The following is a 111182-nucleotide window of genomic DNA, read 5'->3' on the forward strand; positions in this document are numbered from 1 at the left end:
GCTCGCGCACTTCCATCTCAACCAGTTCCAGCAGTTCTTCGTCGTCGACCAGGTCGCACTTGTTCAGGAACACAACGATGTATGGAACGCCAACCTGGCGGGCCAGCAGGATGTGTTCGCGGGTCTGTGGCATTGGGCCGTCAGCTGCGGAGCACACCAGGATCGCGCCGTCCATCTGCGCTGCGCCGGTAATCATGTTCTTGATGTAGTCGGCGTGGCCTGGGCAGTCAACGTGAGCGTAGTGGCGCGAAGCGGTTTCGTACTCAACGTGTGCGGTGTTGATGGTGATGCCGCGTGCTTTTTCTTCTGGAGCAGCGTCGATCTGGTCGTAAGCTTTCGCTTCGCCGCCGAATTTCTTCGACAGAACGGTTGCGATCGCAGCGGTCAGGGTGGTTTTGCCGTGGTCGACGTGACCGATGGTGCCTACGTTGACGTGCGGTTTAGTCCGCTCGAACTTTTCTTTTGCCATTTTGATTCTTCCTTAGAACAATGTTTTAAATATGCAGCCGGATGATCTACCCGGCTGCAAAAATACCAGATTACTTGGCTTTCGCGGTAACGATAGCGTCGATAACGTGCTTAGGCGCCTCGGAGTAGTGCTTGAACTCCATGGTGTAGGTTGCGCGACCTTGCGTTGCGGAACGCAGGGTGGTCGAGTAACCAAACATTTCCGACAGCGGTACTTCGGCTTTGATGATCTTGCCGCCGCCGCCTGGGATTTCGTCCATGCCCTGCACCATACCGCGGCGGGACGACAGGTCGCCCATCACGGTACCGGCGTAGTCTTCCGGCGTTTCCACTTCCACAGCCATCATTGGTTCCAGGATGACTGGGTTAGCGCGTTTGCACGCTTCTTTGAATGCCATCGAACCGGCCATGCGGAATGCATTTTCGTTCGAGTCAACATCGTGGTACGAACCGAAGGTCAGGGTGACTTTGACGTCAACCACTGGGTAGCCAGCCAGAACACCGGTGTTCAGGGTTTCGCGCACGCCTTTTTCAACCGCAGGGATGAATTCACGTGGAATCACACCGCCCTTGATCGCGTCGACGAACTCGAAGCCTTTACCTTGTTCCTGTGGTTCCAGGGTCACAACAGCGTGACCGTACTGACCACGACCGCCCGACTGCTTAACGAACTTGCCTTCCACATCGCTCACCGATTTGCGGACGGTTTCGCGGTAGGCAACCTGTGGTTTGCCCACGGTGGCTTCCACGCCGAATTCGCGCTTCATACGGTCAACGATAATTTCCAGGTGCAGCTCGCCCATACCACCGATGATGGTCTGGCCCGACTCTTCGTCGGTCTTCACGCGGAACGAAGGATCTTCCTGTGCCAGACGGTTCAGCGCCAGACCCATTTTTTCCTGGTCAGCCTTGGTTTTTGGTTCCACAGCCTGTTGAATCACTGGCTCTGGGAAGACCATTTTTTCCAGGGTGATGATCGATTGCGGATCGCACAGGGTTTCGCCGGTGGTCACGTCTTTCAGACCAACCGCAGCGGCGATGTCGCCGGCGCGCACTTCTTTGATCTCTTCGCGCTGGTTGGCGTGCATCTGCAGAATACGGCCCAGACGCTCTTTACGACCTTTAACCGAGTTGTACACGGTGTCACCAGCATTGATCACGCCCGAGTACACGCGGAAGAAGGCCAGCTGGCCAACGAACGGGTCGGTCATGATCTTGAATGCCAGCGCCGAGAATTTCTCTTCGTCCGATGCTTTACGGGTTGCTGGCTCTTCGTCTTCGTCAGTGCCTTTCACGTCGGCGATGTCGATCGGCGATGGCAGGTACTCGATGACCGCGTCCAGCATGGCCTGTACGCCCTTGTTCTTGAAAGCGGTGCCGCACAGCATAGGCACGATTTCCGAAGCGATGGTACGCTCGCGGATGGCTTTCTTGATCTCGGCTTCCGACAGATCGCCTTCTTCCAGGTACTTGTTCATCAGGTCTTCGTTCGCTTCAGCAGCGGCTTCAACCATCTTCTCGCGCCACTCAGCGGCCGAATCAGCCAGCTCAGCAGGGATATCGACGTAGTCGAATTTCATGCCTTGCGAAGCGTCGTCCCAGATGATCGCTTTCATCTTGACCAGGTCGATCACGCCTTTGAAGTTGTCTTCAGCGCCGATAGGGATCTGGATCAGGATCGGGTTGGCCTTCAGGCGTGCGCGCATTTGCTCGTACACTTTGAAGAAGTTCGCACCGGTACGGTCCATCTTGTTGACGAAGGCCAGACGTGGCACTTTGTACTTGTTAGCCTGACGCCATACGGTTTCCGACTGTGGCTGAACACCGCCCACTGCGCAGTAAACCATGCAAGCACCATCCAGCACGCGCATCGAACGTTCAACTTCAATGGTGAAGTCAACGTGGCCTGGGGTGTCGATGATGTTGATGTGGTGTTCTGGGAAGTTGTTTGCCATGCCTTTCCAGAAGCAGGTGGTCGCAGCGGAGGTAATGGTAATACCGCGCTCTTGTTCCTGCTCCATCCAGTCCATGGTGGCGGCGCCATCGTGAACTTCACCGATCTTGTGGTTCACGCCCGTGTAGAACAGAACGCGCTCGGTAGTGGTGGTCTTACCTGCATCGATGTGAGCGGAGATACCGATATTGCGGTAGCGCTCGATGGGGGTCTTGCGGGCCATAATTAATCCTAAATCGTTTAATGGACAAAACCGAGCGCCATTTTTTGTACAAAAAATGAGCCCGGCCTCGAACAACGGATAACAGCCAGCAGCAGCTGGCCGATTTTATTAGAAGCGGAAGTGCGAGAACGCTTTGTTCGCTTCAGCCATGCGGTGAACTTCATCACGCTTTTTCATCGCACCGCCACGGCCTTCAGCCGCTTCCAGCAGTTCGCCTGCCAGACGTTGTGGCATGGATTTTTCGCTGCGCTTGTTAGCAGCTTCACGCAGCCAACGCATCGACAGCGCCATACGACGCACTGGGCGGACTTCAACCGGCACCTGGTAGTTTGCACCACCAACGCGACGGGATTTCACTTCAACCAGCGGCTTGGCGTTGTTCAGCGCGGTGGCGAACACTTCCAGCGGGTCTTTACCGGACTTTTGGGTGATGTGCTCGAAGGCACCGTAGATGATGTTTTCTGCGACCGATTTTTTACCGGACAGCATCAGAACGTTCACGAATTTGGCGACATCGGTGTTGCCGAATTTTGGATCCGGCAGGATCTCGCGCTTGGGTACTTCACGACGACGTGGCATGTCATTTCCTTTTATCTTCAGTTGAGTGCCTTGCGGTCACTCGCGGCGGCCATCATAGCCATCCACTTACTCGGTCTCGCGACCGGCTCAACTCAATTAATGTAAATTACTTCTTAGCTTGCTTGGCGCGCTTGGCACCGTATTTCGAGCGAGCTTGTTTACGGTCTTTAACGCCCTGGGTATCCAGTGCACCGCGAACCATGTGGTAACGCACACCTGGCAAGTCTTTTACACGACCGCCGCGCAGCAGAACAACGCTGTGTTCCTGCAGGTTGTGGCCTTCACCGCCGATGTACGAAATAACTTCGAAACCGTTGGTCAGACGCACTTTGGCAACTTTACGCAGTGCCGAGTTAGGCTTCTTAGGAGTGGTGGTGTACACACGGGTGCACACGCCACGTTTTTGCGGGCTGTTTTCCAGCGCCGGCGATTTGCTCTTCACGACCAGTTTGGTACGTGGTTGGCGAATCAGTTGATTGATGGTTGGCATCGTTCTAAACCCAACTAAATAACAACGTTAACAACCCGGTCATAATGCCGGGGACAAAAACCTTCTCTCGATCTATTGGGCCTTCGGAGGCGCAAACAGCCACTCTCATGGAGCAGCCAGATTCAACGTATACGATGTGCAGAATAAATTGAGAACTCGCGAGTATAGACCTGAAGCATGGCTCAGTCAATCAATTTCGCGGCGCCATGCGGCTTCCAGCAGGGAAGTCAGCACTAGCAGAAAGGTCGGGAAACGCTTGATAATAGCAAATAATTCCATTCCCGCCACTGCCTGATGCGATCCCTGCTGCGCCCCGCCCCCTTATTTGTGTTTGCCAGCTACCTGCTGCTGTCGCTGGTGCCCTGCGTACCGCTGTTGCTGGGAAAGCAAGTGCCGGATCTGGGCCATGTGCTGGCGGTCGAAGCGCTGCTGTGGCTGGCGGTGTGGAGCGTGTTTGGCCGTCCCGCCTGGTTTCACTGGCTGCTGCTGCCCGCCTTCCTGGCGCTGCCGACCGAGATTTACTTGTTTGTTTATTATGGCCAGGGCATTTCCACCCACCACCTGGGCATCATCGCTGAAACCAGCCCCAAGGAGGCGATGGAATTCCTCGGCAATAAAGTATGGCTGATGGCGGCCGTGCTGCTGGCCGTCATCGGCTGGTGGAGCGCGGTGCAGCTGGCGGCACAACGCAGCCCGCTGCTGCATTGGCGCGGCATGTCGCGCCGGGCCGCGCTATGCCTGCTGGCGCTGGTGACAGCGGTGGCGCTCTACGGCTGGGAATTCGGCGTGCAGGCCAAGCCGGCCAGCGCCAGCAAGCAGGCCAGCGCATCGGCCAGCACTGCCGCCGATGCGGAATACGCCGCCATCGCCGGCGCCGGTTACAGCGACTGGCACTTGGCCGCCCTGCCCTGGCGGCTGCGCTCGCCGCTGAGTTTTGGCGAACTGGCCTCGTCCTGGCCATTCGGACTGGCCGCGCGCGGCATCGACTTCTACAAGGAACGTGCCTACCTGGCCGACCTGGGCCGGCGCAGCAGCAGCTTCAGCTTCAAGGCGCATCAGCCGCAGCCCAACGACACGCCGGAAATCGTCATCATGGTGATCGGCGAATCGTCGCGCTACGACCGCTGGGGCATCAATGGCTACACGCGCGACACCACCCCGCTGCTGCGCCAGGAAAGCAACCTGGTCACGCTGCCGGATGTGATCACCGCCGTCTCGGCGACGCGGCTGTCGGTGCCGGTCATCATCTCGCGCAAGCCGGCCATGCAAAGCCTGAAGGAAGGCTTCTCTGAAAAATCCTTCATCACCGCCTACAAGGAAGCCGGCTTCAAGACCTTCTGGCTGTCGAACCAGATTTCCTTCGGCCAGTTCGACACGCCGGTGTCGGTGTTCGCCAAAGAGTCCGACGTGATCCAGTTCATGAATCTGGGCGGCTTCACCAATAATTCCAACTTCGACCAGATCCTGCTGGAACCGCTGCACCATGCGATCAACGACGCCGCGCCGAAGAAGCTGATCGTGCTGCACACGCTGGGCAACCACTGGAACTACAGCCAGCGCTATCCCAAGGATTTCGACCAATGGCAGCCGTCGCTGTTCGGCGTCGACAAGCCGGCCTACACCGACCTGAAGCTGAAGCCGCAGATCAACAACAGCTACGACAACTCGATCCTGTACACCGACTGGTTCCTGTCGCAGGTGATCGGCCAGCTGAAAGACACGCAGCAGCTGGCATCGATGGTGTATGTGGCCGACCACGGCCAGACACTGTATGACGGCAGCTGCAACCTGGCTTTCCATGGCCACAACACGCAATACGAATTCCACGTGCCGGCCATCGTCTGGTACTCGGACGAATATCAGGCCCACTATCCGGACAAAATCCAGCAACTGCTGCGCCACCGCAAGGCCAAGCTGGCGACCGAGAATATCTTCCACACGCTGCTGGACCTGGGCAATATCCAATACAGCGATGAAAAACTGGAGTGGAGCTTCGTCAGTCCCCAATTCAAGCAGCACAAGCGCTATGTAGACAGCTACGGCTGGTCCAACTACGACAACGCCACGTTCAAGGGCGACTGCCGCGAAGTGATGGACAAGGGCAAACCACTCAAACAGGAGAAGTAATGGGCATCCGTATCGCGGCGGCGCAAGCGCCGTCAGTGGCTGGTGATATCGCCGCTAATCTGCAAACGCATCTGCGCTTCGTCGCTGCCGCGCGCGCCGAGGGCGTGCAGCTGCTGGTGTTTCCCGAGCTGTCGCTATGCGGCTACGAATTGCCCTTGCTGCGCCAATGCGCGCTGGCGCCGGACGATGCGCGCCTGCAAGCGCTGCGCGCTGCTGCGGCCGGCATGACGGTCATCGTCGGCGCGCCGGTCATCGACGCCGGCGCAGCGCAGCCCTGCATCGCCAGCATCACCCTGCACGCCGACGGCGCCACCACGGTCTATCGCAAGCAATACCTGCACGGCGGCGAAGAAGTGCATGCGCAGCCTGGCCCCGCTGGCGCCACCGCACATCCGCTGCACGGCCAGCGCTACGTGGAAGCCATTTGTGCCGACACCACGCACGCTGCGCACGCGGGCGCGGCCGCACTAGCCGGCGCCACGCTATACGTGGCTGGCGTGCTGATTTCGGAGGGGGGATATGCGACCGACGCCGCGCTGCTGCGCGGCTATGCGGAACAACATCAGATGGGGGTACTGCTGGCGAATCACGCCGCACCATCCGGCGGCTATATCAGCGCCGGCAAGAGCGCGTTCTGGGCGCCGGGCGGCGAACTGATCGTCCAGGCCGAAGCTGCGGGCAACTATCTGGTCATCGCCGGCAATGACAGCGGCTGGCAAGGCCGCGTCGTGCCGGTGGCGCTTGCTTAACGCAGCGCCAGCTGATTGCCAGCACGGCGTGCGGCGCCGCCAGTCACGGCGCTCTCGTTGATCCTGAACACGCTGACTGTCTGTTGCAGCTCGGCCGCCTGATCCTGCAGCGACTGGGTCGCGGCGGCGGCCTCTTCCACCAGCGCGGCATTCTGCTGGGTCACCTCGTCCATCTGCGCCACCGCCTGGTTGACCTGGTCGATGCCATCGCTCTGCTCGCGGCTGGCCACCGCGATCTCGCCCACAATCTGCGTCACCTGATGCACATTGCCGACCAGCGTGGTCATGGTGGTGCCGGCCTGCTCGACCAGATTGGTGCCCAATTGGATCTTCTGCACCGAATCATCAATCAGCACCTTGATTTCCTTGGCCGCCGCAGCCGAGCGCTGCGCCAGATTGCGCACCTCGGTCGCCACCACTGCGAAGCCGCGGCCCTGCTCGCCAGCGCGCGCTGCTTCCACCGCTGCATTCAGCGCCAGGATATTGGTCTGGAACGCGATGCCATCGATGACGCCGGTAATATCGACAATCTTGCGCGACGCGTCGTTGATGTCGTTCATGGTGGTCACCACCTGCTGCATCACTTCGCCGCCTTGCGCGGCCGTGGCCGACGCGCCTTCGACCAGCGAGCGCGCATGCTGGGCGTTCTCCGAGTTCTGCCGGACCGTGCTGGTCAGCTCCTCGATCGAGGCGGCGGTTTCTTCCAGCGAACTGGCCTGAGTTTCAGTCCGCGACGACAGCTCCATATTGCCGGCCGCCAGTTCCTGCGAACCGGTGTTGATCACGTCGGCGCCGTTGCGCACGCGCGACACGGTGGACAGCAAGTCGCGCTGCATGCGCTGAATCGCTTTCAGCAGGCGCTGGATTTCGTTGTCGCCGGATGCTTCGATATTGGCGGTCAGGTCGCCGCTGGCCACACGGTCCAGCTGCTCGACCGCGCCTTCGAGCGGACGCAGCACGGTGGAGCGCAGCATCAGGTGCGCACCGAACACCACCGCCAGCGCGATCAGCAGGCCCAGCGCCACCAGCCACATCACCACTGTGTATTCCTTGGCGCGGCTGTCGGCCAGTTCCTTGATCTGTTCATCGCCCAGCTTCTGGAATTTCTCCAGCAGTGACGAGAAGTTGGCGCCGACTGGCGTCAGCTCGCCGGAGTTGATCGCCGAGTAAGCTGCGGTATCGTCCTTGGCCAGCGCGGCCGAGGCGCGCTCCAGCACGGCGGACAGCTTGCGGCCGGAGTCCACCAGGTCTTTCTTCAGTTGCGTATCCTGGCCAGGGAAATCCGGCGCTTTTTCAAACTTGTCCAGAAAATCCAGCGTGCGCTGGTAGGACTTCTTGGCGCTGGTCAGTGCGGAATCGCGCGTGGCCTTGTCGTCGCCTTCCTTCAGTGCGGCATAGCCGCGCGTCATCGCGGAGCGGGTGCGGGTGGTGTCCTTGTAGGCGTCATTGATGGTGATCACCTGCGTCGAGATGGTGTGCACCACCGCGATCGATTGGTTGGACTGTTGCAAAGCAAAAATGCCCAAGCCTGCGCCGGCGAGCAACATTATCGTAAACAAAACAAGCACGCCTAATAAGCTGGCCCGTACCGTAACCTTATTCATCCCGCCTCCAAAAAATGACATTTCCGACTAGAAACACTATATCAAATTTTGAATTTTTATGAGCTGGAAGTTAACGTTAAGTATGCTTGTTTACCATCAGCCAGTAGACGATCAACAACGCGCCAAAGGCGGGGAAGCCGAGTACGGTCCAGATTTTTTCATAGCGCCAGTACCGCTCTGGCAAGGGCTGCTGTGTTTGCGCGGCCAGTGCGGCCATGTCGCGCATGCGCAGTTGCAGCCACACCACTGGCAGCCAGCAAGCGCCAGCCAAGGCGTACAGTGCGATCGACCAGACGATCCATGCCGAGCTGAATGGAAAGCCCGCGAGATGGATCATCCACAAGCCTGACAGCGGCTGGATGATGACCGACGGCGTGGTGAACCACCAGTCGGCGCGCGCCACCAGCCGCGACACCACGGCAATCGCCGCCACGTTGCGGGTGCGATTGGTGAAGAACATATAGAAGGCCGTTCCGAAGCCGGTGCCGAACATCGCTGTCGCAGACAGGATGTGCAGCCATTTGATCGCCAGGTAGTCCATTATTTACTCTCTCTCCACATCAAGAACATCAATGCCAGCAAGGGCAGGTTTTTACTCAGCGGACCGAACGGATGCAGCCAGAAGAATGGCAGACAGAGGCTCATGACCAGCGTGTAGCCGCCCACCAGCAGCAATTGCGCCGCCCATAGCCAGCGGCGCGGACGCAGCAACAGCAGCACGCCGATGGCCGCATCGGTGAGACTGGCCGCCAGCAGCATCGGTTCCTGCGCAATAGTGGGGATGCCGCAGGCAGCCAGCCACGCGCGGCTTTCCTCATGCGGCCAGCCGAACCAGGAGACAGCGGCGGTGATCAGCCACAGCGATGCCATCGCCAGCGTGATCAGCGTTGAGGCCCAGCCCCACACTGCGCCGATGCGCTGGGCCGGCTGCGCAAACTGCGACGGGTCGCGCAGCGGAGCGTCCAGCAGTGCCGCCGCAGCGTCTGCGCTGGCGGTGTTGCTGCCGTCGGCGCTCTGCTCCAGCATCAGCAGCGATTCCGGCGTCAGCGCGCTGGATGGGAACAGTGCGGCCACCCGTGCCACGATACGCGCGATGGGCATCGGCAGCGACATCACCAGCGCCGGCGCCGCCCCCATCCCTTTGCGCAAGTCATCCAGATACGCAGCCATGCTGCCGGCGCGCGGACCAACGGTGGCCAGTTCGCGCGGCGGCGCTTCCGCCGAAGTCACCAGCTTGACGATGATGGCCGCCAGGTCCTCAACGTGTATCGGCTGTACCTTGGCGCGATGCGCCATCGGCATCATCAGTACAGGCAGCGTGGCCAGCATGCGGAACATCTCGCTGCTGGCGCCATGCTCGCCATACACCAGCGACGGGCGGATCACCGTGGCCTGCAAGTCACGCGCCAGCAAATCCACTTCCGCCGCGCCTTTGCTGCGCCAATAACCCGTAGCAGCGTCCGGATGGCTGCCCAGCGCGGAGACCTGCACCACACGCCGCACACCGAGCTGTTCGCAAGCGGCGAACACGGCAACTGGCGCGGCGCGATGCAGGCGGTCGAAATCGCCAGCATCGGCTTCGCGGATGATGCCCACGCAATTGACCACCGCATCATAGCCTGGCAGCAGCGTCAGCCAATCCTGTTTGCTGGTCAGGCGGCCGACATCCGCTTCCAGCCAGTTCTGCTCGCCAACGGGACGGCGGCGGCTCAAGCCGGTCACCTCGCAGCCGGCCGTGCGCAGTGCCCGCACCGCATGGCTGCCGATCAAACCTGTCGCACCGAGTACCAGGACTTTCATCGCATCCTCCGTCAGTAATTTCTGTAAATACAGAAATATTTGGCTAAAAAATTTAATCGCTGCCCAACAGGCGCGCGACCTTGCCTCCCATTTTCAGGAAGCGCTGCATGGTGGCTGGCGGCAGGTGTTTGTAATCGTCGTAAGTGGTGGTCAGCATTTCCATAAACGCCAGCACTTGCTCCATTTTGACTTTGGTGGCGTGCTCCAGTTCCGGATCGCTTTCCGCCTCGACCGCGCAGGCGCGCAGTACGGTCAGGGTCGGATCGATTTCGCGCTTCTTGCGCTCCTCGACAATGACGCGGAAGATTTCCCATACGTCTTGCAGGGCGAGGAAGTGATCGCGGCGGTCGCCGGGCATGTGGGTGATGCGCACCAGGCCCCAGCTTTGCAGCTCTTTCACGCTGTTGCTGACGTTGGAGCGCGCCACCTCCAGCGTCTCGGCGATCTGCTCGGCGTTCAGCGGCTGGTTGGTCAGAAACAGCAAGGCGTGGATCTGCGCCACAGTCCGGTTCACCCCCCAGCGCGCGCCCATTTCGCCCCAGTGCAGGATGTATTTCTGGATGGTCGGTGAAAGTTTCATGATTTCTCTAATTTCTGTCGCTACAGAAATCATAGGATGCTTTTTCGGCAAAGTCAACGCTGGCGTCTGCGCTAGCGCAAAGGTGTAGGGTGATGATTCGATACGATGGAGAACGGCTGTGACTTCGGCCGTTTCTGCTACGATCAATTGGGGGAGGTATCATGACCATGCCTATCAAATTCGACACCCATGAGTATGTCCGTCAACTGACGGAAGCAGGCATCCCGGCCGATGAGGCAGAAGCGCACGCCAATGCACTCAGCCTGGCGATGGCCGAAGCCACCGTCACGCCCGGCGAACTACTGCTACTCAGAACAGACGTCCTCGCCCGTATCCAGATGCTGCGAACCGAAGTAGTGGGCGGCATCGACACGCTGCGAACTGAGGTGATGGGCGGTATCGATATGCTGCGAACTGAGGTGATGGGCGGTATCGATATGCTGCGAACTGAGGTGACGGGCGATATCAATATGCTGCGAACTGAACTGACCGGCCGCGTCGAAGTGCTGCGAACGGAAATGTCGAGCCGGGTCGAGACGTTGCGAACGGAACTGCTGGGCCGCATCGAGACGCTGCAGGCAAAATTCACGCCGCTTTATCTCATGGTTGGCCTGTCGCTTGCGCTACACGTCGTCACCCTCGTCAAGCTGTTTTACTGACACGCCACTCGGATGGGCCATATAGTTGCTCAGCCAGGCGTGGATGCGGTTAGCCTTGGCGGTGACGGCAGTCCCGAAGCCGCGCTCGCCCAGCAAGGCGATCCCATTGGTATCAGCCAGCAGGCCCGGCGCCAGCTGCCAGCGCCCGTCAACCCGGCTCACACACCACGGCTGCAGACGGTCCGATAGCAGCGCTGCCAGCACCAGATGGTGCGAAGCAACCAGCACACGTCCATGCCGCGTCAACTCATGCAGCACAGCCCCCGCCGCTGACACCGACTCCAGATAATTCGTGCCCCGGAAAATCTCATCGATGATGAAGATCGCCGGCTGCCGCTCCGCCAGCGCCAGCAATTCCTGCCCGCGCCGCAGCTCGGCCATGTAAAAACTCTCGCCGCTGGCCATCGCATCTTCGTTCTGCATGCTGCTGTACACCGGCAGCAGCGGCGTCACCGCGCGCGCCGCATAGCAAAAGCCGAACGCCCGCGCCGTGACCAGATTCAAGCCCACAGTCCGCAACAGCGTACTCTTGCCGATGCCATTCTGACCCGAGATGAACACGCCCTGCTGCACCATGCACAAGCTCAGCGGCGCGGCGCCATCCAGCAGCGGATGCAGCACATCCTCCAGCACCACCTCATCACCCTGCTCCGCCCAGCAATACACCGGTGCCGACGCCAGATGCCGTGCCAGCGCAATATCCGCTTCCACCGCCGCCACGCGCTCAAAGCTGGTGCGCAGCAAGCCCTGATGCTCTCGCACCACATCACGGCTGCGGAAGAAGTGACGCACATTTTGCAGGAACAGCCAGTCACCATACTCGCGCGCGCCCGGCAACACGGCAAACAGCGAGCGGTTCAGACGCCAATTCAGCCGGCCAGCCTGCGCCGCATCCGCGCGCAACGCCGCCAGCGCAGGATCATCAATCTGCCCCAGCTGCGTATGCGCACGCAGCAGCAACTGCGTGGTATGCAGGATGCGTTCCCACTCCTGCACCTGATCGTAATAACGCGCCTGAATCGCGCACAGCAGCGCGGCCAGCGCCACGGCGACGCCCCATAGCGGCAGCCAGCCGGTGAACAGCGCCGCCACCACCGACACCACTGTCACAATCGGCAGCCAGGCCAGCAAAGGCAGCCAGCGCGGTAACGACGGCAACGGCGATGCGCCAAACAAGGTCACGCTGATTTCACGGTCGGCTCGGCGCAGATCGGCGACCGCATTCTGCAAGCGCAGGCGCCGTGGTTCATCTTCCGCCAGCGCGCGCGCCAGCGGAGGCGGAGGCGCCCCGGACACCACCTGCAAGCGCCGGTGCAGCTCCTGCTGCCCGAGGATGCTGGTCTCGCGCGCCAGCAGCGCACTGTAGTCGGACAGCAGCAAGTCATTCCAGGTGTGGGTGTCCAGCAGGCTGTCAGTGCCGGACACAGTACGGTGATACAAGGCGACGTCGCTGGCGACGAAAGGATAGTCATTCATGCCCGCCATATGCCGTCGATTGACAAATTTTCAAGTCCAGCCGGACAAAGCGGACAAAACGGACGCTCGCGGACAGCGGACACACGCCAACAATCTTATAAAAATCAGCAACTTAGCAGGTGGCACATTTTCTGCATAAGCTTGCCCATCTACTCACAACCGAACCACCATGATACGCGACACCTCCAGTCAAGACGCCGTGATTACCGCCCCCAAAGGCCACCACGCCAAGCGCCGCATCATCCTCGCCGCCAGCGCGCTGGCGATCCTCGCCGCCGGCTGGTATCTCGTTCACACCTGGCGCGACAGCGACCACTCGGTCAACATCTCGCGCCTGCGCATCGCTGAAATCGGACGCGGCACGCTGATCCGCGACGCCGCCGTCAACGGCCGCATCGTCGCTGCCGTCAGCCCGACCTTGTACGCGCCCTCACTGGCCACCGTCACGCTGAAGGTCAACGCCGGCGACACCGTCAAACGAGGCGATGTGCTGGCAGTGCTGGAATCGCCCGACCTGTCGGATGCGCTGAAGAAGGAGCAAGCCGCCTACGCGCAGATCGAAGCCGACGTGGCGCGCCAGCGCATCCTGGCCCGCAAGCAGAAGCTGCTGGCGCAGCGCGACGCCGACACCGCCGAGATCGACCGCCTCTCGGCCCAGCGCACGCTGGAGCGCTACGACGCCGTCTCCAACGAGGGCATCATCGCCAAGATCGAATACCAGAAAGCCAAGGACGCGCTGAACTCCGCCGCCATCCGCGCCAAGCACGCCGAGCAGGCATCGACGCTGGAAAACGACAACGTCGCGCTGGAGCTGGAATCCAAGATCAAGCAGCTGGACCAGCAACGCAGCACGCTGTCCAACGCCCAGCGACGGGTTGACGAACTGACTGTGCGCGCGCCGGTCGACGGATTCATCGGCACGCTGTCGGTGACCAACCGCAGCGTGGTGCCGGCCAACACACCGCTGATGACGCTGGTCGACCTGTCGCGCCTTGAAGTGGAACTGGAAGTGCCGGAAACCTATGTCTCCGACCTTGGTATCGGCATGACCGCGGAAGTCAACTACGGCACCGGCACCACCAACGGCAAGCTGTCGGCGCTGCCACCGGAAGTGGTGAAGAACCAGGTGCTGGCGCGCGTGCGCTTCAATCAGCAGCCGGCCGGCCTGCGCCAGAACCAGCGTATCACCGCGCGCCTGCTGATCGACGAGAAGCCGAATGTGCTGATGGTGCAGCGCGGTCCCTTCGTCGAATCCGAAGGCGGCCGCTTCGTCTACCTGGTGCGCGATGGCCTGGCCATCCGCACCCCGGTCAAGCTGGGTGCCACCAGCGTGTCCGCCGTCGAGATTCTCGGCGGCCTGAAACAGGGCGACAAGATCGTCGTCGCAGGAACCGAAACCTTTGAGAACGCCGAACGCGTCTCGATCAACCAATAACATCCGAGAGGCCCTTATGCTGCGCATGAAAAACCTGAGCAAAGTGTATCGCACCCACATGATCGAAACCCACGCGCTGCGCGGTTTCGAAATCCACGTCAAGCAAGGCGAATTCGTCACCGTCACCGGTCCTTCCGGCTCCGGCAAGACCAGCTTCCTCAATATCGCCGGACTTCTGGAAGAATTCACCGACGGCGAATACGTGCTGGACGGCGTCAATGTCAAAGGCATGGACGACAACGCCCGCTCGCGCCTGCGCAATGAAAAGCTGGGCTTCATCTTCCAGGGCTTCAACCTGATTCCCGACCTGTCGCTGTTCGACAATGTCGATGTGCCGCTGCGCTATCGCGGCTTCAACGCCGCCGAACGCAAGGAGCGCATCGAAGACGCGCTGGCCAAGGTCGGCCTGGCTTCGCGCATGAAGCACTATCCAGCCGAGCTGTCGGGCGGCCAGCAGCAGCGGGTGGCGATCGCCCGTGCGCTGGCCGGTTCGCCCAAGCTGCTGCTGGCCGACGAACCGACCGGCAATCTGGATACGCAAATGGCGCGCGGTGTGATGGAGCTGCTGGAGGAAATCAACGCGGCCGGCACCACCATCCTGATGGTGACCCACGATCCGGAACTGGCGGTGCGCACCCAGCGCAATGTCCACATCATCGACGGCCAGGTGTCCGACCTGGTGCGCAAGTCGCCGTCGCTGAGCACTGTTGGCCACGTGGCGTAAGGAGCCGTTCATGTTCCAATACTATTTTCTGCTGGGACTGCGCAGCCTGCGCCGCAATCCGGCACTGACCGCGCTGATGGTGCTGACACTGGCCATTGGCGTGGCTGCCAGCGTTTCCACGCTGACCATCCTGCATGTGATGTCCGGCGATCCGATCCCAAACAAGAGCAACCGCCTGTTCGTACCGCAGATCGACAATGGCCCGCTGGACGGCTACAAGCCTGGCGATGAACCGAACGATAACCAGATGGGCTATCCGGACGCCATGAATCTGCTCGCCAGCAAGGCCGGCGAACGCCGCACCGCCATCTACGGCATCGGCCAGTCGATCGAGCCAGAGCGCAAGGACCTCGGCGCCTTCATGGCGCAAGGCCTGGCGGTGACGTCCGATTTCTTCAATATGTTCGATGTGCCCTTCCTGCACGGCAGCGGCTGGAATCCCGCCGACGACAAGACCGGCGCCGACGTGGTGGTGCTAAGCCGCGCGATGGCCGCCAAGCTGTATGGCGACGCCGACCCGATCGGCAAGCGCGTGACCATCGGCACCATCCAGTACCAGATCGTCGGCGTGCTGGATAAGTGGACCGTGGTGCCGCGCTTCCACCGCCTGATCGGCAACGAGGACGCGGCCTTTGTCGACGAGGACGAAATGTTCGTACCCTTCGCCAGCGCCATCCGGCACGAGTTCCAGCGCATGGGCAGCACCAGCTGCACTGGCGACGTTACGCCCGGCTTCAAGGGCTTTCTGGATTCTGAATGCACCTGGATACAGTTCTGGTTCGAGACGCGTACCGCCGCCGACCGCGCCGAGCTGCAAAGCTTCCTCGACAGCTACGCCATCGAACAGCGCAAGCTGGGCCGCCTGAAACGCGCCGCGCCGAATGTGCTGTACGACGTGCGCGAATGGCTGGACCACCTGAAAGTGGTCGGCAACGACAGCAAACTGTCGGCCTGGCTGGCGTTCGGCTTCCTGGTCCTGTGCCTGGTCAACACCATCGGTCTGCTGCTGGCCAAATTCTCGGTGCGCGCCGCCGAAGTCGGCATCCGCCGCGCGCTGGGCGCCTCGCGCCGCGAAATCTTCACCCAGTTCCTGATCGAGACCACGGTGGTCGGCCTGGTCGGCGGCATATTGGGCCTGCTACTGGCGTTTAGCGCGCTGGCACTGATCGCCATGCAATCGAAGGCGCTGACGGCGGTCGCGCATATGGACTGGATCATGCTGCTGACCACCTTCGCCATGGCGGTGCTGTCGGCGGTGCTGGCCGGCCTGCTGCCGACCTGGCGCGCCTGCCAGGTAACGCCGGCGCTGCAACTCAAATCCCAATAAGCGAGTACACATCATGGAAATCCGTCCCATCCTGTCCGCCCTGCTGCGCAACAAGACCGGCCCCATTCTGGTGGCCGTGCAAGTTGCGCTAAGCCTGGCCATTCTCGCCAACGCGCTGTACATCGTGCAGGTGCGCATGTCCGTCTCGGCGCGCGAGAGCGGCCTGGCCAACGAGCAGGACGTGTTCACCCTGCAGATCCGCCAGATCACCGCCGGCACACACGAAGAACAGCTGGCCAACCAGCAGCGCAATGCCGCCACGCTGCGCGCCGTGCCGGGCGTGCTGTCGGTGGCTTCTTCGTGGCAGATGCCGCTGTCGCGCTCCGGCAATTACACCAGCCTGTCCGTCAGCCGCAAGCAGGCCACGCCGACCACCAACGCCAGCATCTACCGCAGTGCCGATTCGCTGATCAACACCTGGGGACTGAAGCTGATCGAAGGCCGCGACTTCCTGCCCGGCGAAGTGCCCACCATCGACCAGAACGTCAGTGAGGAGTCCAGCGGCGTAGCGATCATTACCCGCCAACTGGGCGAGAAGCTGTGGCCGGGCAGCACCAGCTTTGTCGGCAAGAGTTTCTACTTCGGCACCGGCGACGGTGCGCGCGAAGGTCGTATCGTCGGCGTGGTCGAGAAACTGCAAACGCCCAGCGCGCAAATCAGCGAGCGTGGCGAGTTCTCGGCGCTGGTGCCGCTGCGCGCCACTGGCGGAAAATCGTTCAACTACACGCTGCGTGCCGAACCGGGCCAGCTGGAGCGCGTGATGAAGGAAGCGGAAAACGCCGCCCGCAAAAATTCGGCGATACCGGTGATCGTCAAGGTGCGCCCGATGACCGAGTTCCGCACCACCCGCTACCGCGCCGACAAGGCGCTGGCTTGGATGCTGCTGACGGTCAGCGTGCTGCTGTTGCTGGTCACCGCCAGCGGCATCGTCGGCATGGCCAGCCTGTGGGTCACGCAGCGGCGCAAGCAGATCGGCGTGCGCCGCGCATTGGGCGCGCGCCGGGTCGACATCCTGCGCTATTTCCTGACTGAGAACTTCATGATCACCAGCGCGGGCATCGGCGCCGGCGTGCTGCTGGCGCTGGGCCTGAACCAGCTGCTGGTCAGCCAGCTGGAACTGACACGCTTGCCACCGGCCTACCTGGTCGGCGGCGCGGTCATCTTCTTGCTGCTGGGCGTGATCGCGGTGTACGGACCGGCATGGCGCGCCGCCAGCATTTCGCCGGCCACCGCCACCCGCACCGCTTAATGACCGGCGCCGGCGTTTCGGGCGTGCCGCGACAGTGTTATGCTTGCGACATGCCTACCGTACTGATAATCGACGATAACGCCGCCGTCTCCGTGGCCCTCGAAGTGCTGTTCTCGCTGCACGACATCGAGGCGCTGCGCGCCGCCTCGCCCGAAGCCGGACTGGCGCTGCTGGCGCAGCACAGCGTGGATCTGGTGATCCAGGACATGAACTTCAGCACCGACACCACCTCCGGCGAGGAAGGCACGGCGCTGTTCCGCGCCATCCGCGAGCGCCATCCGGAACTGCCGGTGATCCTGCTCACCGCCTGGACCCACCTGGATGCGGCGGTGGACCTGATCAAGGGCGGCGCCGCCGATTACCTGGCCAAGCCGTGGGACGACCACAAGCTGATCGCCACGGTCAACAACCTGATTGAGCTGGGCCAGGCCAAGCGCGCCTTGCAGCAGCGGGTGCAGGCCGACTTGCGCCAGCGGCGCGAGCTGGAACGCGGCCACGACCTGCGCGGCATGGTGTTCCAGGACCCGGCCACCGAGCGCGTGGTGCACCTGGCCTGCCAGGTTGCGCGCGCCGATGTGCCGGTGCTGATTTCCGGCCCGAATGGCACCGGCAAGGAACGCATTGCGGAAATCATCCAGGCCAATTCTTCGGTGCGCAACGGGCCGTTCGTGGTGCTGAACTGCGGCGCGATCCCGTCGGAACTGATCGAGGCGGAATTATTCGGCGCCGACGCCGGCGCCTACACCGGCGCATCCAAGCCGCGAGAGGGCAAGTTTGAAGCGGCCGATGGCGGCACGCTGTTCCTCGACGAAATTGGCAACCTGCCGCTGGCCGGGCAAATGAAACTGCTGCGCGTGCTGGAAACCGGGCGCTTCGAGCGGCTCGGCTCCAACCGCGAACGCCAGGTCAAGGTGCGCGTGGTCAGCGCCACCAATGCCGACCTGCAGGCGATGATACGTGCCGGCACCTTCCGCGAAGACCTGTTCTATCGGCTGAATGTGATCGAGCTGCGCTTGCCGCCGCTGGCGGCGCGGCCGCTGGACATCTTGCCGCTGGCGCAGCACTTCCTGGGCGCGGACAAGCAGCTGCATGCGGACGCGCATGCGGCGCTGCTGGCGCATCCGTGGCCGGGCAATGTGCGCGAGCTGAAAAACGTCATGATGCGCGCCGCCTTGCTGGCCTCGGGCGAGGTGATCAAGGCGGCCGACCTGGGCTTGCCGGCCGCGTTCAACGCGGCAGCGGGCGCCAGTGAGGAAGCCGCACGCGAACCGGACCGCGACGCCATCAGCCTGGCGCTGAGCCGTGCAGGTGGCGTGGTGGCGCAAGCGGCGGCGGAACTCGGCCTGTCGCGCCAGGCGCTGTACCGCCGCATGGAGCGGCTGGGCATCGTCCGTCCGTGATGGCGCCCGCTCCCGGCTCGCGTCCACGTCCGCAAGGCATACGGCTGTCGCTGCTGACGCGCTGGACCGCGCTGATCGGCACCCTGCTCACGGTCGGCATCCTGATCGCCCTGGCGCTGGAACACTTTTTCCCGGCGCGGCCAGGGCTGGTGATCGGCATCTGCCTGCTGTGCGTGCTGCCGATCTGTATCATCACCATTCGCGCCGAGCTGCAGCGCATGCTGTCGCTGTTCCGCGCGCTGACCGGCACTGTCACCAGCTATCAGGATGGCGACTTCTCTTTCAGCCTGCACTGGCCGCAGAACGATGAACTGAGCGACCTGGTGGCCGCCCACAACGCGCTCGGCGCCGTGCTGCGCCAGCAACGGCTGGACTTGGTGCAGCGCGAGCTGCTGCTCGACACCATGGTGCAGAACACCCCGGTGGCGATGCTGCTGGTCAGCGAGTCCGGCCCTATCGTCTACGCCAACGTGGCCGCGCGCCAGTTGCTCAGCGAAGGCCGCAAGCTGGAAGGCCACAAGCTGAACGACATTCTAGCCAATGTCGCACCGGAGCTGCTGGAGGCGCTGGCGCGCGGCGGCGACGGCCTGTTCACCACCAAGGATGACGAAGAGGAAGAGGTGTATCACCTGGCCCGCCGCAGCTTCAACCTGAATGGCCGCAAGCACGAACTGCTGCTGCTGCGCCAGCTGACCATGGAGCTGCGCCGGCAGGAGGTACAGACGTGGAAGAAAGTGATCCGCGTGATCAGCCACGAACTGAATAACTCGCTGGCGCCACTGACTTCGCTGGCCCACTCCGGCGCCGAACTGGTACGGCGCGGACAGACCGAAAAGCTGCCGCAGATCCTCGGCACCATCGAGGAACGCACACGCCATCTGGAGAGCTTCATCCTCGGCTACGCGCGCTTCGCCAAGCTGCCGGCGCCGCGCCTGGAAACCCAGCACTGGCAGCCCTTCATCACACAATTGGGCGAACAGGTAGTATTCACGCTGGCCGGCGAAGCGCCGGCGGAAGCCAGCGCCTTCGATCCGGCCCAGCTGGAGCAGGCGCTGATCAATCTTTTGAAGAATGCACACGAATCCGGGTCGCCCGCCAGTGAAGTCTGTATCGAAGTGCGGCGCCTGCACGAAGGCATCCGCATCGATGTGCTGGACCGTGGCCCCGGCATGAACGACGCCGTGCTGACCAACGCGCTGGTGCCGTTCTACTCGACCAAGCGCAGCGGCACCGGCCTGGGCCTGGCGCTGGCGCGCGAGATCGCCGAGGCGCACGGCGGCCGGATCACGCTGGCCAACCGCGAAGGCGGCGGCCTGACGGTGACGATGATTTTGCCGTTGGCCTGATAAACTAGCGGGATGTACACCATCCAGCCCCCTACCGCCCGTTTCGACCAGCCCGGCCACCCGCCGGCCACCATCACTGAAATGCTGGGCGTGCGTAGTCTGCATCTCGGCACCTCATGGGTGCAGGGTGCGATGCGCATTTCCAAGCCAGACAATATCGAACTGGAATACGTGCAGATGATGATGATTCTTTGACCTATTTGACACACCTACATGCTACTCGGATGGATATAATCTGTACCCTCCGTCACCACCCTTGTAGCTCATGCCAGTAGCATACTCATACGTCCGGTTTTCCTCCCTAGAGCAGCAGAAAGGTGACTCACTTCGCCGCCAGATGACGGCCTCCGCGCAGTATGCAGCACAGCACGGCCTTGTCCTTGACGACTCACTCCATGTCCACGACCTCGGCGTCTCCGCCTTCCACGGCTCCAACTATGAGCATGGCGCGTTAGGCCAATTCATCGCCGCAATCGACAGCGGTAAAATCTCTCCAGATTCATACCTACTGGTGGAGTCGCTTGATCGTTTATCTCGCTTGCCGGTAACTGAAGCACTTGCCATTTTCCAGCAGATCATCAACCGGGGCATCACCATTGTTACCCTGACCGACTCTGCGATTTACAGCAAAGAACGCTTGAAAAATGATTGGTTGCCGCTGTTGACCGCATTGGTCAGCATGTCACGCGCCCATGAAGAGTCAGCGATTAAATCCAAGCGTGTAAAGGCTGCATGGGATGCCAAGAAGGAGAGAGCCAAACAGCAAAAAGAAGTGCTGTCAAAGCGGTGCCCGTGGTGGCTCAAAGCTTCCGAAGATAGGACACACTACGAAATCATTGAAGAAAAGGCCGAGATCGTTCGGAAGATGTTCCAAATGTCTAAGAACGGCATGGGCGGCTGGAGCATCGTTCGTCATCTAAATGAGCAAGGTATCCCGACTATCCAACGTGCGAAGTATTGGTCGAGCAGTTCAGTAAATTTCACGCTGAAGAACATTGCCGCCATCGGTGTACTTCAACTTGATCAAGACCATAATGGTCAGACCACGACCAACACCTTTGTGGAGGACTATTATCCTCCAGTCATCGACAAATCGATTTTCTACGAAGTGCAAGCCCTTCGGAAAGAGCGTGACCGCGATACCGGATCAATTTCGGCAGGTCGAAAGGGACGCTACCTTAATATCTTTCAAGGCATAGTGAAGTGTGGTTACTGTGGGACCGGAATGCATGTCCGGAATCGATCCGCTACGCGCCCCGGAAACCTCTACTGCGGAAAGTCATTGGAAGGTGCTGGTTGCATCGGCACTTCGTACAATATCGGAGACTTGGAAACCGAGTTTATGCAGTTTACTCGCGAACTCGATACCCTCCGCATACTCGGAGATGAGACAGGCAAGAACGCGATCAATGCCAAACGAAGTGAACTGGCCGCTTGTGAAGGCAAGTTGGAAGATGCCGAGAAGCGGTTCAACAATTTGATGGTTGCAGTGGAGACTGGCGGTGATATCAAGATGTTGGTCATGCGGATACGCAGCCTTGAAGGCCAAATGAATGAGCTGAAGAAACAGCGCCTGGAACTCCAGAGTGAGCTTCAATCTTTGACGAACACTGCACAGGATGAACAGCATTCTTACGCGGCGTTAATCGAATTGATGGAGGAGCTTAAATCGATGGATGCCGAGCCGGAAGAACGAATGCAGTTCAGGATGCGTATGCAGTCTGAGATCCAGAAGGTTGTTCGTAAATTATTGCTATTTTCCGGCGGTCCTTGCAAGCCAGTTTTTCGAGAAGAGGTTGAGCGAGTCACCGCTGAATTGAGGGACGCCGGATATGAAGAAGATCGCATCAACGCTTATTTCGATACCCAGATCAAACCTGATAGGACGAAGCACTACTTCATAGCCTTCATGCGCAACGGTATTGTTCGAAGCGTGAAGGATGGCGAGGTCTTAGAAACCGATCAGAATCCCGACAGTGATCTTGATTCCGGGCGGTTGAAAGCGGCGTGATATCGAATTACTGCTGATCGAGCATCCAACCTTTTAAACCGTTGACCCAATTTTTGGCCGGTAGGTTTAAGGTCTTCTTTATGTGGGCGGCGCGTTCATAGAGCACGCTGAAATCCAACGACGGCGATTTCTTGAAAGCGACGACAACGATGTTGGCGTCGTGGACTTCCGGTAGCCACACAACGGCGTCAAACACCAACTCCATGGTTTGCAGGTTCTTGTCGTAGTTGGTGAAGTCGTCGCCAAAGACGTTAGCCGTCATTATTCCGTCGTCACTCAGGCAATCGAAGCAGCCTTGATAAAACTCTTGTGAGTCAAGGACTGGACCGCGCGCCTCTTGGTCATATAAGTCCACTTGCAGCACATCGACTGTGCCATGATTTGCTTTGTCGAGGACGAAATCGAGTGCGTTCATCTCCACCACATTGAGACGATCATCGTTTGGAGGCAGGCCGAATTGAGCCTCACACATGGCAATCACGTTGGGATTGAGTTCAATAGCAGTGATTCGGGCGTGAGGGACACGGCGATAGCAGAACTTGGTCAGCGCAGAACTGCCCAGACCCAATTGAACAATGTGACGAGGGCTTTCATCGAATAAAAGCCACATCATCATCATTTGAACATATTCAAGTTCGATGTTGTCAGGCTTGGAAAGCCTCATAGCCCCCTGCACCCACGAAGTGCCAAGGTGGAGGCTGCGCACTCCTTCAAATTCTGTGATGGTGGCTGGAGGATAACCCGGCTGTTCGAACCGGACGCTAGCGGCAGATAACTTTGAGGACTTAGACATATCCCGCTAGTTTAACAGCCTGAAGCCAAGAAAATCATATGCTCGCTTCCGGCTGAATTCTGGAGACTGTTGATCGATCAGAAAATTAAATCGAAGCGAATGAAAGAGCTGCGATCAAGGCTTTTTAAAATTGATTATGGCGCGTTCTGCAACTGATCAACCAACTCTTCAATGAGGTATCGCTGATGCGGCTGAAGCGCTTGGATTTTCGCCGCAAGCACCATGAGTTCCGGCGTTGGGTTGATCTCTTGACTGCCGGACTCTCCCACCATTTTCGACGCTGGCCCGTAGTGGAGCCAGTGCTCGTCCACGTTCAACCATTTCGCGATGGTCTTCAATTTGTCGTTCGTCGGAATAGCTCGCCCCGTAATCCATTTGTGAGCAGTCTGTGCCGTTATGGCTTCGCCGTTGTAGCGCAGATTGAATCGCAACGCGAGTTCAGTCGCACCGTTCACTGGATCGGAACTGCGGCGTAGAGCTAACTTCAACCGGCTGGAAAAGCCTGCTTTTTCTTCAATGGTAGGCATGCCACGAATTCTCCGCGACATCACCTCTATGCACGTCAACCACACGGGCTAATTTTATCGCAATTGGTTTAAAAATCTTCTCAATTAGGATAAAATTAACTTGCATTTTGGCAATTAACTCTAGGAGCATGAATGAGCATACGTACAGTCGCGGCCATTGCAGCCGCATCGATTACCTTAGTAGCATGCGGCGGTGGAGGTGGTGGCGGATCATCGTCCGCGCCGGTCACGCCGCCGACACCTGCAACGCCAGCACCAACCGTAACGATGACGGTTAGTCAGCCGAAGATAACACTTGGTACATCGGCCACGATCACATGGTCATCGACAAACGCCACTTCGTGCACGGCGTCGGATGGTTGGTCTGGCACTCAGGCGATTTCCGGCACATCGGCACAAACGCCGAATTCCTCTGGATCGTTGACCTACACATTGACCTGTACTGGTGCTGGCGGCAGCGCAAAACAATCAGTGGTGCTGATCGTTCCGATTCCGGTCTTGAAATCGTCGTATGAAAACAAAGTCACAGCAGGCCAGAAGCTTGGGCCACAATCGCTGCCAGCCGAAGTTCCATCTTCTAACTCGGTAGCCTTCGCTGACTTCTTCCAAGACGGCAGCTATTCGATGGTTACTCACACGCTGGAGTACATCGATGCCGGTTGGTCGAAGACTACATACGGCCACATCAAATTCTATAAACGTGATGCCGCTGGAACGTGGATCGATAACACTGCTGCACTGATCAAAGATAACGTGGGATGCCTTCATCCGCGTAAAGCAGTTGTGGCCGACTTCAATGGCGATGGCAAACCTGATGTGTTTTTTGCCTGCCACGGCTACGACAAAGACCCATGGCCAGGGGAACAGCCTCATGTTCTACTCAGCCAGCAAGACGGCACATACACGAACGTAACGCTGCCAGTAACTTGCTTCTGCCATTCCGCAAGTGCTGTTGATTTCAAGGGCACAGGTTACGCCGACATCGTTGTGACCAATAACTTGGCGCCGTCTGCGCCGTTCTTCTTCCGCAATAATAAAGGCAGCTTCACGGTCGATACCGCCAGCCTGCCTAATACGCTGACCAATAAAGCATTATTCTCCACCGAGTTCATCGATTTCAACAGCGATGGCAAATACGATCTGTGGATCGGTGGGAATGAGCCTGGATCAACTGACAGCGGCGATGCTGGAACGATGGCATCGCAGATCATTCTGAACGATGGCAGTGACGGCTTCCTGAAATCGAAGACCTACGATTTGCCGACCGTGCCTGATTACGGATTGCCACTCGATATCGTGTACCAAAGCGGCAAAGTGTATCTGCTTCGCACCAACATTGGCGGCGGTCCTGAGAACTACGGCAAATCGTTCTACACAACTGCGGCAATTCAATCCATCGATTTCACCACACTGAAATCGTCCGTGGTCTACGCCCATAGCGGTGCTTACGCCAACGGCATGCAGTGGGTGAATTGGCTGATCCCATACAACAGCGCAGTAGTGGCAATGGATAAGGCTTACACCATATCAGTCAACTAATCCGATAGCCCGGACAGCGGCAGCACGAAGATCGATTTACTTCGTGCTGGCGTTTCTGGTCTTCTGCAAGAAACATGGAAATCGAAATGAAAAAAATATTGATCTCTGCTGTGCTGACTATATCCTGTATGGGCGCACAAGCGGCCAGCTTCGATTGTGCCAAAGCATACACCCCTATCGAAAAAACCATCTGCGCTGATGGTCGGCTTTCCGAGCTTGATAGCCAACTGATGCAGGTCTATAAAAAATCATTGACCGAATCGGCAAGTGCAGATGCCATCAAGGCTGAACAACGACTATGGTTGAAGGAGGTTAGAAATTCATGTCAGGACGTGGCGTGTTTAAAATCGGCCTACTCGAATCGGATCTCTGCGTTGACTGCCTCGCCAGTTTCAAACGTAGTGGAATCCACCAAAGCTGTCACACCGGACAACCGACATCCCGAACAGCAGACCAGTCAAACCAATAACGTCGAGTCAATTGCGGCACCAACAGCAAAAGCCGATGCTGACGTTGTACAGCCTCAGTCCATATCCACCACCAAGCCGGTTGAAACGAAAGCAGAGACTGCTACAACACCGACAGAGGAAACTGAAGTCTCGCCGCCTAGCGCTGGTATTTCAGGTGTCTTCAATGCCATCTATTTCGTACTGACCGCGTTATTCATTGCCGGTCTCGTGAACCCCAAGTGGATTCTACGTTGGGACGCGAACCCAAGCCGAAAAAAACTGACCGGGTATTTCTTCGCACTGGTTCTGCCGGTTGGCTTACTTGGTGAATTCACTAAGAGCGAAGCAACAAGGAAGTATGAGGCCAAGGTGATTGCAGCGAAAGAAGCACAGAAGAAAGCAGAAGCAGAGGCCAAGCAGCGTGAACGTGATCGTGCCGTCGCAGCCAGTCATGCAAGCAGTAGTGAGTCGCGCCAAATGTCTCCGCAGCAGTTGAAAGATATGTGCAATAAAGGATCGATGTACGCATTGGCCTACATGAATTTAAAAACCTCTGGACAGCCTTTTGGAAGCCTTTTCGCAAATATGGATGAGGATTTGACAGCGTACCCTTCAAGCATGAGACCATCGATCCAGACCATTTGGAAAAAAATGTTCAAGATGGTTGATGCCGGTCGAGATCCGCGAATGCAAGGTGGCAGCGCACAGCAGACGGAAGTTGCGGTGGCATTTAGCGTTGGCTGCGTGCGTGCCTTGCAAGGTTCTGGATTGATTGACTGATTGCCTAAATAGACCTGACGAGGAGTACGCATAAGATGGCCTTCGTTCTAACCGGCGCTGTCATCGTTGAAGATCGCGGAAGCCTGATTAGCTATCGCAAGCGATGTGGGTCTTGCGGCTACATTGAAGGCGGTAGCACGACCAGCAGTGCGCCATTAGTCGGCGCAGTGTCGGTCGGCTCATTCACCTGTCAGAAGTGCCGATCCATCAACGAGCTGCGGATTCAAGGATGACCATGATTAGAAAAGCTGCGCTGTGCTTGCTGTTCGTGTCGTCATGCGCCGTCGCACAAGAGACCGCAGACCAATTGAAGTGGAAGCATGCATACGTCGATACTGGCAATCGATGTGACCCATCCTACTCCCTTTACCCAATCGAATTGAAATGCATCAAGGGTATCTTGTATCAGGTCCGGTACAAGATCACCTATCGCTTCCGAGGCACACTGAAGATAGCCTATCTCGACTATATTCCAGAGAAGGATGCGCCGTTAGATGCCAACGGGGATATTATTCCACGCGACCACTCGGTGAAGGCCTATCATTAGATCGGTCATCGGCCCAAGACGAAAACTCCGGTACGTATCGAACATCAATCGTACCGGTCTTTTCTGAATTCTTGGCGATAACTAGCTTGGCTTCACACGCGTCAGTAGCACTGCACTGAATATGAGGCACGATGATCACTGCGGCTCGTTTGGCAATCTCTGGTTCGGCTATGTCGTCAATGATCGCAGGACTTTCCCAATCGGTCGCCAACGTGCTGTTCATCGGCAGATTCCACAGTATGCGCCAGTCCTTGTTAGTGGTCTTCAATCGATCTAGCATTCGTTGCAAATGGACGCGGCGAGCAAGTACAGTCAGTGCGTCTTGTGACGCATCTTCGAGGACGCATGAATCGACCACGATAAGGGTGGGCTGATCTGAACTGGCCTCTGCAAAAAATTTATCTTCGACAGCGATATCGCCGCACTCATCAATATTGAGTAGGTCCATCGGTAGGTTCTGTAGCGCGACGAGGTGATCGTTCAGGAACGCCAGTTCATCTGACAAGATGGTCACGGTACGGGATGGCCCGATTGGAATTCCAGCGAGGCGGAACAGCATTCGGTCGCACGACTCCTTGAGCGAAGCATAGTCAGCGATCCAGATCACGCGACCGTTCGATTCAGCGAAGTGCTGGCCTAACGTGAGCATTAGATCGCTGACAGGTCGTTGCTCTCTTCCAGCGATGACGTATTCGTTATGTTGGCGCCATCCACGGACGTAAGAATTCAGGCGTGGGAATGGTGTCTTAGGTGGCAGTGCTTGGGCAACGGCTTCTTCAGCGATTTCTCTGATTGATCTTGGGTGTATTGGTAGTTCTGCATTCTTCATCGAATGTCTCCTTATAGTTTGTCTGGTTTATTTATTGGATCAAATTTCCCATGCCCTTGATGTTGATCTGTAGCCAGTGGAGATCGATAGGCAGCGGCATCCTGAACGCAGGATCGCCGCCTGTCGATCCCTGGCAGTGGCGTTTGAAGAAGCTACTGGCTGTAGTGGCTGGCGGCATCAGGAACGTTCTGCCCGAGGGAAGATCGATTTAGGCAAGAATCAGATTGGTCTAGACCAGATCACGATTGAATCGTGATCACTCGTATGGCAATCAGTTCCTTGCCATGTGAAAAACAATTCATGTACATTGCGCCCTCTAATTGGAGGGACTGCTTTGGCTGCAAATTTCGATCAAATTTTGTCAATGTTCAAAATCAATTACTTGCCCAACGAATCCGGAAAACCATCTTCGGAAAATTTCCGGATCGATGACGGCGCAAGCAGATGGTTGTGGTGGTGGTATCGCTACTTCATGGAAAACACCGACTACGAAGCCTACTGCGTCGCCCGTCGCGAAGATGATGAGACGATGACCCTAGAGCTGGAAAAGCGATTTCCTAAGATCGCTGAGCTATACGATGATTGGGGTGATATCCATCGCGGCAGGCCCATGCAACGGAACGAGAACCAGTGGAAGCAGTGGCTGTATGAACGACGCCACCTGTTCTTCATCGATGTGCCTGCTGTCCAGCCTTTGGCGCTCCCCGCAGTTGAGGTTACTGCCAACGCATTTGCATTACAGATCCCGACGTCACTGGCGAAGGAAGAAGTCGTTCAGCTTTTCACCAAGTTCATTGACGATCACTACGCCAGCATCCAGACGTCACCACTGCCGAAGTATCAGCTCTACGCGCCGGAAGGTCGCATAGATCAAACGACGTTTCAAGCTGTGAAGAAATCCTTCTATGTCCAAACAGTCTCTGAACACCATGAGCAGTACCCGACATCGAACGCCGGCACAGGGCTGGAAGTGATGGCGTTGGAGTTAAGCAAGGAGCTGGGGTTCAGTTGGGAGCTTGAACCGCATCAACAAGAAGCACTCGAAAACGGAACGTTGAGCATGCTTGACCTTGACTCGATCAAGCGACAGGTCGGCCGATACAAATCGAATTTTGCTGCCTATGTGACGAACACAATCGATGGAGTGTTCCCGAAAAAATAGAATCCTCATCGATCATGCCACCGGGACAAATCAATCAAGAAAATCAAAATTGGTTTGTTCCTTCTCGCGTAAATCCATTTTTGAAAGAATGTCGTTGTCGCCGCTGATTAATGCAAACCGAATCAGCGGTTGAACATTTTTTTAATTAAAAGGATTTATGATGCAAGACTACAAGCAAATCAATATCGAAATTTCTAACCGTGAAAAAGAAATCGAGCGCTTAAAAAGCGAATGCGAAAATCTGGCCGCTGAACGTAAAAAGATCTCTGATGCTGAACTGGCGGAGGCGGTAGAAAAAGTAAATTCCTTGGGCGGCTACGCTACCATGGAACCGCCTAAGTCAAAGGCTTCGCCGCGTTCTGCTAGCGTTGGCCCTAAAAAATATCGTAACCCTGACGACGGTAAAGAGTGGTCCGGTCAAGGTTACACGCCTGAATGGATTTTGAATGGTGATAAAGAGAAGTTTATCAATCCAGCTTGGACCGCCCACCAAGTAGCCAAAAAACAATCGAAAAAATCTGAAACTCAAAACCAGTCCCAGACCAAGGTAGCAAACAAACCTCTGGACATCCCGACCGCGGAAACCTCCGCTCAGCTTGTTGACCCCGACGAAGTCATGGCACAGGCGGGTCAACTGAATGCTGTTGCTGTGATCGAAAGCTCTGCCATGCAAAACGGCGGTGCTGACCATGCAAACGTAGCAACTGAAAACATCTCTGTTGTTTCCGCCAGCTAGCGCTTTATAACATCTTGGCGATGCATCAAAAAGTGCATCGCCCTCCTTTTCCACATTATTTAATTATACCGGCCATGCTGGTAGGAAAAATCGTATCTATTTTTTAGAAAGAAAAATATGAAAAATGAATTTGAAGTTGAGAAGCACAATATTAAGAACATTATTATCGATAAAAAATTAAAAGAATATGTTGAAAATAATACCAACAACATTGATGAGAAATTGATCGCTGAAATTTTAACTGTTTCTAGTATGTTAAAGCGCGACGGAAATATTGATGACGTCGAACGAATGATTAGTTGTTTTTCCGTATCAAAAAAATTACGAAATTTAAAGAAATTAAAAAACTTTCTAATGAAACTAGATTTTCACATCTATAGTACTTACACGATTAAGAAAGGTCTTTACGGGCTGAAATTTGGTTACTTATCAGACACCAATATTGAAACAATGGTTTCAACCATGAAAATCATCTATGACATCTGCGTTTATTTTAAATGCAAATTTGATGGATGGGGAACCACTGTTGAGAACGGAAATGCCAATTCGGATAGCATAGACCAATAAAAATTTATTAATAATTAAGCGAGATCTAGCCATGCTCGGCTAGATCTACTCGGAGTTATATATGGCTGAAATTTATATTATAGCAATCACTTTTTTTGATTACATGGCGGATAACTTTGCTGCTTCCACGCGTAAAACTTGGGGCGAAGTTGTTAGTCAATTTACTGTGCATTCCAGCGCCTTAAGCCATAAGACTCTTTTACCCTTGTTTTCCCCTTGGCGTTACAAGGAGGTATCAGATCCAACAGTTGATAATGGTCTGGACAAAGATGGTAATTCGTACAAAATCACCAGCGCTTATCATGTTCGTCGCGTGAGTACCAACCTCGTCGATTTGTACATGATCGTGCTGGACTACGACGGTAATCGTTCTCTGGAACAGATTCGCGAGCTGTTCAAGCCCTGGGAACATATCGTTTACACGACGCTGAATCATTTGGTAAATGGAAAAGTCCGTGCTCGCGTCGTCCTGCTGTTGGCAACGCCTATGCCTTTCGCGGTGTTCAACGAGTTGCAAACACAAATGCAGCAATGGGCCACAGATCTCGGAGCAGACTCATCAACGATGGATGTTAATCGCATTTTTATTTTGCCTGCGGTCCGTGATGAAGATCGTCATAACGCACAGAGCTGGCACAACGAAGGGAAACCTTTCGACTGGCATATTTTTGAGGCCATGCCTGTACCTCCAAAGCCGCAGAAATCGAATCCACTCAGTCCTACTAAGATGGGGCAGGGACAAATCAAGTTGCGTCCAGATGATGTGCTGAGTACCGCCAGTGGCCCGGTAATGGTGCGTGATATTAATCGCAAAATTTCTAATGTGCTTTGTCCATTCCACGGCGATGTAGTTCCCAAGGAGTTCGTCGCAGTAACCAAAGCCGGAACACCGTATTTGGTATGTAAAAAATGTGGAACGATTTACATGGAACGTGCGAAGAGTGACGGAATCATGGAGGGCATTGCAAAAATTGCAGAGCGCAAACGTCTTCGTGAAGGAATGAAACCATGAGGAAACGCCGCGAAAGGAAGATTTCTAAATTTAGCAACCGGGTACTGAACCAGCACGGATTCGATGTTGAAACGTTGGAAGTGCTTATGACTCATCGGAATTATCCGAAATTAAAGCGTCATGTCGATAAATTCATCACTGAATCTCGTCGTAACTTTAGTACTCGTAATTTAGCTTTCAGTGAAAAAGCTGTATCAAAGGGACGCTTTACTCTGCATAAGTTGAGTGGTCCCCGGTTGACAGTTGCACTGCGCGAAGGCAATGTTGATCTTGAAGATGAGAACTTAATTTATATTAAAGCACCAAAAGGAAATGGTAAGACGGAATTCTATAAGGAATTGGTTGCAAGCTTCCCCGAGTCGTTTTCTGTCGTCGGTTTAGTTCATCGTCGTTCATTAGCCCGCACTGTCTCATCTCGCGTAGATTTGCAGTGCTATTTAGATGAGGGAGATTTGTCTAATCGATTGGTTATCAGCGTGGATAGTCTTGTTCGGTTTGATATTGAAAATAACCAACCATATGACATTTTATTGATCGATGAATCTGAACAGGTGTTTCGTCATTTAATTGGCGAAACAACAGAGGCTCAGCGTGGAAAAATCTTTCGTACACTAATCTGGTTGGTGCGGAATGCAAAGAAAATTATCTGCGCTGATGCAGATATGACAAGTGATCTCACTTGTTACGTGATTGAAAAACTGCGCGGCAGTTTTCAACACGAATCAAATAATGTGACTGCTATTTTGAATCAATGGCCATCCATTCGTGAGATCGACATATATGAAAACAAGTATCATTTGATTTCAAACATGTTTGATGGCATCAATGCTGGCGAAAAAGCATATATCTCAGTTGCCACAAAAAAACTGGCAGAGGAAATTGCAAACGTTCTGAAAGAGTTGAAGGATAAAAATGGAAATGAAATTAAGTTCTTAACCTTGACCGGCGATACAAGTAAGGAGGACGAAGCAGAAAAATTCTTTTTGAACCCGAATGCTGAAGTGACAAAGTATGACGTATTGATTTCGACTTCAACTCTTAGCACCGGAGTTAGCATTGATGTAGAGTGGTTCGACGCCGTCTATGGAATTTTTGACAGCGGAATTTACACCTTCCAAGATTGTGACCAAGCAATAAGTCGTGTTCGGAAATGTGAAACTGTAAAGGTATGGGTACATCCAGGCCCCAAAGCAGTGCATGGAACAGAAGCAGATCTGCGCGCCGGCCCAGTAAAAAAGGAGATTCTCACGCGCAGCTACGCAATCCCTGACAAGGATGGCAAGTTGAGTGATGGTGATGAACTCTATATGGATGTGTCGGCCCGGATTCAATGGTGCGTAAGCAAATGGCGCTGCAAAATGGATAAGCAATTCATCAGCTTGAAAGAGGACGATGGTTGGCTGGTAAACTACGTCCATAAAGATTTATCTATAGTAGCTATTGGGCAGGAGCTTATGAAGTTTGCCCGTGACCCAGATGGCGAGAAATATTTTAAAAAGGTGTTGAACGCAAAAGATTTGTCGCCAGAGGAATTTGAAGATATCTGCTATGAAAAGAATTTGCGTGGAGAAAAATCTTATGCCAAAAGCAAATTCATCATTGCGAAGTTCTTTGAATTAAGATCACCATCTGAGCTTACATTAAATCAAATTAAATCTTACAAGCAAAAAAACATCATTGAAATTATTAAAAACTCTAAATTGCTGAAGGAGGACCGGGTATCGGCACTCAACAATGATCGTTGGGAGCGTGAAGATCCAAATAACGCAAGGCCCTTTACATCGTTCGGACATCGTACAGTGATGAGAGATTTCTTTAAGAATGTTCAGGAGGTCACATCAATAAACCATGCCGATGTCTTACGACGTGCGAGGGAACACGTCGAAAACGAAAAGCAATTTGCCTTATCGGTGAAATCGCTTGGCCCCAGCCAACTCCGTGAGGCACGGAAAGCTGCACGGAAAAAGAAGGCCGATTTACGCTGGGTAGTTAAACTGGAACAGATTGATGCGTTAGCCAAGTATGTAGAAGCCAATTTGGAAGACATCAATCTTTTCTTTGGCAGTAATTTTAAAAATCCGACAGCGGCAGAAACACGCACCAAAGTGTTCAATACGGTCATGGGACACCTTGGAGTAGAGCTTAAAAAGGATCGCCGCAAGGAAGGAGAGGAACAGCCTGTGTACTACATCGACTATGACCGCGTAGCTGATTTGGTGGCGACCAAAGATCTGACCCAGTTGATTGGCGCTTAGGTGGACCGGGCCTCGTGCTAAATTGCACAGCTTTTGAGTAGGAGTATTTTGTGCTTCTGAACTGCACTATACTGCTGAAGGAGAAAAGCTATGCAATTCTGCATGAGGCTTTTCCTATTTCTGGAGGCCAGCGCTTGCACCAGAAATAAATTCTTCAGGGAACATCGGTTGTCCCTTAACCCGATAATGTGGGAGAGGTCACATTGGAGAGATAGGCCATGGGGCCAAAGCAAAACTGCATAGATTTTTAGCGAGGGAGTAAAGTACTTCTGAAATCAATATTTACTGCAAAGGTATGTAATTTTGCACGAGAATTTTCCTGCCTTTTTTGTGTGGACCAGCAGCTAGACTGGAGATAAATTTATCAAGGGGCATAGCTTTCCTTCTAACCATGTGGCCTGAAAATTCACCGGACTCTAGAAAATCCCTGTTCTGAGAAGTGAGCCATATGCCTCAACCAAAACTGCATAGCTTTTTAGTGATGGAGTGCAGTAGCTCTGAAGTAAATATTACGGCAAAGGTATGCAATTTGGCATGACGTTACCAGAGGACGCTGGCGCATGCCTTGGGACTGCGGCACATGAACCATCAGGCATCGTGTTTTAAATGCTCCTGCGGCGTCTGGTGAGGTCTAAATGCACAGTGGTGTTGCCAAGAATGGCACTGCCGGTCATGTCTACGACAGGTTTTCTTCATTCACGCACGGCCTCAGCCGAAACATGAATGTTTGGTATCTCGCTGTACAAAGTTAGAGATCAGGTGTCACTAGGACACCTGATCGAATCGCGCCAGCGGTTTTAGCGCACCAGGTATTGGTTCTTGTCCTTACCTTCAAGCCACTTTGGCGCACGACCTCGACCAGTCCAGGTGTCACCAGTCGTTTCGTCTTTATATTTAATTTCCACCGGCTTGCGTGGAGTCTTTGGGCCAGCCTTTGGGCTACTGCTGATGTCGGCAAGCGTCAGGCCGTAATCGTCCATGATGACGCGAATTTGCGCTTTGGCTGATGCAATTTCGGTACGACGTGCCTCTTCTGCCTTGGCTTGCAGTTCGGCAATTTGTTTCTGGTAGTCTCGGTAATTAGACATGAACTAACCTCAAGTGGGTAAATTTCCGGATTATACATACAGTTATTCTCAACTGGAATAGCATTAGGAAATTATCTAAAATTTTTACATATTTCAAATGTATTAAAATTAAAAAAATATATGGAAATCAATTCCATTTAAAGGATTTTATGTCATCATCGACCGTGCTACCTTTATAGTAACCATCGAAATTGAAAGTTTCATCGCTTTTATATTTTACATTATTTTCTTTTGATTCTACTGATTTCTCAAAGTTCTTCCATTTCTCAACAACGCTTATGGCTAGTTTTTTAGCATTCTCTTTTATTTGAGCCGATTCATCTTTTAAAATAGATATTTTAGAAATGGCAAATAACATAGCATATTTTCCGTATCGGAAAGAGTGCGAAGGCAAGCTTGATTTTTCAATTACATCCTCACTATCTAAAGCAAGCATCGCAAAATATGCAAGTGATACGTTGATGTTGTCAATGTTATCCAGAAGCGCATCGAAACCTTCCTCATCAAAAATGCGGTCCTGGGAAGATCTGGCGCGCGCAGGAGAACCGGTATACGCTGTCAACGCCCTAGCCATTGATACGCGATCTACGATATCTGATTTTGACAGAATTTTCTCGTCTATTCCATATTTGAACTCGCCACGCTTTCTTTCGAGAAAAAGCCCATGCTCCTCATAGAAATATTTCTGAAGCTTAATGAGACGGGGATCATTTGAACGCCTATCCGCCTCAACTATTTTAGACTGCTTATTAGTTGCATCGGAAATTGTTTCAATAAATGCGGCTAGCTCCTCCTCTGACTTGTCAGAGGGGCGTTCAATGATTTTGAGAAGCACCTCTTTACCTTCGAATGCAGCAATTCCAACCTCAGAGTCTTCTATCATCATAGCAAGTGTGGTGGCAGTCTGACCTCCATTGAGTATTTGAGGGTCTTTAACTATCAGCTGCCCTTCTCCGGTAACACCTGTTCGATCAGTAACCGAAGAGTACTGTACCAATAGAGTAATCCCGTTATTTCGAAGTGAAAATTCATTCTTGGTAGTGTTTTTTATCGTATCCTTAATGCTTTTATTAACGTCATTTCCAGAAAGTGATAAGTAGTTTCTGGGATTGTAACGCAATAGCGCATTTCGGTATTTTGCCATGCATCTTGCAATTTCTATGGTAGGTACATACAACATCCTAACGTTGCAAATTCCCAGGCTTGTTTCGACGTCCTGATTAAGTTGTGGTTGCTGCTTCTTGCCGAGATTTATTTTTATTGTAATCTCGTTTGGCGCAAAACTGGTGCCTGTAGTTAATGGGAAGACGAGTTCCGAATAAGTTCTAGGAAAGTCAAAAACCTCGTATTCCATATTGTCGAGAAGGCGCCGCATTTGCTCATCATTCACGCCTTTCAAGTTGGCAAGGATTACTACCTGCCACGTATATGTCGCAATATCTCTAATGTCAGCAATTTTTTTTTGAAATTCAATGATTCGCGCAGAGAAGCTGACTCCATTGCTATCAGTTTTTTCTCCTTTTGAGACACGCCCAACTTCCATTTTGAGAAGCTCAGATACTTCAATGGACTTCCCCTCGAAATTTTTTTCTGTAGCCCTAAATTTGGACTGAATCAAAGTAACTTTCTTGCTATCAGAATCTATATGATATGCGTCAATCCCACCGTCTTGACTTCCGTCACATATATGGTCATGCCTCTTAGAAAAATCAATCAATCCAAATCTGACTTTTAAGAATAGATGTATAAATGCAATTGCGCGAGCCTGATTAATTTTTTCTAAATCATCTGCTTTTGGATAATAACTTTTGAAAGATTTAGGAGCCTCTGACCTCAATGCATCCAATGTTTTTATTAGCGTCTCGTAGCTCATTCTCAATTATCCTTTTTAAAAAATTATTCATATGTGGTCAATTTGACCAATACTCTAAAACCGTTTGACTAACGGTAGCAACTGTGCTCGAATACATTTTTATACAATGTGCAGTCAATCGCGTGCTGGATTGTTTTGCAAATAAGCTAGTATGCTTCTAGTGGCAGAGTACAACGTTGCAGGATGCCTTCCTAATATTGCACTAAGGGAATTGTATTTTGCTTCTATTTTCTTTACGGCTTTCTCAGGTGCTGATTTTGGTATTCCCTCTGACACCTCTAAGATAATTTTTTTTATTTCTTTATATTCAAGTGAGATTTCTTTAAAACTAGCACCTAAAAATTCAGCCCCATCGGTGCCATCTGAATAAAAAGTATTCAAAAAGTTTTTGAAAAAATTATCATGAATATTAAAAGATGCTACCAAATTGCAGATATTTTCCTCATTCGGCAAGTCAGAATTGTATCGAAAAGGATGAAAGAACAAGCCTAAAACAAAAGGTCTCCCATTTATTTTTGGCAGCCAATCTCTAGTTTCAAAATGTGTATCATATTTCCGTGCTTGGCTATAGAAATAGCCAACCCTATCAATAAGTTCTTTGGAATTATATTTTTCTAAATATTCTCGACTTTTTTTGATATTTTCCTGGTGAGCACGAGATTCGGCCTCGATATCTGAACACATTTTTGAGATTTGGATTAAGTCATCGTCAAATTTGTTTAATTCAATAATAAATATTGCATCTCTTATTTCTTGAATCTCTGCTTTGCTCTTTATAATTACTTTAATCTCATTATGATGTTTTGCCAATAAAGGCATGAAATCATCATTAAGCGATTGGTTACGTATGTAGCTAAGTAGATTTTTGGGAGTGCGGTGTGGTGTAGAGGTATCCTCTTCTTCATATCGATGTCTTCTCATAGCATTTCCTAACTTTGATAGTGATATAGGTTATTTTTTAAAAAATTTTTTATTAGCGTTCGTAACAGAAGGCGTCAATGCAAGCCATCCTTGAATCCCATATCCGCCCATCTAAATCACCATTAGGGCGAGAGGAATTCCACCAAGGGCTACATAGTAAAGGTCGAATGATACGAGACCAGTAGGATTCAAGGTTTATATGGCTCGTTTTGATCCCGATAGCTTCAGACAACTTGCTTTTGTTAGCACTATCCACGCAAACGAAATAGTCGGGGCGCTTCAATGCTAAGAGACGGCTAGCTGTAGCGACTCCTCCGCCACGCGCAGAATCATCGAACGCATTAATGAATTTAATTTTGAAAGCATCGAAGTCCTTTTCGTAGACAATACCTGCGCGCGGAATCATATCTAACGCAGCACTTAAGTCATCGGGACTCGACTTAACTAATCCTTTAAAAACGCCAGCTCCTACCATTGAGCCGAACCAAGCCCAATCGAGGTTGCCACTATCTGGCGGCTTAATTTCATTACGGGCATAAGTACCGGCGATGGCCTTACGCTGGCCTTCCGTCATATCGGCAAAATGAGATATCTGCGAAAACCAAACTCTAGCCTGATCCATGATGGCCACTCGACCTTCAATGTTATGAACGGGGTCCGCTTTGACGCGCTCGACAAACGCGGGCCATTCGTCGTCAAGCAGATTTTTGTAATCTGAGTTCGGAGATGGCAAATTGATCGGAAGGTCTTCCTCCAGATCTTTCCGCGCTGATCGTGTTGCATTGTGCTTTAACCGATACGCGCGCAAGAACCCATCGAGGATAGGCTTAGCTTCATTCCAAATCGACTCAATACTATTTCGAATATCAATGAAAAGCTGATCTGACGTCACGCCTTCAATGAACAGCGCTGCTTCATGGTTCACACTGAACGCGGCACGCGTAAAGTTGGGGCTACCAAGCACTAGCGAAAACTGGTTCCCAGTCTTGAACAGATAAATCTTCGGATGAAAAGTTCCCGCACTACTGTTTGGCACCACCCTAGCTCCTGGGACGCCTTGCAGTGCGTCGAGAAGGTCTGGGTCTGTTTGATGAAAGTGCGTGCCCACAGCGAAGCATTTGACCTTCGATTTATGCTTGAGCAGATGCTTTGCCAGCGAACCCATTGAGCCCCAGGCTACGGCCCAATACAGTTCTTCGTGCTTCGCGATTAGCTTCCGAACGGTTGCTTCGAGATCTATCCCTTGGAGAAATTGAGGCTGATTGGCCATGAGATCAACAGTTGGTTATGTAAACATAAGAAGAATAGCATCTTGCAAAAAGGAAAAATTCACAAATTATCACTTTAAAATGGTGTAAATTCTGGCTAGGTCACCATGTGATGGCTCATCATCGGCATCTATTGATCAATCTATGTGGCATCTATGTTGATTTCATGGCGACGATGAGATATCCTTAGCTACCTTAATGAGGCAATGTTGCATGATTTTGGTTTGAAGTTAACGAATAGGGGGCAGGAATGGGAAGTGATACCGCAGTAGTAGTAATGACGGCTCGTGGGCCAGATCGCATCATTCAAGAGGGCGGAAGCCAAGCATGGGTGCTCAACCCCAAGAACGCGATGAAGCATCGTTACCTTATTACCGTTCAGAATAGGCATAACGGCCAATGGGGAGGCGCTACCGAGCCACATGGAACTGCTTTTCTAATTGGCAAAATATCTGATGTGGTCCCCAGTCCTGAGCCTAAATCTAAAGGTCGATATCTTGTAAAAATCAACGAATATGCTCGTATCTCCATATCGTGCAAATGGCGTGGTAGCAATCCTGTACGCTATTTGAATATTAAAGATGAGTTCGGAATCGACCCTGAAACGTTAGAGTTCATTCCAGTTCCTTCGCAAAGTGGACATCATGTTAAGGCGACTCAAGACGCGCTGCATGAGGATGAGGTAGAGTCGACTGAAGTACTTATGCTCACAATTGCTCAAGCAAAAACAGGGCTGGCAGCAAACTTAGGCATCGAGTTGGATCAAATTGAAATAATTATTAAGGCGTAAAGACCGTAATGTGGTGGAGCTATTGCACGAGGGACTTTGCTCACATTTGTCGACTCTCTTTTCTGCTATAGCAAGTTTGTGACAATTTGCTTTAGTCGCGCAGGATTGTTATCTACATACTTTGCCGTCATCGCGATAGATGAGTGGCCCATCAACGTTGAGACGGCTTTGATGTCCACTCCCTTTTCGATCAGCGTAGTAGCGAACGTGCGCCGACCGCTATGGCTGGATGCACCTTGAAGCTTCGCATCGGTGTACATGCGATGGAAGAGTTGCTGCAAGCTGTTCGGCGTGAACGAACTGCCTTTCTGCGATTTGAACAGAGGCGCTTCAAGATTGAACAGGATGCCTTCGACCTCCTGCCTCTCATCAATGAAATCGCGAATCGCAGCAATGAGCTTGGGACTCGATAGGTAAGCATGGCGCTGTTTGCCACCCTTCGTCATTGTGCCAGTCAGATTGATTTCATCCAGCATCTGACCGTCGGCGTCAATGACATGCTTGATGCGCAGCGCGGCCATTTCTTTGGCGCGCAAACCCAGACCAAACGAGCAGTAGAGTAGTGCTACGTTTCGCTTGGCATGCGCCTTCTTCTTGACGGCATTCACGACCTTGGACAGTTCGCGTTCAGTGAGTACCTTTGCTTGACCTTCCTTCATTGATCCACCATAGAATGTTTAGAAATTGCATAATTGATATGCTTTCAAACCATTCTATCCAGCCCTTGTGACCTCGTACATCGGAGAAGTGGCTCTAGGCAACGGAATGTTTACTAATTGCATTTAGTAAACATTGCTATGTGATCTGCTTAGGCCATTCGCCTTGACAAGTTGAGAAGCAAGAAGATTTCTTAGTGTGGCGCCATTGATAATATTGCGGTTGATTGCAATTTCGATTGTTTGCATATAATATAAGAAAAATTGCCTCTAACCAAATTTCATGGAGTTATTCTAATGTCTAATACCCTGTTAATAGAAAAAGTTCTTGCAAAGTTAAAAGAATGGGCAGTAGATACTCATCAGAAAATTGATTCCGGTGGAATATACGTGTTTGGAAGCGTAATTCGTCGTGGAGGTGTTCAGTTTGATAACAGAAGCGATATCGATTTGGTTATTCAAATTCCAGCCCAAATGAAGACTTCTTCGGAGCGCGTAGAATGGATGGAGAACCTACACGAACAAAAACAGTCACTAGAGCTAGCTTTGATGAGTTTGCTTAAACGTACAGATGCCAGTGAGGCAATTTGCAGCGTCGTGGTTGTGTCCGAACTTGATATTGAGGCAAATGTTCATAAAGATGGAGCAATTGGATTTTTCTCTGAAAATATCTTTTTAGATTTGCTTACTGATGTTGCACACAATGGGCTCCCAACTGTTCGCAAAGAAACGAAGTTGCAGCGATTAATAATTGAATGCCTTAAATTCACCCAAAAAAAGAGGAATATTTTTTTGGCGGTCTCCCCAAATGGAACCGAAAAGCTAAGCAACTTTGAGGGGCCGGACCCTATTCCTAAAGATATTATGCGATATGCCGCAATGGCTAGGCAGTTAGAAAAACCTTCAACTATCCATGGTGCTGAAACCGATATACAGCGCGGCCTAGATTATTTAACTCACCATTTATACGAATTTGAAATGGTAAATGAGGCATATCAAAAACTCCATGATGTTGTCTCCGTACGCCGAGGGGCACGTGGAGAGTCGAATAGCATCTCACCACTGCAACAACTACTTCTGACGGATATCATCGTTGGCGCGGCGATTGAGGCGCATGACAAAGAGCTTGCCGCTCAAGTAGTGGCTCGACGAAATAAAGATTTTTCGTTGCCGTCTTTTAAGGGTAATGATAGCACGATATTTTTTTCTGATAGGTTTTCCCGAGCTTTTCCAGGTGTTAGAGGAGTGAGTTGGTTTGAAGATCCAGCTGAGATCAGAGAGCGAATGAATCGATTATTGAAGGAGCCATTGAAATTTGAAGAAGCTACGCCTATTTGGTGGTGGCGTAATTCAAATTTACAGATTGAAAAGTTCATTGATTTAGGTAATGGGCATTACGTAATGAATGTCGACGAGTTAAATATAAGAAAGATCGCTGCTGTACAAAGTGATCCTTATTATCGGTCTTTTGTCTACGTTGAGGTTGCTTCAATGAAACCTACAGGACTCTATCAGAGTAGTCCAGATCAAGTGTCAGCTAGTAAAAAGGCCGAGGAAGTCTTTGGATATAATTGGGAAGAGTACGGACTCGTCGATGGTGTCCATATGGTGACTCGCGCAGAGTACGATGATGGTGCGGCAAAGATTGAGGGAGAAATTCAAGACATAACTGGGCGCGCCGAACTGCGAAGCCGTTATTTGACTCCTTATAATTTTTTGATCGCGCCTCATGGCTCACCAATTAACAATCAACGATTCGATAGCATACTTGAAGATTTTTTGAACAAAATCTTGTCTGGAGAAGCTACCATTGAACAGTTAATTCAGGTGGTTAATAAATTGCCCAAGAGAAATGATCGATAAGTGATAGTAGCATATACGTTCCGTGCGGATCTTTTTTCTTGCAGTCATGCGACCGAAACCATCTTTTTCAAACTTGGTGATCGGCGATCTGCTTCTTGATGAGTTGAAGTCATCGGATGTTTTAGAGTGAGCGAAGAAAATATGACAATCGAAATGTACCGGAAATATAGGCGCATTCTAAAAAATATTCCGATAAATGGAAAATTCGTCAAATATGACTGGGGCGATCTGCCTAATCCAATTTATATTTCTTGGATGCCCTACAGTCAAATGTTTGATGAATTTTCACGCGAATTGGCAAATGCACTGAATACTTTGACTCGCTACACTCACCAGCTCACCGCATGGCGAGATTTATTAGAATCTGAAGACGTGCAAACGCAATTTTCGGCGGCTGTTGATTTTATTGATCCTATAGCCGTTGTTGCTATTAATTTGCCCTATGTAATTCGCTCGCGTTTTATTTTTGCCGCAGCACATTTATGTCACCAGGCAAATCATGCGAAACAAGGAAATACTTGGAAAGATGATTTTCCTTTGGATAGTGAAGTCTGGTTTGATTCTGCGGACAAATATGGCAAGGAATGGAAGCAGTATAAAAAGTTCAAAAATAGGTTGGAGAAGGTCAGCGCTAAAGATTATCGAGAAGGTACGCACGACTTTAGGCATGCTTATAATCATCGGTTTTCAGCTCGCATTGTGTTAGGCATTTCCCAAATAGTGACTCGTCGAGTTGATGAGTCTAGTGGCGGCGTTACTTATGGTTTCGGTGGAATTCAACCAATTACTCTGCCTCGTTTAATTTCTTTACTTGAGAAACAATGTCAACACTGCTATTTAGCTTTTGATGCATTCGAAAAACTGATTAGAGAGCAAGAAGCTGCAATTCGAACTCACAATAGTGCTGCACTGGAAGCCATTAAGTAGCAACGAAAATTAGTTAGAGAAGAATTCTTGTTTACACGCTACTTTGATCGAGTGACCAGCCACGATTAGATTGCCGAGCCATGTGTAGAGGTAGTCGTTAAGTACGCGCTTTGCCAAAATGTCAATGTGGCTCCTGTCTGGCGAATACACCGAGTTCGACATATGCGCATCGCGGTACGTTAACGCTTCAGCCATGCCGCGATCAAGGTAGACCGCTATCGTCATCTCTGGATTGATCACCACGCCACCATCTTCAGCACGACTATGACCGAGCATGATGATGAGCTTCGTAGGGCTTCGCGACACCACATCGAAGTGCAGCGGCCAGTTACCATCGACTTCGGACAAGCCCACCTCATCGATGCTTTGCAGATCAGGGATCACGTCCAGCAAACGATTGAAGATCTGGCTGTATAGGTTCTCACTGGAGTATCGGCCGTTCATGCCAAACCCAGTTCCTTGATGTTGTCTTCATGACGGAACATATGCACATGCCAGGACACGAAGAAGGCTTTGTACATCGCCTGATATTCGAGCGAGTTCATCGGCAAGTTCTGTGATAAGTACGACCACGCGGTGATGAAGGTGAGGTCGTGGGTCAAAGGCTTCCGGCTGTTGTTGGTGGTGTAGAGCGAAAGCTTCAAATCTGGCTGGATACGACCAGCATCATTCGCCGCTGCTTTGTTCAGTTCGACCGTCAGCGTTCCGCATCGATGATATTCAACATTTACCACCAACGGCGGCATTGCATCGGTTTGCGCTTCGCGTTGATCTTCCAGCGCTTTGATCATCGGTATCAAGACGAGCAGTTGCTGGTGAAGTGGGGTACGTACACGCTGGACTTGTTTGGTGGCTTTCATCGCTGTTCTCCGATTGTGAGTAGACGTCGGCGGCGTATTGATCACGCCGCCACCATTGGCATTGGTTTGGATCAGATCTCGATGATCTGATGAACGATGGCCTGTACTTCGCCGGGATTTTTCTTCAGCAGCGATGCGAAACGTGCGACGATCAAACGGTTCTTCTTCGTTTCGATCTTGTTGATTTCGCGGACTGCGGCCAGATCGAGTGGCTTACCGGGCTTGATGTTTTCGATGGTGTTCTTGACGAGATCATTACGCTGCGAATCGAGAGCTTTGATTGCTTCGCGTAGTTGTTCGGCATTGTCTTTCGCTGCCGGTTTGGTGGCGGCATTGGACTGGGCGTTTTCTGGCGACTGGTTGCCAGCGTTGGCGTCGATGTTCTTCTTGTCCAGCGTCAGGGTAGGCTTTTTATCAGTGGTGGCGTTCATCGTAAATCTCCTGTGAATTTGTCAAATCGACAATAGAATTTTATCCAGCCTTTTTCAAAACGTACATTGGAATTATTGCTTTATTTCAACAAAATTCTCACTTCGAGTTTTCAGGCGGCAGAACCACTCAACGGAAATCCCTAAGTCTTGCGGCCGTTGGTAACTTTGGAATCGTGTCGCTGTGGCGTGAGGGACCAGCTAAATTGCACAGCTTTTGAGTAGGAGTATGTTGTACTTCTGAACTTCACTATATAGCTTAAGGTGAAAAGCTATGCGTTCCTGCACGAGGCGTCCGAAGATATCTTTGACGCTCTGAACCTTGCTTGAGGTGCTGCAAGGATGGATGGGTGTGTCAAATAGGCCAAATAATCATGATGTGGCTGCTCTTCAAGGACGAGCCGCAGCACATCGTGCAACTGGGCCTGGGCAGCGCCGCGCTGACCAAGTTCTGCTATCGCCGCATGCCGCAGGCGCGCGTCACCGCCATCGAACTTAATCCCAACGTCATCGCCATGTGTCTGGCGCAGTTCGCGCTGCCGTCCAACGACGAGCGCCTCGATGTGCGTGAAATGAACGCCATGGACTTCGTGCTTGATCCGGCCAACCGCAACAGCGTCGACGTGCTGCAGGTGGACCTGTATGACGAAGCGGCGCGCGGCCCGGTGCTGGACTCGCAGGAGTTCTACCAGGCTTGCGCCGACGTGCTGCGCGATGGCGGCATCATGACCACCAATGTGTTCGGCGACGACTTCAGCAACTACGACAAGAATCTGCAAACCATGGAGCTGGTGTTCGACGCCGTGGTGTGGCTGCCGGAAGTGCACGATGCGAACATCGTCGTCATCGCCTTCAAGAACGCGCCTTCATTGGATTTCAGCGTGCTGTACGAGCGCGCCGCCGAAATCAAGAAAACCCTGAACCTGCCGGCCAAAAAGTGGGTCAATGGCCTCAAGGAATGGATGCAGGACCACCAGTAAAACTGCAGCGTTTTTCTTCTATCGATATGCAAGCAAAGCATACCGATGCGCGCGCGCCACACTTTTGCACCGGTCCCCGGCAAGCGCGTGCCGGGGTCGCCGGCCAGCTTACGATACATTGCGTTACAAAGCACGAACTATCCGCAAATGTACATAAATCACAACATTGACATGTGAACCGCGTTGTCGCGACTGGAAGCGTTCCCTTAGTATTTTTCCAACGGCCTTACCCCCGCTTGGCCGTTTTCAAATACAAGAGAGAGAACAATGACAAGAGCACCTCAATTCAAACGCACCTTGCTGGCCACTGCTATCCTGCTGCTGGCAGCACAAACCGCCCAGGCGCAAACGTCTACCGACGGCGGCGCCAAGGCCGATGAACAAACCGTGGTGGTGCTGGGCTCGCGCTCAGTCGCCAAGACGGCGCTGGACACCTCGTCGCCGGTGGGCCTGATCAGCCAGAAAGACTTGCAGACGGCCGGCCCGCTGGAACTGGGCAAGCTGCTGCAAACGCTGGACCCGTCGTTCAATTTTTCCACCACCTTCATCAGCGATGGCACCGACTCGATCCGTCCGGCCACGCTGCGCTCGCTCGGCCCCGACCAGGTGCTGGTGCTGATCAACGGTAAACGCCGTCACCAGCAGGCGCTGGTCAATGTACAGCAGACCATCGGCCGCGGCTCGGCCGGCACCGACATCAACGCCATTCCGCTGGCGGCCATCCATCACATCGAAGTGCTGCGCGACGGCGCCGCCGCCCAATACGGCTCGGATGCGATTGCCGGCGTGATCAACATCGTGCTCAAGTCGAACATCGGCGAGACCGCTGTCAGCGGCCAGCTGGGCACCACTTCCGAAGGCGATGGCGACCTGTACTCCGCCAGCGCCAATCGCGGCTTCGCGCTGGGCGAGAACGGCGGCTTCGTCAACCTGACCGTGGAAGCGCGCAAGCGCGGCGAAACCAACCGCGCCGGTCCGGATTCGCTGCGCGTCAATCCGCCACGCGTGACGCAGCACATCGGCGACAGCAACACCAAGGATTACTACCTGTGGTGGAATGGCGCCCTGCCGATTGATCAGCACAGCGAGTTCTACGCCTTCGGCGGCGTCTCCAAGCGCAAGAGCGATTCGTATGGCTTCTTCCGTTCCGCCGGTGACGCACGTACTGTCGCTTCCGTGTACCCGAACGGCTTCCTGCCAGCGATCAGCACCGACATCAAAGATGCGTCGTGGGCCTTCGGCTACCGCCGCGACCTGCCGAGCGACTGGAAAGCCGACATCAGCGTCAACTACGGCCAGAGCGAACTGGCATTCCATGAGTCGAACAGCTTGAACGTCAGCTACTGGTACGAGCCGAAACCGGGCGGTGGCATCTACGCCGAATCGCCGCGCGAAGCCGATACCGGCACGCTGCGCTTCTCGCAGCTGACCTTCAATGCGGACGTCAAAGGCCCGGTCAAAATCGGCGACACCACCATCTCGCTGGCCACCGGCTTCGAGTACCGCAAGGATAACTATGAGATCGTCGCCGGCGATCCGGTCTCCTACCAGTATGGCCGCACCAATAACCCGGCCATCAACATCGTCACGCCGGGCGGCGCCACGGCGGCTGCCGGTATTCAGGGCTTCCCTGGCTATACGCCTGGTACGGCAGTCGATTCGGGCCGTCACAACATCGCCCTGTTCCTCGACGCCGAAACCAAACCGGTAGATACGCTCACGCTGGGCGGCGCGGTGCGCTACGAAGACTACTCGGACTTCGGCAACACCGTCACCGGCAAGCTGAGCGCCCGCTTCGATCCGACCAAGGAGCTGGGCTTCCGTGCCAGCGCCTCCACCGGCTTCCGCGCGCCGAGCGTGCAGCAGGAGTTCTACAGCTCCGTGTCCACCAACCTGAATAACGGCGTGCTGACCGAGACGCTGACCGCCCGCCAGGGCAGCGCCGTCACGCAGGCCTTCGGCATCAAGCCGCTGAAAGAGGAAACCTCGACCAGCGGCAGCGTCGGCGTGGTGTTCCGTCCGTCGCAAAACTTCTCGCTGACGGCCGATGCGTACCAGATCAAGATCAAGGACCGCATCGTGTTCTCCAGCGAGATCGCACCGGAAGCCGGCGGCGGTCCGATCGCCAACATCCTGCGTCCGCTGGGCGTGGGCCAGGCGCAGTTCTTCACCAACGCGGTGGATACGCGCACGCGCGGCCTGGACGTCGTGGCGGTGCACACCACCAAGTTCGACGCATCCACGCTGGTGCTGTCCGGCCAGCTGGGCTTCAACAAAACCGAAGTCACCAAGCGCCATTCCACGTCATCGGTGCTGAGCGGTGAGAAGCTGTTCGACAAATCGCAGGTGACGCTGATCGAACACGGCCAGCCGCGCAAGCACCACGTGGTCGCGGCTGACTACACGGTAGGCGCATGGAACCTCACCACCCGCGCCAACTACCATGGCGAGGTGTATGCGGAAAACTTCAGCCCATTGCAGAAGTGGGATGCGCGCTGGCTGGTGGATGCGACGGTGCGCTACGCCTTCAGCAAGCGCACCTTCCTCAGCCTGGGCGTGAACAACGCGTTCAACCAGCTGCCGAACGAGTGGACCAACGGCGGCGACTTCCCGAAACTGGGCTTCACCCGCTGCTGGGAAACCTGCCCTATCGGCGTGAACGGCCGCTCGTTCTACGTGCGGGCTGATACGGCGTTTTAAACTGCTTGGCAGCGTAGGCCGCAAGGTGCACGACCGCTGCCAACTGTTTGACCAATCCCTCCATCTGCTCGGCTGGCACTTGTGCGTAGCCGAGCATCAGCCCTTTCCAGCCTGATACGCCTTGCGTGTCGTGTGCGCTCAGCGCATTGACGGCAATCCTATGCACCTGCGCTTGCGCAGCGACTGCCAGATCGTTGATACGCGCGTCCGTGAAGCGCAGCGACAAGTGCATGCCTGCACTGCCGCCATGCAGCGTCGCCACCGATCCAAGATGCCGCTCCAGTGCCGCCACCAAGGCATCGCGCCGCTGCCGGTATAAGCGGCGCATGCGGCGCAGATGCAGCGCAAACTGACCGCTGTACAGGAACTCGGCCAGTGCCAGCTGTTCCGCCACCCGGCCGCGTGCCGACGACTGCGCACGCATCTGCGCAAACGTGTCAGTCAATGCAGCAGGCACCACCACAAAGCCGATACGCAAAGAGGGGAACATGGTCTTGCTGAACGTACCCAGGTAAAGTACCGGCGCGTCATCGCTCAAACCCTGCATGGCGTGCAGCGGTGCACCGTCGTGACGAAACTCGCTGTCGTAGTCATCTTCGATAATCAATGCACCCGCCGTGCGCGCGGCGGCAATCAGCGCATGGCGGCGGCGCAGGCTTAGCACGCTGCCAACCGGATACTGGTGCGAGGGCGTGGTGTAAATCAGCCGGGGTGGGCGCAACAACCAATCGTCTTCCGATGGGGCCATTCCTTCGTCATCAACGTCTATGCCCGCCACCGCCAATCCCGCGCCGCGCGCTGCCGCCAGCGCGCCGCCATAGCCTGGGTTTTCGATCCAGACAGTATCGCCGGCGTCGGCCAGCGCGTGCATGCACACGTCCAGGCTGTTCTGCGTGCCATCGGTAATGAAGACCTGGCTGGCGTCGCATGCGACACCGCGCGCCGCGCGCAAATGATCCGCGATGGCGGCGCGCAATTCTGGCTGACCGGCCGGATCGCCGTAGTTAAGCTGCGTTACAGTCATCGACCTGAGCGCACGCTCCAGCATGCGCCGCCACAGCGTCATCGGAAAATGATCCAGTGCCGGTACGCCGGGAGCAAAAGCCTCCATGCGCGCAGCATCTGGCGGCACAACTCGCAACTGGCGCGCACGCTGTGACAAGCCGATTACCGCCCCCCGCGCAGCACGGCGCGCAGGACTGGCCATAACCGTAGCCACCACGGTGCCACGCCGGTCCGTGCTGACAAAGCCCTCGCTGGCCAACTGCTCATATGCATACAGCACGGTATTGCGCGCCATACCTAGCTCCTCCGCCAGCACACGCGATGCGGCCAGCCGCGTGCCGGCAGCCAGCGTTCCATTGCGGATGGCAGCACGCAGGCACTCATGCAGCAATCGCTGACGCGGCCAGTTATTGTGACCATGGCTGTCTGCATACGCGCTGACCAGCAAAGCAAAGTCCATTCTTGGCTCCATAAAAATATGCAAGGCTGGCTCTATCAATAGAGCCAGCATCTGATTATATTTTGTCTTTTGAAAGGACACCATGAACCAGGCGCCAACCGACCGCACCCGTATCCGCCGCGTCGCCAGCAATGCACACTACGACAGCACCACGCTGCACGCCATCATCGACGACGCTTACCTTTGCCATATCGCCTTCAGCGATGCCCGTGGTGCGCATTGCATCCCAACGGCTTGCTGGCGCGGCGGCGAGCATCTGTATATTCATGGTTCCAATGGCAGCCGCATGGTCAGGCATCTGCTGGAGAACGAGTGCTGCGTGTCCATCACGCATCTGGATGGACTGGTGCTGGCCCGGTCGGCGTTCAATCATTCGATGAATTATCGATCAGCCATGATTTATGGCCGTTTCCAGGCAGTGGAAGGCGCGGATGCGCGTTATGCGCTGGAGACGCTCATGGAGAAGCTGACGCCGGGCCGCCAGGCAGACATCCGCCCCGGATCGGACAAGGAGTATGCAGCCACCACCGTGCTGCGCATCGCACTGACGGAGGCCGCCTGTAAAGTGCGCCGCGGTGGCCCGGATGATGATGAGACAGACCTGGCCTGGCCAGCATGGGCCGGCGTTCTGCCCTGGACGCGTGCGCCAATGGCGCCGCAGCCAGATCCAGCGTGTACGATCAGCGCACCAGCCTATGTCAGTGACTGGCTGCGTCGTGGTTAACCAACCCGCGCTGCTCACGCCACCATAAGGTCAGCATTGAAAGTGCGAACAGCACGGCAAACGGCATAGTCGGCAACGGCGTGCCGGCGTCCGTGCCAACGGCGCCGCCGGCGCCTGCCGCAGAAGCCGGAGAACGTGCCGCATACTGCATCGTGGCGTCCCGGCGCAGCGCCTTCTGCCACGCGGGCCAATCGTCTTGGGCGTACACATACACCGGACCGGGTTCTGTCATGCCGTCAGCGCTGAAGCTCATCCAGCCGGCTTTGCGCGGCCAGAACGCTGCACACACGCCATCCGCCTTGTCAGCGCGTGCTTGCAGCGGCATCGCCGCATAGCCATCAGCCAGCAATGGCGTACCCGGCTTCACACCCTGCGCGCACACCTCGCTGCGCAAGCCAGGAACCGGCATCGGATCGTTCAGCTGCCAAAAGGTTTTCTGTTCGCTATGCAGCGCGATGAGGTCCATCGCCGATTGCCACCACAATGCCAACTGCTGGGGTGCGCTGATCGCATACTTGTGCCAATCCGCGACACCGATCCAGACAATGCGCCCCTGGCCAATATCACGCTGCCACATCCACGGCTGTTTCTTCGCATCGCGCGCGAGCACGCGCCACGGGGCAGCTACGGCATCACCCGGATTCAATCCGGCAGGCGGCAATGTCATCGCCGCACCGAACTGCCGCATGTCTTCCTTCTCCGTGGTTGGCGATTGCGAAGATAACTGCAAGCCAAAGTCGCGCCGCCATAGCCCCGTATCCGTAGCATTCCCCCCCAACACCACCAGCGGCACACCCTTTGCTGTCTGCGCCAGTACTGCGGCGCGTGCGGACGGGCTGAGATGTTCGATATAAGCCGCATCCACGACCATGGCGTTAGGCGCATTCAGCTCGGCGCGCGCGGTTTCGCTGCGGGTGATGGTTTTGCCCAGCGTGATATTCCAATCCAGAATTGCGCCTCCATCGGATAACAACTGGTTCAGAACACGCGCATCAAATGATGGCGCGCCAAAACGCCCCTGTATCTGTAAAGGCACAGGTTCTTTTACCTGCACAGGAATCGGGCCTTGTGCGATTGTCTTGCCATTAGCGTCCAGAAGGCGCGCCTGCAGTACCAGGGCTTCCGCCACCGGCGGCAGCCATTGCACCGACAGCTGCGTAGCAGACGACGGTCTGGAATCAGCCAGAACTTGTTTGTTCTCGGCCAGCAGTTGCAAACGCCAGCCAGCTGTGGCCGAAGAGCGATGTACCGACAGCGTCAACATGCGGCCCAGTGAAACAGTGCGAGGAAAATCGAGCCATAGCAGATCCGTACTTGCAGGCTTCCATTGCAAAGGCCGCGCCGGCAGATCGCGCCATTCAGCTTCCCGCATCCCATCACCACTCAAGGTAATGCCGGCGGCGGCAGGAATAGCCAGCCGGTCGGCATCGCTGATGCGGCCTGCGCTGGTGCTGACAGACAGCGCGCCGGCCGCAGCGGCAGGCAAGCGCACATCGGCCAGCGTGACCGCCAGCGCAACGCCAGCAACACCGGCCAGCAATGCATCTGCCCAACGACGCTTGCGTGCATAAAGTGCCGTGCTGGCGGCCGCCGCGACCAGCACGGCCAGCGGCGGCGCCAGAGAAGCCAGGTCCGGGAATATCATCATTTAGCCTGCTCCTTGCCGCTCCACTCCTTGCGGAAGGGCGTATCCGCAGCAGGCCGCGCCTGCAACAGCACTGGCGCATCAGCCAGCGTGCCACGCAGCCAGGCGCGCAGCTCGGCGCGGCATGGCACGCAGCCATCCTGGACATCCTGTACGGTGCGCTGTGCGCCGAGGCGGTGTTCCTGGTCGGCGATGCGGGAAATCGTGTCACGCGCCGCCTTGCTCCACAGCGCGGGTAAGGCGCCGTCCTGCGACAAGGCCAGTACCAGCTCGCGCACCTCAGCCGGCACGGTGTCACCCGCGGCGCCCTGCGCACGCTTATAGCTCATGGCGCCAACGATATCGCCGGTCATGCGCTTCTCTTCCTTCAATGCTGGCGGGACGAAAGCCGTGCGGTGCAGATAAACACGCTCAGCGGCCTGCAGCTCCTTGATCGCTTCCAGCGCCTTGTATTCAGGCGGCAGCGCATTGTTCGGCGCAACGGCGCGCAGGGATTTTTCGGCATCCCACATCGCGGCCAGCGCGCGCTTGAGGACTGCTTTGGTTTGCGGATCGAAGATTGTAGCGTTATCTTCCTGATCGTGGGCGTGGCCAAATTCTTTCATGACACTGATTTCTCCGCCGCCACCGGCGCTGCCGTGGCCGTGGTGTTCATGTTCGTGCTCCTCATCGCCAAACAGGGAAGACTCCTCGCCGAGGAACTGGCCATAGCGCAGACGCAGCGCGGCCTGGTCCGAGGCAATGCCTTCGCTACGGCTACGCAGCGTGGCGGCAGGCATGTTCGGATGCGCTTTCAGGTCGGCGACCAGTTGTTCGGTGTCGATAATGATCTGGCGCTGGCTGCGCAGGTTTTCCGGTTTCGCCATCGATGGCAACGCGGTGGATTCAAGGCTTTCGGCTTCCGGTCCGGGCAGGCGCAGCGTGTAAGTTGGCGATTGCGCGGTATGCGGATTTTCCGGTGCGTTGTCGGTGGCGCGCACGAAAAAGTAGAGTTCATCGCCTGGCTCCATACCGAGTTCCGCCAGCGTCCACTGCTTTTTCCAGCTACGCGACTTTGGATCGGACGATTGCGGCAGCGGTACTTCCTTGTCGCTGAAGCGGATGTTTTCGCCGCTACCGCGCGCGAGCGTCATGTGCAGGCTGGCGCGCACGATGGCGTAATCATCTTTGACGCCGACTGAAATCGTTACTGCCTTGGCGTCCTTTTGCAGAAGGTGTATCAGCTCGGCCGGTTCGACAATGGTGACTTGCGGTGCCTGATCCAGCGTTACGCGGATATTGTAGCGCGTGGTGCTTTTGCCGCGTATCCGCCAGAATAGCGAGTCTTCAATTCGGAGTTTTGCGCAGTCCTCGACAACCGCAAGCGCCTGGCCGTCACCCAGTTCAACTGTTGGCTGCACGCCTGCCGGATTGCGCACACACCAGCGTATCTCCGAGTATTGCGGCACCTGAATATCACGTGCACCGGTCTCGAACGACGCGACGCCGGTGTACTTCGGTGGCGTGACACGTAGATAAACCTCGCCATCCAAAATTGGCTTGTTCACTGGTGCCACGACTGGCGGCAGTGCCGGTGTGATTTGCCTGCTGTGCCATGCGGCACCCGCACCGGCGGCGAACAGGCTAAGCACAAGTGGCAGCACGGCGAACGATACGCGGGCACGAGCGATGGCCTGGTAATCTGCCTCGGTCAACACACCGGCCAAGCGCGCGAGCAGGCGTTGCTGCTGAAGCTTCGCGATGGGCGTGTGGGCCTCTGTGGCCAGTAAGGTGCTGCTATCCTCCAGCTGCGGAATGGCAGTGTTCAGCCACGACGTCCATTGCGCGGCAATGCGGCCACGCCAGCGTAGCGCATCTGCAATCACCCACGTCACCCAGGCCATGCTGGCGATCAGCGCTGGTGTGCGCGCAGCTGGCAGCGCGGCGACAAGCAGCAAAGGTGCAAGCACCGCCAGCCACTGCGGCGCACGTCGGCGGAGAATGGCGGCCCAAAGACGGCTGCGCAGATGATCAGTTGCGCCGGGCATGGGTCAATATCCGTTCGAGCATAAAAAGCAACAGCAGCACAATGCCCAGCCACACCGCCGGCTTGGCGTGGGAGATTGCGGGCAGCGCGTTGCGGGCGGAGGAAAAATTCTGGGATGGCGTGGCGTACGCCGGAGCGGTAGCCACCGAGAGTAGTTGCCAGGCCTCGAACAAGGCGTGTGCGCTGTCGGCGTCGCGCGGTGGGAAGCCATCCGAAGTCCACAAGCGGCCACGCGATGAGTCGGCGTATTTCAGCGTAACACCGTTGACCGTCAGCCTGGATGCATTGGCCAGTTCCGGGAACGCCGCAGCGACCGGCGCAGCAATCCACCAGTGCGGCGCGCGCCAGTTAGCGAGGGGCGCGGCGTCAGGCGTAGACCAGACAATCAGCGTGGTCGCTGCGGTGGGTTCGGTAGCGACCACGTAGCGATAGGCGCGATTGCCGGCAATGTCAAAGGCAGCGAACAGCGAACGCCATGCCTGCAAAACCGGTTCGGCGGCCACCAGCACGACGTGACGCTCAGCAGAAGGTGCAGCGGTAGGCTGCGGGGTGGCAGCTCGCAATTCTACCTGGTGGCTGAATTGCGGCAGGCGGGCCGGCATGGCGATGTGGTCGGCACGGGCAACGATCAGCAGCCTTGCCGCAGGACGCCAATCACGTTCGTTTTGACGCAGCCAAGACAGCGCATCGCGCGGCAAGTCGATGCGCGTGGCGGCACTGAAGCCCGCCGCGTTGATCTGCTCTTCAACCCAGGCCTTATCCGCGCCGGCGTCCACCAGAACGGTATCGCCGCGCCATGGGAAGATCGTCGCGGCCAGCCAGGCGATCAAGGCCACCAGCAGCAAGCAACGCACCAGCAGCAATGTTTTATCGCGCCACTGCCAAACGCGCAACTGCTCCGGTGGCGCCGATGGCAGGAAGCGCGCGGTGGCCAGCGGCTCGGCTTTCAGCCGTTGACGCTTCTTGCGGTGCCACCAGACCGGCAGCAGCAATACCGGCAACGCCAGCCACCACATCGGATAAGAGCTCAATATCATTTTGCGCGCACTCCCGCGAGTTGCAACCAGCTGCGCAGGACACCGCTCAGCGGCTGTTCGATACGCGCCTCGTAGTGGACGATGTTATGTTGACGGCAGCTCGCCGACACGCCATCGAAGTGCGCGCGGCTCTGCTGTTTGTAATGCTCGCGGTCTGCGTTGCGGATGCGATGCAGGCCATGGTCGCGCTCCGGGTCCCGGTAGCCGCTGCCGGACTTGAAGCTGGCGTCTACCTCTGCCTGCGTACGCAGCGTCAGCAGCCGCACATCGTGGCGCATATTACGCAAGCGCAGCAGCGCTTCGCTTAACGGCGATGGCCAATCCAGAAAATCGCTGGCGGCAAAGATCATGCTTGGCGCGCGGGCAAAGTGCAGGCTTGCGCGCAAGGTGTCGGCGGTTGGCAGTTCACCGTCTGGCTTCGCCTTGTTCAGCGCAGCCATCACGCGCTGTAACTGGCGCGGTCCACGTGCGGCCGGCGTGAACTCCACTTTGCCGCCAGTGCAGATAAGCAGGCCGAATGCATCACCCTGGCGCTGCGCAATGGCGGCGACACAGGCCAGCAAAGTACGCGCGAACCAGAGTTTATCAATGCCGTTGATCTCACGGCTGGGCTCCGCCATCGAGGCGGTGGCGTCCAGCCACAGCCAGACAGCGACATGACTGTCACGCTCCGCCTCACGGACGAAGTAACGGTCGGCGCGTGCCAGCAGTTTCCAGTCGACGCGCCGCCATTCATCGCCCGGTGCGTAGGCACGGTACTCGGAAAACTCGACACCCGCGCCGCGTTCGCGGCCCATGTGTATGCCATGCCCCAGTCCCGCCAGGACGTGACGGATCACCAGGTCCAGATCCTTGGTCTGGGCCATCATCTTGGTCATGCTTGCGCTTGCGGAGACGTGCATTATTCAGGACGAATATGCTCACGCAGCGCTTGCAGGATGTCGGCGATAGCCACGCCATCCGCTTCCGCTTCAAAGTTGCGCAGCACGCGGTGCGCCAGCACCGGCAGCAGCATCTCGGCGATATCTTCGCGCGTGACGGCCAGTCGGCCCTGCATCAGTGCGCGCGCCTTGGATGCCAGTACCAGCGCCTGCCCTGCGCGCGGACCAGCGCCCCAGCCGATATGCTTTTGCACCGCAGGGACCGTAGTCAGCGATGGACGCGTTGCGCGCACCAGCCGCGTTGCGTAGGTCACCAGATGGTCGCCGATCTCGATGTCGCGCACCAGTTGCTGGAGGCGCAGCAGCGTAGCCACATCCATCACCGGTTCAGCGTCTTTCAGGCCGGCGTGCGTGGTAGCGGAAACCATGGCGATTTCCTCGGCCTCGCTTGGATACACCACATCGATGCGCAGCAGGAAGCGGTCCAGCTGCGCTTCCGGCAGCGGATATGTGCCCGCCTGTTCGATCGGATTCTGCGTCGCCAGCACAAAGAAAGGCTTGGGCAGCTTGTGCGTCTGGCCAGCGAAGGTCACGCTGCGTTCCTGCATCGCTTCCAGCAGCGCCGACTGTGTCTTCGGCGGGGCGCGGTTGATCTCATCGGCCAGCAGCACCTGCGTGAACACCGGCCCTTGCTGGAAGCGGAACTCGCGCTTGCGCGTCGCATGGTCTTCTTCCAGAATCTCGGTGCCGACGATATCGGACGGCATCAGGTCCGGCGTGAATTGCACGCGATGGAAGTCCAGTTCGGTCGCCTGCGACAAGGATTTCACCAGCAGCGTCTTGCCCAGTCCCGGCACGCCCTCGACCAGCGCGTGGCCGCCCGCCAGCAGGCAGATGATCAACGAGTCGATCACGTTTTCCTGCCCGATAATCACGCGCGCCATGCTCGCCTTCAGCGCCTTCACCTTGGCGGTCAGTTCGCCGATTTCATGTTCGCTCCAGGCGATACCTTCAGCCATAACTACGCTCCCAACGCATATTGAATGATATTGACCGCAAAGCGGGTATTGTCGACGGCGAGGAAACGCTTGTTGCGGAAGTCGTAATCCCATTCGCAGCCATAGTCCTTGTTGCTGTACAAAAGCCGCACGCGGCCGCCCACCTCGATCGCCTTCAGATAATCGTGCACCAGATCGTCGCCCCAGCCGTTCAGCTCCACGGCGGTATTCGGCGGCCCATCTTCAAACTTGAAGAAGCTGGAATAGACCGGATGATTATTGGGGATCTTGTGCAGCGCCTTCGGCCCGAAGATGCGGCCGATTTCAGCTTCAAACGATTTCGCAAACAGCCCGTCGATATCGTGGTTGCAGTCATCCACGAACAGGAAGCCGCCACCCTTGATATAGCGCTCCAGATTCTTGCGCTCGGCCGCCGTGAACTGCACCAGCTTGTGGCCGGCGAAATAGCAGAACGGCGCCTCCAGCATCTTCGGATCGGACAGCGCGACGATGCGCTCAACGGGATCAACCCGCAAGGTGGTGTACTCCACCAGCGAGTTGAGCACATTGCTGGGCATGCGGACATCCACATCCCAGTCGCCCGACTCATACGTCAGACGGGTGAAATAGAAATCGTACGAAGCCACAGCAGCCTTATACCGCGTCCGACAGCGACGTAAAGTTAAAGTCGCGCACCTTCATCGCCGGGATCAGCATCTGATAGCGCACTTCATCGCCACCGATCACCACCGGTTTTCCCAGTTCATCTATATTGTTCAGCATCGTCACCGGGCTTTCATTGAAGCGGAAGTTCTTCACCGGATGCTTGATCTTGCCGTTCTCGATATAGAAAGTGCCGTCGCGCGTCAGGCCGGTCAGCAGCAGCGACTGCGGATCGACCATGCGGATATACCAGGTGCGGGTGACCAGGATGCCCTTCTTGGTATTGGCGATCAGTTCCTCGGTCGATTTGCTGCCGCCCGTCATGATCATATTGCCGTGGCGGCCAGTGGCGCGCTGGCCCTGCTTCTCGGCCCAGTAGCGGGTGTAGTCCAGCGACGCGATCTTGCCGTTCTTGATCACGTCCGCGCGCTCACGCGCCAGCATCGCCTGGCTATCCCAAGGCAGCACTGGCACGTCCGGATTCCACGGGTCGGCATAGATGTTCACCTGTTCGTCGAACAGCTTCTCGCCCAGGCGATTGCCGCCGCCCTTCTTCGACAGGAAGCTGCGGCCCTCGTCGGCCTGCCGTGCATCGAAGGCGCCATACATGCGGCCGATGATTTCCGAAGTGGCGGCCGGCTCCAGGATCACCGTGTAGCGGCCCGGTTCCAGCGCCTTGGCCTCCACCGATTTCAGTGCCTTCTCGATGGCGATCTCGGAAGCTTCGCGTGCGTCGAACTTGCGCGCATCATTGGCAGATCGGGTCACCCAGCCGGAACCACGGCCATCTTCGGTGCGCGTAGTCACGGTGAAGCCCAGATTGCTCAGCGTCTGGTAGCCGAATACGCCATTCGAATTGGCCACCGTTTCAAAGCCGGTGGTGTCGCTGAAGAAGCCAGCGGCGATCAGGCCCTGCTTGCGCGCCGAGTTGATACTGGCCGCAGCCACTTCGGCGCGATACTCCGGGTCGATGGCGGCAGTCGCCTCGCTGAAGGTGGCGGAAGGTTTGAAATCCTGCTTTTTAATCGCCGGCAGGAATTCAGGATTCTCCGGCGCCAGGCGCGCCACATCTTCCGCCCGGCGCACCACTTTTTCCAGCGACTTGTCGTCAAACTCATTGATCGATGCGGTGCCCTGGCGCTTCCCGAAAGCGACGCTCACCGTCAGCTGCGTATTCGAATTCAAGCCCGCAGTCGACACAGCGTTGCGCGCATAGCGGATATTGCCGTTACGCGTACCGTTGATCTGCACGCGGCATTCATCGGCCTTGGACAGCGACATGACTTTGTCGCAGATGCGCTTTGCTTCTTCCTGATTCAGCATCTTCATCGTTGTTTATCCTATTTTGCGGGCAGTGTTGATCACGTTGACGCCGTTGAAGCGCGTGGTTGGCGAACCATGCGACACGGCGCTGACCTGGCTAGGCTGGCCTTTTCCATCAAAGAACGAGCCGCCCATGCGCCAGTCGCGCTCATCACACAAGGCGGTACAGGCGTTCCAGAATTCCTGCGTGTTCGATTGGTAAGCCACGTCTTCCAGCTGATTGACGATCTTGCCGTTCTTGATTTCAAAGTACAGCTGGCCGCCAAACTGGAAGTTGTAGCGCTGCTGGTCAATCGAGAACGAGCCACGGCCCAGGATATAGATGCCTTTCTTGACGTCTTTGATCATCTCGTCCGGCGTCAGCTTCTTCTTGCCCGCTTCCAGCGACACGTTCGGCATGCGCTGGAACTGCACGCTGCTCCAGCTGTCGGCGTAGGAACAGCCATGCGATTCTTTTTCGCCGATGACGGCGGCCTGGTCGCGCGTCGCCTGGTAGTTGACCAGAATACCGTTGCGTATCAGGTCCCAGCGCTTGGAGGCCACGCCTTCGTCGTCATAGCCGACCAGGCCGAGCGACCCCGGCGTGGTCTTGTCGGCGACGAAGTTGACCATCTCCGAGCCGTACTTGAAGTTCTTGCTCTTCCACTTGTCCAGCGTGGCGAAGCTGGTGCCGGCGTAGTTGGCCTCATAGCCCAGCACGCGATCCAGCTCAGTCGCATGGCCGACCGATTCATGGATGGTCAGGAACAGGTGTTCCGGCGACAGCACCAGATCGTACTTGCCCGGTTCGACCGTTTTTGCGGTCAGCTTCTCGCGCGCCTGGCGGCCGGCCGCACGCGCGTCTTCGATCAGGTCGTACGCGCCCTTATAAAGCGTGGTCACATTGCCTGCGGCCTTGACCCGGTTCTCCGGCTTGCAGTCGAAGAACTCATAGCCCATGCTGGCTGGCGACGACAGGCCATCACGGGTGCGGAACTTGCCGCTGGCCTTATCGACCGCAGTGGCGGTGAACGGCGACCACAAACGATGCACATCCTGGTCGATATACGATCCGTCGGTCGACGCGAAATACTTTTGCTGGTTGACCTGGAACAGATTGGCGGCCATGAAGCTGGCGCCTGCATCCAGCCCAGCCTTGTTGGCGGCCAGCAGCAGCTCCGCTTTTTCCTTGATCGGCACCGCGCGCCAGTCTTTTTTGAACGGCGTAGCCCACGACACTTCACCAACGCCTTTCACCGGCGCCAGCAGCACCGGTTCGCTTTGCAGCTTGGAATTCGCACGTGCGATGGCCACCGCCTGGCGCGCCGCATCGGCCACCGAGTCCAGCGTCATCACATTGGTCGAGCAAAAGCCGTAAGCCCCGTTGGCGATCACGCGCACACCGACACCGGACGATTCGGTGTTGACGATGTTTTCCACGTTCAGGTCACGCGTGGTGATGAACTGGTTCAGATAGCGGCCGATGCGCACGTCGCAATACGACGCACCGGCCTTGGTGGCCGCGTTCATTGCGGCGTCGGCCAGTGACTTCTTGAACTGCACGGCCATGGGGTTGAGCAGCTCTTCGGCCGCGATCGCATTGCCGAAAACCGGCACCAGCAGGCTGCCGCCAGCGACGGCGCCTACTTTTAAGAATGAACGACGTTCCACTATGTACTCCTGGGTTAAAACTTACACTGCATCCGACAGCGACGTGAAGTTGAAATCGCGGACCTTCATGGCCGGGATCAGCAACTGGAATTGCGACTCGTCGCCCGACAGAATCTCCGGCTTGCCGATTTCATCGATGTTGTTCAGCATCGACACCGGGCTTTCGTTAAAGCGGAAGTTCTTGATCGGATGCTTGATCTTGCCGTTCTCGATGTAGAAGGTGCCGTCGCGCGTCAGGCCGGTCAGCAGCAGCGATTGCGGGTCCACCATGCGGATGTACCAGGTGCGCGTAACCAGGATGCCTTTCTTGGTATTGGCAATCAACTCCTCGGTCGACTTGTTGGTGCCAGCCATGATGATATTACCCGGCGAGCCAATCGCGCGCTTGCCCTGCTTCTTGGCCCAGTACTGCGAGTAGTCCAGATTGGCGATGCGGCCATTCTTGATGATGTCCTGACGCTCGCGCGCCAACATGCTGCCAGCATCCCACGGCAGCACGGCGACATCCTTGTCCCATGGATCGGCCCATACATTGACCTGCTCATCGAACAGCTTCTCGCCCAGGCGGTTGCCGCCGCCTTTCTTCGACAGGAAGCTGCGGCCCTCGTCGGCCGAACGTGCATCGAAGGCGTTGAACATGTATGCCAGCACGTCGGAGGTGGCGGCCGGCTCCAGGATCACCGTGTAGCGGCCCGGCTCCAGCGCCTTGGCGTCCACCGATTTGAGTGCTTTCTCAATGGCGATATCCGACGCCGAACGCGCATCGAACTTGCTGGCGTCGCCGACACTGCGCTTGACCCAGCCGGAACCCCGGCCGTCTTCGGTGCGCACAGTCAGCGTGAAGTCCAGCCCCGTATCCTGCTGGTAGCCGAATACGCCGTTCGAATTGGCGATGGCGCTAAACGACGTGCCGTCGGTGAAGAAGCCCGCCGCCACCAGCTTGTTCTTGCGCGAGTTCTCGATGCTGTATGCCGCCACCTGCGCGCGGAATTCCGGATCGATGTCGGCGGTCTTCTGGAAGAAGGTCTGCGTGGCCTTGTACTCCTGCTTGGTCGGCGTCGGCATGAACTCCGGATTTTCCGGCGCCAGGCGCGCCAGGTCTTCCGCACGGCGCACCGCTTTTTCCAGCGACTTGTCATCGAACTCGTTGATCGATGCAGTGCCCTGCTTTTTGCCGAAGGCCACCGACACCACCAGCTGCGTGTCTTCGATCAGGCCGGCGGTCGACACGGCATTGCGCGCGTAGCGGATATTGCCTTTGCGGCTGCCGGTGATGTTGACTTCGCACTGATCGGCCTTGGTCAGCGACAGCACTTTATCGCTGATACGCTTGGTCTCTTCTTGACTCAGGAATTTCATAGTTGTCTCTCTCCAGGACTTAGCCGATCTTGCGGGCGGTATTGATAACGTTGACGCCGTTGAAGCGCGTGGTCGAAGCACCGTGCGACACAATCGACACTTGCGGCGGCTGGCCCTTGCCGTCGAAGAAGGAACCGCCCATGCGCCAATCGCGCTCGTCGCAGATCGCCACGCAGGCGTTCCAGAATTCCTGGGTGTTGGACTGGTAGGCTACGTCCTCCAGCTGCTGGCCGATCTTGCCGTTCTTGATCTCGTAGAACAGCTGGCCGCCAAACTGGAAGTTGTAGCGTTGCTGGTCGATCGAGAACGAACCATCGCCGACGATATAGATCCCCTTCTTGACGTCCTTGATCATCTCGTCCGGCGTCAGCTTTTTCTTGCCGGCCTTGAGCGACACGTTCGGCATGCGCTGGAACTGCACATTGGCCCAGTTGTCCGCATACGAGCAGCCGTGCGATTCTTTCTCGCCGATGATGTGGGCCTGGTCGCGCGTGGCCTGGTAGTTGACCAGGATGCCGTCCTTGATGATGTCCCAGTTCTTGCACTTGACGCCTTCGTCGTCGTAGCCCACCGCGCCCAGAGAACCCGGCGTGGTCTTGTCGGCGACGATGTTGACGATGTCGGCGCCATACTTGAATTTCCTGGTCTGCCATTTGTCCAGCGTGGCGAAGCTGGTGCCAGCGTAATTGGCCTCGTAGCCCAGCACACGATCCAGCTCGGTCGGGTGGCCAACCGATTCGTGGATGGTCAGCCACAGGTGCTCTGGCGTCAGCACCAGATCGTATTTTCCCGGCTCCACCGACTTGGCTTTCAGCTTGGCCCTGGCCTGCTTGCCGGCCAGGCGCGCATCTTCAATGATGTCGTAGGATTTGGTGTACAGCGTGGTCACGCCGCCAGCCGCCTGCAGCTTGTGCTCGGGACGTGCGTCCAGGTATTCATAGCCCATGCCGACCGGGGCCGACAAGCCCTGGCGGTTGCGGAACTTGTTCTCTTTCTTATCGACGGCGGTGGCGAAGAACGGCACCCACAGGCGATGCACATCCTGGTCGATATACGAGCCGTCGGTGGAGGCAAAGTACTTCTGCTGGTTGACCTGGAACAGCAAGGACTGCATGAAGCTGGCGCCGCCGTCCATGCCGGCCTTGTTGGCGGCGATCAGCAGCTCGGCCTTGTCCTTGATCGGCACCGTGCGCCAGTCCTTGACGATGGGCGTGGCCCACGACACTTCGCCCACGCCCTTCACCGGCGCCAGGATCAGCGGCTCGGTTTGCAGCTTGGCGTTGGCCTTGGCGATCGCCACCGCCTGGCGCGCGGCAGCAGCCACGCCATCCGGCGTCATGTCATTGGTGGCGGCAAAGCCGTAAGCGCCGCCGGCGATCACGCGCACGCCGACGCCGGCCGATTCGGTGTTGGTGACGTTTTCCACGTTCAGGTCGCGGGTGGTGATGAACTGATTCAGGTAGCGGCCCACGCGCACGTCGCAGTACGAGGCGCCGGCTTGCGTGGCGGCCATCATCGCGGTGTCGGCCAGGGTTTTCTTGAACTTGATATCCACTGGCTTGAGCAGCTCTTCGGCAGCGATGGCGCGGCCAAAGGTGGGCAGCAGCATGGTGCCCATCGCCAGACTACTGATATTGAGGAATGCACGTCGTTCCATATTATCTCCAACATTGTTGTGGGCCAGCCGCCCATATGGCTGAATATCCGTCGCCTGTTCTAGGGTTTTTACAATATTAGCGCCGGGTTAAGAACACCAATTGCAAAATGTATGCCATCGGCATGCGTTCTGCAAGCGGCAATTTGCGTGTCCGAAGTGTCCGCTTATGTGTCCGCGTGGTGTCCGGCCAGTGTCCGCGCACCGGGGCGGTGCGCACGCCTTTTCGCTTGACCTGTTTGCGTGCTTGGCCGATGATCGCTCACCACCACACTTCAGGAGATTGTGCATGAAACGATTTGTATTGGCGGCTTTGGCCACCACCATGCTGATGGGCGCGAACAGTGGCGCATTGGCGGACGATGCGCTGAAAGCGGCGATCGCCGCGCCAACGCGCACGCCGGACAACGTCAAGCGCGACGTTTATCGTCATCCCTACGAAACGCTGTCCTTCTTCGGCCTCAAGCCGAATATGACGGTGGTGGAGCTGGCGCCCGGCGCTGGCTGGTACACCGAGATCCTGGCACCCTACCTGCGCAACCACGGCAAGCTGATCACCGGCGGCAATGACCTGGCATCGCCGAACGAAAACGAACGAAAAGGCGCCGAGCGCTTCATGGCGCGTTTGAACGCCAAGCCGGAGGCGTACAACAAGGTGGCGCTCGGCGTGTTCTCGCCAGGCCGCAAATACGAGCTGGCGCCGCCGAACAGCGTCGACATGGTGGTCACCTTCCGCAATATCCACAACTGGATACCATTGGGGCCGGAGAAGATGAAGGATTTATTCAGCAATCTGTACACGGTGCTGAAACCGGGCGGCGTGCTGGGCATCGAGGAACACCGCCTGCCGGCATCGAAAACGCAGGACGCTACCGCCAGCAGCGGCTATATGCACGAAGCGTATGTGATCAAGCTGGCCGAGGATGCGGGCTTCAACCTGGCGGGCAAGTCGGAGGTCAACGCCAACCCGAAAGACACGGCCGATCACAAGAACGGCGTGTGGGCGCTGCCACCGACTTATACCAACAAGGATGAAGACCGCGCCAAATACCAGGCCATCGGCGAGAGCGACCGCATGACGCTGAAATTCATCAAGCCAGCCAAGTAAGCGCTAGAAGCGCGTGAACTTGGTTTCATCCGGCGCGCTATCAGCCGACAAGCTGACCGCGCGCGCCGGCCGCGCCGCGCCGGCCGCCTTCAACAGGGCCGGCCGCCGCGCGGTAACGCGCGGCCCGTCATCCACCGCATACTGCCGGAACACCGACATCAAGCGCCGCAGCTGATCCGCCTGCGCGCTCATCTCTTCCGACGTCGCCGCCAATTCCTCCGAGCTGGCCGCATTCACCTGCGTCGTCTCGCTGAGCTGTATCACCGCCCCATTAATCTGCCGCACGCCGGAGCTTTGCTCCTCCGACGCTGCCGAAATTTCCTGCACCAGTTCGGACGTCTTGCGGATATTCGGCGCCAGCTCATCAAACATCGCGCCGGCCTGCTCGGCCAGTTTCACGCTGTCCGCCGCCACCGAACTGATTTCCTGCGCCGCCACCTGGCTGCGCTCGGCCAGCTTGCGCACCTCGGCCGCCACCACGGCAAAACCCTTGCCATGCTCGCCCGCGCGCGCCGCCTCGATGGCCGCATTCAGCGCCAGCAAATTGGTCTGGTAGGCGATATCGTCGATGATGCCAATCTTGCCGGCGATCTGCTTCATCGCCGATGCCGTAGCCTTGACCACCTCGCCGCCGCGCGCCGCTTCCACCGCCGCCTGGGTCGCAATGCCGTCGGTGATCTTGGCGTTCTCGGTGTTCTGTGCAATCGAAGCCGTCATCTGCTCGATCGACGCACTGGTTTCTTCCACGCCCGCCGCCTGCTCGCTGGAAGCCTGCGACAGCGATTGCGCGGTGGCGCTGACCTCCTGCGCGGAGCCGGAAAGATTCAGCACCACCTGCTGCACATCGCGCACGATGGCGGACAAGCTACGTCCCAGCCACACCGCCAGCACGCAGCCCAGCACCGCGATCACCACGTCCACGCCCAGGATGATTTGCTTGGCGGAGTTGGCGACTTGCGTCATCGACTCCGACTCCTCCCTGGTTTCGACCTCGTTCACCTTGAGCAGCTTGCGGAAGGCATTGGCGATGGCTTCATCGGCGCCCTTGATATTCTTGTCCATCTCCAGCGCCGTCATGCCTTTCTCATGCATGGCCTCCAGCTGCGCCATGCTGTGGTCATAGGCTTTGACGCTGCTTTGCACCTCGCCCAGCAGTACTTGCTCTTCCTGCGTCAGCGGGCCGGCGGTGCGGTAAATCTCCATCTGCTTTTCGATATTGGCCAGCTCCGTGCGGAACTGGGCGTTGCTGTCCGGGCCGCGGAGAATATAATTTTTGAAGTGACGCACGGCGCGGCCATGCGCGGTAACGCCTTCGAGCACGGCGTTCTTGCGCGCCAGCGTGACATTTTCGAAATCCATCCAATGATCGTGCAGGGAAGTCAGCTTGCTGAAAGCGACTATCCCCATCAACACGACCAGCAACACAACAAGGCCAAACCCGGCATGCAACCGGGTCTCCATTTTCATCATCTTGAACATGGGCGAATACTCCTTGAGGACACGGGATCAATTCATTGTGAACCATTATTGATCCTCAAATCTCACCAAAAATAACGGTGTGCCTTATCGCTCAAAATTTGACGAAATGCGACTCATCCGGCTCGCTCATTTCGCTCATGCGGCGGCTGGATGCAAGGCCTACCTGCGTCCTTCCCGCGCGGCCTGGCTTGCGTGGCGCAAGCGGCGTACGCACCGGCCGCGATCCGCCAGCCAGCTTGAAGAAGGCCATGGTGTGCTGCAGCTGCTCCGCCTGGCCGCTCATTTCTTCCGCCGTCGCCGCCAGCTCCTCGGAGCTGGACGCATTCTGCTGCGTGGTCTGGCTCAGCTGCGTGACGGCGGCGTTGATCTGTCCCACGCCGGCCGACTGTTCCTCCGATGCCGCCGTGATCTCCTGTACCAGATTGGACGTGCGGCGGATATTCGGCACCATCTCGTCCAGCAGCTGACCGGCCTTCTCCGCCAGTTCCACACTGCTCGACGCTACCTGTTCGATTTCCTGCGCCGCCACCTGGCTGCGCTCGGCCAGCTTGCGCACCTCGGCCGCCACCACGGCAAAGCCTTTGCCATGCTCGCCCGCGCGCGCCGCCTCGATGGCCGCGTTCAGCGCCAGCAGATTGGTCTGGTAGGCGATATCGTCGATGATGCTGATCTTCTTGGCGATCTGCTGCATCGCCGACACCGTCGACTTGACCGCCTCGCCGCCCTCGGTTGCTTCAATCGCCGCCTTGCTGGCGATACCGTCGGTGACTTTGGCGTTCTCGGTGTTCTGCGAAATCGACGCCGTCATCTGTTCGACCGATGCGCTGGTTTCTTCGGTGCCCGCAGCCTGCTCGCTGGCCGCCTGCGACAAGGACTGCGCGGTGGCGCTGACTTCCTCTGAGGCCGAGGCCAGCGCCTCGGCGCCGTTGTTCACTTCCTGCACCACCTGCGACAGCTTATCGATCATGCCCTTCATCGCCGCCAGCAGGCTGGTGGTGTCGCCCGCCTTCAGCTGTACATCCGCCGCCAGGTCACCGTCCGCCACCCGCCGCACAATGTCAGCCGCATACGAAGGATCGCCGCCCAGCTGTTTCATGATGCCGTTCAGGATCAGCAGGCCGATGATCACCAGCAGCGCCAGCGCAATGCCCGACGCCAGGTAGATGGTCTTGAGCGCACTGGCCGATGCCGCTTCCGCCTGCTGCACATCGGTTTCGCCGTACTGGATATTCAGCGCCACCACTTTGTTGATGCTTTCCTCCGCCTCGCGGAACACCGCGCGGTTCTCTTGCAGCGTGCTATGCAGGGCGGTGAACAAGTCGCGCCGCTTGGCGGGATCGGCGCGCAGAATCTGCGCGCCGAGATCGGTGACGACCGCGTCGCGCTGCTTCCAGCTATCCCACTGCTTGAGGAAGATTTTCCAGACAGCGGCTTCCTCGCTTTCCTGCGGTAGCGCGTCGTAGGCCTTCATCGCCTTGTCGACATTGGCCCAGGCGTCCTGCTTGCGCTTGATCTCGTGGGCAATACCATCCACTTCATTCGGATACATCGCCATGGCGTCGATGGCGCGGCTGGACGAGCGTATCGCCGTCTGCGCCTCATTAATCACCAGCAGCGCCTGCACCGACGGCATGCGGTTCCTGCCAATCTGGTCCAGCATCTGACCCTGTGTCTTCATGCCGGAAAAAGCCAGTAGCGCCACCGTCAGCAAGGCGGCAACCGCCACCGCCAGCAAAATCAAAATCTTGGTCCGTACCTGTAACGTTGAAAGCATGATCATCCCCCAGCATGGTTGTTTTATTCCGATCCCGCCAATGCGCGCAATCTGCGCCTGTCCTGCCGCATCCATCCCACCAGCTCTTCGGCTGGCATGGGCTTGGCCAGCAAATACCCCTGCGCCATGTCGCAACCGAGGTCGCGCAACAGCTTCCAGTCTTCCACTGTTTCGACACCTTCCGCCACGGTCGCCACGTCCAGGCTTTGTCCGAGATCCAGCGCACTTTTCAGCACCATGTGGCGGTTTGGCCACTGTGCCGCGCCGTTGACGAAGGCGCGGTCGATCTTCAGTTCCGTGAACGGGCAGCGCGCGAACTGCTGCATCGACGAATAGCCGATGCCGAAATCGTCCATCGCCAGTCCAAAGCCCATCAGCCGCAGTCTTCCCATATTGGTCAGCGCCTGCGATAGCTGGCGCATCACGCTGGTTTCGGTGACTTCCCACACCAGCAAGGCGGGCGCCACACCGGAGCGCGTCACCTGCGCCGTCAGGCGTTCGATAAAGTCGCGGTCGGCCAGGTTTTCCGCGCACAGGTTAACCGACACCGTCAGCGGCGGCAGGCCGGCCTGCTGCCAGTCGAGGATGCGTTGCAGCACCTGCCGCACCATCGCCAGCGTGAACTCGGCCATCAGCGGCTGGCCTTCCAGCGTGCCGATGAAGTGGGCCGGCGCCAGCAGCCCGCGCTGCGGATGGCGCCAGCGCGCCAGCGCCTCGACGCCTTTCAGCTGGCCGCTGGACATCGCCACCTTGGGCTGGAAATAGGGCAGGAATTCGTTGTTGGCCAGCGCTTGCGCCAGTTCTTCCAGCGAGGCTTGCGGCAGTGGCTGTGACGGTGCAGCCGGCGCACAGCCTTCGCCACGGTCAACGGCCTTGCATAGCAGCTGTGTCAGCGGCTCCAGCGCCACCGGCTTCAGCAAGGTGCCCAGCAAGCCTATCGACGCGTCCTCGCAAGCCATGTTCTCGATAATCTCCAGCAGCCGTGGGTCGCGCGCGCTGACCACGATCAGGTTTTCCGTCAGGCGCCGCTCGCGCAGCTGGCAAGTCAGTTCGATGCCGTCCATGCCCGGCATCTCCAGATCGGTCAGCACCAGATACATCGGCTCCGCCGCGCCCTCCAGGATGCGCAAGGCTTCGTTGCCATCGCCCGCTTCGCTGATCTCGCCGAACCCCAGCTGCCGCAGCAGGCCAATCAGGTAGCTGCGCTGCACCACGCTGTCCTCGACCACCAGCACCCGCCGGCCGGCCCAGGCAGGCAGTTCAGTGGTGGCGGCGGGCGTGATGTCCATGGACTAAAGCTGTTGCAGGATTTCGCGATAAATCGCATTCAGCGGCACCGACTTCTCCACCCCGCCGCGCTTGACCGCCTCCTTGGGCATGCCGTACACCACGCAACTGGCTTCGTCCTGCGCCACCGTGCGCGCGCCGGCTTTCAGCATCTCCAGCATGCCGGCCGCGCCGTCATCGCCCATGCCGGTCATGATCACGCCCAGGGCGTTGGCGCCGGCAGCGCGCGCGGCGGAGCGGAACAGCACATCGACCGACGGCCGGTGACGGTTGACCAGCGGCCCATCCACCACCTCGACAAAATACTGTGCACCGGTACGCCGCAGCAGCATGTGCTTGCCGCCGGGAGCGATCAGCACCTGGCCTTGCAACACGCGGTCATTATTCTCGGCCTCCTTGACGCGCACCTCGCACACGCTGTCCAGCCGCGCCGCAAACGCGGCGGTGAATTTTTCAGGCATGTGCTGCACCACCACGATGCCGGGCGACACACGCGGCAGCGCTGTCAGCACTTCCTCCAGCGCCTGCGTGCCGCCGGTGGAAGTCCCTATCGCCACGACCCGCTCGGTGGTGGCGGTCATCGGCCGCGCATCGGCAGGCGGCAGGATCGCATCCGCGTTCAGCTTGACGGTGACCGGCGGCGGCAAGGGGTGTAGTGGCATCGGCGACGCGGCCGGGCGGCTGGTCAGCCGGCCTATCTGCGCGCCGCCCGCCGCCCGTACCGCGGACACCAGCTCGTCGGCGCTGTCGTGCAAAAACTGCTTGAGGTCCAGGCGCGGCTTGGTGATGATGGCGACCGCGCCGGCGGTCAGTGCTTCCACCGAGGTCTGCGCGCCCTTCTCGGTCAATGTCGAGCAGATCACCACCGGTGTTGGATGCTCGACCATCAGCTTGCGCAGGAAGGTGATGCCATCCATCTTCGGCATTTCCACATCCAGCACAATCACGTCCGGCCACTGCACTTTCATGCGTTCCATCGCCAGCAGCGGATTGGCGACCGCGTGCAGCACGGTGATGCCTGGCGCTGCGTTCAGCAACCCGCTCAGCACTTGCCGCACCACGGCGGAATCGTCAACGATGATGACCTTGATATCGCTCATGCCTAAGTCCTTGCTCCCATATCGTTCCACGCGGCTTCGGGCGGCACTTGCCTGCTCAGCACCTCGCCGCTGCGGATGGTGAAAATCAGTTGCCGATGTCCTTCGCCGAACAGGCTTTCCGACACCACATGCACGCCATGCTGCTGCAACATGCTGCGCGCATAGTCGCCATTCTGCTCACCGATGTCCCGCACCTTGTCGCTGCGCGGGAACATTGCGCCGCCGCCGAAGATTTTCCCCTGGCACTGGATCAGCGGCACGCCATGCTCGGCAAGCCCGTCAACCAGCAGCTGCATGGCTTCAGCGCCGTACATGCCCGGCTTGTCGGACGGCCGTGCGTTACGGCGGCGGCCATGGCCCGGCAACAGGAAGTGCGACATGGCGCCGATGCGCAGCGCCGGATGCCACAGCGTGATCGACACGCAGGAACCCAGCAAGGTGCGCACCCGATAGCGCGCATCGCCGACGAAATAATCGCCCGGCATCAGAAAGATATCAATCAGCTTGGTGTCGTTCATGGCTTGCGGTAAATCGAAGGCGCGACTGCGGTCAGGCTGTCGTTAATATCGTTCAGCGTTTCCGAATGGCCGATCAGGAAATATCCTCCCGGCCGCAATTGCGCCAGCAGCCGCGCCACCACCTGGCGCTTGGTCTCCAGGCTGAAATAGATCATCACATTGCGCAGGAAAATCACATCGAAAGTGCCCATTCTCGGCAAAGGCGCGTTCAGGTTCAGGTGCTGGAATTGCACCCGCTGGCGCAGCGCGCGCTCGATCAGCATGGTGCCCTCTTCGCTGCCCTGGCCCTTGAGGCAAAACCGCTTCAGGTAGTTGGCCGGCATCTGCGATGCGCGCTCCATCGGATAGTGGCCGCTACGGGCGCGTTGCAGCACGCGGGTGCTGATGTCGGTGCCCAGCACTTCCCACGCCGCGTCGCCCAGCGCGTCGGCCAGCACCATGGCGATGCTGTACGGTTCCTCGCCGCTGGAACTGGCGGCGCTCCAGACACGCAAGCTCCGGTGCTTGTCGGCTGCCTCCAGCGCCAGCTCGCGCAGCAACGCGAAGTGCTTGGGCTCGCGGAAGAAATAGGTTTCGTTGGTGGTCAGCAGATCGACCGCCATTTGCAGCTCGGCCGGCTGCGCGCGGCTTTCCAGCAAGCGCAGATAGTCGCCATAGCTGTCCATTTGGTAGTGCGCCAGCCGCTTGGCCAGACGGCCGCTGACCAGCGCCTGTTTGCCATCGGCCATGGTGATGCCGGCCGCATCGTAGATGAAGCGCTGGAACTGCATGAACTCGCGGTCGGTGATGGTGGCCACGGTCATGGAGCGCTCCGCAGCTCAGGCGACAGCGGCGGCCGTGCCGCGCACCATCTCGACAATCTCCTCGCTGGACAGCACGCGCTCGATATCCAGCAGGGTCACGAAGCGGCCATTGTGCTTGCCCATGCCGGCGATGAAGTCGGGGCGGATGCGGGTGCTGAACGGTGGCGCCGGTTCGATGTCGTCTGCGGCGATGTCCACCACCGCATTGACCGCATCCACCAGCATGCCCAGTACCTGCTTGCCATCGCCATCTACGCCGCTCGCCTCGACGATGACGATGCAGCTGCGCTTGCCGATCTGGCTTTGCGCACGGCCGAAACGCGCCGACAGGTCCATCACCGGCACCACCGCGCCGCGCAGGTTGATCACGCCGCGCACGCACGCGGGCATCATCGGCACCGTCGCCAGGCTGCCGTATTCGATGATCTCCTTGATGTGCAGGATGCCGACCGCGTACTGGTCGCCGCTGAGTAGAAAAGTCAGAAACTGGCTGGGCAAGGCGTCGCCGCCATGCAGCGCGGCGGCAGCGACAGCGTTGCCATAAGTGACCACGCCTGCGGTGTCGATAGTGCTCATATCTTCTCCTATGCGGCCAGCGCCGCCAAGGGCCCCTTGCCGCCGACGCTGTTCATCAGCGCCGCCACGTCCAGGATCAGGGCTACTTCTCCGTTACCCAGAATGGTGGAGCCGCTGATGCATTTGACCTCGCTGAACATCGGGCTGAGTGGCTTGATCACGGTCTGGAATTCGCCCAGCAGCGTATCCACCACCAGCCCGGCGCGCTGGTTGCCGAAGCGGATCACCACAATGCTCTCGCGCCGCGTGGCGCTGCCATCGATGCGGAATAGCGTGCGCAGGCGCACCAGCGGCAGCACCTGCCCGCGCAGATTGGTATAGTCCTGGCCTGGCTCGGTGGCGTACTCGATGCATTCCTCGATCATATCCAGTGGAATGACGAACACCGACGCGCCCAGCTGCACCAGGAAACCGTCGATGATGGCCAGCGTCAGCGGCAGGCGCACGGTGACGGTGGTGCCCTCGCCTTCCTTGCTGCCGACATCCACGCTGCCGCGCAGCGCCTGGATATTCCGCTTGACCACATCCATGCCGACGCCACGCCCGGACAGATTGGTGATCTTCTCCGCCGTCGAAAAGCCGGCTTCAAAAATCAGGTTGTAGATTTCACTGTCGCTCAGCTTGCGCTCGGGGTCCACCAGCCCGCGCTCGATGGCCTTGGCCAGAATTTTTTCTTTGCGCAGGCCGCCGCCATCGTCGCTGACTTCGATGACGATGCTGCCCGACTCGTGGAAGGCGTTCAGCTTGATCATGCCCTTGGCCGGCTTGCCTACCGCCAGCCGTGCCTCGGCTGGTTCGATGCCGTGGTCCATGGCGTTGCGCACCAGGTGCATCAGCGGATCGCCGATTTTCTCCACCACGGTCTTGTCCAGTTCCGCATCTTCGCCATCGACGATCAGGCCGATATCCTTGCCCAGCTCGCGCGCCACATCATGGACCACGCGCTGGAAGCGGTTGAAGGTAGCGCCGATCTTCACCATGCGCAGCTCCAGCGCCGCATCGCGCACATCCTCCACCAGCCCGCTCAGCGTGGACGTGCACTCCAGCAGCTCGCTGTTCTGTATGTGCTGGCCGATCATATTGGCGCGCGCACCGGCGATAATCAGCTCACCCACCAGATCGATCAGCCTATCCAGTTTGTCGGAGTCGACGCGGATCGAGCGGCTCTCCTGCGCCTTCTGTTCGCTGACCTGCTTCTGCTTGGCCAGTGCCGCCTCCACCACCACCGGCGGCACATTGCCGGCGCCGACCAGAATGCTGCCCAGCTGCTGCGGTGCGAGCGCCTGTTCCTGCTTGCCTGACTGCTGCTGCAAGGCCTCTTCCAGTTCATGCGCGGTAACGCTGCCGCAATGGACCAGGATTTCACCCAGCCGTGCGGCGCGCTCCGGCAGAGCGCGGATCAGGTCAACATACTCGGACACCTTGCTGTTCGGCGGGATGATGCGGATCTCGCAGTCATCCTGCACAAACTCGAACACGCCGGCAATCGCCGCGCGATCGGCGGTACTGTCGAAGGCGATTTCAAAGCCGAGGTAGCACTGTTCTGCATCCATTTCCTCGGCCGATGGCAGCGCGTCAGGCAGCGTGGCGATACCAACCACGCGCCCCAGCTTGCCCAGGTAGCGCAGGAAGGCGATTGGGTCCATGCCGTTTTGCAGCACGCTGCGGCCGAAGCGCAGCGAGATATGCCAGTAGTCGCTATCGCCGCGCTGAGCGTCTATGCGTTCGACGCCAGGTTCGGCATGCAGCGCTGGCACTGCGCTGGGGGCGGCTTCGCCATCCATATGCCGGCGCAGCTGCTGTTGCAGCATTTCGCCTTCCGGTGCGGTGTCGGGGTCTTGTTCGTGACGGCCGGCCGCCAGCGCGTCCATCATGCCGGACAGGTAATCGCAGCACGACAGCAGCAGCACCACCATTTCATCGTTGAGCGTGACGCTGCCGTCGCGTACCTTGTCCAGCAGGCTTTCGACCACATGCGTGAAGGCGACGATGTGGTCCAGGCTGAACAAGCCGGCCGAACCCTTGATGGTGTGAGCCGCGCGGAAGATGGCGTTGATCGCCTCGCCCTGGTCGCCGGCCAGGTCCACATTCAGCAGCGCGTTCTCCATTTCTTCCAGCAGCTCGCGGCTCTCGGCGATAAAAGTCTGTAGCGCGTCATCCAGGTTCATGGCTCTTCCCTCAAGCGTGTATCAGCACGGCGTCGCCGAAGAAGGCGACCAGGTCCAGCATTTCAAAGATTTCCACCACGGCGGGGCTGTGCTGCACCAGGCGCAGCGTGCGCTGTTCGGCGGCGGCCACCTGCTTGGCCAGCATCAGCACCTGCAAGCCTGCGGTATCCAGCTCGGTCACGCCGGATAAATCGATTTCCAGCAGCCGTGCCTTGCGCAGCGCTTCCAGCACACTGACTTTCAAGTCGGCGGCGCGGTAAATCGTCAGCTCGCCGTCGAGGGCAATACGGGTGATTTCATCGGCCATGGCAGCCTCCGTTGATTATGGCAGCACCAGCTTGGCGACGGCGCCCAGCAGCACCTCCGGCTTGAACGGCTTGACCACCCAGGCTTTCGCCCCGGCCGCCTTGCCCTCTTCCTTCTTGCTCTCCTGCGACTCAGTAGTCAGCATGATCACCGGCGTGAACTTGTAATTGGGCAGCTGCTTGAATTGCTTGACGAACGTGATGCCATCCATATTCGGCATATTCACATCGCACACCACCAGATGAATTTTCTGCCCGGTGCATTTGGACAGCGCGTCCACGCCATCGCGGCCCTCGATCACATCGTAGCCGGCGCCCTTCAGCGCAATCCCGACCACCTGGCGCAGCGAGGCCGAATCATCCACCACCATAATGGTTTTTCCCATAGCTTATCCACCTTCAGAAAAAAGTGATCTCGTCGGCGTCGGAGGCGGCCGGCGCGGCCAGCTTCGCGCCACTGTGCACCGCGTGTTCCTCGGCCATCGCATAGGTCTTCTGCAGCGCGCCCATCAGCCGCTCCGGGTCCGGTGCTTCCAGCACGCCGCTGTCCGCATAGCGCTGGCGATACTCGCCCAGCAGCGGCGCCAGGCTTTCCATATTCGCCCGCACATGCGACATCACCTGGCTGACGCGGTCCTGGAATTGCAGCTGCACCAGCGCCTCGCCCACTTCACCCTGGATGCCGACGCTTTGCTGTTTGAGCTGTTCGGATGATTGCACCAGCGCGTCGGTCATGGCGCGGAATTCATTCAGCACCGCTTCGATCATGCCCTCGGCCGACTGCATCGATTTGTCTTCCGCGTCGCTGGACTGCTCCGCCGCCTGGCTGGCGGCAAGAATGGCGCTGCTGATGAGGCCCACACGGTTGGTGATTTCCTTGCCGGTTTCGGCCGAGCGCATCGACAGCATGCGCACCTCGGTGGCCACCACCGCGAAGCCGGCGCCGGCCGGACCGGCACGCGCTGCTTCGATGGCGGCGTTCAGCGCCAGCAGATTGGTTTGCGCGGCGATGCTGGCCACGCCTTCGGCCATACCGCGCAGCTCGCGCGTAAAGCGTTCCAGATCCTTGATCTGCGCCAGCATGGCGTGCTTGGACGCCATCGCCGATTTCATCGTCGACACCACCGAGCCCAGCCGCGTTTCGCTGTGCGCGAACACCTCGCTCATTGAATGCTCGCCGTGGCTGCTCGCGCTGGAGACGTGCAGCGTGTTATCCAGCTTGTCGACGATATTGGAGAAGCGCGACGCCAGGTCGGAGACGGCTTCCTCCATTTGCGTGCGCGAGTTTTCGATATGCCTGCACCACACCGGCAGCACCGCGTCGGTGAAACGTTCGCGTCCTTCCAGATAGTGATCGATCATGGCGTTGTCGCCATGCACGCCGGGTGCGCCGAAGCCGCTGTCGCGCGTCAGCCAGGCCGCAGCGCCCAGCAACAGCGCCGCCCAGATCAGCGTATACCAGCCCCACGTGCTCCAGCCTGCGACGATGGTGCCCAAGGCCCCCGCTGCGGCGAGGCCGAACGGGACTACTGTTTTGCTACTCAATCCACTTTGACTGATCACTGGACGCCACCCCACTGTCGTAGCCGGGCGCCACACAGGCAGCGCCTTCCGGGAGGTCCACTGTAGCGCAGAAACGCGCGCACGCGCCATCAACTCATAGCGAATGCGAAGCCTGTTGCAACGATACAACCGCTGTTGACGGCGGCGTCGATTCGGTCGTTCAGCGCAATCGCGCAGGTGCTGCACTGCGCAACGCCACACGCGACGCAGCCACTTGATCCAGCTTGAAAATGCTGACCGCGTCGGCCAGCCGTGCAGCCTGTTCCTGCATGGCGCCTGCTGCTGCGGCAGCCTGTTCCACCAGCGCCGCGTTCTGCTGCGTCACGTGGTCCATCTGCGCCACCGCCTGGTTGATCTGTTCGATGCCGTGCGTCTGCTCCACGCTGGCGTTGCTGATCTCCTCCATGATGGCAGTGACTCGCTCGATGCTATGCACTACCTCGCCCATGGTGCTGCCGGCCTGGCCCACCAGCTGCGTGCCCGCCTCCACCTTGCCGACCGAATCATCAATCAGCGCCTTGATCTCCTTGGCGGCGCCGGCCGAACGCTGCGCCAGGTTGCGCACCTCGGACGCTACCACCGCAAAGCCGCGTCCCTGTTCGCCGGCGCGCGCCGCTTCCACCGCCGCATTCAACGCCAGGATATTGGTCTGGAAGGCGATGCCATCGATCACGCCGATGATATCGACTATCTTCTTGGAAGACGCATCGATCGAGGCCATGGTGCGCACCACGTCCGACACCACCGCGCCGCCGCGCTGCGCCACGTCGGCGGCATTGGCCGCCAGCTGGTTGGCCTGGCGCGCATTGTCGGCATTCTGTTTGACGGTGCTGGTCAGCTCCTCCATCGACGCGGCGGTTTCTTCCAGCGAGCTGGCCTGCTCCTCGGTGCGCGACGACAGGTCGAGATTACCGGCGGCGATTTCCGACGAGGCAGTGCTGATGGCATCAGTGCCGTTGCGTACCTGGCCGACGATGCGCACCAGGCTGGACGACATGCGCTGCAGCGCATGCAGCAGCTTGCCCGGTTCATCCTTGCTGTAGTCGCCGGCCGCGCGTTCCACATTGCCGGCCAGGTCGCCCTCGGCCACGCGTTCAGCCAGCGCCACCGCTTCATTGATCGGGCCGGTAATGCCCTGGGTCAGCCACCAGGCGAAGGCCACGCCAAACGCCACCACCAGCACCGCCAGCAGCGCCAGCTGGTTACGGCTCTGCTCGGCGACTTCGTCGATGTGCTGGGCGGCGATGTCGATCTGCTTGCGCTGGTGATCCAGAATGCGCTGCAGATTGGCTTCATATACCTTGGTGGCCGGCAGGAACACCTGCTCCAGCAGGCGCGCCGCCTCGGCCGGATCGCCGGCGGTCTTGGCCTTGGTCAGCGCGTCGCGCGAACTCAGGTAAGCCTGGCGGGAAGCGTTCAGCTCCACCATCAGCGGCTTGTCATCGTCGTTGGTCAGTTCTTCGATCTGCTTGATCAATTTTTGCGAATGGTCGGTGGCGGCCTTGGTCTCGGCGGCGAAGAAGCCGGCCAGCGACGGGTCGGCGCTCTTGGCGATGGCGGTGGCGCGGCGTATGCCGGTGGAGACGTTGCGCGCCCAGTCGGACACCATGCGTTCCTTGGCCAGCGGCTGCGCCATCATGTCGCGCGTGGCGTTGGCCACGCCTTGCAGGCGGTAGATGCCAAGGCCGGTGTTCAGGACGAGAATCGCCAAAATAATAGTGAAGCCCAGTGCCATCCGGCGACCGATGCTCAGGTCGGTGATTTTCATATGTCCCCTGCAATTAAAAGTTAAAATAGTTGAATAATGGTAACTCAAAATCATTTTTTAGTGGCGGGAACGTCAATTTATTGAAGTTTGAAATATATTTTTAATTTTCGTTCTAATTTGCAACAAATATTGTGTCAACGACTTTGAAACCGTTTACACTTTCAGCTTCGTTTTTGCTGCCGACCATAAACAACATTGTCGGCAGAACATCCACCGCCACTCCTAAAAAACTGAGATGAGCACAACCTTTCTGGAACACCGCGCGAAATACCGCGAAGTCATCGCACGCCGTTACGGCGTGACTACCGAACTATACGACGAGGCTAGCCGCCTGCTGGCGCCACTCGCCACGCCGTTCAGCGTGCGCAAGGGCGAGTACCTGCAGCGCATCGGCACGCCCGCGCAATACATCCACTGGCTGCACGCCGGCGTGGCGCGCACCGGCTTCATCACCGAATCCGGCAACGAAGTCACGCTGCACTTCCAGTCCGACGGCGACGCCGTGGGCGCGCACGACGACCTGCTGCGCGCGCGCGAGGACGAGCCGGCGATCAATTTCGTGGTGGCGGAAACCGCCGTCCAGGGCTACCGCCTGGACTGGTCCGAAGTCAGTGCGCTGTATGAAAGTAACAGCCGCCTGCGCGATTACTACCTGGGTGCGGCGCAGCGCAGCATCATCGACCAGAGCCGCCGGCTGTACCTGAACGCCTCGCCGGCGCAGGGCCGCCTGAACGCCTTCCGCCGCGAGTACCCAGGCCTGGAGCAGCGCATCTCGCAAAAGGTCGTGGCTTCCTTCCTGGGCATCACGCCGCAATATATGTCGCAGCTGCTGCGCCAGGACGGCAGCAAGGCATAAAAAAAGAGGCGCTCCGGGGAGCGCCTCTTGCTTGCTGCTTGCTTAATGCTGGTAGCCTGAATTACTTCTTCACGCTCTTGATCTTGTTGTTTTCGTCGACGAAAACCAGCTTCGGCACGTGCGTCTCGATTTCCGCGTCGGTCATCGGACCGTAGGTGCAGATGATCAGCAGGTCGCCCAGCTGCGCCTTGCGCGCGGCTGCGCCATTCAGCGAAATCTCGCCGCTACCGCGCTTGCCTGGAATGGCGTAGGTGGCGAAACGCTCGCCGTTGTTGACGTTATACAGCTCGATCTGTTCGTTGACCTTGATGTCGGCGGCTTCCAGCAGATCCACGTCGATACCGCAGGAACCTTCGTAGTTCAGGTCAGCCTGGGTCACCGTTACGCGGTGCAGCTTGGAGCGCAGCATAATACGTTGCATAGCATTCTTTCCTTCGATAGTAATCGTTCAAACTTGGCATCCTGGCCAGGCAGGGGCAGCGACGCGAGGGCGGCATTGTACCATCAGCCGCCCCAGGCTTACTGCTTGGCCGCCGCCTTCACCGGCGTGAACAGCAGGTCGCGGAAGTCGTAGCTGAAGTCGGTTTCGGTGGAAATCGGCGCCATCTTCATGCGCTCGATGCTGCCGTCCGGATTCAGCGCGAAGGTCACATACGCATCGGCGTTGAAGTTGCGTTCCTTCCAGCGCACGATGAAGGTATCGTGCTGGAAGTGCTCCAGTTCCCCGCTCAGGTCCGGCGTGCGCGCGAAACGCAGGATGCGCTTGCCGCCCTCTTCGCGGATGCTGGCCTTGCCGTACCATGCGTCCTCATACTCGCCATCGTAGGCCGCCAGCGGCAGCGACGGTTGCGATTCCGCCGCGCGCGCCGTGTGCTCCTTGCCCTGGCGCTCAAGCTCTTCCTTGTGCATCGCTGCTTCCTGCTCGGCATACAGCTTGATCCAGTCGGTCGGTGCCACTTTCAGGTACTGGTCGAGGATGCGGTAGTACAGCGAGGCCATGGCCGGGCTATTCTCGGCATTGGTCAGGATGGCGATGCCCAGCTTCTCTTCCGGCACCATCAGCACGGTCGAATAAAAGCCCTGCAATGCGCCGCCGTGCATGGCGATCTTGCGGCCCTTGTAGTCGCGCAGCTGGAAGCCCAGGCCATAGGCGTAGAAGTTCGGCTTGGTGGCGGCCAGCGCCGGCTTGGGTTCGCGGATGCGCATCGGCGTCTGCTGGGTCCACATTTCAGCAGCCTGCTTGGCGCTGAACAGCTGCTGACCGTTTTCCAGTTTGCCGTTGTTGAGCAACACCGTCATCCAGCGCGCGATGTCTTCGGCGCTGGTGTTGATGCCGACCGCGCCCACTGCGTTCGGCACCGGCATGGGCTTGACCACCGCGATCTTGTCGTTGATCTTGCTGTGCGGCGCCGAGTAGTCGCTACTGGCCAGCATCTCGGCCACGCTGGTGGTGGTGCCGGTCATCCCCAACGGCGTCAGGATACGTTCGCGGATCGCCTCCCCCCATGGCTTGCCGGCCTTCTCGGCGATGATCTTGCCGGCCACGATGTACAGCAGATTGTCATAGGCGTAGCTGGCACGGAAGCTGGTGGCCGGCTTGATGTAGCGTAGCTTCTCGATGATTTCGTCGGTGCTGAACTGGGTGCTTGGCCACCACAGCAAATCGCCGGCGCCCAAACCGAGGCCGCTGCGGTGGGTCAGCAGGTCGCGCACCGTCATCTGGCCGGTGACATAGGAGTCATACATCTGGAAGCCCGGCAGGTGCCTGGTGACCGGATCGTCCCAGGCCACTTTGCCTTCGTCCACCAGCATCGCCAGGCCGGCGGCGGTGAAGGCCTTGGAGTTGGAGGCGACTTCAAACAGCGTCTTGCCATCCACCGGTGCCGGCTCGCCCAGCTTGCGCACGCCATAGCCTTTGGCCGCAACCACCTTGCCATCCTTGACGATGGCAATCGCCATGCCCGGCACGTCGAAGGTTTTCAGTGCGCGGTTGACATCCGCATCCAAGTTAAAGGCAGGAACGGACGCTGCCGCCGGCGCCGCCATCACTGGCGCGCTCGCGACCGCGCCCCAGACAGCCAGCGCCAATGCGGTGGCTGCGAAGGTACGATGCATTTTCATTTTTGTTTGAATGCCTTATCAACGGAAGCCTGGGTGACCGGGTGATAGTGGCTGCGTGCCTTGGCGTATAGCGACTTGGCCCAGTCTTTTTCGTTAGGGTTTTTCAGCAGCGCCGCGTACAGCGGTACGACGAACTTCTGGCGGCCCACGCTCATCAGGAATTTACCGAGCGGCTCGCGCACGTTGTAGCCGGCCTTCACCGACGCCTGCAGGAAGCGATAGGCGATTTCGTTGTTGGCGGTTTTGCCCAGCGCGAAATTCTGGTCCAGCTGCTGCATTTGCAGCGCGCTGGCCTTGCCGTCGATACCGTTCAGGAAGTGCATCCATTCCAGCGCGATCCAGTTTTTCGCTGGCAGCTCGGCGGTCGGCAGCTCGCCTTTCAGCCAGGCGTCGCGCTGCGCATCCAGCGCGGCCAGGCGCGGCGAGGCCGCGTGCTTGGCGGTGGCTGGAATGCCAGGACCGTACAACCATTCATCGAGCTCGGATTGCGACATGATTTCCGGATGCGCATCCAGCAGGTTCTTCTTCAGGTAGTCGACGAATTCCTGGGTGGTGGCCGACTGGAAGGCGTGCTGGTCGAACCAGCCGCGCAGGAACGGGTCGAACACGGCGCGGCCGGCGCGCTGCTCCAGCGTGCGCAGCAGCCATGCGCCTTTCGGATACACCAGGCTGGTGTCGGTGTAGCTGGCCGCGCTGCTGTCCGGGTCGCGCGTCAGCAGCGCCTGTTTGGCGGCCGGGATGGCGGCCAGCGAAGCCATCGCCTCTTCCTGCTCCACCTGCAAATTCATCTCCGCCACTTCATCGCCGTACAGCTTTTCAACAATGCGGGTGGTGACATAGGTGGTGAAGCCTTCGTTGAGCCAGAAGTGCTTCCACGAGGCGTTGGTGACCAGGTTGCCGGACCACGAGTGCGCCAGCTCATGCGCGATCAGATCCACCAGGCTGCGGTCGCCGGCGATCATGGTCGGCGTGAGGAAGGTCATGCGCGGATTTTCCATGCCGCCGATCGGGAACGATGGCGGCAGCACGATCATGTCGTAACGCTCCCAGCGATACGGGCCGTACAGGCCTTCGGCGGCAGCGATCATTTTTTCCGTATCGACCAGCTCATTGGCGGCCGCTTCGATACGCTGCGGCTCGGCGTACACGGCCGAGCGCGGACCGACGTTGCGCACGTCGATCTCGCCGATGGCGATCGCCAGCAGATAGGATGGAATCGGCTGCGCCATCTTGAACTTCCAGCCGCCGGCGCCGGTGGCTTGCTGATCGTTCTCGGCGCTCATCACCACCCGCATGCCGGCCGGCGCGTCGATGCGCGCGCTATAGGTGAAGCGCACGGCCGGCGTGTCCTGCAACGGCGCCCATGAACGGGCGTTGATCGGTTCCGACTGGCTGAACATGAACGGACGCTTGCCGGACATGGTCTGCTCGGGATTCATCCATTGCAGCGCAGTGGCCGATGGCGCGGTGCGGTAGTAGATGCGCACCTTCTGCGGCTGGAATGGCAAGGCGATGCGCAGCGCGCGGCCCTTCTCCACATCCAGCTTATCGAGCATGAAGGAGGCGGCGGTCCAGCGGCCGGCGGCGTTCAGCACCTGCACCTTGGCGATATTCAGTTCGCTGGTGTCCAGCACCAGCGTGCGGGCGTTCTTGTCGATCCAGTTCAACGTCAGCTCGGCGTAGCCGGACAACATCTTGTGGCTGAAATCTGCTTTCAAATCCAGGTACAGATCGGTGGTGCGCACCTGGTCATAACGGGCGTAGCTCAGCGGGTCGGCGTGAGCGGCAAGCGACATGCATGCGGATAGCACAAGCGCGGCAATGGTCTTCTTGATCATATGGTGATACTTTCAATATTGGTATTCAGCGCGAAGCAGAATACCATAGGCATGTTTCTGGCATGTGTTAAACTAACGTCTCTTTAGTGGGGAGTAGTCGGCTTGCGCCTCCACGGCGCAAGAACCTGTATCAACATAATCGGTCCACAGACCGTGGTGCAGGTGGCTTAGGCTTGACGAGACCATGACCAGGGCGCGGCCATGATGGGCCGGAGCTGCGCTTGGGTCATAGGTTAACCGTTCCGGCCCGCGTACTCTCAGATCATGGAAGCATTCTTCGTCTCTACCGGCATCGTCGCCCTCGCAGAAATCGGCGACAAAACCCAGCTACTCGCGTTTGTACTCGCCGCCAGGTTCCGCCGTCCCTTACCGATCGTCGCCGCGATCTTCGTCGCCACCATTGCCAATCACGCATTTGCCGCCGCCATCGGCGCCTGGATCACCAGCCTGCTGGGACCCGAGCTATTGCGCTGGGTGCTGGGCGCGTCGTTCCTGGCGATGGCGGCATGGACGCTGGTGCCGGACAAACTGGACGAGGAAGAAACCCATCTGGCCCGATATGGCGTGTTCCTCACCACGCTGATCGCCTTCTTCCTGGCGGAGATGGGCGACAAGACCCAGGTCGCCACCGTGGCGCTGGCGGCCCGCTACCACAGCATGCTGGCGGTGGTGGCCGGCACCACCTTGGGCATGATGCTGGCCAACGTGCCGGCCGTGTACTTCGGCGACAAGATCGCCAACAAGATCTCGCTCAAGCTGGTGCACGGCATCGCCGCGCTGATCTTCGCGGCGCTGGGCGTGGCCACGCTGCTAGGTGCCGGCGCCAGCCTGGGTGTCTGACGCCGGCACCAGCAGCTCGACGCGGTGGCTGCGGCCGCTGTCGCGCAGCGCGATGCGGCCATCCGGCTGCGGTTCGCCGTCCACCGACAGCTGCGGCGCCGAGGTCGCGCCTTTGCTGACGCGGATCTCGTAGCTCGCGCTGCCGTAGCGGTAGTGCAGCGTGAAGCTGTCCCACTCCTGCGGCATGCGCGGCTCCAGCTGGAGATGGGTGGCGGTACGCGTCAGGCCCAGTAGCGACTCCAGGATCAGCCGGTACATCCAGCCCGACGAGCCGGTGTACCAGCTCCAGCCGCCGCGTCCCACGTGCGGCGCCACCGCGTACACGTCGGCCGTCACCACATACGGCTCCACCTTGTAGACAGCCGCACCTTCGGCAGTACGGCCATGCATGACCGGATTGATCATCCGCGCCAGCTCCCAGGCGCGCTCGGTGTCGCCCAGCCGCGCGAAGGCCATCGCGGTCCAGATCGCGGCGTGGGTGTACTGGCCGCCGTTCTCGCGCACGCCCGGCACGTAACCACGGATATAACCTGGATTCGGGCCGGCCTTGTCGAACGGCGGATCGAGCAACTGGATGATGCCCGAGTCGCGCCGCACCAGGCGCTGATTGACCTGCTCCATCGCACCGCGCACCCGCACCGGATCGGCGGAGCCGGACAGCACGCCCCAGCTCTGCGAGATCGAATCGATCTGGCATTCCTCGTTGGTGTGCGAACCCAGCGGCGTGCCATCGTCAAAGTAGGCACGGCGATACCATTCGCCGTCCCACGCATTTTGTTCGACGTTGGCGGCGATGCGGCGCGCCTGTTCGCGGCACTCGGCAGAGAACTCGGCGTCGTTGCGCAGGTCCGCCACTTCGGCAAAGCGCTTCAGCACTTCGCACAGGAAGAAGGCCAGCCACACGCTCTCGCCTTTGCCATGCTCGCCGACCTTGTCCATGCCGTCATTCCAGTCGCAGGAACCGATCAGCGGCAAGCCGTGCTGGCCGAAGCGCAGGCCGTTGCGGATGGCGCGCTGGCAGTGGTCATACAGCGTGCCATGCTCGCTGGAGCGGGCCGGCATATCATAGTAGGAATCCTCTTCCGGCTTGACCGCGCGGCCCTCCAGATAAGGTGCGGTTTCATCGAGGATGCTCATGTCGCCGGTGGCAGAGACATAGCGCCAGGCACCCAGCGGCAGCCACAGGTAATCGTCCGAGCAGTGCGTGCGCACGCCCCGGTCCGACGGCGGATGCCACCAGTGCTGCACATCGCCTTCCAGGAACTGGTGCGCGGCGCACAGCATCAACTGATCGCGCAGCAGCTGCGGCTGGGTGTGGATGGTGGCCATCGCGTCCTGCAACTGGTCGCGGAAGCCGAAGGCGCCGCCGGACTGGTAGTAGCCGCTGCGCGCCCAGATGCGGCAGGCGATGGTCTGGTACATCAGCCAGCCGTTGGCGATCACATCCAGTTCCTTCTCCGGCGTTTCGATGCGCACCGCGCCCAGGGTCTGCTCCCAGTGCGCGTGCACCGCCGCCAGTTCCTCGCGCGCCGCCTCGGCGCTGCGGTGCTTCTGTACCAGGCTGCTGGCGTCGGCGTTGCGGCGGCCGGCCACGCCCAGCACGAACACGATCTCGCGTTCCTGGCCCGGCAGCAGCTCGAACGGCGCCTGGATCGCCGCGCAGGCGTCCAGGCCGGCGCCGATCTTACCCGACAGGCGTGAGCGGCGCAGCGCCGCCGGTGCGGCCAGCGTGCCGTTGCGGCCCATGAATTCGGCACGGTCGGCGCTGATGGTGCGCGTAGTGGCGTCGCAGTTGAAGAAGGCGACGCGGCCACTGAACTCGGTGTTATACGGATTGCGGGCAAACAGCGCGCCGCTGACCGGATCGGCCTCGGTGATGATATGCATGCCTGACTTGGAACGCATATCGCCCAGCACCCATTCCACATAGCCGAACGCCGACAGGCGCCGCTGCACCATTGAGTCATTGCGTACCTTGAGCACGGTGTACTTGATCGGCGCATCGAGCGCGACGAAGGTGGTCATCTCGCTGTGGATACCGGCCTCAATGTGTTCGAACACGCTGTAGCCGAAGCCGTGGCGGGTGATGTACTCGCCAGTGCCGCGCGCCGGCAAGGCGGTCGGCGACCAGAACTGCCCGCTCTGCTCATCGCGCAGGTAAAACGCTTCGCCGCTGGCGTCGCTGACCGGATCGTTGTGCCACGGCGTAATGCGGTACTCGTGGGCATTCTCGTGCCAGGTGTAGGCCTGGCCGCTTTCCGAGATCACCGTGCCGAACTGCGGGTTGGCCAGCACGTTCGACCACGGCGCCGGCGTGCGCTGGGTGGCGCTGGTGGTGATCACGTACTCGCGTCCATCCGGGGTGAAGCCGCCAATGCCGTTTTCCAGCACCAGGCCGCGCGCCGGATGGGTGATCGGGCCGGCGCTGGCGTATTCGCCGCGGCCATCGGCCTGCAAAGGCGGCATGCGCAGCGTCGGCGGCGCCGGACGCTTGAGCTGCTCGGCCAGCGTGCCACGCCCATCGCTGATGATGACGCGCGCCACCGATTGCATCAGCACCCGGTCCTCGTTCGGGATCTGGTCGACCAGGCGCACGAAGATCCCGCCCGGCCGGTCGATCGCCTGCGCGTCGATGCCGGAGGCGATCAGGCCGATGATCTGGTCGTGCAGCGCCTGGCGGTAGCCGGAGTTGTCCTCGTACCAGATCACCAGGTCGACCACCAGCCCTTTCAGGCGCCAGTAGGCGTGCGCCTGCACCATCTGGCGCGCCAGCTCGATGTTGGATGCGTCTTTAATCTGTAGCAGCACAATCGGCAGGTCGCCGGAGATCGCGTATGCCCACAGGCCGGACTGGCCGCGCTGGTTCTTGATCAGGGTGGCGGCTTCGGCGCGCAGGCCGGCGTTCGGGTAGATCACCGAATTGGCCAGGCGGCCGTACAGTTGGCCATCCGCCTCGCTGGCGTTGAGCTGGCGCAGCACCACCTGGCTGTGGGTCCACGCCAGTTCAAACACGCGGTCGGCCAGATGGCGGTCCTGGTATTTGTCGATCAGGTGCAGCGCGGTGTCGCGCTGCTCGGCCATGCCGGTGACGATGTCCACCGTCGCAAACTGGTCAGGCTTGAGCGTGATGGTGTAGCGGATGGCCACCACCGGATCGAGCACCGAGCCTTCGCCGCCGCTCAGCGGTCCGGCGTCCAGCATCGCGCCCGGTGCAGCGGCAGTGTTGCCACGGCCGATGAAGCGCGAACGGTCGGTTTCAAAGGACACGCTGCCGACTGGTGCATCGTGCACCATCATCGAATGCATCATCCATGGCGACACCTCATGCGCGCCGCGCGGGCGGCGCGTGCACAGGATGGCGTTTTCCTGCTTGAGGATCTCGGTCTGTACGAACAGCTTGCTGAACGCCGGATGGGCGTTGTCGGCGGCAGCCGGCGCCATCACCACTTCGGCATAGCTGGTGATTTCGATGGTGCGCACGCGGTCCGAATGGTTGGTGATGCGGGTGCGGCGCAATTCGATATCGTCTTCCGGCGACACCACGATTTCGGTGTACAGGTCGATATGGCGGTCGCTGCGGCGGAACTCGGCGCGCCCCTCGGAGAAGATCACTTCGTACTTGCGCGGCTCGACCAGCGTCGGCTGGAAGGTGGTGGACCAGAACTCGCCGTCTTCCACATCGCGCACGTAGCAGAAGTTGCCCCAGTTGTCGCGCGTGCTGTCTTCGCGCCAGCGGGTCACGGCCAGGTCTTTCCAGCGGCTGTAGCTGCCGCCGGAGTTGGTGACCATGACGTGGTAGCGGCCATTCGACAGCAGCTGCGTTTCCGGCACCGGCGTCGAGTGCTGGGTCAGCACGCGCATCGGCATCGCCTGTTCCGGCGCGGTGGCGCGGATCGCCGCCATCTCGGTAGTGTTGGAGTAGAACGCGCCAGCCTGCGGACTGCGTTCCTGCAGCACCAGCAGGGTCGATTGCAGCAGCGGATCGGATTCAAAGCGGCGCTGCATCGGCCGGTCATGCAGCAGATAGCTAAGCGCCAGGAAGCCCATGCCCTGGTGGTGGACCATGAAGGAGCGCACGATGGCGGCGCTCTGGCCGCGCGGCAGGCGCGAAGGCGTGTAGTCGATCGCCTCGTAGAAGCCGTACAAGCCCATATAGCCCAGCTCCGCCATCTTCTGCAGATTGGCGCACGAAGCCTCCGGCTGCACCATCAGTCCCATCATGGTGGCGTATGGCGCGATCACCAGGTCGTCAGCCAGGCCGCGCTTCAGCCCGAGGCCGGGCACGCCGAAGGCGCGGTACTGGTAGTTCATGCCGGCGTCCACGGTGTTATAGCCGGATTCGGAAATCCCCCACGGCACGTTGCGCTGTTTGGCGTAGTCGATTTGCGCGTCGATCACCGACTGGTAGGTCTGATCCAGCAGCGTGCTTGGGTAATTCGGCATCACCAGCAGCGGCATCAGATACTCGAACATTGAGCCGCTCCACGACAGCAGCACCGGCTTGCCGGCCACGATGCACAGCTGGCGTCCCAGCGCGAACCAGTGCTCCTGCGGCAGCTGGCCCTGAGCAATGGCGACAAAGCTGGCCAGCCTTACTTCCGAGGCCAGCAGATCATAATAGCTGGCGTCCAGGCGGCGGTCGGTGACGTTGTAGCCGATCGCCAGCAGATTGGTGGTCGGGTTGTACAGGAAGCCGTATTCCATCTGCGCGAAGGCGCCGCAGCGCTGCGCCAGGTCGGCCAGCGCGCGCATGCGCTCGTGCGCGTTGCTGCTGCCCTGCTCGAACAGTTCGGCCAGGCGCTGCTGGCGATCGCGTTCGTCCGGCGCCAGGTCGGTTGCCGGAATCGATGCGGTGGCGCGCGCCAGCGCGGCCAGTTCGCGCAGCGTCGGCACGCGGGTCATGCTGGTGTCGAAGATGGCTTCGGCAGGCAGCGCGGCCCATGGCGTCAGCGCGGCCAGTTCGTCCAGCGCGGCGCGGCATTGGCGCGCCAGCGAGGTCGCCCACATGGCAGCCGCCTCGCTATGGGTGGCGGCGTGCGGCTGGAATTCATCGGCGGCGGCGCTGGCGCGCAGCAGCCAGCCATGCAGCTGTTGAAGATTGGATGCATCCACCGACGGCGTCAGCGCCGCCAGTACCGCCGTGGCGTCGATCACCGGCACGGCCGGATCGGCCGCTTGTGCGACGGCGCTCAGCGTCTCCTGCAGCACGCGCGCGGTGGCTTCTATGCCTTCGATCATCCGCGCGCCCAGCACCGGCTCGTCGTACAGGCCGGTCAGGCCGGATTGCAGTGTCAGCAGGTGGCCGGCCAGATTGCCGCTGTCCACCGTCGAGATATACACCGGATGCAGCGGCTTGAGCGTCTGCGTGTCATACCAGTTGTAGAAGTGACCGTGATGGCGCTCCAGCTGGTCCATGCTGTTCAGCGTGTTGGCGGTACGCTCCATCATCTGCCCCACCGTGATGTAGCCGAAATCGGCGGCGCTCAGGTTGGCCAGCAAGGCCATGCCGATATTGGTCGGCGAGGTACGGTGCGCGATCACCTGCACCGGATGCTCCTGCATATTATCCGGTGGCAGCCAGTTGTCTTCCGGGCCGACGAAGCGGTCGAAATACGCCCAGGTGCGGCGCGCCAGCTTTTGCAGGAACTGGGTCTGGTCCTGCGACAGCACGGCGCTCTTGCGCTTGATCGGACGGCTGATCCAGTCGGCCACCGCCGGTGCGGCCAGCCAGGCCAGCAGGAACAGTGCGGCAGGCGGCAGGCTGGCAGGACGCCAGCCCAGCAGCCAGCCGCCCATGAACAGCGCCAGTACCGGCGCGATCCACATGGTGCGCCAGGTGCTGACGCTGCCGTCGGCCTGGCGGCTCAGCGCCGAGGCGCGCCACTCCAGCAGGCGGCGATGCGAGACATAAGAACGCCACAGGCTGCGCAGGATGGCATCCATGCTGAAGTAGGCTTCGTAAGGCAGGAACACCAGCATCAGGATCGCATGCGAGAACTGCATTCCGGCGCGGCGCACCGAGGCGCGCACGTGCTGGCTCCACAAGGTGTCCTGCGGGCGGCGGCACAGGTCGTACAGCATGCTGACCAGCGGCGGCAGGAAGATCACCGCCAGCACGGCGCCGGTCCACAGCCACGGGTCGGGTAGCCAGCGCCACGCAGTGATCAGCGACAGCACCAGCGCCGGCGCGGTCAGGCTGCGGCGCAGATTGTCGAACAGCTTCCAGCGCGACAGTAGCGACAGCGGATTTTTCTCGCGCTTGCCGCCCTGGCCCGGCACGCGGCCGGCCAGCCACGAGAGCAGCTGCCAGTCGCCGCGTATCCAGCGCTGGCGGCGCGTCACGTCTTCGCTGTAGCGGGTCGGATAGGCCTCATACAGCTGCGCGTCGCTCAGCAGGCCGGCGCGCAGATAGCAGCCTTCCAGCAGATCGTGACTGAGGATTTTGTTTTCCGGCAGACGGCCACCCAGCACCTGCTCAAACACGTCGATATCGTAAATGCCCTTGCCGATGAAGGAGCCTTCAAAGAACACGTCCTGGTACACATCGGATACCGTACGGGTGTAGGGATCGATGCCCGGCTCGCCGCCGCACAGTTTCTCGTAGCGCGAGGCGTCCTCGCTCGGCAGCGCCACCGCCACGCGCGGTTGCAGAATGCCATAGCCTTCGGTCACGCGGCGGCGCTGCATGTCCACCCGTGGGCGGTTCAGCGGATGCTGCATGGTGGCGATGAACTGCGCTGCCGCATCGCGCGGCAGCTGGGTGTCGGTATCCAGCGTGATCACGTAGCGGATGCTTTCCAGCTCCGAGACATCGCCCGCCACCACCGAGAATTTCTCGCGCGCGCCGCCGCGCAGGAAGCGGTTCAGATCTTCCAGCTTGCCGCGCTTGCGCTCATAAGCCATCCACACGCCTTCCTGCGGATTCCACATGCGCGGACGATGCAGCAGCAGGAACGGGGTATGCGGCGTGCCATTCGCATATTTGTGGTTCAGATGTGCGATGCCGCGCTTCATCTGCTCGATCAGCGCATCGTCGTTGGGCATTTTCTCCACGCGCGCATCGGCAAAGTCGGTCAGCAGGCAGAACTTCAGGTTGGGGTCGCGGTTGGCCAGGAAGCGCACTTCCATCTGCTCGAACAGATCCTCGATATTCTCCTTGCTGTACACCAGTGTCGGCACCACCACGATGGCGCGCGCGTCGGCCGGTATGCCTTCCTTGAAGTCCATGCGCGGCAAGGGATGCGGACGGGTGACCAGCGTCGCCACCCAGTTGACCAGGCTTAGCGCCAGCTGGCTGCTGCCCAGCAGCGCCAGTACGCCCAGCGCCACCAGCACGCCGCCATGTACGCCGTGATAAGCGGCGCGCTCCAGCAGCAGCGCGGTGGCAACCAGCGCGATCGCGGCGATGGCGCCCAGGTAAGAGGTCAGCGGCGAAGCGCGCGAGGTTTGCTGGAAGGCCTCGCTCAGAGGGCGGCGCATGCCGGCCTGCTTTTCCAGCGCGGCCAGGCCGCCACCTATCAGGTAGAAGCCCACGTGGCCATGGCGCGCATCGCCCTTGCCGTGATGGGCCTGCGCCAGCGCCAAGGCCTGCTGCGCCACTTCCACTTCGGTAAAGCGCGAGCGCTTGGCGATTTTTTCGATGGTGTGGCGATACTGGTCGCGCGTGGCGAATTCCATCTTGCCGTAGATATCGGCCGGGTCCTGGCGCAGCGTCTGCTCCACCACACTCATGGTTTCGACGAACTCCTGCCAGTCCATGGTGCCAAGGAAGCGCAGACTGCCGATGCTGTTGGCGATCGATACCTGTTCCGCAGCCTGCAGTTGAATCTCGGCCTGGATCTGCTGCTCGATGGTCTGGCCGGATTCGGCCAGGCGGTGCGTGATCCAGGTCAGCGCCAAGGTCAGCGCCGGACTCTGTCCTTGCAGGCGGCGCGCCAGCTCGGCGACGAAGGCGCTGGTGATCGGCGGATTGGAGCGCGCCATGTCCGCCACCATCAGGATCAGGCCACTCGGATTTTTCTCGGCGACCTCAGTCATCTGATCGGCCCAGCTATTGGCCAGGTCGCGCTGGATGCGGTTTTCAGCGACACGCGCGGCGACGCGGCGCAAGTTCTCGATCAACGCCAGGCGCAGCATGATCGGAATCGCCCACAACTCGCCCAGCTTCAGCGTGGCGACTTCCTGATAGGCGTCAACGAAGCGGCACAGCGATTCCGGATCAACCCGGCCATCGCCATGCGAAATAATTTCCAGTGCAATTTTGTAGACGCGCGGGCAGCCGTCCGACGCGCCTTTGCCGAGGCGCGGCAATTCCTTGCTGTAATCCTTCGGCAGGTGGCGACGGGCAATGCGTATCTGTTCTTCGATTAAATAGAAATTGTCCAGCAGCCATTCGGAGGCTGGCGTGATCTGGCGCCCGGCCTTGATGGCGGCGGTCAGCTCATCGCAGGTGGAATCGATGACGGCGGCATTTTCTGTCAGGCGCGACAACAGGCGGTCGCGGCCGCCTCGTTTGCTCAGTTCGTGGTGTTGCGCCAGTGTTTTACCGTGCGCCGCCATTTGTGCAGCGCTAAAAAGTTCCGCCCGCAGCGGTAAATCCTCATCGTCTTCGTCACTGACTAAAGCGCCGGCTTGGGATTCGCGGAACCCGAGTGTCATCTCGGGTAGCAGGGGATTGGACTTGTTCAACTTGGACCTCGCTTCGAATCTGCGAATGGAAAATTATGGGCCAAGCAATCGTACGGGGGCGCACGGAACGGAACTGTACGGTGACGTACATAACGAAGTCAGCAATAGCAGTCAGCAAAAAAAAATCGGGGGACTGGCCCCCGATGCTTATGCGGCAAGCGGAAGCGGTGTGGCGAGCGCGAGGCCGCCGTTGAGGCTGTAGGCTTGTTGATGGCCGAGACGGCGCAGGCATTGCGCCGCTTTCATGCTGCGGTTGCCGCTGCGGCAGAAGAACACCAGCGGCGTCTGTTCTTCCTGTATCCAGACGCTGGCAAATTCGGCCAGGCGGCTTAGCGGCACGCTCAAGGCAACGCGGCCGGCCGGCGCTGGCGCGATGGTGGCGGCGAACTCATACGGCTCGCGCACGTCCACCAGCCGCGTGGTCGGATGCGCTTGCAGGAAAGAGTCCAGCGCACTGCTGTTGAGTTGCGCATCAGCAGCGATGATTGCCGGTGAGCTTGTCTTCATGCTGATGCAGAACTGATTCTGTTCATCACGCGTCGGGCACAGCAGCGTACGTTCGGTGCTGATGTCCTGCAGAGCCTGCTGCGCCGGGCGTGCGCTGAACGCAAAGCGTACCGACTCTGCCGGCAAGCACTGCTGCTCCGTCGCGCCCAGCAGGTAGACACGCAACTCGTCGCCGGTGCCGCCAGACACGCTGGCCAGCGCTTGCGCACCGAGCTTGATGGCGCTGGCGGTGGCGCCGTTTTCCAGCGTGATCTGGCCGGCGTTGGCGGGCCAGCCGTAATGGTCGGCGCCGGTGGCGCGGTTGAAGTGGCGGCCCAGCGCTTCGATCAGCATGGCGCGGCCGGCGTTCGGCAAGGTGCTGACTACCGCCTGCACCTGATAGTTCTGGCAGCGCACATAAGCTTCGATGCGCGCCGTGTGATCCGGCAAGGGATCGATGACGATGCAGCTGCGGCTGGCGGCGTCCAGCACCATCCAGCTGCAACTGCCTTCTACGCCGAGTTGCAGCAAGCCGTCATGCGGCACGGCGGTGCGATCGGACGGAATCAGACAGCTGGCGCGCAGGGCGGCGCCGCAACGCTCGATGCGCGCGCAAGCGGCGGCGATGGTCGCTTCGTCGGCCAGCGGACCGAAGGACATGCGGATCGCACCAGCGCTGCGCCACAGCGGTAGCCCCATGGCGTCCAGCACATAACTAGGTGCGGCTTTGGACGACGAGCAGGCGCTGCCGGCGCTGACACGCACTTCGGCCGCGTCGAATACGTCCATCAGTTCGCGGCTCGACAGGCCGGGCACGGCAAAATTCAGCGTGGTCGGCAAGGCCATATCGAAGGGATTGTTGAACACCACGCCAGGCAAGGCGGCGCGCAGGCTGTCTGCCAGCCGCGCGCGGAAACTGCACAGGTCGGCCTGCGAGCGGAAGGTGTCGCCGCGCTCCAGTGCCGCCAGCACCACGCCCAGCGCGGCGATGCCGGCCATGTTTTCCGTGCCCGAGCGCTGGCCGCTTTCCTGGCCGCCGCCCATGATCAGCGGTGTGAACGGCGCGCCGGCGCGCACGTACAACATGCCGATGCCTTTCGGTGCATGCAGCTTATGGCCGGAGAACGGCGCGTAATCGATGCGGGTAGACGACAGATCCAGCTTCAGCTTGCCCAGCGCCTGAACGCAGTCAACCATCCAGCTAGCCTGGCAGGCGGTTTCGCCCAGCACGGCTTCGATGCCGGCCAGATCGGTGATTACGCCGGTTTCATTATTGGCGGCCATGGTGCACAGCATCGCCGTCTGGCCGGCGATCGCGCGCAGCGCGGACAGGCTATGCTTGCCATTGTGGTCGACCGGCAGCTTGTGCAGCGTCAGGTTCAGGCCCAGCAGGCGGTTCCAGTGCGCCAGGCTTTCCGGCACTGCCTTGTGTTCGGTGGCGCCGTAGACCAGCAGGCTGCCAATCGCCTCGCCAGCGTCGCGGCGTTCGCGCAGCGCGTACAGCGCCGACAGCACGGCGGTCTGGATGCCTTCGGTGGCGCCGCTGTTGAACATCAGCCGGCCGGGACCGACGCCCAGCAGGCGCACGGCACAGGCGCGCGCCTCGTCCAGGAGCACCTTGGCCTTGAGGCCGGTGGCGTGGGTGCTGCTGGGATTGCCGTAGCGCTGGCCCATGGTGTCGGTGGCGGCGGCTATGGCGGCTGGCAGAACAACGCTGGTGGCGTTGCTGTCGAGATAGATTTCAGTAGTCATCCATATAGCTTACTCACTTATGCGGAAATAGTCGTACCAAAATTCTGCGGCCACCCGTAATATAGAGAGGATTTATCCTATCTTTACGTGAAAATTGGAATGAATACACTTGACCGTTATGACTACGCCATTCTCGACGCCCTGCAACGGGACGGTACGCTGTCGGTTGCCCAGCTCAGCGAGCAAGTAGGTTTGTCCTCCACGCCGTGCTGGAAGCGGCTACGCCGGCTGGAAGAGGAAGGCTATATCGAGAACCGGGTCGCCATCGTCAACCGCCGCAAGGTTGGCTTGCCGGTGACGGTGTTTGTCAGCATCCGCACCACCCAGCACGATGAAAAGTGGTTTGCGCGCTTTTCGGCCGCCGTGGCGGCGTTGCCGGAAGTGCAGGAATTCCACCGCATGAGCGGCGACGTTGATTATCTTTTGAAGGTGGTTACCAGCGATATCGAAGGGTATGACCGGTTTTATAAGAAATTGATTAAATCCGTGCAGCTCACCGGGGTGTCCTCGGCGTTCTCGATGGAGCAAATCAAGATCACGACATCCTTGCCGCTGGGGCTGGTTTCGCACCAATAAGGTGCGATCATGCGATAATGGTCTATTTCAAATACTTGATTTGGATCAATGCGCGCCTTCTTTGAAAGCTGGCTGCCCAGCGCCCCCACCGCCAATCGCCGCGAGCAATTGCGCGCTTCCGCCGGCGCCCTGCTCGGCATCATGCTGACCGCCCTGCTCAGCCATGCCTTGCTGCACAACACCCATGCCGCGATTTTCCTGGTCGCCCCGATAGGCGCGTCCTCGGTGCTGCTGTTCGCGCTGCCGGGCAGTCCGCTGGCGCAACCGTGGTCTGTGGTCGGCGGCAATGTCGTCAGCGGCCTGGCCGGTACCGCCTGCGTGCACTGGTTCGGCGACAGCCTGCCCTTGCCCGCGCTGGCCGGCCTGGCCTGCGGCGGCGCGATTGCCGCCATGTTCGTCACCCGCTGTCTGCACCCGCCCGGCGGCGCGGTAGCGCTGACCACGGTGATCGGCGGCCCGGCCGTGCACGCGGCTGGCTATGAATTCGTGCTGATGACGGTGATGGCCGATTCGATCCTGCTGGTGCTGATGGCGATTACCTATAACAATCTGACTGGCCGCAGCTATCCGCATGTCCAGCAGAACGCCCACGCCAACCCGCACGCCACCAAGGATGCGGTGCCGACCGTGCGCCTCGGCTTCAAGCCGGAAGACCTGGACGCGGTGCTGCAACAGCACAACCAGGTGCTGGACATCAGCCGCGACGACCTGGAATCGCTGTTCATGCAGACCGAGCAGCGCGCCTACCAGCGCCGCTTCGGCATCATCAACTGCGCCGACATCATGTCGCGCGACATCGTCAGCGCCGAATTCGGCACCGGGCTGGAAGTGGCCTGGCAGGAAATGCGCAAGCACCACGTGGTGTGCCTGCCGGTGCTGAACCGGGCGCGGCGCATCATCGGCATCGTCACCCAGACCGACTTCCTCAACCACGGGGGACTGGACAGCTATGGCGGCATCCGCCAGCAACTGCAGGGATTCCTACGCAAAAGCGGCGTAACCCACACCGAAAAAGCCGAGGTGGTCGGGCAGATCATGACCCACCACCCGACCACCGCGCGGGTCGATACGCCGATTGTCGACCTGGTGCCGCTGATGGCCGACTCCGGCTTCCATCACATCCCTATCGTCGACGAAGAGCAGCGCTTCGTCGGTCTTGTGACCCAATCCGACCTGGTGGCGGCGCTGTACGAGAGCCGTTTTGCCGAAGCGGCGACCTGATACAAATTTGTCTCCGCGCCTGGTCCTTGATGGCTTATGCTAGCGGCCAACTAAGTTACATCAAGGACAGACATGACTTCTCGCCGCCCCCTCCTCGTCCCTATCGCCGCTGCGCTGGCATTCGCTTTTTCCCCGCTGGGCCATGCCGCCGTGCCGGCCGGCAAGGTCAGCGCCGAAGTGGCCGCCTCGGCCAATAAAAACCTGCTGGCGATTGCCGACGACTACTATAACGCGGTCGCCCGCTTCGAACCCATCGGCGCCACCGAGAACGGCGATAACCGCTTTGACGATCAGCTGGGCCTGAGCATCTCGCCGGCCAAGCGCGCCGCACAATTCAAGCTGTACCGCAGCTTCGCCAAGCGCCTGCAAGCCATCAGCCCGCACCAGCTGGATCAGCAAGGCCGCATCAACTACGACATCCTGAAGTACGAGCTGAACGGCCTGATCGCGATGGAGCGCTTCCCCGAGCATCTGCTGCCGATCAACCAGATGGACAGCGTACCGGTCACCCTGGCCAATTACGCCGGCGGCGAGGCTTCCCAGCCTATCGGCACAGTCAAGGAATACGATGCCTACCTGAGCCGCCTGGCGCAGATGCCAGCGTGGATCGATCAGGCCATCTCCAATATGCGTCTGGGCGTGAAGAAAGGCATCACGCAGCCTAAGGCCATCATGGTGTCCGGCCTGCCGCAGTTCCAGAAACTGGTCAGCGCGACGCCGGAAGCCAGCATCTACTACACGCCGATCAGCAAGCTGCCTGCCTCCTTCTCCGACACCGACAAGCAGCGCCTGACCGCCGCCTACCGCAAGACCATCCATGACAAGGTAATGCCGGCCATCGCCCGCCTGGCGACCTTCCTGGAAAAAGAATATGTGCCGGCCTGCCGCACCACGACCGGCCTGGGTGCGCTGCCGGACGGCGCGGCCTGGTATCAGGCGCGTGTCGCCAACGCTACCACTACGTCGCTCAAACCGGATGAAATCCACGCCATCGGCCTGAAAGAAGTCGCGCGCATCCAGTCGCAATTTGAGGTGCTGGGTCCGAAACTGGGCTACAGCGGTCCCGCCGCCGGCCTGCCGGTATGGGTGGCGGCGCAGCCGAAGTTCTTCCCGTTCAAAACTGAGGATGAAGTGCAGGCCGTGTTCCACAAGCTGAACGATGTGCTGGACACCAAGCTGCCAGCCATGTTCACGCTGCTGCCGAAGGCCAAGCTGGACCTGCGCCTGGAACCAGAGCTGAGCCGTGCCACCGCGTCCGACCACTACACCGCGCCGGCCGGCGACGGTTCGCGTCCGGGTGTGTTCTGGTCGGTGGTCAACGATCCGACCAAATACGGCAGCACCGGCATGACCACGCTATTCCTGCATGAAGGCAAGCCAGGCCACCACTTCCACATCGCGCTGATGCAGGAGCTGAACCTGCCGAACTTCCGCAAGTTCGGCGGCAACAATGCCTTCACCGAAGGCTGGGCGCTGTATTCGGAAACGCTGGGCAAGGAGATGGGCTTGTTTGAAGATCCGGCGCAATACTTCGGCCACCTGAACGACGAGCTGCTGCGCGCCACCCGCCTGGTGGTCGATACCGGCATGCACGCCAAGGGCTGGACCCGCGAGCAAAGCATCAAGTACATGCAGGACACACTGGGCTATACCGACTACGCCAAGAGTGAAACCGAGCGCTATATGGCGTGGCCGGGCCAGGCGCTGGGCTATAAAGTCGGTTCGCTGAAGATCCAGGAACTGCGCGCGCGCGCCGAGAAGGCGCTGGGCGACAAGTTCAGCCTGCCGGCCTTCCACGCAGTGGTGCTGGGCGACGGCACGGTGCCGCTGGCGCTGCTGGAAGAGAAAGTCGATCACTGGATCGCCAGCCAGCGCTAAGGTCGTCCTCGCGCAAACGGGCCCCATGCTGAGTATCGGGCCCCGCTTGCGCGGGAACGACGGCGGCCTTATCCCAGCATTTGCTGGTTGGCTTCTTCGCCGCTGACTTTTTCCAGATCCGTTTCATCGCCCAAAACATAAATCTTTTGACCGCGTAAAACTTCCAGAATAAATGGCTGCTGCTCGCGCAGACGGCGTTTAAAATCGGGAATGGAATAAAGATTAGGATTGATCTTGCGGCGTAATAAACGCTCGGCCACCGGCAGGCGGGATAATAATTCGCCATAGCTGGTGTTATCGCCGATCAGCAACAATTCAACCGGCGTATCCATATTCTCTTGTTCCTTGGCGGTGGCGCCATAAACAAACGCCACATTCAGCACATGTTGCAACGGCGCCAGCGCAGAATTCAACACGCTCACCAGGCCAAAGGTTTTTTTCACCAGGCCGCTCAATTCACCAAACACGATGCAATCCTTGTTCGGCTTGAAGCGCCGCACATTGCCGATCCGCTCAGACACAATCACGCCCGACTCATGCAGCCGCTTCAGTTCGCGCTGTGCTGATGCACTGCCCAGGCCGGTCAGCCGCATGATCTCATTCAAGTGAAATCCTTGGTTAACACGTACAAACAGTAAGCCCAGCAGTTTCTGCTGGGCAGGGGTGAAGAGGGCTTGAGCGATCATAGCCAAATCTTAGCATGAGCGCTCAACTTTCTGGCATGGATATATAGGCAGCGGCCACAGCACAGACGAAAAAAAACGGCACCCGAAGGTGCCGTTTTTATTATGCGACTTTAGATTACGCTTCGCCGTCGTGCGGGGCAACCGTTTCGGCTGCTTCCACATCGCCGCCGGACATGGCGGCTTTTTCAGCTGCCAGCAGCGCTTGACGCTCTTCGACTTCCCACTGCTCTTTCTCTTTGCGAGCGCGGTGGAAGGCCAGACCGGTACCGCCTGGGATCAGACGGCCAACGATGACGTTTTCTTTCAGGCCACGCAGACCATCGCGTTTGCCCATGATCGCTGCTTCGGTCAGCACGCGGGTGGTTTCCTGGAACGATGCGGCCGAGATGAACGAGTCAGTCGACAGCGACGCTTTGGTAATACCCAGCAGAACGTTCTCGTAGGTCGCAGGAATCTTGTTCTCTGCGGTAACGCGATCATTCTCGTCCAGCAGTTCCGAACGCTCAACCTGCTCGCCAACGATGTAGTTGGTGTCGCCGGCATTGACGATCTGAACACGACGCAGCATCTGACGCACGATCACTTCGATGTGCTTGTCGTTAATCTTCACGCCCTGCAGACGGTACACGTCCTGCACTTCGTCAACGATGTAGCGTGCCAGCGCTTCGATACCCAGCAGGCGCAGGATGTCTTGCGGATCGGCTGGGCCGTCAACAATCATCTCACCCTTGTTCACCACCTGGCCATCGTGGACCAGCACTTGTTTATCCTTGGTAATCAGGAACTCGTGCTTGTTACCGTCCATGTCGGTAATTTCCAGACGCTGCTTACCTTTGGTTTCTTTACCGAAGGCCACAGTACCGGTCACTTCCGCCAGCATGCCCGCATCTTTCGGCGAACGTGCTTCGAACAGTTCGGCAACACGTGGCAGACCACCGGTAATGTCACGGGTTTTCTGCGATTCGGTCGGGATACGCGCCAGAACCTCACCCACGGACACTTGCTGGCCGTCTTTCACCATGATCAGCGCGCCAACCTGGAAGCCGATCGCTACAGCGTGTTCGGTGCCGGCGATCTTCACTTCGTTGCCATCTTCGTTCAGCAGTTTGACCTGTGGACGCAGGGTCTTGGTCAGCGAACCACGACGCTTCGCATCGATCACCACCAGGGTAGCCAGACCGGTCACTTCGTCCACCTGACGGGCCACGGTCACGCCTTCTTCGACGTTCTCGAAACGCACCGTACCAGCGTACTCGGTGATGATCGGACGGGTCAGCGGATCCCAAGTTGCCAGTGCAGTACCGGCCTTGATGACCATGCCATCCTTGACGATCAGAGTCGCGCCGTACGGCACTTTGTGACGCTCGCGCTCACGGCCATGGTCGTCGGTGATCAGCACTTCGCCCGAACGGGAAATGACGATTTGCGCGCCCTTGCCGTTGGTGACGTAACGCATGGTCGAGGTGAAACGGATGGTACCGTTCGACTTCGCTTCGACCGACGATGCCACTGCTGCACGCGATGCCGCACCACCAATGTGGAAGGTACGCATGGTCAGCTGGGTACCCGGCTCACCAATCGACTGCGCTGCCACCACACCGACGGCTTCACCGGAGTTGACCAGCATGCCGCGGCCCAGATCGCGACCGTAGCACTTGGCGCACAGGCCGAAGCGCGTGTCGCAAGTCAGCGGGGTACGGACTTTGACTTCGTCGATGCCCACGCGCTCGATCTCTTCAACCATGTCTTCGTCCAGCAGCGTGCCGGCTTCGTACAGGGTTTCCTGGGTTTCAGGATTGACCACGTCGGTGCCTGCCACACGGCCGAGGATACGGTCGCGCAGGGCTTCGATGACTTCACCGCCCTCAACCATCGCCTTCATCACGGTGCCGTTGCTGGTGCCGCAATCGTCTTCGATGACCACCAGATCCTGGGTCACGTCGACCAGACGACGGGTCAGGTAACCCGAGTTTGCCGTTTTCAGTGCCGTATCCGCCAGACCTTTACGAGCGCCGTGGGTCGAGATGAAGTACTGCAACACGTTCAGACCTTCGCGGAAGTTCGCGGTAATCGGCGTTTCGATAATCGAACCGTCCGGTTTCGCCATCAGACCACGCATACCCGCCAGCTGGCGAATCTGTGCTGCCGAACCACGTGCGCCCGAGTCAGCCATCATGTAAATCGCGTTGAACGATTCCTGGGTCGACTTGGTGCCGTCACGCTTGATGACGTCTTCCACTTTCAGCTGGTCCATCATGGCCTTGCCGACTTCGTCGGAAGTTTTGCCCCAGATGTCGACCACTTTGTTGTAACGCTCGCCAGCGGTCACCAGACCCGAAGCGTACTGCTGCTCGATCTGTTTGACTTCGGACTCTGCAGCCGAAATCAGCGTAACTTTCTGTGGCGGTACCAGCATGTCGTCGACGCAGATCGAAATACCGGCGCGGGTTGCCAGGCGGAAGCCCGACTGCATCAGCTGGTCAGCAAACACGACCGTCGCGCGCAGACCGCACTTACGGAAGGAGGTGTTGATCAGCTTGGAAATTTCTTTCTTTTTCAGCGCGCGATTCAGCACCGAGAAAGGCAGACCTTTCGGCAGGATTTCCGACAGGATGGCACGGCCAACCGTGGTTTCGTAGCGGGTAACGGTACGGACGAATTCGCCCGTTTCGAGATCCTTAGGATTCTCGACGATACGCACCGTGATACGGGTGGTCAGTTCAACCTGCTTGTTGTCGTAGGCACGGATGACTTCCGACACGTCAGGGAACAGCATGCCTTCGTTTTTCGCATTGATCGCTTCGCGGGTCGCGTAGTACAGACCCAGCACGATATCCTGCGAAGGAACGATCGACGGTTCGCCGTTCGATGGGAACAGGATGTTGTTCGAAGCCAGCATCAGGGTGCGGGCTTCCATCTGTGCTTCGATCGACAGCGGAACGTGGACTGCCATCTGGTCACCGTCGAAGTCAGCATTGAATGCCGCGCAAACGAGTGGGTGCAGCTGGATCGCCTTGCCTTCGATCAGGACCGGCTCGAAAGCCTGGATGCCCAGACGGTGCAGGGTTGGTGCACGGTTCAGCATGATCGGGTGTTCGCGGATCACGTCTTCCAGGATGTCCCAGACGACTGGCTCTTGAATCTCGACCAGCTTTTTAGCGGCCTTGATCGTGGTCGCCAGACCCATCAGTTCCAGCTTGTTGAAGATGAATGGCTTGAACAGTTCCAGCGCCATCAGCTTCGGCAGACCGCACTGGTGCAGTTTCAGCTGTGGACCCACCACGATCACCGAACGGCCCGAGTAGTCGACGCGTTTACCCAGCAAGTTCTGACGGAAGCGGCCGCCCTTACCTTTGATCATTTCAGCCAGCGATTTCAGCGGACGCTTGTTGGCGCCGGTCATCGCTTTGCCGCGACGGCCGTTGTCCAGCAGCGAGTCCACTGCTTCTTGCAGCATGCGCTTTTCGTTACGCGTGATGATCTCTGGAGCACGCAGCTCCATCAGACGCTTCAGACGGTTGTTACGGTTGATGACGCGGCGATACAGGTCATTCAGGTCCGAGGTCGCGAAACGGCCGCCGTCCAGTGGCACCAGTGGACGCAGTTCCGGTGGCAGCACCGGCAGCACTTCCATGATCATCCACTCAGGCTTGATGCCCGAACGCTGGAACGCTTCCAGCACTTTCAGACGCTTGGCGTATTTCTTGATCTTGGCTTCGGACTTCGATTCCTTCAGTTCCACGCGCAGGGTTTCGGCATCGCGGTGGATGTCGATCGAGCGCAGCAGTTCGCGGATACCTTCAGCGCCCATGAAGGCGGTGAAGTCGTCGCCGTACTCTTCGTACTTGGCGGCGTAGTCGTCTTCCGACATGATCTGGCACTTTTTCAGCGGGGTCATGCCTGGATCGGTCACGACATAGGCTTCGAAGTACAGCACGCGTTCGATATCGCGCAGGGTCATGTCCAGCACCATACCCAGACGCGACGGCAGCGATTTCAGGAACCAGATGTGGGCGGTTGGCGAAGCCAGTTCGATGTGGCCCATGCGCTCACGGCGCACCTTGGCCAGCGTGACTTCGACGCCGCATTTTTCGCAGATCACGCCGCGGTGTTTCAGGCGTTTGTACTTGCCGCACAGGCATTCGTAGTCCTTGATCGGGCCAAAGATCTTGGCGCAGAACAGACCATCGCGCTCTGGCTTGAAGGTACGGTAGTTGATGGTTTCCGGCTTTTTAACTTCGCCGTAGGACCACGAACGGATTTTTTCAGGCGAGGCGAGACCGATTTTGATCGCGTCAAAGGTCTCGTTCGTCTGTACTTGCTTGAATAGATCGAGCAGTGCTTTCATGTATCACTCCAGGTAGTGATGAATTCTTAAACTGCCCCGCCGGCGATGGCCAGCGGGGCGGCGGCCAGTGTCTTAGTTGCGTTCCAGGTCGATATCGATACCCAGGGAACGGATCTCTTTCACCAGCACGTTGAACGATTCCGGCATGCCGGCATCGATCACGTGGTCGCCCTTGACGAGGTTTTCGTACACTTTGGTACGGCCATTCACGTCATCGGACTTCACGGTCAGCATTTCTTGCAGCACGTACGATGCGCCGTACGCTTCCAGTGCCCACACCTCCATCTCACCGAAGCGCTGGCCACCGAACTGGGCTTTACCGCCCAGCGGCTGCTGCGTCACCAGCGAGTATGGACCGGTCGAACGCGCGTGCATCTTGTCGTCCACCAAGTGGTGCAGTTTCAGCATGTGCATCACGCCCACGGTCACTTTACGCTCGAAGGCTTCGCCAGTGCGGCCGTCGTACATGGTGACCTGATTCTTCGACGGGGTCATACCCAGGTGGGTAGCGATCTCGTCTGGGTAAGCCAGATCCAGCATGCGGCGGATTTCCGACTCATGCGCACCGTCAAACACCGGCGTTGCGAATGGCACACCGCGTTTCAGGTTGTGCGCCAGCTTCATGATCTCTTCGTCGTCGAAGTTGTCCAGATCTTCCGGACGGCCGGTTTCGTTGTAGACCGTGGTCAGATACTTGCGCATCTCTTCGACCTTGATCTGCTGCGCCAGCATTTCGCCGATACGGATACCCAGGCCTTTTGCTGCCCAGCCCAAGTGGGTTTCCAGAATCTGACCCACGTTCATACGCGATGGCACACCCAGCGGGTTCAGCACCACGTCGGCCGGCGTACCGTCCGCCATGTATGGCATGTCTTCCACTGGCACGATACGCGAAACCACACCCTTGTTACCGTGACGGCCCGCCATCTTGTCGCCCGACTGCAGGCGGCGTTTAACGGCCAGGTAGACCTTGACCATTTTCTGCACGCCAGGCTGCAGCTCGTCGCCCTGGGTCAGTTTCTTGCGCTTCTCTTCGAAGGCCAGGTCGAACTGGTGGCGCTTCTCGTTGATCGATTCCTTGATCGCTTCCAGCGCGGTCGCCGATGCGTCTTCCGCAGGGCGGATGTCGAACCAGTGATACTTGTCCAGATCCGCCAGGTATTCCTTGGTGATCTTGGCGCCTTTGGCCAGCTTCTTCGGACCGCCGTTGACCACTTGGCCAATCAGCATTTTTTCCAGACGCTGGAAGGCATCGCCTTCCACAATACGCATCTGGTCGTTCAGGTCCAGGCGGAAGCGTTTCAGTTCATCGTCGATGATCTGTTGCGCGCGCTTGTCGCGGACGATGCCTTCGCGGGTGAACACTTGCACGTCGATGACGGTGCCGACCATGCCCGAAGGCACGCGCAGCGAGGTGTCTTTGACGTCCGAAGCCTTCTCGCCGAAGATCGCGCGCAGCAGCTTCTCTTCCGGGGTCAGCTGCGTTTCGCCCTTAGGCGTTACTTTACCGACCAGGGTGTCGCCGGCTTGCACTTCAGCGCCGATGTAGACGATGCCCGATTCATCCAGACGCGCCAGCTGGTTCTCAGCCAGGTTCGAGATGTCGCGGGTGATTTCTTCCGCGCCCAGCTTGGTGTCGCGTGCAACAACGCTCAGCTCTTCGATGTGGATCGAGGTGTAGCGGTCGTCTTTCACGACGTTTTCCGAGATCAGGATCGAATCTTCGAAGTTCAGACCATTCCATGGCATGAAGGCCACGGTCATGTTCTGGCCCAGCGCCAGCTCGCCCAGGTCGGTCGATGCGCCGTCGGCGATCACGTCATGCTTGGCGACGCGGTCACCTACCTGCACGATAGGACGCTGGTTGATGTTGGTGTTCTGGTTGGAACGGGTGTACTTGATCAGGTTGTAGATGTCCACGCCGACTTCGCCAGCTTGCGCTTCGTCGTCGTTAACGCGGATCACCACACGGCCTGCATCGATGTAATCCACGATACCGCCGCGGACTGCCTGCACGGTGGTGCCGGAGTCGACTGCCACGGTGCGTTCGATGCCGGTACCGACCAGCGCCTTTTCAGGACGCAGGCAAGGCACAGCCTGACGCTGCATGTTGGCGCCCATCAGTGCACGGTTCGCGTCATCGTGTTCCAGGAATGGAATCAGCGATGCTGCCACCGACACGATCTGGCCTGGCGCAACGTCCATGTACTGGACGCGCTCTGGCGAGACCAGAATGGTTTCGCCGGCTTCACGCGACGACACCAGCTCATCGACCAGTTGGCCAGCTTCATTGATCTTGGCATTCGCCTGAGCAATGATGTAGCGGCCTTCTTCGATGGCCGACAGATAGTCGATCTGGTCGGTGATCTTGGAGTCCACCACCTTGCGGTATGGGGTTTCCAGGAAGCCGTATTCGTTCAGGCGGGCGTACAGTGCCAGCGAGTTGATCAGACCGATGTTCGGGCCCTCAGGCGTTTCGATCGGGCACACGCGGCCGTAGTGGGTCGGGTGCACGTCGCGCACCTCGAAGCCGGCGCGTTCGCGGGTCAGACCGCCAGGGCCCAGAGCGGATACACGGCGCTTGTGGGTGATTTCCGACAGCGGGTTGGTCTGGTCCATAAACTGCGACAGCTGCGACGAACCGAAGAATTCACGGATCGCGGCCGAGATCGGCTTGCTGTTGATCAGGTCGTGCGGCATCAGGTTGTCGGCTTCCGCCTGGCCCAGACGCTCTTTCACGGCGCGCTCAACACGCACCAGGCCGGCGCGGAACTGGTTCTCAGCCAGTTCGCCGACGCAGCGTACGCGACGGTTACCCAGGTGATCGATATCGTCGACTTCGCCGCGGCCATTGCGCAGTTCCACCAGGATCTTGATCACGGCCAGCACGTCTTCGTTCGACAGCGTCATGGCGCCAGTCAGTTCATCGCGGCCGATGCGGCGGTTGAACTTCATGCGGCCCACTGCCGACAGGTCGTAACGGTCCGGGCTGTAGAACAGGCCGTTGAACAGGGCTTCCACCGAATCTTCGGTTGGCGGTTCGCCAGGACGCATCATGCGGTAGATGGCGATACGGGCAGCGGTCTGGTCGGCGGTGTCGTCGATACGCAGCGTTTGCGAGATGTAGCCACCCTGGTCCAGATCGTTGGTGTACAGGGTCTGGATATCGGTCACGCTGGCGTCGCGCAGGCGGGCCAGCACTTCTTCGGTCAGCTCGTCATTGGCGTTGGCGATCACTTCGCCGGTGTCGGCGTCAACGATGTTCTTGGCCAGCACGCGGCCGACCAGGTAGTCTTCCGGTACCGAGATGTGTTTCAGGCCGGCGCCATCGATGTCGCGTACATGCTTGGCATTGATACGCTTGTCTTTCATGACGATGGTCTTGCCGGTCTTCGGATCGACGATGTCGAAGCGCGCGACTTCGCCGCGCAGGCGTTCGGCGACGAATTCCATTTCCGCGCCTTCGGAGCGCAGGTGGAAGTTGTCGAATACGAAGAAGTTGGCCAGGATCTGTTCCGGCGACATGCCGATGGCTTTCAGCAGGATCGATACCGGCATCTTGCGGCGACGGTCGACGCGGAAGTACAGAATGTCTTTCGGGTCGAACTCGAAGTCCAGCCACGAGCCGCGGTAAGGAATGATACGGGCCGAGAACAGCAGTTTGCCGGACGAGTGGGTCTTGCCACGGTCGTGCTCGAAGAACACGCCTGGGGAGCGGTGCAGCTGCGAAACGATAACGCGCTCAGTACCATTGATCACGAACGAACCGGTGGAGGTCATCAGAGGCAGTTCGCCCATGTAGACTTCCTGTTCCTTCATCTCTTTGACGACCGGCTTGGTCGGCGATTCCTTGTCCAGGATCACCAGACGTACCTTGGCGCGCAGCGGCGACGCGAACGTCAGGCCACGCAGTTGGCATTCCTTGACGTCAAAGGCAGGATCGCCCAGTACGTACGACAGGAATTCGAGACGCGCAAAGCCATTGTGCGAAACGATAGGGAAAATCGAGGTAAAGGCCGACTGCAGGCCATCGTTCTTGCGCGTCGACGGTGCGATGTCTTCTTGCAGGAAGCTGTGATAGGACTCGAGCTGGGTAGCCAGCAGGAACGGAACGTTGTGAACGTTGGCGCGCTTCGCGAATGATTTGCGAATGCGTTTCTTCTCAGTAAATGAGTAGTGCATGGACACTCCGTGAGTGACAGAAAGGGAAAAAATTTCAGGTTTAGCCTGTGTGGCTAAGGCAGTCTGTCACACAGACGAAACCTGAAACTTCTACCATTTCCAGCTGATTCAATTGGAACTGTAACGCCGGGAAAACGCTACAAATACGACACAGACGACAAAGGAGCCAAAGCCGGATATTTCCTCTTTTTCAAGAGGAACCATCCGCTGCTTTGGCTCGTGGCGCTAACTGTAAGCTGTTAGCTGCCGGTACAACTGATTACTTCAGGTCGGCCTTGGCGCCAGCTTCTTCCAGCTTTTTCTTAGCGGCTTCAGCGTCAGCTTTCGACAGAGCTTCTTTTACGGTTTTTGGTGCGCCATCAACCACGTCTTTGGCTTCTTTCAGGCCCAGACCGGTGATTTCGCGAACTGCTTTAATCACGCCAACTTTGTTCGCGCCGACTTCGGTCAGAACCAGGTTGAATTCGGTTTGCTCTTCAGCAGCAGCTGCGCCGCCAGCTGCGCCGCCAGCTGCTGGAGCAGCCATTGCAGCGGCCGAAACGCCGAATTTTTCTTCGAAGGCTTTGACCAGTTCGTTCAGGTCCATTACGGACATTTCGCTCACTGCGTTCAGGATGTCGTCTTTGCTAATTGCCATTTGAAACTCCAATAATTTTTTGATACGTTAATTCAGAATGCTACTTGAGGTAAAAACCCGTGCCTATTAGGCAGCTGGGGCTTCTTCTGCTGCAACTTCAGCAGCAGGAGCGCCTTCGGATTTTTTCGCTGCCAGAGCAGCCAGACCACGTGCAAAGCCCGATACCGGAGCCAGCATAACGCCCAACAGCTGCGAGATGAGGACTTCACGGCTAGGAATGCTCGCCAACGCTGCAACAGCTGCTTTATCCAGCTGTTTGCCTGCGTAGTTACCGGCAGTGATAACCAGTTTGTCGTTGGTTTTAGCGAAGTCAGCGATGACTTTAGCTGCTGCAACGGCATCGTCCGAGATCGAGTAGATCAGCGGACCGGTCATGCTGTCTGCCAGGGCGGCAAATTGCGTGCCTTCAACGGAGCGACGTGCGAGGGTGTTTTTCAACACTCGCAGGTACACGCCTTGAGCGCGCGCTTTGGCACGGAGTTGCGTCAAGTGAGCAACCTGGATGCCACGATACTCGGCCACGACGATAGTTTGCGCAGTTGCTACTTTTGCGGAAACTTCGGCGACGACGGCCTTTTTGTCATTCAGATTGAGACCCACGGTCAATCTCCTTAAATGATAGCCAGCTGAATTGCCGGCCATCGGTTCGAACAACGGCGTCCGAGGTTAGGAGTCCAATGGACTGCAAAACTTGATCGGGAACACCATCTGCGTTGGGTGAGACATTCAATTAACCGGATGCCTACCTGATGCATCCAGCCCAACGGTCTTTGATTGCGGCTGCTGCTTGCACAGCAGCCATCCCAAAGAACTGCCTCATGCCGGAAGGCACAAGGTCTTAATACTTAAAACTTAAGCTACCAGCGAAGCCTGGTCAACACGGACGCCAGCGCCCATGGTCGACGAGATCGACACTTTACGCAGGTACACGCCTTTGGACGAAGCTGGTTTAGCTTTGTTCAGTGCGTCGATCAGTGCGTTCAGGTTCGATTTCAGGTCTGCGTCAGCAAACGACTTGCGGCCGATGGTCGCGTGGATGATACCGGCTTTGTCGGTACGGTACTGAACCTGGCCGGCTTTCGCGTTTTTCACAGCGGTAGCGACGTCAGGGGTAACGGTGCCAACTTTCGGGTTAGGCATCAGGCCACGTGGGCCCAGGATCTGACCCAGGGTACCAACGATACGCATGGTGTCTGGCGAAGCGATGACGATGTCGAAAGGCATGTCGCCGGCTTTGACGCGCTCGGCCAGGTCTTCCATACCAACCACGTCGGCGCCAGCGGCTTTAGCTTGTTCAGCTTTGTCGCCCGAAGCGAACACAGCGACGCGAACGGTTTTGCCGGTGCCAGCTGGCAGCACGACGGAACCGCGAACAACCTGGTCCGATTTCTTAGGATCCACACCCAGTTGTACCGACACGTCGATCGATTCGTTGAACTTGGCGGTGGCCAGTTCTTTGATCAGAGCAACAGCGTTGTCGAACGAGTAGTTCTTGGTGCTATCAACTTTAGCTTTGATAGCTTGTGCGCGTTTGGACAGTTTTGCCATGATTACAGACCTTCCACCGTGATGCCCATCGAACGTGCGGAACCAGCGATGGTGCGTACAGCAGCATCCAGGTCGGCAGCGGTCAGATCAGGGGTTTTCAATTTAGCGATTTCTTCAGCTTGAGCACGGGTCAGCTTGCCGACTTTGTCGGTGTGTGGCTTGGCCGAACCTTTTTGCACGCCCGAGTGCTTCTTGATCAGGAAGGTCGCTGGCGGGGTCTTCATCACGAAGGTGAACGACTTGTCCGCGAAAGCGGTGATCACCACTGGAATCGGCATGCCTGGTTCCAGACCTTGGGTCTGCGCGTTGAACGCTTTGCAGAATTCCATGATGTTCAGACCGCGCTGACCCAGCGCTGGGCCGATCGGTGGGGATGGGTTTGCTTTACCAGCTGGCACTTGCAGCTTGATAAAACCAATGATTTTCTTTGCCATGATGGCTCCTATCTTGGATATGAGTAGTAGCGCCCCACCATGCGTGTTCTGCAGGGCGGGGCTCCTCTTTTGCCAGATGCACTAGGGTTTTGACACCGTCGCCCGTTCTGGCGAACGGTATTTATACTTTTTCGACCTGGCCGAATTCGAGCTCGACTGGCGTTGCGCGGCCAAAAATCGTGACCGAGACGCGCACTTTCGATTTCTCGTAGTTGACTTCCTCGACATTGCCGTTGAAGTCAGTGAACGGACCGTCCTTGATGCGGACTTGCTCGCCCACTTCGTACAGCACTTTAGGCCGTGGCTTCTCAACGCCTTCCTGCATCTGCTGCATGATCTTGTCGATCTCGCGCGCTGGAATCGGGGTTGGCTTGTTCGATTTGCCGCCGATGAAGCCGGTCACTTTGGAGGTGTTTTTCACCAAGTGCCAGGTTTCGTCGGTCATTTCCATCTCGACCAGCACATAGCCAGGGAAGAAACGGCGTTCGGTGACCGACTTCTGGCCGTTCTTGACTTCGACCACTTCTTCGGTCGGCACCAGGATCTGGCCAAACTGTTCTTGCATGCCGGCGCGCTCAACCCGCTCGGTCAGCGCGCGCTGCACGCTTTTTTCCATGCCGGAATACGCATGGACGACGTACCAGCGCTTGTTGCTGACTGGTACGCTGACTGGCGCAGCGGCTTCTACCGCAGGTACTTCGCCAGCCGCATCTTCTTGCACATTTTCGCTCATTATTTTCGTATGCCCAGAATGATGTCGTACAACAGGAATTCCAAGGTCTTATCCGTGCCCCACAGGAACAACGCCATGACCAGCACAAAGGCAAACACGATGCCGGTGATCTGGGTTGCTTCGCGGCGGGTAGGCCACACGACCTTTTTCGTCTCGCGAACGGCTTCTTTGGCGAAATTCAGGAAATCACGGCCAGTCGACGAAGTCCACAAGATCAAAACGGCAAAAGCCAAACCAGCCACAAGTGCACCTGCGCGCACCAGAGCTGGTTTGTCCGACAGGTAATAAAAACCTATCACGCCCACGATTGCAATGGCGATCGCCAGTACAACCTTAATCTTGTCATTCGACGTGCTGACGGTCTGCACGGATTGATTAGACATTTATATTTTACTTTCGGTGCCCTGCACCATATTCGGTGGCAGGGGCGGAGGGCCTCGAACCCCCAACCTTCGGTTTTGGAGACCGACGCTCTGCCAATTGAGCTACGCCCCTACATAAAACCTTAAAACTACAAAGGATCCGGATTATACCACCCGGACACCCGGGTGGCAATCTTGATGCCTAACTGGGGATTAGCCCAGGATCTTGGCTACAACGCCGGCGCCAACGGTACGGCCGCCTTCGCGGATTGCGAAGCGCAGACCTTCTTCCATCGCGATCGGGTTGATCAGCTTGACGGTGATCGACACGTTGTCGCCTGGCATAACCATTTCTTTGTCCGCTGGCAGTT

85 protein-coding genes, 1 tRNA gene, 3 pseudogenes and 1 riboswitch are annotated in these 111182 nt (G+C 58.3%); of the genes and pseudogenes, 30 read left to right on the forward strand and 59 right to left on the reverse strand.

Annotation, left to right across the window (positions count from 1 at the left end; all coding sequences use genetic code 11):
- From KW842_RS25075 to rpsL, 4 genes are all read right to left on the reverse strand, one after another.
- Positions 1-469, reverse strand: a 469-nt coding sequence (locus tag KW842_RS25075) for a GTP-binding protein (RefSeq protein ID WP_218306852.1), incomplete at its 3' end; no start/stop codon positions are given.
- A gap of 70 nt (positions 470-539) precedes the next feature.
- A complete protein-coding gene (fusA, locus tag KW842_RS25080; protein ID WP_218306853.1) occupies positions 540-2645 on the reverse strand; it encodes an elongation factor G in 2106 nt (701 codons plus the stop codon).
- Between the two features lie 108 nt (positions 2646-2753).
- Positions 2754-3224, reverse strand: coding sequence for a 30S ribosomal protein S7 (rpsG, locus tag KW842_RS25085; protein WP_218306854.1), 471 nt, complete (start codon positions 3222-3224; stop codon positions 2754-2756).
- 106 nt (positions 3225-3330) lie between these two features.
- Complete coding sequence (gene rpsL, locus KW842_RS25090; RefSeq protein ID WP_092281397.1) at positions 3331-3714, reverse strand: 30S ribosomal protein S12; 384 nt, start codon at positions 3712-3714, stop codon at positions 3331-3333.
- 294 nt (positions 3715-4008) lie between these two features.
- Between rpsL and KW842_RS25095 the strand changes: the two genes are divergently transcribed.
- The gene (locus tag KW842_RS25095; protein ID WP_218306855.1) at positions 4009-5841 is read left to right on the forward strand and encodes a phosphoethanolamine transferase; all 1833 of its coding nucleotides are present in this window, start codon (positions 4009-4011) and stop codon (positions 5839-5841) included.
- Complete coding sequence (locus KW842_RS25100; RefSeq protein ID WP_229223893.1) at positions 5841-6590, forward strand: carbon-nitrogen hydrolase family protein; 750 nt, start codon at positions 5841-5843, stop codon at positions 6588-6590. Before KW842_RS25095 ends, KW842_RS25100 begins: the two co-directional genes overlap by 1 nt.
- Here KW842_RS25100 and KW842_RS25105 read toward each other — a convergent pair.
- Genes KW842_RS25105 through KW842_RS25120 form a run of 4 tightly spaced genes read right to left on the reverse strand, consistent with a single transcriptional unit; the run spans position 6587 to position 10574 of the window.
- The gene (locus tag KW842_RS25105) at positions 6587-8215 is read right to left on the reverse strand and encodes a methyl-accepting chemotaxis protein (RefSeq protein ID WP_307729875.1); all 1629 of its coding nucleotides are present in this window, start codon (positions 8213-8215) and stop codon (positions 6587-6589) included. The two genes, KW842_RS25100 and KW842_RS25105, sit on opposite strands and share 4 nt — an antisense overlap.
- 55 nt (positions 8216-8270) lie before the next feature.
- The gene (locus KW842_RS25110) at positions 8271-8735 is read right to left on the reverse strand and encodes a DUF2269 domain-containing protein (protein ID WP_229223894.1); all 465 of its coding nucleotides are present in this window, start codon (positions 8733-8735) and stop codon (positions 8271-8273) included.
- The gene (locus KW842_RS25115) at positions 8735-9994 is read right to left on the reverse strand and encodes an SDR family oxidoreductase (protein ID WP_218306857.1); all 1260 of its coding nucleotides are present in this window, start codon (positions 9992-9994) and stop codon (positions 8735-8737) included. Before KW842_RS25115 ends, KW842_RS25110 begins: the two co-directional genes overlap by 1 nt.
- Before the next feature lie 52 nt (positions 9995-10046).
- Positions 10047-10574 (reverse strand): GbsR/MarR family transcriptional regulator, encoded by a 528-nt coding sequence (locus KW842_RS25120; protein WP_218306858.1) that lies wholly within the window; start codon positions 10572-10574, stop codon positions 10047-10049.
- A 161-nt stretch (positions 10575-10735) separates the two neighbouring features.
- Between KW842_RS25120 and KW842_RS25125 the strand changes: the two genes are divergently transcribed.
- Entirely contained in the window at positions 10736-11233 is a 498-nt protein-coding gene (locus tag KW842_RS25125; RefSeq protein WP_218306859.1) for a CCDC90 family protein, read from the forward strand.
- Here the strand turns inward: KW842_RS25125 and KW842_RS25130 are convergent.
- Positions 11198-12709 (reverse strand): DNA mismatch repair protein MutS, encoded by a 1512-nt coding sequence (locus tag KW842_RS25130; protein ID WP_229223895.1) that lies wholly within the window; start codon positions 12707-12709, stop codon positions 11198-11200. The two genes, KW842_RS25125 and KW842_RS25130, sit on opposite strands and share 36 nt — an antisense overlap.
- 169 nt (positions 12710-12878) lie before the next feature.
- Between KW842_RS25130 and KW842_RS25135 the strand changes: the two genes are divergently transcribed.
- From KW842_RS25135 to KW842_RS25170, 8 genes and pseudogenes are all read left to right on the forward strand, one after another.
- Positions 12879-14144 carry an efflux RND transporter periplasmic adaptor subunit gene (locus KW842_RS25135; protein ID WP_218306861.1) on the forward strand — a complete coding sequence of 422 codons (1266 nt, stop codon included), beginning with the start codon at positions 12879-12881 and terminating at the stop codon, positions 14142-14144.
- A gap of 16 nt (positions 14145-14160) precedes the next feature.
- On the forward strand, positions 14161-14868 hold the full coding sequence (locus KW842_RS25140) for an ABC transporter ATP-binding protein (protein ID WP_218306862.1): 708 nt from the start codon (positions 14161-14163) through the stop codon (positions 14866-14868).
- Between the two features lie 10 nt (positions 14869-14878).
- Positions 14879-16195 (forward strand): ABC transporter permease, encoded by a 1317-nt coding sequence (locus tag KW842_RS25145; RefSeq protein WP_218306863.1) that lies wholly within the window; start codon positions 14879-14881, stop codon positions 16193-16195.
- Between the two features lie 13 nt (positions 16196-16208).
- On the forward strand, positions 16209-17444 hold the full coding sequence (locus KW842_RS25150; protein WP_218306864.1) for an ABC transporter permease: 1236 nt from the start codon (positions 16209-16211) through the stop codon (positions 17442-17444).
- 50 nt (positions 17445-17494) lie between these two features.
- Positions 17495-18844, forward strand: coding sequence for a sigma-54 dependent transcriptional regulator (locus tag KW842_RS25155; RefSeq protein ID WP_218306865.1), 1350 nt, complete (start codon positions 17495-17497; stop codon positions 18842-18844).
- Complete coding sequence (locus KW842_RS25160; protein WP_218306930.1) at positions 18844-20190, forward strand: PAS domain-containing sensor histidine kinase; 1347 nt, start codon at positions 18844-18846, stop codon at positions 20188-20190. Before KW842_RS25155 ends, KW842_RS25160 begins: the two co-directional genes overlap by 1 nt.
- Before the next feature lie 12 nt (positions 20191-20202).
- Positions 20203-20379, forward strand: a pseudogene (locus tag KW842_RS25165) (spermidine synthase); the annotation flags it as partial.
- A gap of 76 nt (positions 20380-20455) precedes the next feature.
- Positions 20456-22201 (forward strand): recombinase family protein, encoded by a 1746-nt coding sequence (locus tag KW842_RS25170; protein ID WP_218306866.1) that lies wholly within the window; start codon positions 20456-20458, stop codon positions 22199-22201.
- A gap of 7 nt (positions 22202-22208) precedes the next feature.
- Here KW842_RS25170 and KW842_RS25175 read toward each other — a convergent pair whose 3' ends face one another.
- Positions 22209-22994 carry a spermidine synthase gene (locus tag KW842_RS25175; protein WP_218306867.1) on the reverse strand — a complete coding sequence of 262 codons (786 nt, stop codon included), beginning with the start codon at positions 22992-22994 and terminating at the stop codon, positions 22209-22211.
- 134 nt (positions 22995-23128) lie between these two features.
- Entirely contained in the window at positions 23129-23521 is a 393-nt protein-coding gene (locus KW842_RS25180; protein WP_218306868.1) for a helix-turn-helix transcriptional regulator, read from the reverse strand.
- Positions 23522-23653: 132 nt separating this feature from the next.
- Here KW842_RS25180 and KW842_RS25185 point away from each other — a divergent pair, with 132 nt between their 5' ends.
- Entirely contained in the window at positions 23654-25060 is a 1407-nt protein-coding gene (locus tag KW842_RS25185) for a VCBS repeat-containing protein (protein WP_218306869.1), read from the forward strand.
- Between the two features lie 86 nt (positions 25061-25146).
- Positions 25147-26289: a lysozyme inhibitor LprI family protein gene (locus KW842_RS25190; protein ID WP_229223896.1), complete on the forward strand. Its 1143-nt coding sequence runs from the start codon at positions 25147-25149 to the stop codon at positions 26287-26289.
- Positions 26290-26798: 509 nt separating this feature from the next.
- On the opposite strand, the gene KW842_RS25195 is transcribed toward KW842_RS25190, so the two are convergent.
- Positions 26799-27665, reverse strand: a complete 867-nt coding sequence (locus KW842_RS25195) for a DnaB-like helicase C-terminal domain-containing protein (RefSeq protein WP_218306871.1) — start codon at positions 27663-27665, stop codon at positions 26799-26801.
- A 334-nt stretch (positions 27666-27999) separates the two neighbouring features.
- Here KW842_RS25195 and KW842_RS25200 point away from each other — a divergent pair, with 334 nt between their 5' ends.
- From KW842_RS25200 to KW842_RS25220, 5 genes are all read left to right on the forward strand, one after another.
- A complete protein-coding gene (locus tag KW842_RS25200) occupies positions 28000-28827 on the forward strand; it encodes a hypothetical protein (RefSeq protein ID WP_218306872.1) in 828 nt (275 codons plus the stop codon).
- Positions 28828-28984: 157 nt separating this feature from the next.
- Positions 28985-29563, forward strand: coding sequence for an H-NS histone family protein (locus KW842_RS25205; protein ID WP_229223897.1), 579 nt, complete (start codon positions 28985-28987; stop codon positions 29561-29563).
- Positions 29564-29680: 117 nt separating this feature from the next.
- On the forward strand, positions 29681-30130 hold the full coding sequence (locus KW842_RS25210; protein ID WP_218306873.1) for a hypothetical protein: 450 nt from the start codon (positions 29681-29683) through the stop codon (positions 30128-30130).
- Positions 30131-30191: 61 nt separating this feature from the next.
- Positions 30192-31142 (forward strand): hypothetical protein, encoded by a 951-nt coding sequence (locus KW842_RS25215; protein WP_218306874.1) that lies wholly within the window; start codon positions 30192-30194, stop codon positions 31140-31142.
- Positions 31139-33397, forward strand: a complete 2259-nt coding sequence (locus KW842_RS25220; protein ID WP_218306875.1) for a plasmid replication protein, CyRepA1 family — start codon at positions 31139-31141, stop codon at positions 33395-33397. The genes KW842_RS25215 and KW842_RS25220 overlap by 4 nt, the downstream gene beginning before the upstream one ends.
- Before the next feature lie 797 nt (positions 33398-34194).
- Here the strand turns inward: KW842_RS25220 and KW842_RS25225 are convergent.
- From KW842_RS25225 to KW842_RS25240, 4 genes are all read right to left on the reverse strand, one after another.
- Complete coding sequence (locus tag KW842_RS25225; protein ID WP_218306876.1) at positions 34195-34485, reverse strand: H-NS histone family protein; 291 nt, start codon at positions 34483-34485, stop codon at positions 34195-34197.
- A 127-nt stretch (positions 34486-34612) separates the two neighbouring features.
- Positions 34613-36358 carry an AIPR family protein gene (locus tag KW842_RS25230; RefSeq protein ID WP_218306877.1) on the reverse strand — a complete coding sequence of 582 codons (1746 nt, stop codon included), beginning with the start codon at positions 36356-36358 and terminating at the stop codon, positions 34613-34615.
- A 114-nt stretch (positions 36359-36472) separates the two neighbouring features.
- Positions 36473-37279 (reverse strand): hypothetical protein, encoded by an 807-nt coding sequence (locus tag KW842_RS25235; protein ID WP_218306878.1) that lies wholly within the window; start codon positions 37277-37279, stop codon positions 36473-36475.
- Positions 37280-37331: 52 nt separating this feature from the next.
- The gene (locus KW842_RS25240) at positions 37332-38549 is read right to left on the reverse strand and encodes a phospholipase D family protein (protein WP_218306879.1); all 1218 of its coding nucleotides are present in this window, start codon (positions 38547-38549) and stop codon (positions 37332-37334) included.
- Positions 38550-38797: 248 nt separating this feature from the next.
- On the opposite strand from KW842_RS25240, the gene KW842_RS25245 reads away from it, so the two are divergent.
- Positions 38798-39337, forward strand: a complete 540-nt coding sequence (locus KW842_RS25245) for a hypothetical protein (protein ID WP_218306880.1) — start codon at positions 38798-38800, stop codon at positions 39335-39337.
- Between the two features lie 65 nt (positions 39338-39402).
- Here the strand turns inward: KW842_RS25245 and KW842_RS25250 are convergent, their stop codons facing one another.
- Positions 39403-39996: a site-specific integrase gene (locus KW842_RS25250; RefSeq protein WP_218306881.1), complete on the reverse strand. Its 594-nt coding sequence runs from the start codon at positions 39994-39996 to the stop codon at positions 39403-39405.
- 294 nt (positions 39997-40290) lie between these two features.
- Here KW842_RS25250 and KW842_RS25255 point away from each other — a divergent pair, with 294 nt between their 5' ends.
- Together KW842_RS25255 and KW842_RS25260 are read left to right on the forward strand one after the other, a co-directional pair.
- Entirely contained in the window at positions 40291-41856 is a 1566-nt protein-coding gene (locus tag KW842_RS25255; protein WP_218306882.1) for a hypothetical protein, read from the forward strand.
- Positions 41857-41982: 126 nt separating this feature from the next.
- Positions 41983-42783: a hypothetical protein gene (locus KW842_RS25260; RefSeq protein WP_218306883.1), complete on the forward strand. Its 801-nt coding sequence runs from the start codon at positions 41983-41985 to the stop codon at positions 42781-42783.
- 9 nt (positions 42784-42792) lie between these two features.
- Here the strand turns inward: KW842_RS25260 and KW842_RS25265 are convergent, their stop codons facing one another.
- The 3 genes from KW842_RS25265 to KW842_RS25275 all read right to left on the reverse strand — a co-directional run bounded on the left by KW842_RS25265 (position 42793) and on the right by KW842_RS25275 (position 44074).
- Positions 42793-43227, reverse strand: coding sequence for a DUF1249 domain-containing protein (locus KW842_RS25265; RefSeq protein WP_218306884.1), 435 nt, complete (start codon positions 43225-43227; stop codon positions 42793-42795).
- Positions 43224-43643, reverse strand: coding sequence for a hypothetical protein (locus tag KW842_RS25270; protein ID WP_218306885.1), 420 nt, complete (start codon positions 43641-43643; stop codon positions 43224-43226). The genes KW842_RS25265 and KW842_RS25270 overlap by 4 nt, the downstream gene beginning before the upstream one ends.
- A 71-nt stretch (positions 43644-43714) precedes the next feature.
- The gene (locus KW842_RS25275; protein ID WP_218306886.1) at positions 43715-44074 is read right to left on the reverse strand and encodes a hypothetical protein; all 360 of its coding nucleotides are present in this window, start codon (positions 44072-44074) and stop codon (positions 43715-43717) included.
- 362 nt (positions 44075-44436) lie between these two features.
- Between KW842_RS25275 and KW842_RS25280 the strand changes: the two are divergent.
- Positions 44437-45051 (forward strand): annotated as a pseudogene (locus KW842_RS25280) (methyltransferase domain-containing protein); the annotation flags it as partial.
- 267 nt (positions 45052-45318) lie between these two features.
- On the forward strand, positions 45319-47751 hold the full coding sequence (locus KW842_RS25285) for a TonB-dependent siderophore receptor (protein ID WP_218306888.1): 2433 nt from the start codon (positions 45319-45321) through the stop codon (positions 47749-47751).
- Here KW842_RS25285 and KW842_RS25290 read toward each other — a convergent pair.
- Positions 47699-49216: a PLP-dependent aminotransferase family protein gene (locus KW842_RS25290; RefSeq protein WP_218306889.1), complete on the reverse strand. Its 1518-nt coding sequence runs from the start codon at positions 49214-49216 to the stop codon at positions 47699-47701. The two genes, KW842_RS25285 and KW842_RS25290, sit on opposite strands and share 53 nt — an antisense overlap.
- 82 nt (positions 49217-49298) lie before the next feature.
- On the opposite strand from KW842_RS25290, the gene KW842_RS25295 reads away from it, so the two are divergent.
- Positions 49299-49940, forward strand: coding sequence for a pyridoxamine 5'-phosphate oxidase family protein (locus KW842_RS25295; RefSeq protein ID WP_218306890.1), 642 nt, complete (start codon positions 49299-49301; stop codon positions 49938-49940).
- Here the strand turns inward: KW842_RS25295 and KW842_RS25300 are convergent.
- Genes KW842_RS25300 through KW842_RS25345 form a run of 10 tightly spaced genes read right to left on the reverse strand, consistent with a single transcriptional unit; the run spans position 49915 to position 63179 of the window.
- Entirely contained in the window at positions 49915-51588 is a 1674-nt protein-coding gene (locus tag KW842_RS25300; protein ID WP_229223898.1) for a hypothetical protein, read from the reverse strand. The two genes, KW842_RS25295 and KW842_RS25300, sit on opposite strands and share 26 nt — an antisense overlap.
- Complete coding sequence (locus KW842_RS25305; protein ID WP_218306891.1) at positions 51585-53612, reverse strand: DUF4175 family protein; 2028 nt, start codon at positions 53610-53612, stop codon at positions 51585-51587. Before KW842_RS25305 ends, KW842_RS25300 begins: the two co-directional genes overlap by 4 nt.
- On the reverse strand, positions 53596-54648 hold the full coding sequence (locus KW842_RS25310; protein ID WP_229223899.1) for a BatA domain-containing protein: 1053 nt from the start codon (positions 54646-54648) through the stop codon (positions 53596-53598). The genes KW842_RS25305 and KW842_RS25310 overlap by 17 nt, the downstream gene beginning before the upstream one ends.
- The gene (locus KW842_RS25315; RefSeq protein ID WP_229223900.1) at positions 54645-55526 is read right to left on the reverse strand and encodes a DUF58 domain-containing protein; all 882 of its coding nucleotides are present in this window, start codon (positions 55524-55526) and stop codon (positions 54645-54647) included. Before KW842_RS25315 ends, KW842_RS25310 begins: the two co-directional genes overlap by 4 nt.
- A 23-nt stretch (positions 55527-55549) precedes the next feature.
- Entirely contained in the window at positions 55550-56548 is a 999-nt protein-coding gene (locus KW842_RS25320; RefSeq protein WP_218306892.1) for a MoxR family ATPase, read from the reverse strand.
- A gap of 2 nt (positions 56549-56550) precedes the next feature.
- Positions 56551-57174 (reverse strand): DUF4159 domain-containing protein, encoded by a 624-nt coding sequence (locus KW842_RS25325; RefSeq protein WP_218306893.1) that lies wholly within the window; start codon positions 57172-57174, stop codon positions 56551-56553.
- Between the two features lie 7 nt (positions 57175-57181).
- Positions 57182-58519 carry a TldD/PmbA family protein gene (locus KW842_RS25330; RefSeq protein ID WP_218306894.1) on the reverse strand — a complete coding sequence of 446 codons (1338 nt, stop codon included), beginning with the start codon at positions 58517-58519 and terminating at the stop codon, positions 57182-57184.
- Positions 58520-58525: 6 nt separating this feature from the next.
- Entirely contained in the window at positions 58526-60163 is a 1638-nt protein-coding gene (locus KW842_RS25335; RefSeq protein WP_218306895.1) for a TldD/PmbA family protein, read from the reverse strand.
- 21 nt (positions 60164-60184) lie between these two features.
- Positions 60185-61522: a TldD/PmbA family protein gene (locus KW842_RS25340; RefSeq protein ID WP_218306896.1), complete on the reverse strand. Its 1338-nt coding sequence runs from the start codon at positions 61520-61522 to the stop codon at positions 60185-60187.
- A gap of 19 nt (positions 61523-61541) precedes the next feature.
- A complete protein-coding gene (locus tag KW842_RS25345) occupies positions 61542-63179 on the reverse strand; it encodes a TldD/PmbA family protein (RefSeq protein ID WP_218306897.1) in 1638 nt (545 codons plus the stop codon).
- 286 nt (positions 63180-63465) lie between these two features.
- Here KW842_RS25345 and KW842_RS25350 point away from each other — a divergent pair, with 286 nt between their 5' ends.
- The gene (locus KW842_RS25350) at positions 63466-64284 is read left to right on the forward strand and encodes a class I SAM-dependent methyltransferase (protein WP_218306898.1); all 819 of its coding nucleotides are present in this window, start codon (positions 63466-63468) and stop codon (positions 64282-64284) included.
- A 3-nt stretch (positions 64285-64287) separates the two neighbouring features.
- Here KW842_RS25350 and KW842_RS25355 read toward each other — a convergent pair whose 3' ends face one another.
- The 12 genes from KW842_RS25355 to KW842_RS25410 form a co-directional block, all read right to left on the reverse strand.
- Positions 64288-65763, reverse strand: coding sequence for a methyl-accepting chemotaxis protein (locus tag KW842_RS25355; protein WP_218306899.1), 1476 nt, complete (start codon positions 65761-65763; stop codon positions 64288-64290).
- A gap of 91 nt (positions 65764-65854) precedes the next feature.
- Entirely contained in the window at positions 65855-67537 is a 1683-nt protein-coding gene (locus tag KW842_RS25360; protein WP_218306900.1) for a methyl-accepting chemotaxis protein, read from the reverse strand.
- Positions 67538-67560: 23 nt separating this feature from the next.
- A complete protein-coding gene (locus KW842_RS25365) occupies positions 67561-68826 on the reverse strand; it encodes an EAL domain-containing protein (RefSeq protein ID WP_218306901.1) in 1266 nt (421 codons plus the stop codon).
- 3 nt (positions 68827-68829) lie between these two features.
- Entirely contained in the window at positions 68830-69924 is a 1095-nt protein-coding gene (locus KW842_RS25370) for a chemotaxis response regulator protein-glutamate methylesterase (protein ID WP_218306902.1), read from the reverse strand.
- A gap of 2 nt (positions 69925-69926) precedes the next feature.
- Positions 69927-70442, reverse strand: a complete 516-nt coding sequence (locus KW842_RS25375; protein ID WP_218306903.1) for a chemotaxis protein CheD — start codon at positions 70440-70442, stop codon at positions 69927-69929.
- Positions 70439-71245: a protein-glutamate O-methyltransferase CheR gene (locus KW842_RS25380; protein ID WP_218306904.1), complete on the reverse strand. Its 807-nt coding sequence runs from the start codon at positions 71243-71245 to the stop codon at positions 70439-70441. The genes KW842_RS25375 and KW842_RS25380 overlap by 4 nt, the downstream gene beginning before the upstream one ends.
- 15 nt (positions 71246-71260) lie before the next feature.
- Positions 71261-71821: a chemotaxis protein CheW gene (locus tag KW842_RS25385; RefSeq protein WP_218306905.1), complete on the reverse strand. Its 561-nt coding sequence runs from the start codon at positions 71819-71821 to the stop codon at positions 71261-71263.
- A gap of 8 nt (positions 71822-71829) precedes the next feature.
- The gene (locus KW842_RS25390; protein ID WP_218306906.1) at positions 71830-73989 is read right to left on the reverse strand and encodes a chemotaxis protein CheA; all 2160 of its coding nucleotides are present in this window, start codon (positions 73987-73989) and stop codon (positions 71830-71832) included.
- A 10-nt stretch (positions 73990-73999) separates the two neighbouring features.
- Complete coding sequence (locus KW842_RS25395; protein ID WP_218306907.1) at positions 74000-74296, reverse strand: lipid asymmetry maintenance protein MlaB; 297 nt, start codon at positions 74294-74296, stop codon at positions 74000-74002.
- A gap of 15 nt (positions 74297-74311) precedes the next feature.
- Complete coding sequence (locus KW842_RS25400) at positions 74312-74680, reverse strand: response regulator (protein WP_090192355.1); 369 nt, start codon at positions 74678-74680, stop codon at positions 74312-74314.
- 13 nt (positions 74681-74693) lie between these two features.
- Entirely contained in the window at positions 74694-75791 is a 1098-nt protein-coding gene (locus KW842_RS25405) for a methyl-accepting chemotaxis protein (protein WP_229223901.1), read from the reverse strand.
- Positions 75792-76017: 226 nt separating this feature from the next.
- Positions 76018-77625: a methyl-accepting chemotaxis protein gene (locus KW842_RS25410; protein WP_218306909.1), complete on the reverse strand. Its 1608-nt coding sequence runs from the start codon at positions 77623-77625 to the stop codon at positions 76018-76020.
- 235 nt (positions 77626-77860) lie between these two features.
- Here KW842_RS25410 and KW842_RS25415 point away from each other — a divergent pair, with 235 nt between their 5' ends.
- Positions 77861-78481, forward strand: a complete 621-nt coding sequence (locus KW842_RS25415) for a Crp/Fnr family transcriptional regulator (RefSeq protein WP_218306911.1) — start codon at positions 77861-77863, stop codon at positions 78479-78481.
- Positions 78482-78542: 61 nt separating this feature from the next.
- Here the strand turns inward: KW842_RS25415 and panD are convergent, their stop codons facing one another.
- The 3 genes from panD to KW842_RS25430 all read right to left on the reverse strand — a co-directional run bounded on the left by panD (position 78543) and on the right by KW842_RS25430 (position 82440).
- The gene (gene panD / locus KW842_RS25420) at positions 78543-78902 is read right to left on the reverse strand and encodes an aspartate 1-decarboxylase (RefSeq protein WP_218306912.1); all 360 of its coding nucleotides are present in this window, start codon (positions 78900-78902) and stop codon (positions 78543-78545) included.
- Between the two features lie 98 nt (positions 78903-79000).
- Positions 79001-80602, reverse strand: coding sequence for a serine hydrolase (locus tag KW842_RS25425; protein ID WP_218306913.1), 1602 nt, complete (start codon positions 80600-80602; stop codon positions 79001-79003).
- Positions 80599-82440: a M1 family metallopeptidase gene (locus KW842_RS25430; protein WP_218306914.1), complete on the reverse strand. Its 1842-nt coding sequence runs from the start codon at positions 82438-82440 to the stop codon at positions 80599-80601. The genes KW842_RS25425 and KW842_RS25430 overlap by 4 nt, the downstream gene beginning before the upstream one ends.
- A 76-nt stretch (positions 82441-82516) precedes the next feature.
- Positions 82517-82675, forward strand: a riboswitch (yybP-ykoY riboswitch).
- Between the two features lie 29 nt (positions 82676-82704).
- Here KW842_RS25430 and KW842_RS25435 point away from each other — a divergent pair.
- Positions 82705-83280 (forward strand): TMEM165/GDT1 family protein, encoded by a 576-nt coding sequence (locus KW842_RS25435; protein WP_218306915.1) that lies wholly within the window; start codon positions 82705-82707, stop codon positions 83278-83280.
- On the opposite strand, the gene KW842_RS25440 is transcribed toward KW842_RS25435, so the two are convergent.
- Both KW842_RS25440 and KW842_RS25445 read right to left on the reverse strand, forming a co-directional pair.
- The gene (locus tag KW842_RS25440; RefSeq protein WP_218306935.1) at positions 83251-91938 is read right to left on the reverse strand and encodes a GH36-type glycosyl hydrolase domain-containing protein; all 8688 of its coding nucleotides are present in this window, start codon (positions 91936-91938) and stop codon (positions 83251-83253) included. The genes KW842_RS25435 and KW842_RS25440 overlap by 30 nt on opposite strands.
- 177 nt (positions 91939-92115) lie before the next feature.
- Positions 92116-94206 carry an aminotransferase class V-fold PLP-dependent enzyme gene (locus tag KW842_RS25445; RefSeq protein ID WP_218306916.1) on the reverse strand — a complete coding sequence of 697 codons (2091 nt, stop codon included), beginning with the start codon at positions 94204-94206 and terminating at the stop codon, positions 92116-92118.
- A 99-nt stretch (positions 94207-94305) separates the two neighbouring features.
- Between KW842_RS25445 and KW842_RS25450 the strand changes: the two genes are divergently transcribed.
- The 3 genes from KW842_RS25450 (at position 94306) to KW842_RS25460 (ending at position 97881) form a co-directional block, all read left to right on the forward strand.
- On the forward strand, positions 94306-94782 hold the full coding sequence (locus KW842_RS25450; protein WP_218306917.1) for an Lrp/AsnC family transcriptional regulator: 477 nt from the start codon (positions 94306-94308) through the stop codon (positions 94780-94782).
- A 48-nt stretch (positions 94783-94830) separates the two neighbouring features.
- Positions 94831-96003, forward strand: coding sequence for an HPP family protein (locus KW842_RS25455; RefSeq protein ID WP_218306918.1), 1173 nt, complete (start codon positions 94831-94833; stop codon positions 96001-96003).
- 72 nt (positions 96004-96075) lie between these two features.
- Positions 96076-97881, forward strand: coding sequence for a DUF885 family protein (locus KW842_RS25460; protein WP_218306919.1), 1806 nt, complete (start codon positions 96076-96078; stop codon positions 97879-97881).
- A gap of 68 nt (positions 97882-97949) precedes the next feature.
- Here KW842_RS25460 and KW842_RS25465 read toward each other — a convergent pair whose 3' ends face one another.
- The 11 genes and pseudogenes from KW842_RS25465 to KW842_RS25515 form a co-directional block, all read right to left on the reverse strand.
- The gene (locus tag KW842_RS25465; RefSeq protein WP_218306920.1) at positions 97950-98567 is read right to left on the reverse strand and encodes an ArsR family transcriptional regulator; all 618 of its coding nucleotides are present in this window, start codon (positions 98565-98567) and stop codon (positions 97950-97952) included.
- Positions 98568-98682: 115 nt separating this feature from the next.
- Positions 98683-102915 (reverse strand): DNA-directed RNA polymerase subunit beta', encoded by a 4233-nt coding sequence (gene rpoC, locus KW842_RS25470; RefSeq protein ID WP_218306921.1) that lies wholly within the window; start codon positions 102913-102915, stop codon positions 98683-98685.
- Between the two features lie 72 nt (positions 102916-102987).
- Positions 102988-107097, reverse strand: coding sequence for a DNA-directed RNA polymerase subunit beta (rpoB, locus tag KW842_RS25475; protein ID WP_218306922.1), 4110 nt, complete (start codon positions 107095-107097; stop codon positions 102988-102990).
- 259 nt (positions 107098-107356) lie between these two features.
- Entirely contained in the window at positions 107357-107734 is a 378-nt protein-coding gene (rplL, locus tag KW842_RS25480; protein ID WP_072789264.1) for a 50S ribosomal protein L7/L12, read from the reverse strand.
- A 66-nt stretch (positions 107735-107800) separates the two neighbouring features.
- Positions 107801-108334 carry a 50S ribosomal protein L10 gene (rplJ, locus tag KW842_RS25485; RefSeq protein ID WP_218306923.1) on the reverse strand — a complete coding sequence of 178 codons (534 nt, stop codon included), beginning with the start codon at positions 108332-108334 and terminating at the stop codon, positions 107801-107803.
- Positions 108335-108586: 252 nt separating this feature from the next.
- Positions 108587-109282, reverse strand: coding sequence for a 50S ribosomal protein L1 (rplA, locus tag KW842_RS25490; protein ID WP_218306924.1), 696 nt, complete (start codon positions 109280-109282; stop codon positions 108587-108589).
- Positions 109283-109284: 2 nt separating this feature from the next.
- Complete coding sequence (gene rplK, locus KW842_RS25495) at positions 109285-109716, reverse strand: 50S ribosomal protein L11 (RefSeq protein WP_218306925.1); 432 nt, start codon at positions 109714-109716, stop codon at positions 109285-109287.
- A 121-nt stretch (positions 109717-109837) separates the two neighbouring features.
- A complete protein-coding gene (gene nusG / locus KW842_RS25500) occupies positions 109838-110449 on the reverse strand; it encodes a transcription termination/antitermination protein NusG (protein ID WP_218306926.1) in 612 nt (203 codons plus the stop codon).
- A complete protein-coding gene (gene secE, locus KW842_RS25505; protein WP_090192332.1) occupies positions 110449-110832 on the reverse strand; it encodes a preprotein translocase subunit SecE in 384 nt (127 codons plus the stop codon). Before secE ends, nusG begins: the two co-directional genes overlap by 1 nt.
- 36 nt (positions 110833-110868) lie before the next feature.
- Positions 110869-110944 (reverse strand) — tRNA-Trp (locus KW842_RS25510).
- 80 nt (positions 110945-111024) lie between these two features.
- Positions 111025-111182, reverse strand: a pseudogene (locus KW842_RS25515) (elongation factor Tu); the annotation flags it as partial.

It is taken from the genome of Duganella sp. sic0402 (genome assembly GCF_019219065.1).
Taxonomy (GTDB): domain Bacteria; phylum Pseudomonadota; class Gammaproteobacteria; order Burkholderiales; family Burkholderiaceae_D; genus Rugamonas.

Excerpts from the sequence above, each read along its gene's own strand:
- fusA (WP_218306853.1), bottom strand. The coding sequence starts at position 2,645 with ATGGCCCGCAAGACCCCCATCGAGCGCTACCGCAATATCGGTATCTCC.
- rpsG (WP_218306854.1), bottom strand. The coding sequence starts at position 3,224 with ATGCCACGTCGTCGTGAAGTACCCAAGCGCGAGATCCTGCCGGATCCA.
- rpsL (WP_092281397.1), bottom strand. The coding sequence starts at position 3,714 with ATGCCAACCATCAATCAACTGATTCGCCAACCACGTACCAAACTGGTC.
- KW842_RS25095 (WP_218306855.1), top strand. The coding sequence starts at position 4,009 with ATGCGATCCCTGCTGCGCCCCGCCCCCTTATTTGTGTTTGCCAGCTAC.
- KW842_RS25100 (WP_229223893.1), top strand. The coding sequence starts at position 5,841 with ATGGGCATCCGTATCGCGGCGGCGCAAGCGCCGTCAGTGGCTGGTGAT.
- KW842_RS25105 (WP_307729875.1), bottom strand. The coding sequence starts at position 8,215 with ATGTCATTTTTTGGAGGCGGGATGAATAAGGTTACGGTACGGGCCAGC.
- KW842_RS25110 (WP_229223894.1), bottom strand. The coding sequence starts at position 8,735 with ATGGACTACCTGGCGATCAAATGGCTGCACATCCTGTCTGCGACAGCG.
- KW842_RS25115 (WP_218306857.1), bottom strand. The coding sequence starts at position 9,994 with ATGAAAGTCCTGGTACTCGGTGCGACAGGTTTGATCGGCAGCCATGCG.
- KW842_RS25120 (WP_218306858.1), bottom strand. The coding sequence starts at position 10,574 with ATGAAACTTTCACCGACCATCCAGAAATACATCCTGCACTGGGGCGAA.
- KW842_RS25125 (WP_218306859.1), top strand. The coding sequence starts at position 10,736 with ATGACCATGCCTATCAAATTCGACACCCATGAGTATGTCCGTCAACTG.
- KW842_RS25130 (WP_229223895.1), bottom strand. The coding sequence starts at position 12,709 with ATGAATGACTATCCTTTCGTCGCCAGCGACGTCGCCTTGTATCACCGT.
- KW842_RS25135 (WP_218306861.1), top strand. The coding sequence starts at position 12,879 with ATGATACGCGACACCTCCAGTCAAGACGCCGTGATTACCGCCCCCAAA.
- KW842_RS25140 (WP_218306862.1), top strand. The coding sequence starts at position 14,161 with ATGCTGCGCATGAAAAACCTGAGCAAAGTGTATCGCACCCACATGATC.
- KW842_RS25145 (WP_218306863.1), top strand. The coding sequence starts at position 14,879 with ATGTTCCAATACTATTTTCTGCTGGGACTGCGCAGCCTGCGCCGCAAT.
- KW842_RS25150 (WP_218306864.1), top strand. The coding sequence starts at position 16,209 with ATGGAAATCCGTCCCATCCTGTCCGCCCTGCTGCGCAACAAGACCGGC.
- KW842_RS25155 (WP_218306865.1), top strand. The coding sequence starts at position 17,495 with ATGCCTACCGTACTGATAATCGACGATAACGCCGCCGTCTCCGTGGCC.
- KW842_RS25160 (WP_218306930.1), top strand. The coding sequence starts at position 18,844 with ATGGCGCCCGCTCCCGGCTCGCGTCCACGTCCGCAAGGCATACGGCTG.
- KW842_RS25170 (WP_218306866.1), top strand. The coding sequence starts at position 20,456 with ATGCCAGTAGCATACTCATACGTCCGGTTTTCCTCCCTAGAGCAGCAG.
- KW842_RS25175 (WP_218306867.1), bottom strand. The coding sequence starts at position 22,994 with ATGTCTAAGTCCTCAAAGTTATCTGCCGCTAGCGTCCGGTTCGAACAG.
- KW842_RS25180 (WP_218306868.1), bottom strand. The coding sequence starts at position 23,521 with ATGCCTACCATTGAAGAAAAAGCAGGCTTTTCCAGCCGGTTGAAGTTA.
- KW842_RS25185 (WP_218306869.1), top strand. The coding sequence starts at position 23,654 with ATGAGCATACGTACAGTCGCGGCCATTGCAGCCGCATCGATTACCTTA.
- KW842_RS25190 (WP_229223896.1), top strand. The coding sequence starts at position 25,147 with ATGAAAAAAATATTGATCTCTGCTGTGCTGACTATATCCTGTATGGGC.
- KW842_RS25195 (WP_218306871.1), bottom strand. The coding sequence starts at position 27,665 with ATGAAGAATGCAGAACTACCAATACACCCAAGATCAATCAGAGAAATC.
- KW842_RS25205 (WP_229223897.1), top strand. The coding sequence starts at position 28,985 with ATGATGCAAGACTACAAGCAAATCAATATCGAAATTTCTAACCGTGAA.
- KW842_RS25210 (WP_218306873.1), top strand. The coding sequence starts at position 29,681 with ATGAAAAATGAATTTGAAGTTGAGAAGCACAATATTAAGAACATTATT.
- KW842_RS25215 (WP_218306874.1), top strand. The coding sequence starts at position 30,192 with ATGGCTGAAATTTATATTATAGCAATCACTTTTTTTGATTACATGGCG.
- KW842_RS25220 (WP_218306875.1), top strand. The coding sequence starts at position 31,139 with ATGAGGAAACGCCGCGAAAGGAAGATTTCTAAATTTAGCAACCGGGTA.
- KW842_RS25225 (WP_218306876.1), bottom strand. The coding sequence starts at position 34,485 with ATGTCTAATTACCGAGACTACCAGAAACAAATTGCCGAACTGCAAGCC.
- KW842_RS25230 (WP_218306877.1), bottom strand. The coding sequence starts at position 36,358 with ATGAGCTACGAGACGCTAATAAAAACATTGGATGCATTGAGGTCAGAG.
- KW842_RS25235 (WP_218306878.1), bottom strand. The coding sequence starts at position 37,279 with ATGAGAAGACATCGATATGAAGAAGAGGATACCTCTACACCACACCGC.
- KW842_RS25240 (WP_218306879.1), bottom strand. The coding sequence starts at position 38,549 with ATGGCCAATCAGCCTCAATTTCTCCAAGGGATAGATCTCGAAGCAACC.
- KW842_RS25245 (WP_218306880.1), top strand. The coding sequence starts at position 38,798 with ATGGGAAGTGATACCGCAGTAGTAGTAATGACGGCTCGTGGGCCAGAT.
- KW842_RS25250 (WP_218306881.1), bottom strand. The coding sequence starts at position 39,996 with ATGAAGGAAGGTCAAGCAAAGGTACTCACTGAACGCGAACTGTCCAAG.
- KW842_RS25255 (WP_218306882.1), top strand. The coding sequence starts at position 40,291 with ATGTCTAATACCCTGTTAATAGAAAAAGTTCTTGCAAAGTTAAAAGAA.
- KW842_RS25265 (WP_218306884.1), bottom strand. The coding sequence starts at position 43,227 with ATGAACGGCCGATACTCCAGTGAGAACCTATACAGCCAGATCTTCAAT.
- KW842_RS25270 (WP_218306885.1), bottom strand. The coding sequence starts at position 43,643 with ATGAAAGCCACCAAACAAGTCCAGCGTGTACGTACCCCACTTCACCAG.
- KW842_RS25275 (WP_218306886.1), bottom strand. The coding sequence starts at position 44,074 with ATGAACGCCACCACTGATAAAAAGCCTACCCTGACGCTGGACAAGAAG.
- KW842_RS25285 (WP_218306888.1), top strand. The coding sequence starts at position 45,319 with ATGACAAGAGCACCTCAATTCAAACGCACCTTGCTGGCCACTGCTATC.
- KW842_RS25290 (WP_218306889.1), bottom strand. The coding sequence starts at position 49,216 with ATGGACTTTGCTTTGCTGGTCAGCGCGTATGCAGACAGCCATGGTCAC.
- KW842_RS25295 (WP_218306890.1), top strand. The coding sequence starts at position 49,299 with ATGAACCAGGCGCCAACCGACCGCACCCGTATCCGCCGCGTCGCCAGC.
- KW842_RS25300 (WP_229223898.1), bottom strand. The coding sequence starts at position 51,588 with ATGATGATATTCCCGGACCTGGCTTCTCTGGCGCCGCCGCTGGCCGTG.
- KW842_RS25305 (WP_218306891.1), bottom strand. The coding sequence starts at position 53,612 with ATGCCCGGCGCAACTGATCATCTGCGCAGCCGTCTTTGGGCCGCCATT.
- KW842_RS25310 (WP_229223899.1), bottom strand. The coding sequence starts at position 54,648 with ATGATATTGAGCTCTTATCCGATGTGGTGGCTGGCGTTGCCGGTATTG.
- KW842_RS25315 (WP_229223900.1), bottom strand. The coding sequence starts at position 55,526 with ATGACCAAGATGATGGCCCAGACCAAGGATCTGGACCTGGTGATCCGT.
- KW842_RS25320 (WP_218306892.1), bottom strand. The coding sequence starts at position 56,548 with ATGGCTGAAGGTATCGCCTGGAGCGAACATGAAATCGGCGAACTGACC.
- KW842_RS25330 (WP_218306894.1), bottom strand. The coding sequence starts at position 58,519 with ATGAAGATGCTGAATCAGGAAGAAGCAAAGCGCATCTGCGACAAAGTC.
- KW842_RS25340 (WP_218306896.1), bottom strand. The coding sequence starts at position 61,522 with ATGAAATTCCTGAGTCAAGAAGAGACCAAGCGTATCAGCGATAAAGTG.
- KW842_RS25345 (WP_218306897.1), bottom strand. The coding sequence starts at position 63,179 with ATGGAACGACGTGCATTCCTCAATATCAGTAGTCTGGCGATGGGCACC.
- KW842_RS25350 (WP_218306898.1), top strand. The coding sequence starts at position 63,466 with ATGAAACGATTTGTATTGGCGGCTTTGGCCACCACCATGCTGATGGGC.
- KW842_RS25355 (WP_218306899.1), bottom strand. The coding sequence starts at position 65,763 with ATGTTCAAGATGATGAAAATGGAGACCCGGTTGCATGCCGGGTTTGGC.
- KW842_RS25360 (WP_218306900.1), bottom strand. The coding sequence starts at position 67,537 with ATGCTTTCAACGTTACAGGTACGGACCAAGATTTTGATTTTGCTGGCG.
- KW842_RS25365 (WP_218306901.1), bottom strand. The coding sequence starts at position 68,826 with ATGGACATCACGCCCGCCGCCACCACTGAACTGCCTGCCTGGGCCGGC.
- KW842_RS25370 (WP_218306902.1), bottom strand. The coding sequence starts at position 69,924 with ATGAGCGATATCAAGGTCATCATCGTTGACGATTCCGCCGTGGTGCGG.
- KW842_RS25375 (WP_218306903.1), bottom strand. The coding sequence starts at position 70,442 with ATGAACGACACCAAGCTGATTGATATCTTTCTGATGCCGGGCGATTAT.
- KW842_RS25380 (WP_218306904.1), bottom strand. The coding sequence starts at position 71,245 with ATGACCGTGGCCACCATCACCGACCGCGAGTTCATGCAGTTCCAGCGC.
- KW842_RS25385 (WP_218306905.1), bottom strand. The coding sequence starts at position 71,821 with ATGAGCACTATCGACACCGCAGGCGTGGTCACTTATGGCAACGCTGTC.
- KW842_RS25390 (WP_218306906.1), bottom strand. The coding sequence starts at position 73,989 with ATGAACCTGGATGACGCGCTACAGACTTTTATCGCCGAGAGCCGCGAG.
- KW842_RS25395 (WP_218306907.1), bottom strand. The coding sequence starts at position 74,296 with ATGGCCGATGAAATCACCCGTATTGCCCTCGACGGCGAGCTGACGATT.
- KW842_RS25400 (WP_090192355.1), bottom strand. The coding sequence starts at position 74,680 with ATGGGAAAAACCATTATGGTGGTGGATGATTCGGCCTCGCTGCGCCAG.
- KW842_RS25410 (WP_218306909.1), bottom strand. The coding sequence starts at position 77,625 with ATGAAAATCACCGACCTGAGCATCGGTCGCCGGATGGCACTGGGCTTC.
- KW842_RS25415 (WP_218306911.1), top strand. The coding sequence starts at position 77,861 with ATGAGCACAACCTTTCTGGAACACCGCGCGAAATACCGCGAAGTCATC.
- panD (WP_218306912.1), bottom strand. The coding sequence starts at position 78,902 with ATGCAACGTATTATGCTGCGCTCCAAGCTGCACCGCGTAACGGTGACC.
- KW842_RS25425 (WP_218306913.1), bottom strand. The coding sequence starts at position 80,602 with ATGAAAATGCATCGTACCTTCGCAGCCACCGCATTGGCGCTGGCTGTC.
- KW842_RS25430 (WP_218306914.1), bottom strand. The coding sequence starts at position 82,440 with ATGATCAAGAAGACCATTGCCGCGCTTGTGCTATCCGCATGCATGTCG.
- KW842_RS25435 (WP_218306915.1), top strand. The coding sequence starts at position 82,705 with ATGGAAGCATTCTTCGTCTCTACCGGCATCGTCGCCCTCGCAGAAATC.
- KW842_RS25440 (WP_218306935.1), bottom strand. The coding sequence starts at position 91,938 with ATGACACTCGGGTTCCGCGAATCCCAAGCCGGCGCTTTAGTCAGTGAC.
- KW842_RS25445 (WP_218306916.1), bottom strand. The coding sequence starts at position 94,206 with ATGACTACTGAAATCTATCTCGACAGCAACGCCACCAGCGTTGTTCTG.
- KW842_RS25450 (WP_218306917.1), top strand. The coding sequence starts at position 94,306 with ATGAATACACTTGACCGTTATGACTACGCCATTCTCGACGCCCTGCAA.
- KW842_RS25455 (WP_218306918.1), top strand. The coding sequence starts at position 94,831 with ATGCGCGCCTTCTTTGAAAGCTGGCTGCCCAGCGCCCCCACCGCCAAT.
- KW842_RS25460 (WP_218306919.1), top strand. The coding sequence starts at position 96,076 with ATGACTTCTCGCCGCCCCCTCCTCGTCCCTATCGCCGCTGCGCTGGCA.
- KW842_RS25465 (WP_218306920.1), bottom strand. The coding sequence starts at position 98,567 with ATGATCGCTCAAGCCCTCTTCACCCCTGCCCAGCAGAAACTGCTGGGC.
- rpoC (WP_218306921.1), bottom strand. The coding sequence starts at position 102,915 with ATGAAAGCACTGCTCGATCTATTCAAGCAAGTACAGACGAACGAGACC.
- rpoB (WP_218306922.1), bottom strand. The coding sequence starts at position 107,097 with ATGCACTACTCATTTACTGAGAAGAAACGCATTCGCAAATCATTCGCG.
- rplL (WP_072789264.1), bottom strand. The coding sequence starts at position 107,734 with ATGGCAATTAGCAAAGACGACATCCTGAACGCAGTGAGCGAAATGTCC.
- rplA (WP_218306924.1), bottom strand. The coding sequence starts at position 109,282 with ATGGCAAAACTGTCCAAACGCGCACAAGCTATCAAAGCTAAAGTTGAT.
- rplK (WP_218306925.1), bottom strand. The coding sequence starts at position 109,716 with ATGGCAAAGAAAATCATTGGTTTTATCAAGCTGCAAGTGCCAGCTGGT.
- nusG (WP_218306926.1), bottom strand. The coding sequence starts at position 110,449 with ATGAGCGAAAATGTGCAAGAAGATGCGGCTGGCGAAGTACCTGCGGTA.
- secE (WP_090192332.1), bottom strand. The coding sequence starts at position 110,832 with ATGTCTAATCAATCCGTGCAGACCGTCAGCACGTCGAATGACAAGATT.